The sequence below is a fragment of the Myxococcus hansupus genome, from assembly GCF_000280925.3.
Taxonomy (GTDB): domain Bacteria; phylum Myxococcota; class Myxococcia; order Myxococcales; family Myxococcaceae; genus Myxococcus; species Myxococcus hansupus.
In genome coordinates, this window is the sequence record NZ_CP012109.1 from 8157938 (window position 1) to 8272020 (window position 114083).

Consider the following 114083-nt stretch of genomic DNA (forward strand, 5'->3'; position numbering starts at 1 on the left):
ACGTACTCGGCCCCGCGAACTGCGTCCAGATTGGGGAAGCCGACCTCGCCAAGCCCTACAATCACCACTTCGCCACGAAGCTGTTGGTCTTCGCCAACGAGCTGCTCGACAACCACAAGCGTGGTGGGTCGCTGGGCGACGGTCTCAAGGCGACCATCACCGATGGCGAGGTGTTCCTGGAGAGCAAGGGCGTTGCCCGTACCCCAGCGGTCAACCGCGTCGCGCTCGTCGCGGCGACCAACCGCTCCAAGCCCATCGAACTGGAGGAGAGCGACCGGCGATGGACGGTCTTCCACAACAGGACGAAGCCCGCCGAGTACCAACACCCGGACCTGGGGCTGTCCCACCGCGATTTCTTGGAGTCGCTCCATGCTCCGGGCACGGATGACGCCTTCACACGAGAGTTCATGCGGCAGGTGGCCGCCTTCGCCTACGAGATGAACACCCGAGCGGTGGACATGAAGCGCGTCCGCAGACCGCACACGAACGCATCCCGCGATGAACTCCAGCAACTCAGCGAGCCCGTAACGGAGCAATTCCTCCGAGAACTCAGCGAGAGCCCCGAGCCAGACCGACAGCTCTACAATTGGGCGACACACGTCCCCTACTACGCCTCGATTTGGACCACGACCACGGGGCCCCGAGTCGGAAAGACTCAAGCGATCACAAATGACGCCCTCTTCGTGGCCATGGTGGGTTTCTGCAAGTCCACCGGACAGAAGCACCCACCACAGAAACGGACCTTCCTTGCCGCGCTGAAGGCAGCGGGTTGGATTGAGCACCGCGACAGCAAGGCGCGGGGCTGGATTCCTCCGTGGCACGTGAGCGGGAGCAACGTCCTTTCGAGCAACGAAGCGAAGGTAGTTCCGTTCCCTGCGCCGAACTCCATCCCACCATCAACCTCGAATGCCCATCCCCACTTTACGAGGCCGCGATCCCTGCGGGACCGACTGCTGGGGAAACCTTCATGAGCCACAGCACCTGTCGCAAGGCCCCTGTGCTCGCAGCGGTGGCCCGCACCGGGGTTCCCGACTTCCTCACCGTGGAAGAGGCCGCAGCACTCCTGCGCGTAAATCGGAAGACGCTCTATGAGTCCATCCGGCTCGGACAGATGCCCGGAGTCGTCCGCGTCGGGAAAGCGGTCCGCATCCGCCGCGCAGCATTGGTAGAATGCCCAACAGGTAAGGGCCGTGATTCTGCGCTCGGGAGTCACCGATGAGCGTCAGGTTGCGGAAGTGGCAGAACAGCAGGACTGGGAAGGTCGAGGAGGCTTGGCAAGTGGACTTCGTGTTCCACCACCCGGACGGACGGAAACAGCGAGTCGTGAAGTCCTCGCCCGTCCAGACGCGCCGGGGTGCCGAGCAGTACGAGCGCGAATTGCGTAACGCGCTCCTCAACGGGACTTTCGGAAAGGAGAAGCAGAAGGAGGAATGCTGCGCGCTCACGGTGGCGAAGTTCGCACCGCGCTTCCTCACCTACAGCGAGAACAACAACAAGCACTCCAGCGTCGTCAGCAAGCGGCAGATTCTTGATGACCACATCGTCCCGTTCTTCGGAGAGATGGCACTGGACGCCATCGGCCCGGCGCAAATCGAGGACTTCAAGGCGCTGATGCGGAAGAAGAAGTCTGCGGCGCACGCCCGGAAAGAGAACGCGACCCAGTCAGCCATCCGCAAGCGCAAGGCTGCGGGCCCGAAGGCGTTGAGTTTGAAGACCATCAACAACGTCCTCACGGTTCTAAGCAAGCTCCTGGGCGTGGCCGTTGAACAACACGTCATCGCCCAAGCGCCGCGCGTGAAGCTCTTTGGGAACGTGCCCAAGCCGACCTTCGACTTCCTCTCATTCGAGGAAGCCGAGCGGGTCGTCGACATGGCCGAACCGGAGTGGAAGCCCGTGCTCCTCGTAGCCATCAAGACGGGGCTTCGTCAGGGGGAGATTATCGGGCTCCAGTGGCATGACGTGGACATGAAGCGGGGGCTCCTCCACGTGCGCCGGGCCATCTGGCGTGGCGTGACAGACATCCCCAAGGGAGGCCGCGAGAGAACGGTTGAATTGCCCGCATCCGTGGTGGACGCACTCAAGGCGCATCGGCACCTGCGCGGGGCCTACGTGTTCTGCCTGGATGACGGCAAGCCGCTGACTGCCCACAGGATGGAGCGGCCACTCCAGCGCTCACTTCGACGAGCGGGCATCACTCGCGAGGTGGGAATCATCGGCTGGCATGACCTGCGCCACACCTACGGGAGCCACCTTGCGATGAGGGGCATCCCGCTGAAGGTCATTCAGGAGCTGATGGGCCACGCCACCATCGACATGACGGAGCGGTACGCCCATCTCAGTCCGGATACGCGGAGGAACGCCGTCCGCGTCCTGGACCTGCCTCTTGCGCCCGCATGCGACACAGGTGCAACACGGACGGAGGCCGTTGCCAACCATGCGTAATTAGGCTCGGAAAACTTGCCGCGAGCGGGATTCGAACCCGCACCCTCTGCATTCTGAGTGCAGCGCCTCTACCGATTGGGCTACCGCGGCGTGCTGCGACGACGACAACAGGGATTGCCAAAAAAGCGGTCGGCGGGATTCGAACCCGCGTTCACCTGGCTGGCGACCAGGGGCCTCACCACTCGGCCACAACCGCGCGTGCCGCACCGGCCCTGAAAAGCAAGAGGCCGGGGTCCCGCTGGGGAGCCCGGCCTCTGACCTGCCACGCCACGTCGAAGGACGGGCGCGAGGCGTCAGAAGCCGGGCTCCCTACCGCCAGCGGGTAGGCGAGGCAGCACGGGAGCGGGACCGAAGGCGACGGGCGCGAGCACACCGATGCCGAGGACAGTGTCGTTCAAGGTGTCGGAATTCATCGGGCTCGTCAGGCACATCGTCGTCATGTCACCGCTCCTTTCTGCGGAAAATGACGCGAGAAAAACGCTGGGCCTGACACGGCGAACCACCTGTCTCGGGCCCCGCCCGCGAATGCGGTAATGTGGCCCTGGAGCATGAGCCGCCTCCGCCTTGGCCGAGGTCACCCAGGCGGCGCTCCCTCGCGATGAAGACCGTTCCCCGCCTGCTCGCGTCCTCCGCGGCCCTCTTCCTGTCCGGCTGCGCCAGCGGCTTCGACGAATGCAACCTCCTGCCGCCTCCCGGGGGCTCCGGGCAGAACGCACCGGCGGTCGTTCTGGGAAACATCGCGGAGTTCGTGGTCCACCCCAGCCTGCGCGCGTCCTGCGAGGGCCCGTCCCTGTCCCAGGCCCCGGACAGCGTCAGCGCGGAGGTCTTCGACCCGAACAACCACTTCGTTGCCTCGGAGGCGTCGCTCGCCGACGGCGGACAGTCCGCCACCGTGCGCTTCATTCCGAAAACGACGGGGCGCCACCATGTCCGCGTGGCCTTCGCGCCTGTGGGCAGCGTCCAGCAGTTCGGCACCTATGTCGCGGCGGAATGGCGCGGCGGTGACGCGACCCTCTTCGACCTGCCCCGCTGCACCCAGTTGGACCGCACCACGCACGGCACCTGGGTGTGTGACGGCGTGGCACTCCACGCGAAGGACGGGAACGAAACACGGCTCGTGGGACCTTCCGGACCGCCGGACGTGGCCATCGTGGGGAATGTCGTCTGGAGCGTGGGTGAGAACCGGGTGCGCCGCTTCATCGACACCGGCGCGGAGCTCGTGCTCACCGGCACGCTGCTGCTCAGCCAACGCGACACGGTGACCCTCGTCCAGAGCAGGCTCGCCACCGAAGATGAACTGTGGGTGCTCGACATGGAGCACCTGCACCGCTTCACCTTCACGCCGGAGGGCGTCGTCACCGGAGCCACGCCCACGCCATGGGGCCATCCCCGCCGCGTCCCCTTCGGCGTGGACCTGGTGCAGGGCGTGCTCGTGCGCACGGGCCCCACGGAGGTCCAGGTCATCCAGATGGCACCGGGGCCGGACAGCCTCGCGTGCGCCTTCCAGGTCGGACCGGCTGGGGGATTCGTCGCCTCGGAGACACCCTGCCAGGCCTTGCCCGGCGTGCCAGCGGGCACCGAGGACAGCGCGCTTTGGACCCGCGTGGACAACGACGCGCCACCGCAACCGGGGCGGACCCTCTACCGGTGGGCCGCGGAGAATGGCGCCCTGGTCGAGCGAGGCACCCTGATGGTGGACGCGCCCATCGAACTGGTGAGCGCGCCCCTTCGCCCTGGCGCCGCACTGCCCATTCTCCAATGGCGCCAGTCCCAGGTCGGCTTCATCGTGCCCGTCGTGCCCGCGACACCCGGTCCCCTGGGACTGGAGCTTCTTCCCGCAAACGTGGACCTGCCGTATGGCGTGCGGACCGCCACTCCCCGGTTCTACTGGGAAGCGGGCACGGGCCGGAGCACCCGGGTGTACGAACGCAATGAGTCCTCGTTGAAATAAGGGGACCGTTGGGGCACACACGGAAGAAAAGCGCGAAATGTCGCTTGCCTGCCCCTCGCGATGCCCGGCCCATGGGTGTAGAGAGGCCGGCGCGCCGCGGCACCACGCGCTCCACCCGACACGCCCGGAGGTGAGCCCCCATGATGGAAAGCCCCCAGAGCGCTCCGCTCTCCATGGAGGAACTGCACGAGGCGTGGCCCGTGCTCTCCATCGACGAGCGGCTGGAGGGCTTCCGGCTGCTCCCCACGCCGGTGAAGGACGACTTCTTCCTGGGCCTGTCAGCGCGTGAGCAGGCCGAGCTCATCCTCCACCTGGAGCCCGCCGAGCGCAGGACCTGGGTGCGGCTGCTGCCCCCGGACGACCTGGCCGACCTGGTCCAGGCGGTGGAGCCCGAACAAGCGGACTCCATCCTCACGCAGCTCGACGACGCCAGCCGCCGCGAGGTCAATGTGCTGCTGGCCTACGCGGAGGATGACGCCGGCGGTCTCATGAACCCGCGCTTCGCCCGCGTGCGGCCGGACATGACCATCGACGAGGCCATCGGCTACCTGCGCAAGCAGGCTCGCGAGCGCGTGGAGACCGTCTATTACGCCTACGTGCTCGACGCCGAGCAGCACCTGCTGGGGGTGCTGTCCCTGCGCCAGCTCTTCCAGGCCGCCAGTGACAAGCGCGTGGCGAATGTCATGCAGCGCGATGTCATCACCGTGTCCGAGGACACCGACCAGGAAGCGGTGAGCCGCCTGTTCACCGAGCACGGCTTCATGGCCCTGCCCGTGCTCGATGCCCAGCAGCGGATGAAGGGTATCGTCACGGTCGACGACATCGTCGACGTCGTGCAGGAAGAGGCCACCGAGGACATCCAGAAGGCCGGCGGCATGGAGGCCCTGGAGGCGCCCTACTTCGAGGTCGGCTTCTTCGGCATGCTGAAGAAGCGCATCGGCTGGCTGTTGGTGCTCTTCCTTGGACAGATGCTCACCGCCACCGCGATGAGCAGCTTCGAGGACGAAATCGCCACCGCCGTGGTGCTGAGCCTCTTCGTGCCGCTCATCATCTCCTCGGGCGGCAACTCCGGCAGCCAGGCCTCCACGCTCATCATCCGCTCGCTCGCGCTGGGCGAGATGCGCCTGAAGGACTGGTGGCGCGTGGCCCGCCGCGAGCTGCTCTCCGGCCTCGTGCTGGGGCTGGTCCTGGGCGTGGTGGGTCTGGGGCGCATCCTCGTCTGGAACTCCATCACCGGTATTTATGGCGAGCATGCGTTGGCGCTGGGCATCACCGTCGCGCTGTCCGTGCTGGGCGTGGTGACGTTCGGAACGTTGGCTGGCTCCATGCTGCCCCTGTTGCTGCGGCGGTGCGGCTTCGACCCGGCGAGCGCCTCGGCCCCCTTCGTTGCCACACTGGTGGACGTTAGCGGCGTCGTCATCTACTTCACCGTCGCCAGCCTGCTTCTGCGGGGTACGCTGCTGTGAAGCGCCGGGGCCCGTGAGGCCTTGGCTTCACGGGAGGCACGGCCATGATTCACCTCACTGCACGGCGTACCCTCGACCTGGAGGCGCCCTTCGTTTCAGGACGCCCGTCACACGTCACTTCCGCCAGCAGCCTGGTGCGCGTGGGCAACTGGCTCTACACCGTCGCGGAGGAACCGCTGCACCTGGCGGCGTTCCCCTTGGACGGAGACGAACCGGGACACGGGGTGGTGCTCTTCGCGAACCACCAACCCGATGAGCCGGTGTCGCTCAAATCGTCGACCCCCGACCTGGAGGTCCTCTGTCAGGTGGGCCCCCTGAGCGGCGCTCCGCACGGGGCGCTCCTGCTCCTGCCTTCGGGCCGCTCCGAGGGCCGCCACCGGGGCGCGGTGATGGCCCTGGGCGCCGATGGCACGCTGGCCGGTGAAGCCCGGTCCGTGGACTGCAGCGCGCTGTACACCCAGTTGTCGCGGGAGCTCGGACCGCTCCACATCGCGGGCGCCGCGCAGGCGGGCGGGCTGCTCCGGCTGCTGCAACGTGGCAGTGGCGAGCCCGGGACGGACGCGTTGGTGGACCTGGACGCCGAGCGCGTCCTACGCGGCCTGGAGGCGGGCGCGCTGGGGCCAGACGTGGTGCGCATGACCCGCCGCTGGGAGCTGGGACAAGCGGGAGGCATGCGGCTGACCTTCACGGCCGCCTCACCGCTGCCGGATGGACGGATGGTCTTCACCGCCACCGCGGGCAATCCCGGCACGTCACCGGCAGCGGGTGGCTCGGTCGTGGGCGTGTTGGCGCCGGATGGCTCGCCCTTGTTCCTGGACGCGCCCGAAGGGCCCGTGCTGCTCACCGGAGTGGATGCCCGGGTGGAGCAGGGACGCGTGCACGTGCTGCTGATCTCCGCTTCCGAGGTGGGCGCGTCGCCGGCGAGCCTGCAGGCGGCGACGCTGGACGCGCCCGCGTAACGCTTGGGGCGGGCCCGAGGCTTCAGTTGTTCTCGTGCGCGGCTTCCTCGGGCCTGCCACCCACCGCCTCCAACGACGTGCGCGCGGGGCGGACACGGTCGAAGGCCACCTCGCGCTGCCCCACGCCCGCGGCGGTGGTGTTGGCGATGCGCCGGCGGGCTCGCGCGATGTAGTCCTGCACGAGCGGCGGGTCGGGGTGCGTCTTCAGCGCCTCCACCCACGTCTCGATGGCCTTCTCGTTCTCGCCCGCGTCGGCGCGCAGCTTGCCCATCTCGAAGAGGGCGTGCGGCGCGAGCTCGGAGTCCGGGAAGCGGGTGCGCAGGTCCGCGAAGGTGCGCGAGGCCTCCTGGCGGCGGCCGTCCATCATCGCGATGGCCTGGGCCTGGAGGTACAGGGCGTCATCCACGAACGCGCTGGTGGGGAAGCGCTCCATGACCCGACGGGTCTCCAGCTCGCATTGCTGATAGTCGCCGAGCTCGAAGTAGAGCTTCGTCACCAGGTAGTGCAGCTCCGCGCCCTGCGGTGGGTTGAGCTTGAGGGCGGCGGTGAGCTGATCGATGGCGCCGCGCAAGTCGCGGTAGTGCACCCGCAGCAGCTCCGCCAGGATGATGCGGGACTCGAGCGCCTCGGGGGATTCGGGGCACTGCTGGATGAGCTCGCGGTAGACGCCCACCGCCTCCTTCACCTTGCGCTGCTCCAGCCAATAGACATCCGCGGCGCCCTTGAGCGCGCGTGCACGCAGGACCAGCGCCTCTGGCGTCGAGTCGTGGCGCAGCGCATCGAAGGCCTTGCGGTATTCGACGAGCGCCTCATCGGGACGCTTCTCATAGGTGGCGTCACGGGCCCGCTGGAGATGGTCCACGGGCTTGTCCCGGCACCCGGTGGCGGCCAGGGACAGCACGGCGAGCGCGAGCCGCAGGGGCTTCATCAATCACACGCCTCCGGCGTCACGGAGACGCACTTCGTATCCTGGCACCGAACGCAGACCTCCACGGGGGAGACGTCCGTGACACAGACGTTGACGCGAGAAGTGCGCGGACAGTCTTCGGAGGTGACGCAGCGATAGGGCTCGCCACCATCACGCGTGATGTCACTGGCCGTCGAGCCACAGACTTCCAGGTCATTGCATCCGAAGAGGCCCACCGCGATGGCGGCGAACGCTCCGCACCAAGCGCGTCTCACGGGGCCGGTTGTACCCGGATTCCATCGCGTCGTCACTGGCACGACGCTCGCCTGCCTGGGTGCTTGTGAAGGCGGGGGCGCGGACGTGACCGGAATCGGGACAGGATTGTCAGGTGTGTCAGGGAGCACCCGGTGTCAGGGATGGATTGTGCGCTCGCGTCATGGCGCGGCATCGGAGGTTTCCATGTCCCATGTCATCCGCTTCTACAGCGTCACCGACACGTGCGGCTGGTGCTCGAACTTCGCGCCCTACCCCATCCGACTCAACGGCAAGACCTGGCCCACGAGCGAGCACTACTTCCAGGCACAGAAGTTCGCGGCCCCGGCCGACCAGGAAGCGGTCCGCAACGCCCGGACTCCGATGCTCGCCGCGCGGATGGGCAGAGACCGCAAACGTAAGCTTCGGCGTGATTGGGAGTCCGTGAAGGTTTCCGTGATGCGGCAGGCAGTCCAAGCCAAGTTCACCCAGCACGCGCAGCTCGCGAGGCTCCTGCTCGACACGGGCGAGGCCACGCTCATCGAACATACCGAGCAGGATGATGACTGGGGTGATGGCGGAGACGGCCATGGACGGAACATGCTGGGACGCATCCTCATGGAGGTCCGTGAGGCCCTGAGCCAACGCACATGAGCCTTCCATCTCAACCCCGAGTCGTCGTCACCGGAGCGGGCAGCGGCCTGGGCCGGGCGCTGTGCGAGGAACTCGCCCGCCGCAAGGCCCGCGTGGTCGTGTCCGATGTGGACACCACCTCCGCCGAGGAGACCGCCCTTCGCGTCACGCAGGGGGGCGGTGAGGCGCACGTCGTGAGCTGTGACGTCACCGACGTGGCCCAGGTGGAAGCACTCGCTGACACCGCGACGCGGGTGTTCGGCGGCGTGGACCTCCTCGTCAACAACGCGGGCGTCGTCAGCGCGGGCGCCGTGGGCGCGCTTCCCCTGGCCGAGTGGAAGCGGGTGCTCGACATCAACCTGTGGGGCGTCATCTACGGCTGCCATGTCTTCGCCCCTCGCATGCGCCTGCAGGGCTCCGGGCACATCCTCAACATCGCCTCGTCCGCAGGGCTCGTCTATGTGCCGGACCTCGCGGCCTACAACGTCTCCAAGGCGGGCGTCGTCGCGCTCTCCGAGACGCTGCATGTGGAGCTCAAGGCCGCCGGCATCGGCGTCACCGTGGCGTGCCCCAGCTTCTTCCGGACCAACATCGCCAACATGGGCCGCTACGCCGACGAGACGCTGCGCACCCTTGCCGTCCAGATGGTGGGGTCAGCCCGCATCGGCCCGGACGTCATCGCGCGCAAGCTCTTGAGCGCCGTGGATGCCCGGAGCCTCTACAGCGTCCCCATGGCGGATGCGCGTTGGGGCTGGCGCTTGCGCCGGATGTCGCCAGGTCTCTTCCTCCGCACCGTCGCGGCGCTGGACCGCACCGCGCGCGCGTGGCTCCTGCGCAGAGGGTGACGCCACCCCACGGCGCCGCCGTGCACAATCCCAGCGGGGTGTGGCTCGCAGAAGGGAGCAATCACAGTCCGCGCATCGCTCTCACGCCCCTGCCGCAGCAGCGCGCTCGACAGTTACAGCTCGAGCATCTGCCGGTACCGCCACGCGGCGCCCATGCTCATCAGCAACGCCGCAAAGGCCACCCACCCGAGCGCGAGCAAGGGCATCCTCGCGGGTGGCTCCGGCTCTCGCCTGGACCAGACCTGGGTCAACACCAGGCCCACCGCCCCACCCGCGAGCGCGCCCCCCAGATGTGCCGCGCAATCAATCGCGCCGCCCGTGCGGGTCATGACCACGGGAAGCAGCGACGGCAGCAGCATTTGAATCGACATCATCTGGAGCTGCACGCGCTCCGGTCCGGGCGGATACCGGCGGCTCACCGCCAACAGAGCCCCTAGCAGCGCGGTGACCACGCCGGAGGCTCCCACCGACACCACCGAGACATCGTTGATGGCCATCGACAGGGCGCCGCCCCCCAGCGCGCCCACCCACAGCAACAGCCCCAACCATGCGCGGCCCACCAGGGTCTCCAGCGTCTGCCCCACGAACCACAGGCAGAAGCCGTTGAACAGCAGATGGAAGAGGTCTCCGTGCAGCAACGGCGCCGTCAGCAGCCGCCACCACTGCCCGCCTTCCAGCACCAACCCCGAGTTCACTCCACCCAGCGCCACCAACGTCTGCACGCCGAGCGCGAGCGGCCCCTCCCCCTCCGCCCCCAAGCGCAGCAGGTGCTCCGCGATGAAGGCACAGGCCATCGCCACCAGGGAGACGTACGTGAGCCAGGGCTTTCGCTCGGGAGGCTCGGCCACGTCCTCGGGCTCCGCCACGCGGCGTGGCGCCGACACCAGGCCTCGCAGATAGCCCCGTGACACCTTCGCGCGGCGCCACGTGCTGGCCCAGACCGTCTTCGCGCGGGTGTCCACGTGCATCGCCTGCAGATGCACCTTGTTGAAGAGTCCCAGGCGGAGCGCGTGCAGCCGCTTCCGGTCCTCTTCGGAGAGCGCGGCGCCTCCGACTTCGATGACCTGCAAGCCCAGGGGAAGCTTCGTCCCACCGACTCCGCCCGTGTACTTCAGGCAGTCCTTGCCAATTCGCTCCAAGGCCGCCACGTCGAGGCCGAAGACGCGCGAGGGCGACTGCTCACGGTCAACCACACAGACGATGACGGCGGACATCCCGTCCGAGTACGTGAGCACCGCGTCTGAAGCAGCCTCCAGGGCCGAGGCCTCGGGGAAGGTCCCCGGCTCGAAGCCCTGCTCCGCCAGGAGCTTGCGCACGAGGTACACGGCGAAGGACGCATCCTCCTGCTCGGCCGAGGATGATGCGGGCGGCGGTGGCTCGGGCTGAGGCTGCGCGGACATGGGACGGGAGCCTGCCCGATGCGCCGGAAGCCGCGCCAGTCATCCCCTCCCGGCTCCATTCATCCCCACGAAGAGCCGCTCATGGAGTCTTCGGAGCGCACCTCCAGCCGGGGCGTACCTTGCCGCTCGCGTCACTCACCCGTTCCGCCCCGGGAGCCTGTCATGCTTTGCCGCCGCGTCCTCTCCTCGCTGTTCGTAATGTCCCTCGTGTCCGGCTGCGCCTCCACCTCCGGCGCGGAATCCTCCGGCGAAGGCCCCACTGCCTCCGAGTCCGCCACGGCCCGAACGCCAACACCGTTCCACGTCGCGCGCAGTGGCAAGGGACGACCGGTGGTCTTCATCCCCGGCCTCGCTTCGTCGGGCGATGTCTGGCGTGAAACGGTGGCGCACCTGGGTGGCCAGTACGATATCCACGTCCTCACCCTGGCCGGCTTCGCGGGACAGCCCGCTGTGTCCGCGCCCTTCTTCGAGACACAGCGCCGAGCGGTGGCGGCCTACCTGCATGAGCAGGGCCTGGAGAACCCCATCCTCGTGGGCCACAGCCTGGGCGGCGTGCTGGCGCTCGCGGTGGCCGCGGACGTCCCCGAGCGCGTCGGTGGCGTGGTGGTGGTGGACAGCCTGCCCTTCCTCCCCGCGGCGATGTACCCCGGCGCCACGGTGGAGAGCAGCCGCCCCTACGCCGACCAGATGCGCACGCAGATGCGGACCCAGCCCGTCGCCCAGCGAAACGAAGTGCTGCGGCAGACGCTGCGCCGCTACATCACCGACGAAGCGCAGCAGGACATCGCCTTCGGCTGGGGAACCCGTTCAGACACCGAGACGGTCGCTCAGGCGATGTACGAACTGATGACCACGGACCTGCGCCCGGAGCTGCCCCGCATCACCGCGCCGACCCTGGTCCTGGGCTCGTGGATCGCACTGAAGGGCCAGGTGCCGCGCGAGACGATTGAAGCCGTGTACAAGGGCCAGTACGCCGCGCTCACCAGCGCGCGCGTCGTCATGCACGACACGGCCCGGCACTTCCTCATGTGGGACGACCCGCAGGGCTTCTTCCGCGAGTTGGACGGCTTCCTGGGAGCGCACGCCCCCATGGCCCAGGTGGAGCCGCGCCCGTGAGTGTGGTGGAGTCCCGCTGTCCGCCGTGGGAGTCGCCTCGATGAAGTCCTCGCGTACGCGAACCTGGGTCTACGTGGCCTGTCAGCTCGGAGGATGGGGCCTCTATGCCCTCATCAACTCCGCGCTGGTCATGATGGCGCCGTCCCGAGCGATACCGGGAGGCCTGGCCGCACTGTGGGCGTTCAGCTTCTGCGGCGCCCTCATCACGCACCTGGGCCGCGCCGTGCTGCCGCTGCGAGCATGGGCCCGTCTGCCCGTCATCCAACTGGCCCCGCGCATGCTCGTCACGGCCGTGGGGCTCGGGCTGGTGCAGAACCTGACGCTCCTGGGGCTGAGCGTCTTCGTGTTGCGCCTGTACACGCTGGAGCAGGCCTCGCTCGCGATCTTCTTCGTCAGCGGCTTCGTCTGGACCATCCTGATGTCCCTGTGGCTGATGCTCTACTTCACGCTCCACGCGGTCGAGCGCGCGCGGACGGTGGAAGTGGAGCGGTGGAAGCTGGAGGCCGCGGCCCAGTCCGCGGAGCTGCGCTTCCTCAAGTCGCAACTCCAGCCGCACTTCCTCTTCAACTGCCTCAACAGCGTGCGCGCGCTCATCTCCGAGGACCCGGCACGCGCACAGGAAGTGGTGACGCGGCTGTCCACGCTGCTGCGCTACGCGCTGTCCTCCCGGGACAAGGAGACTGTCTCCCTGGAGCAGGAGCTCCAGGTGGTGCGTGACTATCTGGAGCTGGAGGGCGTGCGGCTGGAGAGCCGCCTGCGCGTGCGCGAGGAGGTGGAACCCGCCACGCTGAGCATGTCCGTGCCCGCCATGCTGGTGCAGACGCTGGTGGAGAACGCCATCAAGCATGGCGTGGCGCAGATGCCCGAAGGCGGAGAGGTGGCCGTCTCCGCGCGCATCCGCGAAGGCGTGTTGCTGCTCGAGGTCTCCAACACCGCCGCCCCGACGCCCGCGCCCGCGGAGGGCAGCGGCGTGGGCCTGCACAACGCGAGCGAGCGCCTGCGCCTCTTGTGCGGCACGGGCGCCTCGCTGCACCTGGACCGGACCCTGCCCGCCTTGACCACCGCGCGCGTGCGCATTCCCCTGGCCCTGTCATGAGAGCCCTCATCGCCGATGACGAGCGACTGGCCCGCGCAGAGCTGCGCCGACTGCTCGCGGCCTTCCCGGACGTGGAAATCGTGGGCGAGGCCACCCACGTGGATGAGACGTGCCGACAGGTGGAAGCGCTGGCTCCCGACCTGCTGCTGCTCGACATCCAGATGCCAGGCGGCACGGGCTTCGACGTGCTCGCGCGACTGGAGGAGCCGCCCGACGTCGTCTTCACCACCGCATATGACGTGCACGCCGTGCGCGCCTTCGAGGTGAATGCGCTCGACTTCCTGCTCAAGCCCATTGAACCGGAGCGGCTCGCCACCGCGCTGGAGCGCGTCCGTCAGCGCGGGCGCGTGGAGTCCGCGCGGTCCACCGTGGGCGTGGCCCCCGCCGCCGGAGCACCGCTGGAGCGAGTCTTCGTCCGGGACGGCGAACGCTGCTGGCTGGTGCAGCTCTCGCAAGTGCCCCTCATCACGTCCGAGGGCAACTACGCGCGGCTGACGCTGGAGGGACATGAGCCCCTGCTGCTGCGCTCACTGAGCTACCTGGAGGAGCGGCTGGACCCGGCGCGCTTCTTCCGCGCCAGCCGTCAGCACCTCATCAACCTGGACTTCATCGAGGCCCTGGAGCCCGGTCCGAGCGGCACCCTGGTGGCGCGCTTGCGCGGTGGCCGAGAGGTGGAGATGTCTCGGCGTCAGTCCCAGCGCTTCCGCGAACGGCTCAGCGTCTGAGGCGCGTCAGTTGTTGCCGACAGGCACCTTGCCGGAGGTGAGGACCGACGTATCCACCGCGGCCACACCGCCACGACGACGGCGGATCTGACGCGCGCGGTCTTCCTGTTTCTTGTAGTGCTTCATCATCGCGACCATGTGCGGATCCGACGACTCGCAGTGAAGCTGCGTCACCTCCTGGTGACGACGGCCCAGCTCCTGCCAGCGGAGCAGCATGGCCTGATTGCCGAGCAGCCGCTCCTCGACGGAGTCGAGCACCGTGTCCATCGCCTCGCCCTCCGCCTCCAGCACCGCGAGACGCTCCTTGGCCTCCTGCGAGGACGACGCGCACCCCGTTCCCAGGAAAAGACCCACCACCGCTGCCAGCCCGAGCCACTTCCGCCGAATCCCCACGTCGCCTCCCACAGTGTCTCGCGCCGACCGTCGGCTCCTTGAGCGAAACGCAAGCTAGGGAGGGCGCCCTGGAGCGACAACCCGCTCCACCGCCCGAGGCAGTCGTTTTTTCAGCAGGCGACGAAAGCCGACACTGGCGACGCGGGGCGCAGGTCGGCACCGGAAGGGTGCGCTCGCACACCCGCGTCCACTCGACAACGGAAGGCAGGTGCGCCGCTGTACGGCGGCCCCTCCTACTTCGGCACGGCCTTGAGCGAGGCCTTGCCGTCCTTGATGACGACCTTGAACTCCACGGCCTTCGCGTTGTGCTGCTTGAGCAGCTCCGGCACCTGCTTGCGCAGCGTGGCCGCCACCGACTCGTAGGAGAGCTTGGACGTGTCTTCCTGGCAGCGGCGCTTCGCGGTGACGTACGCGTCGTAGACAGCACGCAGCTTGTCGTCGGCCATCCCACCACTGCCCGAAGGCGGCGGCACCGAGGCGGTCCGCGACGGAGGCGCCGTGCTGACCGTGGCCGCGCCGCCGGGCCTGGAAGGTGGCGGCGCGCTGGCTGCGGCACCCACGACGGAACGCCCCGCGGGCGGCGTGCTGGCGGAGGCGGGCCGCACGGGAGGAGGTGTGCTCTGCGACGCAGCGGAGCTCGACATCGGAGGCGTGCTGACAGGCGCCTTCGCCGCCATGCCCGGCGGCGCCGTGGGCGTGCCCCTGGCCGGCGTCCCCGCGACGGGGGCCGTCACGGTGGGAAGGCCTCGCGGGGGCGTGGCGGCCACGGGCGCCACGGACGGAATGCCCGTGAGCGGCGCCACGGCCGGCGTGCCTCGCAGCGGCGTGCCCCCCACCGCGGGCGTCAGCGGCGCCACCGCGGGCGTCTTCTGCGGCGTGCCCCCCACCGCGGCCACCGCGGGCGTCAGCGGCGCCGCGGCCGGGGTGCCCTTGGCGGGGGTTCCCTCCGGCGCCTGGAGGTAGCTGGCGGCCACCTTCGGCTCGTTGATGGGCCGGGGGCGGATCATCTCCTCCACCTCCTCGAAGTCCATGTCGGAGATGTCCTCGGGCAGCTCGACCACGCCCTTCTGGCTGCCCTCCGTCGCGGACGTGGGCTTGCGGCCTTCCGCGCGGCGGCGCGCCTTGAAGACATCCCGGCGGTACGTGCCCGCTTCGATTTCCTGGAGCGTGCGAATCCACAGCCGCTCGTAGGTGAGGAACTTGTTGTGAAGGCCCGCGACGCGGAACTTCGCCGAGGTGCTGCGGATGAACGCGCCCTTCAGCTTGTTCATCCGCTTCTTGAGGTCGTCGTGGGCACGCGTGGGCGCCTGCCGCTCGTTGCCCAGGAAGTACTGCTCGTAGAGGTTGCGGAGGACGGCGACCTCCGCTTCCAGGGCCTCACACTCCTGAAGGACGGCTTCGCTGGAGCCAGGGTCGGCCGGAGAGGACTTACCGGCGAAGCTCTTGGAGGCGGACTGTCGGGCGTCGGGGGGCGGCATGACTCCTCAGAGTGTCCCCAAGAGGCCCGCGCGATTCAACCTCACGCAGCCGAGGGTGTAGGCCCCAAGCCCGCCGCCTCGCTCTCCCGGCGACGGCCCTTCTGGGCAAGCAGCACCGCGCCAAAGGCGAACATGCACAGCGAGATGACCTGGCTGGTGGAGACATTGTACCACGCCTCCAGGGGCACCGCCGCCGCCAGGTCCGTGGTCCCCAGGGACTGCAACAGGCCGTGCAGGGTGCCCCGCTCCACGTCCCCGCGGAAGAGTTCAACCGTGCCGCGCAGCACCGCGTAGGCCATCAGCCAGAGGGCCAGGACGTGCCCGTGGAAGCGGCGGAAGCGCCGGGCGTACAGCAGCCCCACGAAGAGCAGCAGTTGACCGGCGGACTCGAAGAGCTGGGTCGGATACACCCCCAGGGTGTGGCCCATCTGCGCCGCCCAGTCGGCGATGCGCACCGCGCCCGGAGCGGCGTGGTGGAAGATTTCACCCGTGGCCTCCACCACGAAGCGCGTGTCCTGGAGCTGGGACGAATACGCCAGGCTGGACGTGTTTCCCAAACGGCCCAGGAGGTCCTGCGCGATGCCGCTCCCCGGGAAGTGCACGGCGGTGGCCGCGTGGGCGGGCGCCACGTCGCCCCAGCAACACCCCGCACCGAAGCAGCCCAGCCGGCCCAGGCACTGGCCCAGCGACACGGTGGGGATGCACACGTCGGCGAGCCGCCAGAAGTCGATCTGGTGCATCCGCGCGAAGACAAAGGCCGCCACGGCGGCGCCGATCAGGCCTCCGTAGAAGACGAGCCCACCGCCCAGCGAGAGGACCTGCGACCAGTCCTGTGCGTAGTCCCGCCAGTTCACGAGCACGAAGAGGAGCCGGCTGCCGCCGATGCCTCCGAGCAGAATCCAGACGGTCATGTCCATGACCTGCTCGCGCTTCCTCGGCCCTTCGACATCCACCCACGCGCCGTCCTTCCACTCCAACCGGCGCCATTCGTCCTGCGCCAGCCGGCCCGCGACCGTCACCGCCGCGATGAAGCCGAGCGCCAGCAACAGGCCATAGGTGTGCAGGGGAATGCCCTCGCCCTTCGCCCCCGGAAAGGCGCCCGGCGGCAGCGAGTACTGCAAGCCGAACCACGCCAACACCGCGCCCATCAGGCAGTAGCCCGCCGCGCGCAGCAGCCGGTCCTGCGCGGGAACGGGCGCGCGTACGCCCGTGGCGGCATCCAACGCCCCTTCGGCGCTGCGCCATCCATTGACGGTGACGTAGCCCACCGTGACGGCCGCGAGGACGTACAGCAGGAGCTGCGACCCAAGCGACGTGAAGGTGAGGTGGACGAGGACGGGGAGCAAGGAGACCTCGCGGCGAGGAGGATGCGCGCGAAGGCTACCTTGCTTGCGCGGACGGCACGACGGGCATGCGCGCCCATGTGACGACTGCCCGGCCGCTCGGCCTGTTTCGAAGGACTACGCCTTGGACGGCGCCTGGGCGGGCTTCTCCTTGCGGACGAAGGCGTCCACCAGGAGCATGCCCACGCCCACGCAGATGGCGGCGTCGGCGACGTTGAACGAAGGCCAGGCGGCCTTGTCGAACCAGTGGGCCTCCAGGAAGTCGATGACGAAGGCCCGGGCGATGCGGTCGATGTAGTTGCCGAGCGCGCCGCCCAGCACCAGCGGCAGGCCCCACAGCGCCCACTTCTCCTCGGGGTCCGAGCCCGACAGCTTGCTGAAGTAGAAGGAGATGAGGAGCACCGCGCCCAGGCTCACCACGTGGAAGAGCGGGCCCCGCGTCTCCGGCGACAGGCTGCGGAACATGCCCCACGCGGCGCCCGGGTTCTCCGCGTAGCGCAGGCGGAAGAAGTTCTCCGACACCTCGATGTGCCGGCGGGGCTGGTAGTGCAGCCCGTTGAAGCCCTGCGGCGGCGGCGAGGAGTACATCGCGCCCAGGCGCTCGCCCAGGGTCTCCTTGCCATCCATCTGGGTGGTCAGCTCGCGGACGACGACGTACTTCGTCCACTGGTCCAGGACGATGACGCTCAGGGCGACGGCGAGGAGGATGATGTATTTGCGCGGCACGGGCCGGGACTTACACCAGCCACCACCCCTCCGTCACGGATTGGGGCTTTCCGTCAGCGATGCCGGCACGGAGTCCGGACGGCGAACCTTCAACGAATCCAGCAGCATGAAGGCCACGCCCACGACAATGGCCGCGTCGGCCACGTTGAAGGTAGGCCAGCGCATCCCTGGCTGGTTGCGCCAATGCCAGTCGATGAAGTCGATGACGTAGCCGCGCAGCAGCCGGTCCATGAAGTTGCCGAGCGCGCCGCCCGTAATCAGCGCCAGCGCCACCCGGACCATCTGCTGGTCCGGCTCCGTGCGCCGGTACATCATGAAGATGAACCCCAGCGCCACCACGCTCACCACGTGGAAGAAGATGCGGCGCGCCACGTCCGGCAGGCTCGAGAACATGCCCCACGCGGCGCCCGGGTTCTCCACGTAGCGGAAGTGCCAGTAGTCCTCGATGAAGCGATAGGGGCGGGACACCCAGAACTTCCCATCCTCGGGGGGCGGGTTGTTGTCCAGGTTCTGCTCGGTGAAGTAGCCCGTCACCCGAGCCAACCCTTCCCGTCCATCCAGGGCATTCGTCAGCCGGGAGACGGCCAGGTACTTGGTCACCTGATCCGCCACGAGGACGGTGATGGCCACGAGAATGAGGAGGCGAAGGGAGGTTTTCATATCGCTGCATTCCCTCTAACTCGCGCCCAGGATTCCTGACAACTCGGAGACCCCGCCCACCCCTCCCCCGGCAGCCCGCTCTGTTTCCCGGCCAGCACCGGTTTGGGGCATGGTGCGGCCATGCCGCCTGTTGAGCCCGACGTGAATCCTTCAGTCTCCGACACGCCCCCACCCACCGACGCCGCGAGCAAGCCCGCGAAGCCCTCGCTGGTGGCCCGCTTCAAGACGCTGATGCTCGAATACGGGCCGCTGGCGATCGCGGTGAACTACGTCATCTTCGGACTGGTGGTGGTCGGCTTCTACGCGGCCATCCAGTTCGGCTTCGAGCCCAGCAGCACGGGACAGAAGGCGGGGAGCTGGGCGGCGGCCTATGCGGCATCCCAGGTGGTGAAGCCGCTCCGGTTCGCCGCGGTGTTCGTGCTCACGCCGCTCATCGCCCGGATTCCTCCGGTGGCGCGGTTCATCGAGCGCAACAAACACAAGTGGAGCTTCTGAGGCCCGCGGCGGCGGTGGTTTCCCGCCGCCGCGCGCCCGCCCCGCCTAGAAGGCCGGGACGAGGAAGTCCTTCACCACGCCCATGTGCTGCATGTTCTCGGCGGTGCTGTCGCCCGACTGCACCGGGGCAATCTCCGACAGCGGCCGGTAGGTCCGGCTGTCGAGCACCAGGCCGTTGGGGAAGGTGCTGGAGCCGATGACGACCGGCTGCTGGAACCGGCGCATGTCCTCGTCCGCGAGAATCTGGTCGTAGGGCTTGTTGCGGTTGCGGTTGGTGCCCGTGCTGCCGTTGTGGTCCACCGGGTGCGGGCCCGCCGTCGTCACCACCTGACGGAAGGTGGCGAAGCACGACTCGTTGAAGTTGTCCGTGTTCAGGTCGCCGCCGATGATGAGGTAGTCGTTCGCGGGGACCTGCGAGCGGACCTGGCTGACAATGGCCTGCGCCTCCGCGTTGCGGTTGCTGGCACTGGAGGTCAGCAGGTGCACGCTCACCACCCAGAGCTTGCGCGGACCCGGGATGTCGATGCGCGCCCAGGCGAAGTCGCGGTTGCTCACGCGGGGGTCCGGCCACTGCCCGGACTCGAGGATGGGCCAGCGGCTGATGACGCCATTGGGAATCTGCGCGCCCGTCTCGCGGGACCAGTAGAAGCCCGGCGCGATCTGATCCACCAGCGTGCTGACGGACGAGGTCGAGTTGTTCCCGTAGTTGAACTCCTGCATCAGCACGATGTCCGGATCCACGCCCTTGATGAGACGGATGCCGTGGCCGGGGTCATAGGACTGGTAGCGGCCACTGCTCAGGTTGGACGCCATCACCCGGATGTTGGTGAAGCCCCCGTCCGTCCCAGCGTCCGTGCCCGCGTCCTCGTCCACGTCGGAGCCGGCGTCCGGCTGCGTGCCCGCGTCGGTGCCCGCATCCACGTCCGTGCCAGCGTCGGTGCCGGCATCCACGTCCGTGCCGGCGTCAGGCTCCGTGCCCGCGTCGGGCTCGGTGCCCGCATCAGGCTCCGTGCCCGCGTCGGGCTCGGTGCCCGCGTCGTCCTCGCCCGTCGTGCCACCGTCGTCATCGGACGAGCCCGCGTCCTCCGACACGCCGCTGTCCGGCTCACCCGTCTCGCCGGCGTCCTCCTCCGCCCCCGCGTCGGGAGCGGGCGCCTCGCAGGTGCCGCTCGGGACGCAGAAGTTGCCCCCGGCGCCTTCGCAGCAGACCGCGTCCGGATGCGCGCAAGCCGCCTGCGCATCACACGCCTGGACACAGAGATGGCGGTTGTACGACTCGACGAAGAGGCACGCCTCGCCCTGGGAGCAGTCCTCGGCGACACCCTCGGGGGAGCAGTCCGTCCAGAGCACCCCACCGTCCTCGAGCGGAACGGGAAGCCGTGGCGGCGTGCTGTCACCGCACGACACGGTGAGGAGGGTGAGCGTCACCGCCGCACTCAGTAGGAATGTGAGGGTCTTCTTCATGCTGTCGGACTCGGGAGTCGGAAGGGGGAACGTCGCCTGCCACACCTGGGGCCGACGGCCACCGCAGTATAGGAAATCCCAATGTGACGGTCCCGTGACTTATGGCGTGGCTGAACGTTTTTAGCGTTGCAGTCCTGTCAAATCTCCACTCCGAGTCCAGAGAGCCCGGCACGCCCGTCGCAGAAAGAGACGCCATGGCCCGTGGTGGGGTGCGACAAAGGCGAAGAAGGAGGAGACGACATGGAACCGCCGAAGCCCCCGGTGACGCTGCGCTTCCACGGCGCGCTGAACGACTTCCTGCCCCCCGCGCGCCGGGAGCAGACGTTCCCCCATCTCCTTCAGGGCACGCCCGCGGTGAAGGACCTCATCGAGTCCCTGGGACCGCCCCACCCCGAAGTGGACGTGGTGCGTGTGGATGGTGAAGCCGTGGGCTTCACCCACCGGATCCAACCCGGCGCTCACGTGGAGGTGTACCCCGTGTCGATGGACCCGGCGCCGGGCCCACGACTGGTGCCGCCGCTTCAGGACATGCCCCGCTTCGTGCTCGACGTGGGCCTGGGTCGGCTCGTGGGGTTCCTGCGGATGCTGGGCTTCGACTCTTTGTGGCGCAACGACTACGCGGACGAAACGCTGGCGCGCGTGTCCCATGACGAGGACCGCGTCCTGCTTTCGCGCGACATCGGGGTCCTCAAGCGGGGTGAAGTCGCCCGGGGCTATTTCCCCCGCTCGACGGACCCGGCGGAGCAGTTGGTGGAGGTGGTGCGCCGCTACGGGCTGACGTCCCGCATGCGCCCCTTCTCCCGCTGCGTCGCGTGCAACGCGCCACTGACCTCCGCCGAGCCGTCCGAGGTGGCCGGCCGCATCCCGGAGCGCGTGGCGGAGCGGCACTCACGCTTCCAGCAGTGCCCGGACTGCCAGCGTGTCTACTGGGCCGGCACGCACCACGAGCGGATGCAGGCCCTGGTGGACCGGCTGCGTGAGCTCGAGGGTTCCCCGTAGACACCCCGTCCCCTCAGAAAATGGGAACCCGAGAAGTGGCTGAGCTGTAACGGAAACCCCGCAAGTAATTGCAACTCCGCAACTCTTGCGAGGTCCTGGCAGACCCAGCCCGGAAGTACGACCCAAACGTTGCCCCCGAGTTCCGGGCGGTTACAGTGCCGCCCGCCGGGCATGCCATTTGCCTAGGAAAGAACACTGGTATCGCCCTCAAGGGCGGGAGAGCCAGGGAGATCCGCGACATGGTGCAACGTCCCACAACCCGACGGCGGCAAGGAGGCTTCACGCTGCTGCTCGCCTTGGGCGTCGTCACGATGGTCACCCTCGCGGTGCTCCTCAGCTTCGGCGTGGTGAGCCGCGAGGCCGACGTCCAGGGCGACAGCCGCCGCTACAAGGAGGCGTACTTCGCCGCGGAGGCGGGTCTGGCGGAGGGGCGCGAGGCCATGCGCATCCGGCTCCGAACCAACTCGACCTACAACGAAGCCCTCGGGGCGCTCACCATCATCAACGAGCCTGGGCTGGAAGGAGGCCTGCGCCCCTTCTTCGAGGTGCTTCCGGGCCCCGACGGTGTGGGGAGCTGGAACTCGCTGGCCATCGACGAGACAGAGCTCGCCCCCCAGGAACGCCAGAGCAACGGGGGTGAGGCTTACAACGGGTTGCCCCTCCAGGAAAACGTGCGCTACCGCGTCTTCGCGCGGGACGACGAGGAGCAGACGGCGGGCATCCCCAATGACAACAACAAGCAGATCTGGCTCATCGCCGTGGGCGAAGTCGTAGGCCCCGCAGGCAGTCGGCCCACGCGCGCCGTCATCCACGCCCTCATCACCAATGAGAATTCAGTGGCGGTGACCAGCCCGGGCACAGTGCAGACCGGCGGCGGCCCCGACAACACCTACAACAGTTCGGGAGCGGCGCCCGTCGCCCTCAACACCGTCGCGACCCTCCCCACCAATCCCTGAGCCAAGCCCTCCATGAAACGACTCCTCCTGTTACCGCTCCTCCTTCTGCCAGGCCTGGCCGCTGGCGCTGCGGACGAAGGCAAGCTCGCTTTCGAGAAAGCCTGCGCGCGCTGTCACAGCGTGACCCCCTTGGCGGCGAGCCAGGGCAAGACCCAGGCCGCGGCAAAGCGCGCGCCCCGGAGCAAGCGGGGCCGAAACATGGACCTGGCGCCCCTGATGCAGCAACGCACGCCCGAACAACTGCGCACGTGGATCGCAGGCCCCCATCGCATCAACCCCAAGACAAACTGCGATACGCGGCTATTGCCCGACGGCGACCGGGAGCTGCTCCTCAACTATCTGGCGATCGGCATCCACCCGCCGCCGCCCACGCGAGAGGAATTGCTGCGTCAGCAGTTCGAAAAGGACCTCGCGGCAAGCCGTGACCAGAAACAGCGCAAGGCGAATGATGCTGCCCGCCGCGCCCAGGGGAAGAAGTGATGCGGACCCTCTCTCGGACCTTCGCCGCGCTCGCGCTGCTCACCGCGCCGCTCGCGCACGCACAGACCTCGCAGGAGAACCCTGCCCGGCTGTGTGAAGACCAGCTCGACCAGAACAAGCAGCCTGAGTTCAGCACCGACAACCTGGATATCCAGGAGTCGACCATCCTCATCACCTCGGACAGCCCCGCCCGGCTCCAACTCAACACGAACCGCACGGCGCTGAACTCCGAGTTCATCGAGTTCCCGTTCGACCAGAACGTCACCATCAACTACGTGTACGAGTCCGCCGGCGCGTCCCACTCGCTCGGCTACCTCTACATGGACGACCTGCGCGACCGCGGGTACGTCGATGCCAACGGCAACCTGCTGGACACCAACCGCAACGGCATCTTCGACCTGCACGAGGACCTGTTCAACCTCGCGCCTCGGACCGGCACGAAGGCGCGCCCGTACATCGGACAGACCCGGCGTTGCACGCGACTCTTCACGTCGGGTGGCGAGGAGTACAGCGAGCCCGAGATCGCCATGAACCAGAACTGCGACGCCACGTTCGTGAGGAACATCGACCTCGCGGATGCCCGTCCGGGCCTTGGCGGCACGTGGAACCGGACCGATCAGATCGGCGCCTTCGTCCCCAACTACCCCGCCGCCCCCATCCCGTGGGCCCAGAAGCCCAACAGGTTCTCGGACCGGGGACTCTTCCCCCAGATTCCCAACCTGTTGGAGCCTCCTTCCGAGGCCAACGGCCACATGGGATTGGGGCGAATGGTCTTCCTGCTCGCCGACGATGACGGCGGCCTGGACACCTTCCAGAACCTCGCGCCGGTCGAGGACCGGGGTCACTTCTCCGAGGGCATCCCGGACTACGACGTGTCCCGCTATGACCCGCGTGGCCTCGTGCGCGCCAACAACCCCGACGACGGTATCACGGCCTATGACCGCACCGTGGACATGGGCATGGTGGAGGGCGGCAAGGAGGTCATCTTCTTCATCGTCGCCTATTACAATAACAACCACGGTCCTCGAGAAGGCTACGTCTATCCCTGCCTCAAGCAGGACCCCAATGGACGGTGCGCACTGCACCTGCGCACGTCCATCAACGTCTTCTTCTCCAAGTCCGCTTGGAACCTGGACCAGAACCCCGAGGGCGGCGACGTGGTCGCCGAGCGCAACATCGGGTGCCAGTACCTGGAAGGCTGCAACCGGGACAATCCCGCGAGCACGCCGACCCAGGCTTGCCAGATCGCGGGCACCAACGAGTACGTCTGCGGCTGGCTGGACGGACCGATTGAGGAGTGGGGCACCACGCTCTACCGCCTCGCCAATGACGACCTCTTCGGCAACCTCGTGATGCCGATGGAGAAGGTGACGATTCCGCGGCCTCCGGGCGTGCGAAACCCCATGCCCCACGTCATCGTGGGCGCGCCCACCACCGACCCCTTCCGCTGGATTCTGGGCTTCGAGGACATCCCCGGCGGCGGTGACCGCGACTTCAACGACGTCGTGTTCGTCATCAACAAGCAGAACGGCGGAAGCACGCGCTCGGCCACCGTGTCCGGAGACATCTCGCCCGACATCGCCAACGACTTCGTCATCACGAAGGTGCGCTTCAAGCGGCAGGACGACTTCGCCCCCCAACCGCGTACGTGCGCGAACGGCGCCCCTTGCTTCTCCGAGGACGTCCCGGGCGCATGCACGCCGGAGGATGGTCCCGAGCCCACCATCACCTATTCACTGGCGGTGGACTGCCGCGTCTGCGAGCCGAACCCCGACTCCGGCGCCATCGAGTGCGTCCCAAATCCGAACACGCCCACGTGGTTCCCGGTGAACTTCCCGGACACCACGCCCCCCACCCAGGAGGTGGAGTTGGACATCATGGCCATGGGCTTCACGGGCTCGCAGCTCTGCTGGAAGGTGGACATCACCAGCCCCAACGAGCTGTGCCGTCCCATCATCGACGACGTCGAGGTGGGCTACCAGGCCGTCCGTGCCGGTGGCTACTCCCGCTCCTCGCCGTCCACGGTGGGTAACGCCATCGTCTGGGGTATCAACGAAACGCCGGGCAGCTCGTGGGGACGTGAAGGCACCTGGCCCAACACCGGCATGCCCAGCCCCGGCACCCGGGCCTACGACGGCCAGAAGGACTTCACCGTCCGCGGTCGCGTCTTCTTCCGCTCGCTGTACGACCCCGAGGACCCCAGCGTCACCACCGCCGAACAGCAGTGGGATGCGGGGCGGGTGATGGCCCTCTCCTTCGGAACCAATGGCCACACGTCCGACCCGATGACGCGCAAGCTCTTCACGATGAGCGCGGCGGGCGACCGCAGCACCATCGCGGACGAGATGTCGGACACCAGCAGCGCCAGTCCCCTCTTCCCGGACTCGCTCTGCGACCTGGAGCACAACGGACGGTTCCTCTACGACCTCAACAACGACGGCAAGTGCGGCACCCCCTCCATCACCGTGCCAGACAAGCACATCGCGGACCACACCAACGACCGCAACTTCCTGAAGGAGTGGCTGTACGGCTGGGAGGACCACTACACCCCTGGACCGTCGCTGCAGCGGCGCCCGTGGGCGCTGGGCGGCATCAACATGTCGACGGTCGCCATCAGCATCCCGCCCTACATGGACACCTGGGCCCTGAGCACCCGCGCTGGCGAACGGGACCACTACCGGCGCAACTTCATGGAGCCGCTCGCCGAACGGCCGACCGTGGCCTACCTGGGCACGATGAACGGCTACCTGCACGCGTTCGATGCGGGAGCGTTCCGCAATTCGACGAACGACGCTTGCAGCCCGACGGCGCAGGTGCGCGGCTACTTCGCCGCGGAAGCCGGCTGTGTTTCGCCTGGCATCACGCCCCGCAACTACGGCGAGGGAACCGACCTGTTCACGTACATGCCGCGCATGTTGCTGGAGCGCTACCGCAACCTGTACGTGCGCTTCAATGGCTCCGGCAATCTGCCCCGGCCCACCATGGATGCGTCGCCCAGCATCGCCAACGTGGACTTCGGCATCCCGGAGAGACAGCCTTGGACTCGCGCGACGTCTGCGTCGAAGAACCAGGGCGCGAAGACCGTTCTCGTGAGTGCCTCGGGCAGGAACAGCCCGGTCGTCGTTGCGCTCGACGTCACCAACGCCAACGACCCCTGGTACCCGTTGCCCCTGTGGGAGTTCAACCTACGGGACCCCGCCACGGAACTGGCCTTCTCCAGCGCCAAAATCTCCGACCCGACCATCGACCTCCCGGACAACTCAGGGTCGACCCATGCGCCGTCGATTGGCCGCCTGACCTGGGGAACGGAGACGGAGGGCCGGTGGACGACCATCGTGGGCACCGACTTCACGCCTTCTTCGCCGAGCCGAGCCGGCGCGCTCTATCTCATCGACATGAAGACGGGTCGGCCGCTCGACTATGGCTCGTCGCCCGGAGGCGCCAGGGCCGGCATCATCACCCTGGACCAGGGCTCCGGCATCGCCGCGGAGACGGCGTTGATCGACCTCGATCGCGACGGCAATTACGACGTGATGTACGTGCCCACCACCGCGGGCAGCGTCTACCGCATCAACCTGGACCAGGTGAACACGAGTGCGCCGCTGGGCCGCAAGGTGAAGGCCTGCAAGGTCGCGAGCGCCCCCGTGACCCTGTCGAACCACCCGGACGCCGCCACGGGACAGGACCCCATCTACCAGCAGATTCACTCCAACCTGGGCGTGAGCGTCATCCGGAACAGCGGTAGCCCGGTGATCCGCTTCTACTTCGGCACGGGCGACAACCCCGACGAGTTCTCCGACGGCCCGGCGGACAAGAGCAACTATCGCTATCACCTGCTCGCCTACGAGGACATCGACCCGATGGGGACTGGGACCTGCGCGCTGCTTGACCCGCTGTGGGTCCAGCAGTTGGACCCGGGACAGGCGGTCTGGGGTGGCGTCGCGCTGGCGGGAGACAAGGTCTTCGCGACCACCGCCGTGGGCGCGGCGGCGGACATCTGCAACCTGAGCGAGACCGAAAGCGGCCGGTACTACGAGTCCGGGCTGCTTCCGGATGGCAACAACGCGCCTTCGCTGCGCAGCGAGTCGCTCGGTGGCCATGGCGTGAATGCCCCCCTGGTGCATGACGGGCACCTCATCATCCCCACGGCGCTGGGAGAGGTGCAGATCAAGGGCAATGGCCGGTGGAACACCGGCAACGCCAATGGCGGCATGGCCCGCTCGAAGACGCTCATCTACGCCCCCAGCACGGACGGGAGAATCCAGCAGTGACATCCCAGCAGAAGCGTCAGTCCCGGGGTGTCACGCTCCTCGAGGTCGTGGTCGCCATGGCCGTCCTGATGTTGGGCATCGCGACGGCGATGCTGGTCGTCACCCAGACCAGCTATGCCAACCGCCGCAGCCTCACCGCCACGCAGGCGCAGCTCATCGCCGAGCAGGCACTGGAGAACATCACCCAGATGGGATGTTCACTGGATCCGCCCTGCATCAACCTGGTCGGCCTGGACGGGACCTTCACCGTCTTCCAGACGACCGCGGGGGAGACCCGGAACGTGGCGCCCGCGGACCCGGATGTCGTTGCACGCGAATTCGAGGTCGTCGTGGATGTGGACGTACCGTCCCAGCCCGCCACCATCGAGCCGGGGTCCATCGTTCCGGCGAACCTCACGCGGAACCTCGTTGTCGGCGAGCCCGACACAGCGGGCAACATCGCCCATGTGCGGGTCACGGTCAGTTGGCGTGAGCAGGAGCGAAGCGACCGGCAGGTGGTGATGCTCCAGACGAGGATGGCGCCGTGAGAACGCGTTTCATTCAAGCGGCCTCCAGGGCCTCCCGCGGCTTCACGCTCATCGAAGTGATGATTGCGAGCGCCATTGGCATCATCGTGCTCGCGGTGGGTCTGATGGCGGCCACCCAGATGCAGCGGCGTGCCCTCTTCGAGGAGCAGACGATGACGGCCCAGACGACGGGCCGGGCCATCAAGGAGCTGCTTGCCGCGGACCTCATGCGCACGGGCGCGGGGATGGGCAACGCGCCCATCAACTTCCACGACATGCGCAGGCATTCGGCGATTCAGGTGTGGACCGAGCCAGACCTGTCCACGGCGGTGGTGACACGCCCCTTTCTCGCGGACCCCAACTTCGCCCTGCCTCCGGCTGACTACGCGGCCTTCACGTCCGACGTCCTTCAGCTTCACTGGGGCGATACGCGCGGGATGGTGACACTCCAGAGTCAAAACTGCAGTTTCCCAAACGTGCGCGAATCGTCGCAGGTGTACTGCACGGCGCTCAATCCCTCCACGCTCCTGCAGCCCACCACCACCCCGACCGTCCCTGCCTTCGCGGTGAACCCCAACCGCCAGTTGGCCTGTCATCTGCGTGTCACTGGAGTCGACTCGGGGACACGACGCGTCACGGTTGAACCGGGAATGGGGGCGGACAACACAACCTTCGGTCCCTGTTCCGACGCGCCCTCCGGCAACTTCTGGAACGATGACCCCACTGGCGGAAGCTCCTGGTTCATCATGCGGGCCCAGAGCGCGTCCTACCGGGTGAACTGGGCGGGCGGAACGCCCGCGCTGGAGTACCTGGCCCCGGGTGCGGCGGACTGGGTGGTGGTCAGCCGCGATGTCGAGCGCCTCAAGGTGCGGCTCGCGGTCACGTCGGTCGCCCCGCCCCTTGGCGTCCTCCGATGGTTCCCTGATGTCGCGAACGGCCGGCCCAACCCCATCGATGAATGCACGATTGATACGTGTCCCATCGAATTGCACCCCGAACACGAGCTGGCACCACCGGGAACTCCCGAGGAACTGCGCGACCGGCTGTGGCAGCGGGTCCGAGAGGTCGAGGTCACCTTGACCGTCCGCACGGCCAAGCAGGACCGTGACGCCTTCAACCCGGCCCTGCCCATGGCCCTCGACGCGGAAGGTTTTCCCATCGATGGCTACAAGCGGCGCACGTTCACCTTTCGGGTCACACTCCGAAACTTCGCGGCGGGTGGACTCCTGCCTCGCCTGACGGAAACCTAAACATGCGGCACGTACGAGGCATCACGCTTCTGGAAGTCATGGTGACCGTGGCCATCATCGGTTTCATGGCCTCGATGGCCGTGCTGTCGATGCAGGGCTCCGTCGACCGCCAGCGGGAGAACGAGGCCACCCGCGAGCTGTGGGCCTCCGCGCTCCGCGCCCGGCAGCGCGCCATCTCCACCAATCAGCCCGTCCGCATCGTCGTGGAGAACATCGACCAGCAGGACGGCACCACGCGCACGATTGCGCGTTGGGAGCAGCTCACCTGCGGCAACACCTGGGACAACGCGAGCTGTCCCACGATGGGGTGTGAGAACGCCACATGCCGCACCCGGCCGGACTGCTGCAGCGAGCTGGGCCAGGACATCAACGTTCCCCGCACCATGAACGCCACGGCGATTCACGGGCTCTGCTTCATGCCCGGCAATGGACGCCCCGTGCTCCCGAATGACTTGAGCTGCATGCGGGACTCGCTCGATGACGCGGTCGCCCTGGACGCCGTCGCTCCGGGCAACATCCGCTTCAACTTCACCGGAGACAGGGTCCGCAGCCTCATCATGGTGGAGCCCCGTACGGGACTCTCCAGTGTGCTGGACTGCGACTCCCAGGCGGCCATCGACCGCCCCGTGGCGGAGTGCACGAACTGAGTTCGCGTCACCCCCTCCCCGGACATGTGCCGGGGAGGGAGCCGCTCCTGCGGCTCGCTACGCCGCCAGCGCCTCGCGGCACTTGAGGCAGACCTCACCGCCCTGCCCCACCGCTTCCGAGTACGTCCAGCAGCGCGGGCACTTCGCACCCTGCGCTGGAAGCACCTCGGCCGTCACGCGGACGCCTTCGCCAAACACCTGCGCCACCTCCAACACCTGCGCCGCCTCACCCTTCACGTCCGCCAGTTCCACCTGGCTGGTGATGAAGAGGCCCGGCAGCTCGGCCAGGTTCGCCTGGAGGAAGTCACGCGCCGCGCCCTCCGCCGTCAGCACCACCCGCGCCTCCAGCGATGCGCCGATGCGCTTGTCCCGCCGCGCCGCCTCCAGCACACCCTGCACCGCGCTTCGCACCGCGAAGAGCTTCGCGTAGCGCTCGGCCAGCGCCGGGTCCAGCTTCGTGGACACCGCCGGGAAGCCGCCCAGGAAGACGCTCTCCGCGGACTTGCCCGGCAGCGTCTGCCACGCCTCCTCCGCCGTGAAGCTCATCACCGGCGCCAAGAGCCGCAGCAGCACCGAGGCCACCTCGTACAGCACCGTCTGCGCGCCGCGCCGGGGCTGCCCGTCCGCGCGCCACGTGTAGAGCCGGTCCTTGAGGATGTCGAAGTACACGGCCGACAAGTCACCGGCGACGAAGTCCACCACCGTCGCGTAGACGAGGTGGAACTCGTAGTCCTCGTACGCCTTGCGCACCCGCGCCACCACCTCCGCCAGCCGGCCCAGTGCCCAGCGGTCCAGCGGGAGCAGCTCCGCCTCCGGCACCGTGTGCTTCGCCGGGTCGAAGTCGTAGAGGTTGCTCAGCGCGTAGCGGATGGTGTTGCGCACCTTCCGGTAGCCTTCCGACAGGCCCTTGAGAATCTGGTCCGACAGGCGCACGTCGTTGCGGTAGTCGCTGGCCGCCACCCACAGGCGCAGCACCTCCGCGCCGTACTGCTGGATGACCTTGTCCGGCGCCACCACGTTGCCGCGGCTCTTGGACATCTTCTCGCCCTGGCCGTCCACCACGAAGCCGTGCGTGAGGCACGCCTTGTACGGCGACACATCGCGCGTGCCCACCGACACCAGCATGGACGAATGGAACCAGCCGCGGTGCTGGTCACTGCCCTCCAGGAAGAGGTCCGCCGGGATGCGCTGCCGCTTCTCCAGCACCGCGGAGAACATGCACGCCGAGTCGAACCACACGTCGAGGATGTCCGTCTCGCGGCGGAACTCGCCCTTGCCGCAGCGCGGGCACTGGAAGTCCGCGCCCAGGAAGTCCTTCACCGGCGTGCGGTACCACACGCCCACGCCTTCCTTCTCCACCGCGGAGGCCACCTTCTCCATCAGCTCGGGTGACACCACCGCCTCCTCGCAGCCCTCGCAGTAGGCGATGCAGATGGGCACGCCCCACGTCCGCTGACGGCTGATGGTCCAGTCCGGCCGCATCTCCAGCATGCCGCGGATGCGGCTGTGCCCCCACGAGGGCACCCACTGCACCTTGTCCACCTGCTCCAGCACCACCTGCCGGAACGTCTGCGTCCCGTGGAACGGCGCGTCCATGGGGATGAACCACTGGTACGTCGCACTCAGGATGACGGGATTGCGGCAGCGCCAGCAGTGCGGATACGTGTGCGCCACCGTGTCCGTGGCGCCGTTGAGCAGCGCGCCCTTCTCCACCAGCAACTGGATGACCAGGGGGTTCGCCTCGAACACGCGCCGGCCTTCCAGCACCGGCCCCACCGTCTCGTCGTAGCGGCCATCCGGACGCACGGGGTTGTAGATGTCCAACCCGTACTTGAGGCCGACCTCGTAGTCCTCCTGACCGTGGCCCGGCGCCGTGTGCACCAGGCCCGTACCGGCATCCAGCGTCACGTGCTCGCCCAGGATGACGCGGCCACGGCGCTCGTAGAACGGGTGCTGGTAGGTGAGGTGCTCCAGCTCCTCGCCGCGCGCGTACGCGAGGATGCGCGACGGGTCCACCAGCGCCGCCGCGGACACCTCGCCGCCGGGCAGCTCCACGTGCTTCACCGCCAGCTCGTCCGCCTTCACCTCCGCCAGCACCTTGGGCAGCAGCTCCCGGGCGACACAGATGACGCGCTCGCCGAGCTGGTAGAAGACGTACTCGAACTCCGGGTTCACGGCGACGGCCAGGTTGGACGGCAGCGTCCACGGCGTGGTCGTCCAGATGACGAAGGCCACGTCCTTGCCCTTCAACGAGGGCAGGCGCTCGGCCAGCTCCGGGCCGGCCTGGAAGGCCACGTACACGGAGGGCGAGGTGTGGTTCTCGTACTCCACCTCCGCCTCCGCCAGCGCCGTCTGGTCATAGAGGCACCAGTACACCGGCTTCTTGCGGCGGTAGAGCATCCCGCGCCGGGCGAAGGTGGCCAGCTCGCGGATCTCCTGCGCCTCGTAGGTGAAGTCGAGCGTCTTGTACGGATGCTCCCAGGAGCCGAACACCCCCAGGCGCTGGAACTCGGCCTTCTGGATGTCGACGAACTCCAGCGCGTAGGCGCGGCAGGCCTCCAGGAAGGCGTCGCGGGCCAGCGTGCGCTTGTCGATCTTCTTGTCCTTGAGCCGCTTCTCCACCGCCTGCTCGATGGGGAGCCCGTGCGTGTCCCAGCCGGGGATGAAGTCACACCGGCGGCCGGACATGTTCCGGTACTTCACCACGATGTCCTTGAGGACCTTGTTGAGCGCGTGGCCCGCGTGCAGGTGGCCGTTCGCGTAGGGCGGGCCGTCGGGCAGGACGAAGGGCTCCGCGCCCGCGTTCTGCTCCAGAATCTTCCCCCAAATCCCTCGCTCCGCCCACCAGCCGAGCATCCGAGGCTCGAGCTGCGCCAGGTTCCCCTTCATGGGGAACTCCGTGCGAGGCAGGTTGACGGAGTCCTTGAAGTCCTTCTCCTTCGGGGGCGTGTCGCTCATATTGAGAGCGCCGTAACACGCCCCGTTTGGGGCTTCAATCCGCGGTGGGACTCACGGGCTGCTGGGCGACCGTCCTTCGCACCACCACCACGGACAGCTTGCCTTCCTGGGGGGCGACGAAGGTCAGCTTGATTTCGTCGTTCGGCGAGCGGAACAGCCGGGGCTCTTCTTCACGGAAGCCCGCCTTGCCCAGCTCCTCCCGGTAGAAGGCCTCCACCTCCGGCTGCTTGGCGGAGACGGAATAGGTGACGGTGCGCGAGGACTCCGCCTCCGCGTTCAACACGTCGGAGGCGCCCGGAAACACGGGGGCGACAGAGGACTGCGATTGCAGCCGCCCCTGCCCCAGGTTCGCTTCGCCCATGTACACCGTGGTGGTGCCGTCCGGGTTCGCCTGGAGGATGGCCGTGTAGGAAATGAAGAGCTTGGTGTCGAGCGCGGTAATCATCGTCTCGCGCAGCAACTGGGGCTGCAGGTCCTGCTTGGGGACGTGCAGCTCCCACGCCCGAAACCGGGACACCAGATGCTGCCCGATGACCTCCGGCTTCTCCTTGCTCAGCACGGCGGACATCCGCACGGGGACGCCTTCGGAGATGATGGTGCCCGGCACGTCCACCACCGCCACCACCTTCGGCACATCCCAGGTGAAGGGCATGCGCTGGGCCTGGGCCTCCATGCCCACCAGCACCAGCCCTCCCACCAGGAGTCCCCGCAGTCCGTGCATCATTCCTGACTCCGTGAAGCGGCCGCGCGAGACGCGGCCGTCGTGGCTACTCCGGCGCGACCTCGATGACCTTGCCCTCGTCGTCTCCGCTGTCCATCGGAATCTCGACGGGCGCCACGGGCTGAGCGCCCTTGGGGCAGCGCTTGGTACACGCCGCGACCTTCTCCTTGAACGTCTTGGCACAGCGCGACGCGCAGGTCTGGTTCCGTCCCGCGTTCGGGCACTTGCTCATGCACGCCGACAGCTCCGAGCCGCCCTCGGTGCTGCAGTCCGCGTCACATTGGGTACGGCCCGCCGCGAGCGTGGTGGGCGCGGAGAGCACCACCGAAACGAGGGCCAACCGAATCCATCCCTTGATGCACGTCATGTCAGTTGCAGTCCTTCCCAAGGAAGCAGCCTTCGCGAGCCTGGTAGCCAAGGCCGTACGGCAGCGTGGTGAGTCCGCCCAGGAGCGAGCCCGGCGAGGTGCTCCAGATGCCCATGCCAATCGGGTCTCGCAGCGGAGGAAGCTGGGTGAACAAGGAGTCCTCACCCGCCGCGCTGAGCCACATGGTCCGCTCCTTCATCCCGAGCCCCACCATGGCCAGGGCCGTGGGCGGCAGCGGGTTCATGTAGAGCGCCTGCTCGGCCAGCATGCTGGCCGCGCCCGGAATGGCCATCACGGTGGGCGTGTACGTCGTGAAGACGGTGGCGTGGAGCGGGACGTTGGTGCACGGAATCAACTGGTCCTGCATCAGGATGTTGCAGGTCGTGGACTCCACTTCACCGGCCAGCCCCCAGTCGTCGATGAGCATGGAGAAGCTTCCAGCGCACCGGCCCGCCACGGGGCGGCCCACCGCGCAGACCTGGAAGTTGGCCAGGTGCGACTCCATGTTGCGCTCCTGGTAGAGCCCGGACTCCCCCTGGTCGAGGAAGGAGCTGGGGAACCGCCACGCACTCAAGGTCGCCTGGGCGCGGCACTGCGTGCCGCCGTTGTCGCGGTACACGACGCGGGTGACCGCGGCGCCACCCCAATCCACGCCGGCGCCCATGTCGCAGCTCACGTTCATGCCGCTGCCCGTGGTGAGCGCCTGCGTAATCCCGGCACCGGTGGTGGCGGACAGGCCATTGAAGTCCGCGTAGCGCCCCTGCGCGTCACCCGCCGCGTTGCGCATGGAGTTGCCCGCCGGGTCGTAGTTCAGCGGCAGCAGGTGCATCTCCCCGTGGGTCCCATCCCAGAGCGCAGAGATGGCGGCCTCTTGCACCTTCAGCGACAGGAAGCCCACCTCGGCGAAGTGGATGCCGAAGGCGACGATGGTGACGAAGAGCGTGGCGCCAATGGCCGTCTCCACCATGGCCTGTCCACGCGCGTGCCGGGCGCGAAGGGTCTTCTTCATCATTGGATTCCCCTGTAGCCCACGTCGCGGAGGGCGCGCAGCGTCTGGGCCGCGGCGGGCGCGCTGATGCCCAGCGTCGCCTCGGCGTCATCGAGTCCCGTCTCATCCGTGTCCGCGGCCACCAGCGTGGCGCGCCAGTACGGGTTGAGGAGGTTGGGCGGCTCGGACCAGTGGTTGAAGCCCATGCTCCGGCCACGGTGGTAGTAGGCGATGCCCGTGGACATGGCCGTCTGCACGTCGTTGGGCGTGCCGTCCGCCATCTGGAAGCTGCGGTTGTCGTAGACCGACCCGGGGCCGGATTGGGCGAAGCGATACCGGAACGAATAGTCCCAGGGGTCGAGCCGCCGGCTGCGCAGGTTGCGCTGCACGACGGCGAAGTTCTTCGGCTGGCCGAAGTTGTTGTCGCCGCCATCCAGGAGCTGGGTGAGGTTGTAGTCCAGGAACAGCGGCCAGATGCCCGGGCAGCTCGTCACGGGGTTGAGGCAGGGCGCCAGCATGTGACGCATGTAGGGATTGGGGTCGCTGCCACCCGTCCAGCGGTGCTCCGGCGTGGGCATGAAACCACCCGACGACACGAGGCTGGCCTCCGTGCTCTCCGTGCCGCCCACCATCGTGGGACACGGTGAGCCGCCGCCATTTCCGGCGTGGTCATAGAGGTAGAGGATGCTGCCCTCGTCCTCGGCGGTGATGGCCGGGGCGTAGGGCGGCAACATGGGCATGTCCTTGCCCGGCTTGCCGAAGTGCGTCGTGCCCGAGGTCGCCACCTCCACCAGCACCATGTCCGGCGCCTCGATGAGCTCCCACAGGTTGATCATGTGGGCCATGTAGTGCAGGTCGAAGCGCCCGGAGACGAACGAGAAGCCCCGGCTTCCCATGGCCGCCTGCACCGCGTGCTGCACCGTCGCCGGGATGTCGCAGACCGCGCCACCTCCCGTGCAGGCCATGCCGCCCGAGAGTTCGTCCCGGTTCACCCCGCCCACGGGCGGGACCTGCCACGCGGCATCCGTGGCATTGGCGCCAGGCTGCACGTTGCGGACAATCTGGTTGGCGAAGCGCTGGTTGTCCAACGCGCTGCGCAGGTCCTGGAAGTTCGCCTGCTGCGCGAGGTAGAGCGCGTTCTGCGCGAGCTGATGTCCCCGCATCTGAAGGGCGAACCGGGGCTCATACCGCTCGAACACCTGGTTGACCCGCCGGTCCTCGCGGCTCAGCTTGTTCTGCAGCTTGCCCAGGTCGCTCAGGCCCTTGTTGCCGCAGCGGCAGCGGCGCGCGCACGACGAGCTCTTCCAGGCGCAGGGGCACCCCGTCCAGACGTTGAGCTCGTAGACCCACTCCCAACTGTTGTAGCCGTCGCTCGCGGCGTTGAGCTGCGCGCGGTAGAGGCTGGCCCAGCTCACGAGGCTGGCGGCGCCGGCCTGCGCCACCGCGTGCGCGATCTGCACGCGGTTGATGACGGCGATGTTGTTGAACGTGCGCGCGGTGGCCACCGCGTTCGAGAACGCCGCCGCGTCCGCCACCGTCTGGGCCTCGATGCGCTCGCGAACCTTCATGGAGAAGGACAGCGTCAGCGTCACCATCAGCACCAGGAGCAACATGCCCAGTGCGAACAGCACCATCGTCTGGCCACGGGGGTTCTTGGGCATCATCGGGGACAGTCCATGGTGGCGAAGTGGCGCGCCTTCACGGGCGTCAGCATCCGCATGGTGAAGCTGGTTTCAATGGGGAACACGTACTCGCGGCGCCCCACGCGGGTCGACAGCTCGGTCCGGACATCCGCCGCCAGCTCGTAGGGGTTGCTGAACTCGCCGGGGCCCCAGTTCGCCTGACGCTCGGCCATCATCAGCGGGTTGGCCGCCGTGTAGTCCTGGATGCCCATCTGCGCGAGGAACATCCGCGACATCACCCAGTTCGCGAACGGGATGCGCATGGGGTACCAGTAGATGAGCCGCACCTCGAGGCGCCGCAGGTGGCCGGGCTCGTCGAACTCGCGGTCCTGCGGGCTGTCCACGCCGCCGCCCGCCAGGCTGCGGTTGATCCACACGATGCTGCCGGTGTGAACACCATCCAGCCCCGCCTGATAACGGTTCTCCCGGCGCTGCGCGAAGGCGCGCGCCAGCCGCTCCGGCGCGCCGGCCCCGCCGCCATGCTCTCCGCCAATCCGCGGCGTGGACACGCCAATGAAGGAGTGGAACGAAGGCAGCAGCGAGAGAATGGCCGCGTGGGTCATCCGCTCGCATTCGCCGTGGGCGACGCTGCCAGCGCGCGTCGCGCGGAAGGCCGCGTACTGAGCCAGCACGCGGGCCTGGAGCATCAAGAAAAGCTGCAGCGTGCCCAACACCAGGAACACGACGAGCGGAAGCGACAAAGCCGCTTCCACCATCGCCTGGCCGGACTGTCTCCCGCCGCTCGGGCGCAGTGAATTCATGGCGAGCGTATGTTCCGGGGATTCAATCCTGATCGGACATACGTCAACTTGACGGGGCGTTCGGCTCATCCCCCGCAGGAGAACACGGCTCTGCGACAACCGCGTTTTTCTGGCGTGAAACAACCGAGTTACAACGGCCGTCCGCTCGCCTGGGGGTTATCGTGACTTCATCCCCTTTGTGTCGAGCTGGTACTTTTTTACCAGCCTTTCAATCGACTTTCGGTGAAGCCCGCTTTCCCGGGCGGCGCGAGACAAGTTCCCTTCGCAGCGCGTCAAAACACTGGTGACGTACTCGCGCTCGAAGTTCTCCAGCAACTGCTCCTTGGCGTCCTTGAAGGAGAGGTGCTCGTTGAACGGCAGCGGGCCTTCGCGGACCTGGCCGCGCACGCGGGGCGGCAGGTGCACGGGCTGAATCTCCTCGCCCTCACTGAACGTGAGGACGTGTGACAGCACGTTCATCAGCTCGCGCACGTTGCCGGGCCACGAGTACGACATCAGCAGGCCCAGGGACTCCGCGGAGAAGCGCTTCTTGCCGTGCTTGCCGACGACCTCCGGGTCCGCGAGCGCGCGCTTGAGGATGAGCGGGATGTCGTCGCGGCGCTGGCGCAGCGGCGGAAGCTGGATGGTGATGACGGACAGGCGGAAGTAGAGGTCCTCGCGGAAGCCGCCGCCTTGAATCTCCTTCATCAGGTCGCGGTTGGTGGCGGCGATGACGCGGCAGTCCACCTCGATGACGTCGTTGCCACCCACGCGCCGCACTTCGTGGTTCTCCAGCACGCGCAGCAGCTTGGGTTGCAGGTCGAGCCGCAACTCGCCCAGCTCGTCCAGGAAGATGGTGCCGCCGTGCGCGCGCTCGAAGGCGCCGGGCCGTCCGCTCACCGCGCCGGTGAAGGCGCCCTTCTCATGTCCGAACAGCTCGCTCTCGATGAGGTTGGGCGGGATGGCGCCGCAGTCCAGCACCTCCATGGGGCCCTTGGTGCGGCCGGACAGCTCATGGATGGCGCGCGCCACCAGCTCCTTCCCCGTGCCCGTCTCGCCCTGGATGATGACGGACACGTCCATGGGGGCGATCTTCTTGATGAGGCCGAATATCTGCCGCATCTTCACGCTCTGCCCCACCATCTCGCACAGCTCGCCTTCGCGGTCGGGCTCGATGGTGACCTCCTCGTCGAGCGGCGCGAACGTCAGCAGCGACGAGCCCGCGCGAATCTGCGAGCCCGGTGACAGGTAGGCCCGCTCGATGCGGCGACCATCCAGGAAGGTGCCGTTGGTGGAGCCCAGGTCCACCAGCAGGTAGCCGCGCTCGGTGAACTGGATTTCGAAGTGGTGACGGCTGGCGGTGCGGTCCTCCACCAGGACCAGGTCGTTGCCGGGATGCGCGCCGCAGCGCAGGCGTTCTTTCTCGCTCACGACGGAGCGGCCGGTGTCCGGTCCGGAGGACACGGACAAGCGGCATTTGTGGAGCTTCACCGTGGTGCGCGAGTCCACCACGAGCGTCTCGCTCAACAACGAAGCGGGGTTCGGGTCTTCTCCGACGTCGCCGGGACTGGTGTGGATGTCGTCAGGGTGCAGGGGGGTGGCACTCATCTGCTCACGAGGATAGCAAAGGCCTCCCATGAGGCCCGCCCCCCGCGGGCGTCCGTGATAGGCTCCCGCGCCCCGTCCATGCCCTCGCGAAAAGTGAAGCCGAAGAAGGCCCCGGTCCTGCCTGGGTCCCAGGCACCCGAGCGGCCCACACGCCGCGCGCGTGCGAAGCGGACGGTCGTCATCCTGTCCCGCAAGCGCTCCCTCTATTCCACGCGGCGGCTGGTGTCGGCCATTCGTGAACGGGGACATCGTCCCCTGGTGCTGGACACGCTGCGTTGTTGCCTGCTGCTCGCGCAGGGCGCGCCGCGCATGACCTACCGCGGCGTGGAGGTGCGCGGCGTGGACGTAGTGGTGCCGCGCATCGGCGCGTCCATCACCGCCTACGGCCTGGCGGTGGTGAACCACTTCGAGATGATGGGCGTGCCGGTGCTCAACCCGCCCACGTCCATCGCGCGCAGCCGCGACAAGCTCCGCGCGCTCCAGTACCTGTCACGCTCCGGGTTGGACATTCCTCGCACCGTGATGGCGCACGACCGCAGCAACGTGCGCCGGCTGGTGGAGGAGGTCAACGGGCTGCCCGTCATCATCAAGCTCATCAAGGGCACCCAGGGTGTGGGCGTGATGATTGCCCACACGCTGCCCGAGGTGCAGACCATCCTCGACACCTTCTGGGACCTGGGTCAGGAAATCGTGCTCCAGGAGTTCGTCGCGGAGAGCGAGGGGCGGGACGTGCGGGCCCTCGTCGTGGGCGACCGCGTGGTGGGCGCCATGCGGCGCAAGGCCAAGACGGGCGAGTTCCGCTCCAACATCCACCGCGGCGGTGAAGGGCAGGCAATCGAGCTCGCGCCGGCGTACGTGGAAGCAGCCGTGCGGGCCGCGCGCATCGTGGGCCTGGAGGTCGCGGGCGTGGACATGCTGGAGGGCCGCGCGGGCCCCCGGCTGATGGAAATCAACTCCAGCCCTGGCTTCGAGGGACTGGAGCGCGCGACGCGCGGCGACATCGCGGGCGAAATCATCGACCACGCGCTGGCTTACGCCGCGGCGAAGCGAACCGGGTGAGCACGACCCCAGCCGTGTGAGGTTGCTCGCCTGCTTTCGAGCAAACGCACAGCCGGGGCAAGCCACCTTGCATGCTCCTCAGGAACTCAGGAATGCCTCCGCGGACCATCTGTCTTGGGGAGTTGGCAGCGACGTGGGTGGCCCTCTAATCTGGCGGCCCTCAAATGAAAACGCTGCACAAGCCGCTGCAGATCACCGTCTACCAGGACGTGCTGTGTTCCTGGTGCTACCTCGCCGACCTGCGCTTGGATGTCCTGCGCCAGGAGCTGGGCGACGCCGTTCGCTGGAGCGTCAGGCCCTATCCCCTGCGCGTTCACGACGTCCTGCCCACCGCGCGAGAACAACGCGCGTTGGTGGAGGAAGTCGAACGCGCACGGCGCGAGCCCGACGCCGCCGCGCGCATGTTGTCGACGGACCTGTGGCTCGGTGGAGATCCACCGCGCACCAGCGTGCCGGCGTTGGCGGCGCTCGAAGCAGCGCGGCTCCAGGGTCCGCAGGCGCGCGCGTTCCTCGCCCGCGCCATGCAGCGCGCCGCGCTGGAGCAGGGCGTCAACGTGTCCCGCCCGGACGTCGTGTTCGAGCTGGCCTCGCGCGTGGGCCTGGCGATGAACGAGTTCTCCGCCGCCTTCCGCTCCGAGGAGACGCGGCGCCTCATCCTCGACGAGCACCGGGACGCCACCCACCGCGGCGTGCGCGGCGTGCCCACGCTCGTCATCGGCGGCCGGTGGATGCTGTGCGGCCTGCGCGAGCTGTCCGAGTACCGCGAGCACGTCCTCGCGTGCCTGGGCAAGGTGTCCGTGCCCCGCTCGGGCTCGCCCGAGCGCGTCGTCCACTGAAGCGCCGCACGTCCCAGGGCCCCGCGAATCCCACGCGGGCGCCCTTCCGTGGACCCGTGGTTCAGCGCGTTTCCGCGCTGTTGCTGAGCGCCAGGTAGAGCCCCGCCAGCATCAACTGGAACAGACCCAGGGCGGGCACCACGGGCAGACAGCAGAGCAGGAAGCCCACGCACATGAACAGGCCTCCCAGCAGCAGGACTCCCACGATGGGCAGCCGCTCGCCCTTCGCATAGGCGAAGCAGCGACGCAGCGTCTCCACCACCCGGGGCGAGTCCGTCCGCGCCAGCTCGGGCTGGAGCAGCACCAGCGGCGTGAGCAGCCACGCCCCCGGGAAGCAATAGAGCGCGAGGGCCGTGACGCCCATCACCGTGAAGGTCGGCAGCAGCCCTGCGATGGCGCCACCGAGTTCGGCCTCGGGCAGGTCAAGAATCGCCACCAGTTCCGACCAGGACACCGAGCCCGTCGCCAGGCCCGCGCCCACCGACCCCGCGACGATGAGCACCAGCAACGGAGTCACGAGCAGGATGGACAGCACCAGCGTGCCCAGGTAGGCCGGCACCTTGCCGAACTGGCTGAACATCCGCGCCAGGTCCGCGCGCTGTCCGTTGAGCACGTCCATGCTCATCCGGAGGAAGCCCAGCGTCACCGCGCCCTGGATGACATAGGAGCCCAGCGTCCCGATGAGGAAGGCGACGACGAGGACAGCGACGTTGTCCACCAGGCCGCCGATGAGGGACAGGATTTGTGAGAACACCTGCCCGACGAAGGACGCGGCCATGAAGATGAGCACGCCCACGCTGAGCATCACCCACTCGCGCTTGAAGGCCTCCCAGGAGAGCTCCAGCAGACCGCCGACGCTCCAGTTCTCCCGGTTGAGCGGGAAGCTCCGGCCCATGCCTTCTCGTTCAAGGCAGGCCGGACACCAGGCTTGCGAGCCGCCCTGGCTGCACGTGCGGCACATGAAGTTGCCGCAGCGGGTACAGGTGCCCACCGCTTGAAACGCCGGGTGAAGCGGACAGCTCGCGCCCGCCTCGAACTCAGTCTCCGCCATGTTGCGTCTCCCCTCGTGCGGCCTCCGTCCGGAACGGTTGGCACGCACATTTCCCCCTACACCACCCGGGCGGTGTCCACCAGAGGACGAAGGACGCTATCGTGAGGGCGCGCGTGCCTGGAGTCGGACTGCATCCGGGTGTGAATTTTCCGCGCGCCCGTCCGTCTCCCTCGCGTGGCTGCAAGGTGGACGTCTCGCCCGTCCACTCCCGCCCAGGAGAGTCATCACATGCGCCGCCTGCTCGCCCTTGCCGTTCCGATTGCCCTGATGATGGGCACTGGCTGTGTCGCCCACGTCCACGGCCCGGCGCGTCACGCGCCCGTCGAGGTCATCGAGTACAGCTACTCGAGCGACCACCCCATCCCCGATGACTTCGGCGGCGGCTGGTGCCCGTACTCGCACCTGCACGTCCACGACTATCAGCCGGCCACGACGTACTACGCGTACTCGGACAACGCGTACTACTACAGTGGCCCTTCCGTGGTCTGGTACTGGAACGACCACCCCCACGCGCACGGCGGCCTCTGCAACCTGCACGGGCGCCACTCCCACGACTACTACCCGACGGTGGGCAACCTCTACCGTTACGAGCGCAACCGCGGCTACGTGTGGAGCCGCACGCACAGCGCGTCCGCGGGCTACGGCTACGTCCGCCCGTCGGGAGCACGCCCCAACCGGCCTGGCGTCGCGCCGGTCCGCCCTGGCAATACCTACAGCGGCGGCCGTCCGCCTCCGGGTGGGGCCGGGTGGGGCACGCGGCCTCCCCGTGGCACCAACTCGAGCGGCTACAACGCGCCGAGCCGCCCGAACAACAACGGCAACAGCGGGTGGGGAAGCCGTCCCGCCACCAACAACCGCCCCAGCAACAACGTGGCGCCGAGCCGGCCGCCCAGTGGCTCGTCCTCCAACGGCAACTCGGGGAGCGGGTGGAACAACCCTCCCGCTGGGCGCTCCTCCACGAGCAACCCTCCCGCCGGACGCTCCACGCCCAGCGCGTCGTCTCGGGATGACGACAACGACAGCTCCAGCGGCAACAGCGGCAGTCGCTGGGGGAGCGGCTCTGGCTCCAGCAGCTCTGGCTCCAGCAGCTCCGGCTCCAGCAGCTCGCCCCCGCGCGGCAGCAGCTCCAGCTCCACCAGCTCGCCCTCTCGCAGCAGCAGCTCTGGGTCCACCAGCTCCGGGTCGAGCCGCCCCAGCAGCTCCGGGTCCAGCGGTGGTTGGAACCGCGGCGGTGGCAGCTCCGGCAGCGGAGGGAAGTCGTCGGGCTCCAGCTCGGCTCCGTCCGGACGCTCTTCCGGCGGTAGCAGCGGTAGCAGTGGCAGCGGCGGCAGCCGCTGGCGCTGAGCACGGCGACGCGTATCCACGGTGCGGAATGGCGGGCGTGGCGATGACCGCGCCCTGCGCCTGAACGACACCGTGGAACCACCGCGGCAACGGTTCCTCGGCACCGTGACAACAGGCGAGGGTTGCCACGTACACGCATCCGGGGCGGTTAACGCCGTTCCCCTCGGCACCGTGACAACAGGCGAGGGTTGCCACGTACACGCATCCGGAGCGGTATCGCCGTTCCCCTCGACGAGCGGCGACAGGCGAGGGTTGCCGCGAACACGCATCCGGGGCGGTTAACGCCGTTCCCCTCGGCACCGTGACAACAGGCGAGGGTTGCCACGAACACGCATCCGGAGCGGTAGCACCGTTCCCCTCGACGCAGCGGCGACAGGCGAGGGTTGCCGCGAACACGCACCCGAGGGGGCGAGCGCCCCGACACAGACGCCGCGTCCCTCCCCGGGGCGCGGCGTTGGTGTTTTTCGGACAGCGCACTTCCCTCGGCGCACGCCGGCCGCCGTGCCGAGGCGTCGACTTGGGGACGGACCGGACGCGGCGTGGATTGCCGCCCCGCAGGGCCATGACGACCTTGCCCGCGATGAAGCGTCCTCTCCTGATGGTCTCCTGTGTCCTGTTGGGACTCTCACCGGGCTGCGGCCCCGGCGACACCACACCTGACCCGGGCCTCCAGACCGATGACGCCGAAACGGTGGACCTGGACAACCTCCGCATCGGCGTCACCGGCAAGGCCGCGCTGTTGCCCGAAGCGCAGCAATGGCTCGACGCCCGCGGCCTGGCGGCGCCTTCGCTGAACGCCGCGCCCGTCACCCTCGCGGAGCCCTTGCGGCTGGCGGTGAACGACCCGAACGCCACCTTCGGCACCTCACCGGTCTCCGAGGATGGCTCCTTCACCGTGAGCGACGTGCCCGTGCGCGAGATGCACCTGAGCCTCACCGCCGGGCTCGAGGCCGCCGGGCTCGTGCGCTCGCACACCCTCATCTACGACTCCGCCTTCACGGGCGCGCGGCCCCGCACGGACCTCGTCGACGTCCGGGTGTGGGGCGTACCGGAAGCCTTCCACGACGCGCTCAGCACCGCCGTGGGAGAAAGCGCCATCCGCGGACACACGGGCAACCTGGCCGCCACGCTGCGCGACGCGGGCTTCGTGCTGGGCCGCGTCGTGGATGCGGCCGGCCAGCCGGTGTCCGGCGCGAGGCTGACCCCTGACCGCGAGGACCTGGCCGGGCGCATCTACTACCCCTCCGCCGACCTCGCCGCCTCGGGCCAGGAAGGCACCGGGCCGCAGGGCCTGTTCGTCTACGTCCATTCGGGCGTGGACGCGGACACCTTCCTTCTGTCCGTCACGGGGATGGAGGCCTATGTGCCACGCAACGTCGGCGTGGCACCTGGGTGGGGGATGGTGCTCACCGTCCATCCTGGCCTCTACCCGCCTCCCTAGCCCGCCCACGCGGCGCCGGGCCACCCACCCACGTCACGGCTGCTCGGGAGCGGCTGCTCCGGACAGGGGCCGCCCCCATGTTCCGTGGGAGTGGCGGCACGCCCAACCGTCGTCCCCCATCGCCGCGCCGCCCTCGCGTCCAATGCCACGAAGTCGGGGCACGACGCATTTCTAGAGGGAGCGTCTCGAACGGGGGACCTCGGGCGGATGTGTCGCGGGAGGAGCCCGGTGCGTTCCTGGGGGGACGCCACGATGAACGCGTACTGGAGACCTCAGCGCCGCAGCGCCGCCATGGCCCGTGGGATGTCATGGCTCGCCGCGCTGGGGGCTCCGCTCGTGGGCATCCTGTATCTGCTGGGCTGGGCCCTGGACATGGAGATGCTGAGGCCCGGCGTGGCGGGCATCCCCATGACGCCCGTGACGGGCATCGCCATGGTGTTTGGCGGTACCGCGCTGGGTTTGCGGCTGGTCGCTCGTCCCTTCCGCCACCGAGAGCCCCTGGCCATCGCCTGCGCGCTCGTCGCGATGGTCATTGGCGCGTTGAACCTCCTCCGGGAGGTGACGGGTTGGGATGCGGGGCTGGAGCGACTGGTGATTCACCTGCTCGGCGAGCACACCTCCTCGCTGCCCAGGCCGTCCCCGCTCACCGCCACCTGCACGATGCTGTTGGGCCTGGCCCTGTTGCTGCTGAACAACCTCCGGCTCGTGCGCCTCCGGGACACGTTGGTCGTGTTGTCGCTGGTGAGTTCGACGCTCGGCCTCAACGGTCTGCTGATGGGCCCCTTGCTCATCGTGGGCACCCTGCCGTTCCTCGCCGAGCGCAGCATGGGCCTGCCCACCGCGCTGACGATGACGCTCCTGGGGGTGGGGACCCTCTGCGCCCGGCCCGAGCAGGGACTGGTGAGCCGCATCACCCGCGACTCGCTCGGCGGCTTCGTGGCGCGTCGGTTGGTGCCCATGGCGCTGCTCGGCCCCTCGCTGCTGGGCATGGTGTTGATGGTGCTGCGGGACACGGAGGCCATCAACATGGAGGCGAAGCTCCCCATCTTCGCCACCCTCGTCAGCGTGGGCGGCGCGGCGCTCGTGCTCCTGTCCGCGCGGGCCTTGGACGCCATTGAAGCCCGGCGCCTGCAAGCGAGCCTGGAACTGGAGGCGTCCGAAGCGCGCTACCGCGGGCTGCTGAACCACACCCCCGTGGGCATCCTCTTCGCCGAGCCCGGCAAGGACACGCTGGTGGCCAACCCCGTGGCGGAGGCGATGCTGGGCAGCACACCGCACGGGACGGAGCAGACCGGATACCACCCGCCCCTGCTCACCGCGGAGGGCCACCTGGTGCGCACGGAGGACCGGCCCATCGTCCGGGCCATGACCACGGGACGGCTCGTCGGTCCCGAGGAATACCTCATCGAGCAGCCCCACGGCCGCAGGTTGCCCGTGCTGGTGACCGCCGCCCCCGTCCATGGCTTCAACGGCTCGGTGCGAGGCGTGGTCTGCACGCTGCAGGACGTGACGACGCGCCACGAGCTGGACCAACTGCGCGAGGAGTACGTCAGCCTCATCTCCCACGACTTGCGCAATCCGCTCCACACCATCGGCCTGCGCGTGGGGCTGCTCCGGCGCGCCTTGCGCGAACGCAAGCTGGAGCAGGAAGAGACGATGACGGAGTCCATCCAGCGCAGCGTGACCTGGATGAGCGCCATGATTGAGGAGCTGCTGGAAGGCTCGCGGCTGGAGTCCCAGCGAGAGACGCTGCGCCGGGAGCCTCGGGATTTGGTGCGCTTCCTCGACGACGTGATGGAGCGCGACGTGCCCCCGGACGCCCGCGAGCGCTTCCACCTGGAGGTGCAGGGAGCGCTGCCGCCCGTCTGGGTGGACGCGGCGCGGCTGGAGCGGGTGGTCGCCAACCTGCTGAGCAACGCCGCCAAGTACAGTCCGGACGGGGGTCCCATCACCGTGCGCGCCCAGCTCCAGAAGGGCCAGGTGGTGGTGTCCGTGAAGGACCAGGGCCCCGGCCTGACCGAGGAAGACGCCGCGCACGTCTTCGACAAGTACTACCGCACGCGCAAGGGCGGCACGGTGGACGTGAAGGGGTTGGGCCTGGGGCTCTACATCTGCCGTCTCATCATCGAGGCCCACGGCGGCCGCATCTGGGTGGAGAGCGCGCCTGGCCAGGGCTCCACCTTCAGCTTCAGCCTGCCCGTGGAGCCCCCGGGAGAGCCGCCGCCCCCGCCGCGAGCCCCGGATGACCGGGACCCGGCGGCGGGAGACGGCTCCGCCCTCAGCGCGTCGCCGTCCAGAGCGGGAGCCAGTCCGCTCCCTTCGCGCTCGTGAGCCGCGTCTGGCCGGTGCCGTCCGCTCGCATGAGGTACACGTCCGCGTTGCCCTCGCGCTCGGACACGTAGGCCAGGTACTTCCCGTCCGGGCTCCACGCGGGCATGTCGTCCCGGTGCTTGCCGTCCGTCAGGGCCACTGGCGCGCCGCCCGCGAGCGGCACCACCCAGATGCGGGCGAGCCCCTCCGGAGTACGGGTGACGTAGGCCAGCCGCTTTCCATCCGGACTCCAGGCCGCCTCGCGCTCCTCGCCGGCGTAGTGCTCACCCGACACGGGGCGCATCTCCGAGCCGTCCCGCCGCAGGAAGAACAGCCGGTCCTTGCGCTCGCGGTCACTGACGAGGACGAGCCACACCCCATCCGGGCTCCACTTCGGCTGGCGGTCCTCCATGTGGAAGTGGGTGAGCCGCTCCTCGCCGCTGCCGTCCGCCTTCGCCACGTAGATTTCGGGGTCGCCCTCGCGGCTGCAGACGTAGGCCACCTCCTTGCCGTCCGGGGAGATCTGCGGCTCGAAGCAGCCTTGCGGCACCTGCGTGAGGCGCACCTCGGGCACACCCTCTCGAGGCACCAGCTTCACCACGTCGCTGAAGCCCTCGGCGTCGGACTCGGCCACCAGCCAGGTGCCGTCTGGCGCCCAGCTCACGTTTCGCGCGCGTGCCCGCGGCGCGTGCAGCGGCACCGCCGGCCCCTTGCCATCCAGGGGCATCACGCGAATCTGCGAACGGTGCAGCCCTTCCACCTCCGTCGCGGTGATGACGACCAGGGACTTGCCGTCGGGCGACAGGGGACCGGGAAACTCGTCCTCCTCGGCATCCGTCAGTCGCGTCTCGACCCCTTCCGGACTCACCTTCCAGACATCCTTCTGCCCCGCCCGCTCCGACAAGAAGATGACCGCGCCCGGAATGGCGCGAGCCTCCTCCTTCGACAGCGTCCCGGCGTCGGACGCCCCGCCACACCGGCCGGAGCACCCGACACCGAGCACGGCGAGCGCGGTCAACCACCGCGCCCGCCACGGCCAGGAACGTTGCAGCCGTTCAAGGCCCTGCATCCTCACCTCACTGCACCCGGATGGCGTCCGCGATGACCACTTCACCGCTGCTCGTCCAACGGCTCAACTGCACCGTGTTCCAGCCCCGGGCGAAGTTGTACGTCCCCAGCGTGACCCACTTGCCGCCGTCAATCTGCTGGTTCCGGCTCACCGTGGTGGCCCCACCCGTGTGGTTGATGATGAAGGGCGCCGACGTGCTGCGGTTGGTGCCCGCCGGCCACCAGGCCTGGATGGTCCGCGACCCCGCCGCGGCCAGGTTGAAGCGGAACACGGCCGGCTCGGAAACCGGCGCCACGTTCGCGAAGTAGTAGTCGCCGCCGTAGTTGCCGGCGAAGGTGCCACGCGTCCAACTGGTCGCGGGCGCCGAGAAGGTGGCGAGGCTGGCGTTGTTGTTGGCGTTGTTGCTGTCCACGATGATGGCCGACGTGCCACCACCGCCGCCGTCACCACACTCGCTCCGAATCTGGTTGATGTACGAGGTCCACGGCCAGTGGGCGCCCGGGTCCGAGCGGTTCGCCTGAAGCTGGCCATGCGCCACGATGTGGTACCGGTCACGCGGGATGTTGTGCCCCCGGGTGATGTCACACGACAGCTTGGCGGAGGACGTAATCATCCGCGTGTCGAAATTCGTCGTGCTGGCATAGCCGCCGTGCTCGATGCCCACGGAGAAGTCGTTGGTCGACCGGCCACCGAGCCCCGGCTTCGTATTGTTGTTCAGGCTCGGCTGGTAGGCCGCGGCGATGTGCCAGGCGCGGCTCGACTCGCGCACGAGCTGGGTCACCGCGCTGCCCGTCTCGTTGACCACGTAGTGCGCGCTCACGCCCGAAGCGGAGTTGGACAGCCAGCTCACGCACCCGGAGTACCCACCCTCGCAGGTGTGGATGATGATCATCTGCGGCAGCATGCCCGACGGACGCGCATTGAAGTTGGGTGACGTCCTCCAGACGGCGCCCGGGTAGTCCACGACGTTCAGGGCCTGCGCCGTCGGCAGCGCGAACTTCGCCTCCACGTCGCTGGCCTCCAGCGACACCGCCACCTTGCCCGTCGGCGTGAAGGCACCCGCGCCCTCGCGCAGCGCCGCGTACACCTCGTTGTGGATGTACTGCGCCTGGATGTCCGGGTCGGAGATGTCCGTCAGGCGCACCACCACCGGGGCCCACGCGCCCAGGTCCCCGCGGTCGATGCCCGCCGCGTCGGCGTGCTTCGACAGCAGCGCGGCGGCCGCGCGCACGTTGGCCAGCGGCTCGTCACGGACCGCGTCCGCGGACACGCCCGCCAGGGCAGCGCCATCAATAATGTCCTGGCCACGCAGCGCCATCAGACCGAACGCCGCCGGGCGGCCCTCGAACTCCTCTTCACCCCGGACGTGCTCCCAGCGCGTCTCCGCCAAGGAGATGGCCTTGAGCAGGCTCACCGGGACGTTGAACTCCGCCGCCGCCTTGGCGAACACCGCGTCCAGCTCGTTGGGCGTGCGGCGGGCCGCGTCGGCCACCGCGCGGACGGCGTCATCCGCCACGCCCGCGGGAACCTGCGCCTCGGGGGAAGCCTCTTCCGGGGACACCTCGGGCTGGGGGCCACAGGCGGACAGCGCCATGGCCGCGGCCGTCGCCGCGAACGTCTTGCGCAACACGTGCATGGAAACTCCTTGAAGGGGGGTCAGCAGCTCCACGGTCGCCCCCATCCACGGGAGCGGCGCAGGGAGCGGACCCCCAGCACCATGCATGCCAGCCACGATTTCGCGGGGAGCACCTCTTTTCCGGAGACCCGAGTGGAGCATCCATGCTCCACCCCACCGTCAAGAAATCCGCCTTCGCCCCAGCGATGGCCTCCGCCAACCTGCTGGAATCAGGGGGTTCCCACATGTGGGACGCCCCCCGCCGAGCGCCCGACTGGCCACCCCGTGTCGCAGTGACGTGTTTTGAGACAGAGAGAAGTAAATCAATTTTACCCTCAATCCAGGAGCACTTTCTTTTTCGAGGAGCACCGGACGCATGCATCGTTTCGTCGAATGAAGGCCCGCGAGTCCCAGGGACTCAGGGGCCGACAGGGACCGGGGCTTCCGCTATGAGGAGGCCCATGCGGCTCTTCGGAATTGGCGACACCCACCTCCCCTCCACCCGGAACAAGGACATGCACCGCTTCGGGTGGAACGAGCACCCGCTGCCGCTGCAGCGCGCCTGGGACGAACGGGTGGCCCCGGAGGACGTGGTCATCGTCGCCGGGGACATCTCCTGGGCCACGCGGGCGCACGAGGTGATGGACGACCTGGCGTGGCTGGACGCGCGGCCGGGCCGCAAGGTGCTGGTGCGCGGCAACCACGACTACTGGTGGGGCGACTCCGCCTCCAAGCTGCGCAAGTTGCTGGAGCCGTTCCGCACGTTGGAGGGCTTCCTGCACAACAACGCCGTCGTCATGGGCCCCTGGGTGATTGCGGGCAGCCGGCTGTGGACCGCGCCCGAAGCGCCGCCCATGCCGGGTGGGGAGATGGGCGACGAGGCGGCGGACACCGGCTACGTGGAGCGCGAGACGCGCCGGCTCACGGCCTCCATGGAGGACGCGAAGAAGAAGGAGGCGGCCAGCGCCACGCCCCTGGTGCGCGTGGTGGCGGTGCACTTCCCGCCGGTGTACGCGAACGAGAAGGCCACCGCCTTCAGCGAGCCCATCGAGGCCTTCCAGCCGAAGGTGTGCGTCTATGGCCACCTGCACGCGGGGGGCATCGCGGCGGGCTTCACGGGCGAGCGCGGCGGCGTACGATATGTCCTGGCCTCGTGTGACGCGGCGGGCTTCGCCCCGATGCTCCTCGACGAGGTGTGAGGAGTCACCCCATGCCGTCCAACAAGACGGAGCTCGCGGCCCGCCTCGACGCCGTGCAATCCGGTGACTCGGTGCGCGGCCTGTTCTTCAAGTCGGTGCTCAGCCTCGTGCAGCAGCACGCGGGGCTGGCGGGGCTGGAGACGGTGCGCGCGGACGCGCTGACGGCCGCGTACTCGGACCTGCTCACCTACCCGGCGCGGGACTTCCTGACGCTGCTCTACCGCGCGGCGGATGTCCTCGAGTTGAGCGTGGGCCCCGAGGCCGCCGTCTTCCACGCCTGCGGCGAGCGGGACGTGGCGCGCTTCTCCACCGGGCCGGGCATGCTCATCTTCGGAATCATCTCCCGCGGAGACCCGCAGAAGCTCTTCGCCGGCGTGCAGATGGGCTACAGCGCGGCCGTCAGCTACGGCAGCCGCGACTACGTCCCCACCGGCCCCACCTCCGGCACCCTGCACATGCGCCGGGACATGCTGCCGCCCGCGTACCACGAGGGCATCCTCACCGGCGCGCTGAAGGTCCTGAACCTTCGCGGCACCGCGCGCGCGACGCCCCGAGGCATCGACAGCGCGGACTACGCCATCCAGTGGGATTAGGCGCGGGGCCTCAGTCCACGCGGGTGTAGGTGACGTCGAGCTCGGCGACGACGCGCTCACCCACCGAGGCCTGGCAGGTGAAGGTGTGCGTGGCCCCCGAGTGCTCGGTGCGGTGCGCGCCGAAGGTCACCGTCTGGCCGGCGTAGGCCAGGCTGTCCGCGGCCAGCCGCACGTTCGAGGCGACGCAGCGGGCCCACGGCGCGCCCTCCAGGCGGCGCAGCAGCGTGGTCGCCACCCGCGTCATGCCGCTGGCCACCACCGCCACCGGCATCACCGGGTGCAGCGCGAAGTGCCCCTTGCACAGCTCCGACGTCACCGGCCCCAGCGAGGCCGACAGGCTCTCCCCATCCGGGCGCCAGTCGCGCAGCGCCAGCGGCTTGCTGTAGGGGTTCTGCCGCAGCTTGGCCCACTCCTCGGGGGTGCGCTGCACGCCGTCGTCCCGGCGCGGCTCACGGCGCATCTCCACCCGCGCCTCACCGAACAGGCGCGTGAAGGCGGCGGCCGACAGCACGTTGTAGTCCACCTCCAGGCGGAAGAACGGCGTGCCGTCCGGCAGCGACAGCAGCGTGCGCGCGGTGGCCGTGCGGCGGCCGGTGAACTCCGCCTTCGCCAGGCCCCACAGCAGGTCCGTGGTGCGGCCCATGGGCTCCGGGCGCAGCCACTGACCGCGCGCGCCACACGCCAGGTAGAAGTGCTGCCCGTCCTTGGGCGACATCAGCGCGGACGCGCACGAGCCCAGGATGGCCAGGTGCCGCCCCGCCTCCGCCAGGCCAATGGGGCCCGCCTCCGCGTCCGGGTCCTGCTGCACCGGGATGCGCGCCACCACCTCGCCCTCGCCCATCACCGTCACGTCCTTGAGGGCGTAGTACGGGTCCCGCACGCAGATGCGCGGGTAGAGGTCCGCGTGCGTCAGCACCGTGTGCGGCGCCAGGCCCGACAGCGTCTGCAGCGTCTGCTCCTGCGGAGCCCAGGCGGAAGCAGGGGCAACAGCGGAGTTCGCGGACGCGGGCACGATGTCGAGCATGGGGCTGACCTGGTTTCGGACGAGGGGTGTCGGGGGACACCGGTTGGCGTGGTACCGAGCTTCGTTCCGTCCGGAGGACTAAATTCCGCCGAACGAAAATGATTCTCGGGACACGGTCCGTTTTGTTGCTTCCTGCCGTAATTTTCCGCCCGAAAGGTAAATCCAGACGGAGATGTGGCAGGTAGGCACAGCCAGGGGTACAGCATCGCCATTCGACGCAAAGAGTCAAGGGCAGATGTGGGGCAAGCCACACCCGCCCTGGGTCAGGCGTTCACGGCGCTACAACTCCACCTGCGCGCCCAGCTCCACCACCCGGTTGGGCGGGATGCGGAAGTAGGCGGTGGCGCTGCGGGCGTTGCGGCTCATCCAGGCGAACAGCGACTCACGCCAGACGGCCATGCCCGGGCGCTTGGTGGGAATCAGCGTCTCCCTCCCGAGGAAGAAGCTGGTGCCCATCAACTGGAACTGGAGCCCCTTCTCGCGGCAGCGCTTGAGCACGTCGGGGATGCCCGGGTTCTCCATGAAGCCGTAGCGCGCCATCACCCGCACGAAGCCCTGCTCCAGCGGCTCCACCTCCACGCGCTCCTCGGGCGGCACGTGGGGCAGCTCCTCGGAGAGGATGGTCAGCAACACCACCTGCTCGTGGAGCACCTTGTTGTGCTTGAGGTTGTGCAAGAGCGCGGGCGGCGTGCCCTCCGCGTTGCCCGTCATGAAGATGGCCGTGCCGGGCACCCGGATGGGCGGGTGGTCCCCGAAGCTGTCGAGCAGTTGCTTCAGGGGGATGCTGGACGCGCGCAGCTTGGCCGCCAGGATGTCGCGCCCCCGCTTCCACGTCGTCATCAGGGTGAAGACGATGCCGCCCATCAGCAGCGGGAACCAGCCGCCGTCCGCCACCTTCACCGCGTTGGCGCCGAAGAAGGCCAGCTCCACCACCAGGAACAGCCCCACCACCGGAATGGCCAGCCGCCGCCGCACGTCCCACAGCTCCCGGGCGACGACGTAGGCCATCAGCGTGGTGATGACCATCGCCGTCGACACCGCGATGCCGTAGGCCGACGCCAGCGCACTGGAGGAGCCGAAGCCCAGCACCAGCGCCACCACGCCCACCAGCAGGGCCCAGTTCAGACCGGGCAGGTAGATTTGCCCCATCTCCTCGGCGGAGGTGTGCACCACCTCCATGCGCGGGCTGTAGCCAAGCTGCATCGCCTGGCGCGTCAGCGAGAACACCCCCGAGATGAGCGCCTGCGAGGCGATGACCCCCGCCGCCGCGGCCAGCGCGACCAGCGGGTACAACATCCAGGAGGGCGCCAGCAGGAAGAAGGGGTTGCGCGCGGCGCTGGCGTCGCGCAGCAGCAGCGCCCCCTGCCCCAGGTAGTTGAGCATCAGCGCGGGCAGCACCATGGAGAACCACGCGAGCTGGATGGGCTTGCGGCCGAAGTGGCCCATGTCCGCGTAGAGGGCCTCACAGCCCGTCACCACCAGGAACACGCCGCCCAGCACCAGGAAGCCGTGCAGGTGGTTGTGCCGGAACAACTCCACCGCATGCCAGGGCGACAGCGCGCCCAGCACCGCCGGGTTGTGGACCAGCTCCTTCACGCCGAGCCCGGCCAGGGTGAGGAACCACACGCACATCAGCGGCCCGAAGACGGCGCCGATGCTCGCGGTGCCATGCCGCTGCACCAGGAAGAGCCCCACCAGGATGACCAGGGCAATGGGGATGACGTAGGGGTCGAACAGCGACGTGGCGACGTGCAGGCCCTCCACCGCGCTGAGCACGGTGATGGCGGGGGTGATGATGCCGTCTCCATAGAGGAGCGCCGCGCCGAAGATGCCCAACGTAATCAGCACCGGCCGCGTGCGGTGGGGCGGCTGCCCGCGCTGGCGCTGCATCACCAGCGCCATCATCGCCAGGATGCCGCCCTCGCCCCGGTTGTCCGCCTTCATCACCAGCAGCAGGTACTTCACCGACACGATGATGATGAGGGACCAGAAGATGAGCGACAGCACGCCCAACACGTTCGCGGGCGTTGGCGGGATGCCGTGAGGCCCCGTGAAGCATTCGCGCAGCGCGTACAGCGGGCTCGTTCCGATGTCGCCGTAGACGATGCCCAGGGCCCCGAGGGCCAGCAGCGCCGAGCGCTTGAAGGTATCCGGGCCCTTCTTCACGTCTTCGCCGCCCGGCACGCCAGTGGTGGTGGCTTTCACGAACCCGCGCTTTATCTGAAAGCGGGCCCGGAGCAACTGCCACCGTGTTTCATCCGGAGTACGCCCCTGTGCGCAGGACGCGTCCCCGCCTCGCCGTCACAGGGCCCCAGGGCGGGGAGTGCGTCCGGAACGAACAATCCCGCCACTCGGATGTTCGCCAGCCGCGCCACCGAGCCGCCCTGCCCGCGCGGACGCTCCTCGTCTCGTTACAGCCATGTTCCCTTGGGTGAATGGGTGGGGGGACGCGATGACGATGGTGGCGGCATTCGGTCAGGCAGAGGCTCGGCATCCCGGAGCACGGGGTCCAGCGTTGATGGAAGCCATCCTCCAAGCCGCTCCCGTGGCCATTCACCTGCTGGACCTGGATGGCACGGTGCGCCTGTGGAACCCCGCCGCCGAACGGCTGTTCGGCTGGGAGCGGGACGAAGTCCTGGGGCACCGCGCCCCCTGGGTCCCCAAGGCCCAGTGGGACGCGTTCCGCCGCCACCTGGAGCAGGTGGTCCAGGGCGAGGTGCTCCCAGGATTCGAGCTGGAACTCCAACGCCGCGACGGCGCGCCCCTCCACGTGGAGCTGTGGACCTCCTGCGTCGCCACGCCCACTGGCCCAGCGCAATGCCTGGGAATGCTGGTGGACCTCACCGAGCGACGGCGGAGCGACGCGTTCCGGCGCATCCTGTTCGAGGCGGGTGAGGTGCTCCCCGCCAGCCTGGAACCGGACGCGACGCTGGAGCACCTGGCGCGGCTGGCCGTGCCCGCCCACGCCGAGTCCTGCCGCGTCTACCTGGAGGACGCGGAAGGTCGGGTCCGGTGCGTGGTCTCCTCGGGACAGGACGCGCACGCCACCCGGCTGGACGCGGAGGCCCAGGCGCCCACCGAGGAGGCGGTGGCGAACGTCATCACCTCCGGCGAAGCGGCGCTGCAGGCCGGGCCGCCCTCGTGGTTGTGCGTGCCCCTGGGAAGGCACGGCCAGGTCCCGGGCGCGCTCACCTTCACCACGTCCGAGCGCACGTATGACGCCCGCGACGTGGCGCTGGCGAACGCGCTGGCACACCGGGCCGCGCTCGCGCTGGACAACGCCCGGCGCTATCAAGAAGCGCTGCGGACCAGCCGCACGCGCGAGGAGCTGCTCGCCATCGCCAGCCACGAGCTGAAGTCCCCCGTCAGCGCGCTGCAGCTCCAGGTGCAGAACCTGCGCGCCCTGCTGGAGCGCGCCACCGAAGCGCCGCCCCGGGAGCGGCTTCAGCGCGGCCTGGACCTGATGGGACGGCTGACGAAGCGGCAGGCGCACCTCATCGACGCGCTGTTGGACCTGTCACGCATCCACGCGGGCAGGATGGAGTTGAACCCCGAGCCCATGGACCTGGGCGCCCTGGTTCGCGAGGTGGCGGAGCGCTTCGAGCCCGAGCTCGCGGGCTCCGGCTGCCTCCTGACCCTGACGTTGCCCCCCGACGCTCCGGGACATTGGGACCGGCTGCGCCTGGACCAGGTGCTCACCAACCTCCTGTCCAACGCGATGAAGTACGGCCGCGGCAACCCCATCCAGGTCGAGCTGAGCGGCACCGACGCGCAGGTCCGGCTGGACGTGCGTGACGGCGGCATCGGCATCGCGCCCGAACACCTGCCCCAGATCTTCCAGCGCTTCGAGCGCGCCGTCCCCGGCCGCGCCTACGAAGGCGTGGGCCTGGGCCTCTGGATTGTCCGGCAGGTGGTCGAAGCCATGGGCGGCAGCATCACCGTGCACAGCGAGCAGGGCGTGGGCTCCACCTTCTCCGTGTTGCTGCCGCGACAGCGCGGGTGAGGGCGCCCACCCGCGCCAGGGCACGGCTCACAGCGCGAGGAACAGGAGGGCCACCTTCTCCTCGGGGCTCGCCGCGAGGAACTCGTCCGGCAGCCACACCTCCGTCCCGGGCGTCATGGCCCGGTCGCAGCTCCGTCGGCCCGCGTAGAAGCGGTTCGAGTCCTCCGCCTTCAACCGGTAGGTGCAGTCGCGCACGTACACGGTCAGCTCGCTGGGGCTCAGCTTCAGGTTCACCGGGCGCCCGCCAAAGCCACCCTTGGCGACGATGGCGTCCCCTTCCTTCGTCACCTTCACGTTCACCGGCGAGCCGCCCAGCGCCCCCTCCACCAGGCCGTCCTTCAGCGTCAGGGTGAAGTCCCCGCGCAGCGCCCGGCCCTTCAACAACCCCGGCGCGCGCGCAATCTGGAAGTCGGCGCCCGTCACCGACTCCGGCGTCATCTCCAGGCTGAACGACTGGAAGGCAATCTTCAGCTTGATGGCGTCATCTTGAGGCGCGGAGACCGCCGTCCCCGCCCCCAGCAGCATCCCCATTACCAACACGCTCCGGCGGAGCGGCATCAGCCAACGCTTCATGTGGAGACCTCCTCGCGTTCTTACCTGGCGGGATAACGCCAGTCTGGACACGGGATATTGGCCTGTCATTCACCTGGGCGGCCCTGGCGCGGACGGCTTGCGGCGTGGAAGACATCCGCCGACACCTCGCCCGTTTGCCTGTCTGCTCCCACGCCCCCGTCCACGGCCTTGGCGGCGCGCTGTGAACGGCGTTGACACCCGCCCCTCCCCACACCGCGCAACCGCCCGGAAACAGGCCCGTTCGCGCCTGGCAGGCCCCTTGCGATGGACCGGCTCCGAAAGGAACGGGCCATGGACACAGGCGACACGCGGTGGGGCGCGGCGAAGCGGGACGGAGGCAAGGTGTGGCGCTGGAGCCTGCTGCACCTGGGGGCCCTGGTGGGGGGCGCCGCGTTCTTCTCGTGGAGCGCGGTGCTCGTCTTCGCCGGGCTGACGGCGTTGACGATGTGCCTGGGCGTCTCGGTGGGCCTGCACCGAGGCCTCATCCACCGCGCCTTCCGTGCCCCGCGCTGGGTGGAGCGCCCCCTGGCGCTGCTGGGGACGCTGGCGGGACTGGGCGGCCCCATCGCCATGCGCCGCATGCACGAGCTGCGAGACTTCCATCAGAACCAGCCGGAGGCGGACTGCCCCGCCTACTTCGGCTACCGGGACGGCTTCCTCAGCGCCATGGCCTACGCGCTCTTCCACACCTGGCACGCCCGTGAGGATGCCCCGTATCCACCGGCGAGCCTGGACGGGGAGGACCTCGCCTTCCACCGGGGCCTGGAGCGCGCGGGCCTGTGGCTGCAACTCCCGCTCGCCGCCGCCTTGTATGCCCTGGGCGGCGCGGCCTGGGTGGCCTGGGGCATCCTGGTGCGGCTGGCCCTCACCCAGGATGGCTTCTGGTGCGTCCACTACGTGAGCCACGTGGAAGGCGAACAGCCCTACGAGCTGACGGGCTGCGCCGAACAGGGGCGCAACGCCGGCTGGCTCGCGCTCCTCAGCATGGGCGAGGCCTGGCACAACACGCACCACGCCTATCCGGCCTCGGCGCAGATGGGGCGCGGCTGGCGGCAGCCGGACCCGGGGTACTGGGCGATACAGGCCCTGGCCGCGCTGCGACTGGTGCATGACGTGAAGACCCTGGCGAACCTGCGGGTGCGCCCGGGGACACGCCTGCGGCCCCCCACCACCCACCCGCCTGCCTTGCCGCCCCACGCGCCCGCCATGCAGCGGGCGTAACGCTCACTCCTCGACGTTGCGCAGGAAGTCCGCCACTTGGGCGAAGCGCTGATCCAGGAAGCGGCGCAGGCCACCGGTGATGCCACGGGCGTCCATGGCCCGCTGCATGGAGCGCAGCCACGCATCCCGCATGGAGACGCCGACGGGCAGGTGGCCGTGCCGCATCCGCAGCCGGGGGTGGCCATGGCGCGCCATGTAGTCCTGGGGGCCGCCCAGCCAGCCCGCGAGGAACAGACCAAAGCGCTCCCGCGTCCCGCGGTTCACCCGCCCTTCGGCGTCCAGCTCGTGCAGCTTCGCCAGCTCTGGCTCGTGGGCATCCATGGCGTCATAGAAGGCCTCGGACAGGGCCTTCGCCGCGTCCATCCCTCCCAGGCGCTGATAGGGCAGGTCTTCCGCGCTGGGAACCCAGTCATCATCGGCGGGCATGTTCAGTGGTTGTACGGACATGCCCCTCTTCTACCGCCGGACGCGGCCGGGTTCATGCGGACTCGGCGTACGGGCCGAACCTCGCGTCTGACGCACGGCGAACAAGGAGGCAGGCGCCGCGCACCCTCCCCGCCTTCGAGCATTTGACCTGGGCAAGAGGCGGTTGCTAGAGCCACGGGCACCCGTGCCCCCCACCCCCCTCGTCGCGCCGTCGCCCCCCGTGGTCTGGGTGCTCGACGACAGTCCGGTAGAGACCCAGGCCATCTGCCGCGCGCTGGAGCCCGGCTGCCAGGTCACCGGATTCATGGACGGCCCGGCCTTGTTGGAAGCGCTGACGCAGCGGCCCGCGCCCGAGGTGCTCGTCCTGGACTGGTACCTGCCCGGCATGTCGGGGCTGGACGTCTGCCGCTTCATCCGCGGCAACCCCGCCACCGAGCAGCTCCCGGTGCTGCTGCTTACCGGCAACACGCGCGCGGAGGACGTGGTCGAAGGGCTGACCGCGGGGGCCAACGACTACGTGTTCAAGCCGTTCCGCCCGGTGGAGCTCGCCGCGCGCGTCCAGGCCCTGGCGCAGTGGGAGCGCAGCCGGCGCAAGGCGCTGGAAGAGGAGCGCGCGCGACGGCGGCTGCTGGAAGGCACCCTCACGGAAGTCCAGGCCGCCGAGGAGCGCGCCTGGCGCAGCGAGCTGCGCTTCCGGCTGGCCGCGCGCGCCACCCGTGACGCCGTCTGGGAATGGGACCCGCGCACGGGCCTCATGGATTGGACCACGGGCCTGCACGAGGTGTTCGGCTACGCCCCCGGCTCCATTCAGGACGAGCACCGCTGGTGGGAGGACCGCCTCCACCCCGAGGACCGCGAGCGCGTCGTCTCGGGGCTCCAGGCCACGGTGGCGGGCCCGGAGCACGAGTGGCAGGACATCTACCGTTTCCAACGCGGTGACGGCACCTGGGCGCACGTGGCGGACCGCTGCCACATCATCCGCGACGCGAACGACCGCGCCATCCAGGTGGTGGGCGCGATGCAGGACATCACCGAGCACCAGCAAGCCGAAGCCGCGCGGACACGGCTGCTGGAGCTGGAGCGCCGCGCGCGGGAAGAGTCGGACCGGCAGCGCACGCTGCTGGCCACGCTCTTCGAACAGGTGCCCGCGCTCCTCGGCGTGTTGAGCGCGCCGGACCAGCGCTGCGTGGTGGCCAACGCGCGGCTGCGGCAGCGCTTCGGCGAGCGTCCGCTCGTCGGGCACACGCTGCGCGAGGCGCTGCCCGAATTGGAGGGCCAAGGCGTCCTGGGGCTCCTGGACTCGGTGTTCGCCACCGGCGAGGCCTTCAGCGCCCGGGAGCTGCCCGTGAGCATCGCCCAGCAGCCGGGCGAGCCGCTCACGGAGGGCTACTTCGACTTCATGTACCAGCCGATGCTGGACGCCAGCGGGCAGGTGACGGCCGTCATCCTGTTCGCGGTGGAAGTCACGGACGCGGTGGATGCGCGGCGCAAGGAGTCGGAGCGCGCGGAGGAGATGCGCGCGCGCGCCGACTTCGAACGGCAGCTCATCGGCATCGTCAGCCACGACCTGCGCAACCCGCTGGGCGCCATCACGCTGGCGGTGTCCATGCTGCTCCAGCGCGGCCCCCTGGACGAGCGGCAGGAGCGGCAGGCCCAGCGCATCCGCAGCTCGGCGGACCGCGCCACGCGGATGATTCGCGACCTGCTCGACTTCACCCGGGCGCGCCAGGGCACGGGCCTTCCGGTGTACCCCCAGCCCATGGACCTGCACGAGATGGTGCGCTCCGTGCTGGACGAAGTGCACGCCGGCTGGCCCGAACGGAAGCTGGAGACGGAGCGCACCGGCGATGGCCTGGGGACCTGGGACCCGGACCGGCTGGCGCAGCTCATTGGCAACCTGGTGGGCAATGCGTTGCAGTACAGCCCGCCGGGCACCTCCGTACGCGTGACATCGCGAGGCGACGCGGACGGCGTGGTGCTGGAGGTCCACAACCAGGGCCCGCCGATTCCGCCCGAGCGCCAGTCGCGCATCTTCGAGCCCCTGGAGCGCGCCACAGTCCGCCTGGAAGACCAGGGCCGCCGGAGCATCGGCCTGGGGCTCTACATCGTGCGCAGCATCGTCCTCGCCCACGGCGGCACGGTGGAGGCGCACTCCTCCGAGGCGGAGGGCACCACGTTCACCGTGCGACTGCCGCGCCACGCGCCCACGGCCCTGCCGCGGGATGGCGAGGCCACGGGCTAGCGCGGCTCAGGGCGCCCACCGCTTGGGGCGGCGCTTGAGCGACGTGAGCCCCAGCCGGTCGCAGAAGGCCTCGAACGCGCCCCGCGGCACGCCCTTCCATTCCAGGTCCGCCAGCGACGACGTGCCCGGCAGCGGCGCGTCCGTCACCAGTGTGGCCAACCGCCGGTACAGCAGCGCGGCCTCGCGGTGCTCGCGCAGCGTCGCGGCCAGCTTCTCCGCGCCCCGGGGACGCACCTTCCATTCGGATGCCTCCGCGGGGATGTCCTCCAGGTGGCCATGCGCGCTCAGCAGCGTGGATGCGCCCTTCTCTCCGAAGCCCGGCAGCCCGGGGATGCCGTCCGCCGCGTCGCCCATCAACGCCAGCAGGTCCGGCACGCTCGCGGGCGGCACGCCCAGCTTCGCGCGCACGGCGTCCTCGTCGAGCACCTTCTCCTGCCGCCGGTCCACCTGCACCACGCGACTGCCGCGCACGCACTGGCCCAGGTCCTTGTCCGGCGTGAGCAGCCGCACCTGCTCCACCTCGTCCGCCCACCGGGCCGCGGCGGTGGACAGCGCGTCGTCCGCCTCCTGCTCCTTCATGGACCACGCGATGACACCCAGCGCGCGCACCGCCTCCTCCGCCAGGTCGAACTGCGCATGCAGCTCTGGCGGGACGCCTTCGTCGCTCTTGTACCCGTCGAACAGCGCGTTGCGGAACGAGCGGATGGGGTTGTCGAAGGCCACCGCCACGTGCGTCACCGCTTCGTCCGCGTCATGGAGCAGCGCGAGCAGCGAGGACATCAACCCCACCGTGGCCTTCACGTCCTGGCCATCCGGCGCGGCATGTCCCGGCCGGGGCGAGAAGTGGGCGCGGTAGAGCTCGTACGTACCATCGACCAGGTGCAGGCGCATGCCGCCCTCTCTACCCCCAGCGACGCCCCTCCTGCCAGCCTCGCCGCGCCTGTCCCAGGGAAGTCCCTCGCGTGGAGACGGAAGCGCCCGCGTGGTTGCCCGGCTGCTCTTCGGGCGGCCCTGCCACGGTCGAATTGCCGGCCTGTCGTCGCGTCCTCACCTCTAGGTCTGGGCGCGGCGGCGTGACGCGCCCTCATCATCCGCGTGACTTGGGAGGAGAGAACATGCGCCCCAAGCTGGTGGCGGTGCTGCTGGGCCTGACGATGGTGGGATGCGCGGGGCGGCAGGTGCTCCCTGCGCCGAACGAACAGCGCGTGCAGGCAGAGGCATCCCTGCGCGCGGCCGAGGGCGCTGGCGCGGGCCGCGTCCCGGAAGCGGCGCTCCACCTGGAGTTCGCGCGGCAACAGCTCGCGGACGCGGAGCGGCTGTGGGTGGAAGGTGAGCAGGAGGCCGCGGAGCTGCGCTTCCGGCAAGCCACCGCGGACGCGGAGCTGGCGCACGCGCTGGCCCGGGCCGTGCCGCTGGAGCGCGAGTCCCGCCGCACCGCCGCCCAGGCGGAGTCCCTGCGCCGAGCCCTGCAGCAGTGAGCCGACAACCTCGAGAGGAGAGCGAGACATGCTGAAGCATGGATGGAAGGCCCTTGTCGGGGCCACGGCACTGGTGGCCGTGGGGTGCGCGCACACGCCCCCGCCGCAAGAGCTCCTCAACGCGCGCGCGGCGTATCAGGACGTCTCCACCAGTCCGCAGGGCCACGCGCGTCCCCGGGACGTGGCGCAGGCCCGCGACGCGCTGCTGGAGGCCGAGCGGGAGTATGACCGCAGCCAGGACTCACCTCGCACGCGCTCGCTGTCCTACGTGGCGCTTCGCAAGGCGGAGACGGCGGATGCGCTCGGCACCGCGGACCTGGCCGCGCGCCGGCAGGCCGAGGCCTCGGACGCGCTCCGGCAGGCCCAGGCGCTCCAGTGGCAGCGCTCCCAAGCCGAGGTGGACACGGCCCGCCAGCAGGTCGCCCAGGCCGAACGCGAGCGCCAGCATGCCCTCCAACAGCAGTACGAAGCCCGCCAGCTCGCGCAGTCGCAGCAACAGGAGGCCGAGCGACTGAGAGTGGACGCCCAGCGCCGCCAGCAGGAAGCGGAGCGACTGCGGAACGTGGCGCGACAGCAGGAGGCGGAGACGCAGCGCCTGGCGGAGGAGGCCACGCGGCGCCAGGACGCGGAGGAGCGGCGGCTGCGCGCCGAGGCGGAAACCCAGCGGCTCGCACAGGAGAACCATGAGCTGCTCCAGCGCACCGCGGAGCTGGAAGCGGAGCAGGAAGCGCGTCGGCAGGCGGAGCGTGAGTTGGAGCTCGAGCGGCAGGCCCGCCACGACGCGGAGGAGCGCGCCACCGAGGCCCTGACGCGGCTGGAGACGACGACGCGCGACGTGAAGGTGCGCGAGGAGGCACGCGGCCTGGTGCTGACGCTCTCCGGCCCGGTGCTCTTCGCCCCCAACGCGGTGGACCTGCTCCCGGCGGCGAGGGAGCGGCTGACGAAGGTGGCCGCCGCGCTGAAGGAGTCCGACAGCCCCCTGCTCATCGAGGGCCACACGGATTCGATGGGCTCGGACGCCATGAACGAGGCGCTGTCGTACCGGCGCGCGGAGCGCGTACGCGAGTTCCTGATCAGCCAGGGCGTCAGCCGGGACCGCATCGAAGCGCGCGGCCTGGGGGAGTACCGGCCCGTCTCGAGCAACGGCACCCCCGAGGGCCGGGCCAACAACCGGCGCGTGGAAATCATCGTCTCCCGAAGCGACACGGCCGTGGGAGGCAGCGGCACCGAGGAAGCCCCGGCCCTTCCCGAGCGCTCGCCCCAGGACGGAGACACGTCACCTCGCCGCTGAAATCCAGCGGGCACCGGAGTTGAATGCCGGCCGCCATGGGCTCCAACGCCGTTCCCAGCCTCATCACCACCGAGCGCCTGCATCTGGTGCAGCTCCCACCGGATGCGGCCTGGCGGGCGCTCGCCTACCACGAGGCGAACCGGGACCACGTCGCCGCGGTGTCGCCCACGCGGCCCGCCAACTTCTTCTCGGTGACGTACTGGCGCACGCGGCTCGCGCAGGACCGCGAGGACTTCCGGCACGACTTGTCGCTGCGCGTGTTCCTGCTGCCCCGGGACCAGCCCTTCGGGCTCGCGCCCATCATCGGCAACGCGTCGCTCACCCACATCCGGCGCGGCCCGCTGCAGTCCGCCGACCTGGGCTACGGCCTGGACCACCGCTACGAGGGCCAGGGCCTGATGACGGAGGCCCTGCGCGCCCTGTGTGACTACGCCTTCACCGTCATGGGCCTGCACCGGCTCCAGGCCAACCACCTGCCGGAGAACGTCCGCAGCGCCGCCGTGCTGAAGCGCCTGGGCTTCCACGTGGAGGGCTTCGCGCGCGAGCTGCTGCTCATCGATGGCCAGTGGCGAGACCACGTCCTCAACGCGCTGCTCGCCCCCCGAGGCGAGCCCGGCAAGCCCGCCGAGCCCACCCAGGGGACGGACTGACGACGCGGAGGCGGGCCTACTCGCCCCGCTTCGTCATGTCGAAGAGCGCGCGCGCCTGGGGCCCGAGGAAGCCGTCGAAGTCCGGCGTGCGCTGGGCAATCTCGAAGTAGGCATACGGCCAGGAGCGGCTGCCTCCGCCTCGAAGTGAAATGGGCAGCGGCGCGGCCGCGGTGGCCGTCTGCCGCAGCGAGGTCCCCGGCGCGCCCTCGATGTCCGCCTTCATGGGCACACCCGCCTCACGCATGCGGCGCTGCCACACCTCAACGTCATCCACCGACCCCGTGAAGTGGTTCACCTTGCGGCCGAAGGCGAGCAGCCAGGCGCCGTACTGAGACTCCTTCTCCAGCTCCAGGAGCGCGGCTTCGTCCGGCGGAGCCTCTGGCGAGGAGAACCACGCGGCGAGCGCCTCCACGTCCTCGGGCGGCGCGGAATCCTCGGGCAGGGCCGCGAGCAGTTGGCGCGCGCGCGCAGACAGCTCCTCCTGCTTCAGCTCGGAGATGAAGACGCGCGGCAGGCCGGCTGGATGTGACAAATAGATGGCGGAGAGATGCGCGTCAGGAAAGGTATACGCGCCCGCGGGCTTCCAACCGAGCCGGACGAAGGGCTGGGAAAAAAGCGAGATGCCGCCACCGGGCCGGGCCAGCGAGCGAAGCGCGACGTGGTCATTGCGGAAGCTGCCCCCGGAGAGCTGCACGAAGGTGCGCGCATAGGGCACCTCCGCGGCGTAGCGCTCCCAGAGCAGGTCGAGGAGACGGTGGGCGGAGTCGGTCGTCATGGCGCGCGAATCTAGCGCCCTGTCTCACCGAAGACCGCCGTGACAATCCCGACACAGTCCTGCGGAAAAAAGAGCGGCGGCGCGCGACCCTGGGTCCTTGGAGGGGACTTCAGCCAGAGACACGCGCCGCCGAGCAGCGAAGCTGCTTGAGACTCGCCTTGGAGTTTCGAGTCTCCACACCGATGGTATGCATTGACATCTTCCCCGCCACCGCCCCCGCCGACCGGAAGTGAGCGCCGAAATAGGGTGTGGCGACGGAAAACGCCAGGGCGACGCAAACAGCATCACCAACGCCGCATTGAGCTACCTTGAAGTCTTGCTAATCCACACTTTGTAACCGCAACATTCCACCAACAATGCGCGGTTCTCGACTCACATCATTTGATTGAGAGAAATTGAGAAGCTGAGAGTCAGTGAAGATGCTCGGGCAGCATGGGCAAGCCGTGGAAGAAGCGGCGCCCGCTCTCGAAGCGGCGGTGGAAGGTGAAGCGGTCCTCCAGGTAGAGCCGGGCCATCTCCTCTTCGCCGTAGGCACTGAAGAAGGTGGCGCGGGCCTCGTCACAGGCGGCTTCATACGCCGCGTGGAGCGCCTCCCAGTCCTCGGGGGAGCCTCCTCGCCGCTGAGCCAGGCCCCCTGCTCCACGCCGTACTCGCGCTCCATCAGCTCCAGCTCCAGCGCCAGCCGGCACACGCTGGGCGCCTCGCCAATCGCCTCGTCCGCCATGGAGGTGAGGATGTGCGCCACCAGGAAGAAGCCCGCGTCCGGAGGCACCACGCCTTCCTCGCGGGCGGCGCGGAACGCCACCAGCAACTGCGCGTCCATCGCGTCCTCGCCCAGCTCCACCAGGCGGGCAGCCAGGCCGCGCCACCGCGCCTCGGTCTCACCGACCTCCTGGAGCAGGGGCGTTTCATCTCGCGTCTTCTTCATGGCGTGGCTCCTTCGGGAACGGCTCTAAAATCTCATGGGGGTCTGACGTCTGACCTCGAAGGCCAGGACGTCTGGACTTGCGGTTGCTTGCATCCGCCGTTGGGCGGATGACGGCGCGGCGCCTCGACGTCCGCTGGTGGACGCGTCCTCGCCCGGCGAGCCATGCTCCCAGGCACTGTGTCCATCGACCTGCGCGCCGCGACGGCCTCGGACGAGCCCTTCCTCTTCGCGCTGTACGTCAGCACCCGCGAGCACGAGCTGGCCGCCTGGGGCTGGGCGCCAGCGCAGCGCGACGCCTTCCTCCGCATGCAGTGGATGGCGCAGTCCCACGACTGGGCGGCCCGCTACCCCGGCGCCGACCATCAGGTGGTGTGCCGCGACGGCCAACCCGTGGGGCGCCTCCTCGTCGCGAGAACCACCCCGGAGTGGCGGGTGGTGGACATCGCCCTGCTGCCCCAACACCAGGGCGGCGGTGTGGGCACCCGGCTGCTGACCCACGTGCGCGACGAGGCCGCGAAGGCCGGTGCTCCCCTCCGGCTGCAAGTGCTTCGAACCAACCCCGCGCGCAGGCTGTACGAGCGCCTGGGCTTCGAGGCGGACGCCGCGCCCTCCCCGGAGGCGGCCGACCCCTACGTGTCCATGACGTGGCGGCCCGCGCCACGCCCCTGAAACACGAACGGCCCGCGAGCCGATTGCCCGCGAGCCGTCGCATCCCCCCAAACCGCGATGCGTTACAGGAACACGTTCTCCGGCGTGGGCGTCACCGTCCGCAGGTCGTAGCCCGCGGCGCCGGCCTCGGACGGCTGCGGAACCGCGAGCGTTCCGCCACCACCCGAGCCGCCATTGCCGCCGCACGCGCCACCGCCACCACCCGCGGTGATGGCCTGGCTGGCCCCCGTGGGATTCGCGGTGACACCCGCGGACCCGGCGCCCACCAGGATGCCCCCCGTCACGTTGGGCGCGTTGGAGGACAGCAGGTGGACGATACCGCCGCCACCGCCACCACCACCGCCCTTGCCCGCGCCACCCGCGTTGTTCCCGGCGCCGCCGTTGCCTCCCACCGCGCGGACGTTACCGCCCACGGTGATGGCGCCCTTGCCCGCGAGGACGACGACACCGCCAGCGCCTCCGCCCGAGCCCGGCAGGTTGGAGGCGGAGCCGCCCGTGACGCCGTTGGCGTTGATGGCGCCCGCAACGGGGATGGTGATGGCGCCCTGCGCGAGGATGACCAGAGAGCCACCACCCTCGCCGCCAGCCACGCCAGCCTGCTTGGCGCCCGCGCCACCGCCCTGATTGCCCGGGCGCAGGAGCTGAGCGGCCTGGAGCGCGAACTGCCCGCGGCCACCCTGCGGCTCACCCGCCGCCGCGCGCGCCACACCGGCCTCCGCGGGGCCCGTGCCGTTGTCCTCCGCGCTGGGGGCCACGATGAGGGTCCCGGAGATGTTGACGTCCCCCGTGGCCCGGATGACCGTGCCGCTCGGGACGATGAGGGTTCCCACGATGGAGACGTTCGTGAACTGCAGGTGCTGGCGGCCCGCCAACGTGGCGTAGCCCGCCGCCGTCGTCAGGTCCACGGTGCTGGCGATGGGAACGTTGTACGCCCCACCCGAGCCATCACCATAGGCGCCCAGCGACCCGTGGGCCCTTGAGGCCCCTGCGGCCCGTTCGCACCCGTGGGCCCCGGCGCTCCCGCCGGGCCGGTCGCTCCCGCAGGTCCAATCGCGCCTGCAGGGCCCTGAGGACCCGCCGCGCCCGTCGGTCCCGCGGGGCCCACCTCACCCGCGGGTCCTGTCGCGCCTGCAGGGCCCTGAGGACCCGCCGCGCCCGTCGGTCCCGCGGGGCCCACCTCACCCGCGGGTCCTGTCGCGCCAGCGGGGCCTACGGGCCCCTGGATTCCCGTGGGACCTTGCGGCCCCTCGGCACCCATGGGCCCTGTCGCGCCAGCGGGCCCCACGGGGCCGATCTCGCCCTGGATGCCCTGGTCACCCTGCGCCCCCACGGGCCCCTGAACGCCCTGCTCGCCACGGAGGCCCTGCGGCCCCACGGGCCCCTGCGGCCCCACGGAGCCGACCGGGCCCAGGTCGCCGTTGCACACGTAGCGGGTCAGGGCCTCATTGACCTCGCCCTCCTCGAGCTCGCCGTTGCGGTTGACGTCGATGCCCGTCCGAACCACCACGCCGCCCTGATCACAGTTCTCACCCGAGGCCTCGACCTCGGTGCGAACCAGCGCGGACAGACCTATCGGTCCCTCGGGGCCGCCGGCGGGACCTTCCGGACCGCGCTCGCCCTGAGGGCCCGTGGCACCGGGCTCACCTTGAGGTCCAGCAGCTCCGGCGGGCCCCTGCGCGCCCTGCTCCCCATCGGCACCGGGCGCACCCGCGGGTCCGGCGGGCCCTTGTGGACCCTGAGGCCCCTGCGAGCCCCCGTCACACGCCGACAGCACGAGCAGTGCCGTCAGCGGCATCGCCTGAAACCACTTGGGGTACATCGGGCGTCGCCAGTTCATACGCGTCATCTGCCGGTCTCCTCGTCGTGGAACGTCGTCCCGCGGAGCCCTGAGCAAGCCTCACGCCACATCAACAGACTCAGGCCAACCCATCAGGTCCCGCAGGGACAAAGCCCATTCTCTCCGGGAGCGGAGGTCACGAAACACTGCCCTGGCGTCCGAGATGGACGCGTCCGCGTTGTGCCAGCACGCGAGCAGCCAGCGTTTGGGCGGAACGCATCCGCGTGTCGCATGAACGCAGCTTCGCGCATGACACACCAAGACAATGGGCCGCCATTCCGCACGTTTCACTGCATCCCGCTGTCACACCGCCCTGAAACAGGGCGACGGAAGGCGCTGGCCGGACCTTTGCTCAGGGATTGGGCGAGGTCAGGCAGCACTCTTCTCGAAAGGTAGATGCACGTGTCAGAGCCCTTCATCGGTCAGGTCATGATGTTCGCAGGCAACTTCGCTCCGCGGGGCTGGGCCTTCTGCCAGGGACAGATTCTCTCCATCGCCCAGAACACGGCGCTCTTCGCCATCCTCGGCACCACCTATGGAGGCAACGGACAGACGACGTTCGCGCTGCCGGACCTGCGTGGCCGCTACCCCATGCAGCCGGGGCAGGGCCCGGGCCTCTCCCCGCGCACCTTGGGGGAGCAGGGCGGCACGGAGACGGTGACGCTGATTGCGAACCAGATGCCGGCGCACAGCCACTCGCTGAACGTCAGCAGCCAGGCGGGTGATACGGAAACACCCGTGGGCACCGTGCTCGCCGCGGACTCCACCGCGACCGTGCTCAACTACCGCGCCGCGCCCATTGACGGGACGATGAACCCCGCGGCCATCGGCATCGCGGGAGGCAGCCAGCCACACAACAACATGTCGCCCTTCCTCTGCATCAACTTCATCATCGCCCTGGAAGGCGTCTTCCCGTCGCGGAACTGAAACACCGTACCGTAGTCCCTGGTGGCCCAGCGCCTCGCATCCCGGATGGGCGCGAGGCGCGTGGAGCAACTCCGTTCGCGACCCCGTTGAGTCGCTCCCATCGGTCCAGGTCGGAAACACCCCTGGACCCCAGGGTGGGTGGCCCACACGTGCAGGTGTGGGCACGTCCCTGGGTGGCGCGGGACGTGAGCGGGAGCGGCGGTGTTGGAGCGAGACGGCAGGGGGCAACGCTCCCAGGTCACACCCACGACGGTGTTCACCGTCTGCGCCTCCGTGCTCGCGGTGGTGGCGCTCGTCACCCTCGTGGTGAAAACGCGCGTGGCCCTCACCCTGACGGGCGTCGCCGTCATCCTGGCCCTGGCGCTGGAACACGGCGTCTCCTGGCTGGAGCGGAGGAAGACGCCTCGGCTGGCGGCCATCGCCACGGTGATGACCGCGCTCCTGCTGGTGGTCGCCACGCTCGCGCTGCTGGTGATTCCGGCGGCGGCGGATCAACTGGACGCCCTGGTCCATCAGTGGCCCCAACTCGTGGAGGAGCTGCGCAACTCGCGGCTCTTCCGAGTGGCGAGTGAACGGCTCCAAGCACTGGGCTGGGCGCGCAGGCTCGAGGAGGCGACGCCCAGTCTCGCCACCGGCGCGCTTCCCTCGCTGGTGCTGCGAGCGATTGGAGGCGTGCTGGGCATGGTGGTCTCCGCCCTGACCGTCTTCTTCCTCGTCGTCTTCATGCTGACGTTCGGCGGAGACCTGATTCGCAAGGGCCTGGCCCTCATCGGGCCCCAGCATCGGATGCGGTACGTCCGCGTCCTCCGGAACATCTATGGCGCCACGGGAGGCTACCTCTCCGGGCTCGCGCTCATCTGCACGGTCAACGCGACGCTGACCACGGCGATGCTGGCCATCCTGGGGCTGCCCTATTTCCTCCCGCTGGGCATCGCCAGCGGGCTCTCGAGCCTGGTCCCCTATGTCGGGCCGCTGGTGACAGGCGGACTCATCACGTTGCTGACGTGGGCCACGCAGGGAACCTGGGTGGCGCTCGCCGCGCTCATCTACTTCCTCTTGTACGGGCAGCTCGAGGGCAACGTGTTGGCGCCGCTCATCTTCAGGCGCACGGTGCACGTCAACCCGCTCCTCATCCTGCTCTCCATCCTGTTCTGCGCGGAGCTGGCGGGCGTCGTCGGCGCGGTGGTGGCGGTCCCCGTGGCGGCCACCGTCCAAATCATCACGCGGGAGCTCCTGCTCTTCCGGCAGGAACGCGGCACCTCTCCCCCGGCCGGCCCCAGCGCCCCTGTCTGAAGAAGGAAGGACACCATGGCCGCAGGTCCACTTCCGTGGCTGATTTCACATGGCTCGGCGGCCCTCCTCTTCGCCGCGCTGGTGGCGGGAGGCCTGGGCGTCCCCATCCCCGAGGACCTGGTGCTGCTCTCCCTGGGCATCCTCGCGCACCGGGAGGTGCTGCCCATCGCGTTGGCGCTCGCCGTGGGCCTGGTGGGCGTCCTCTGCGGCGACACGGCGCTCTTTCTCACCGCGAAGCGATTGGGACCGCGCCTGTATGCGCATCCACGTCTCGCGAAAGTCCTGACGCCCGAGCGCCGGGAGAGGCTGGCCCGCCTCTATGCACGCCACGGCGGACGCTGCGTCTTCTTCGGACGCTTCCTCTCCGTGCTCCGGGGGACTGTCTTCATCATGGCTGCGGTGCAGGGCATGCGGCTGCGCCACTTCCTGCTGTGGGACGGGCTGGCGTTGTGCCTGAGCGTGCCGGTGGTGGTGGGGCTGGGCTACGCCTTCTCGCACAGCGTGGACGCGGTGGCGAAAGGGGCGGCGCACGCCGAGCACCTGCTGCTGCTGGCGGCGGTGCTGGCCGCGGCGGTCTACGGGGGCGTGCGCTGGCTGCGCGGACGGCGCCAACGCTGAGACAGCCCCAGGGCCCCAAAAAGGAAAACCCCCGGCGTCCACGAGGGACACCAGGGGTTTCTCAAAAAGAATCCGGCAGCGACCTACTCTCCCGCGCGGTTTCCCGCGAAGTACCATCGGCTCTGGAGGGCTTAACTTCCGTGTTCGGGATGGGAACGGGTGGGACCCCTCCGACATAGCCACCGGAAAACAAGCGACAGTGCATACAAAGGGTAAGTTTCGAATTTCTGCTAAGCGAAGTCTCGCTGTGCGTAGGTACGTCTTCCAGGCGAGTGCGTGTCGCACTCGAGCCTCGGCCTTGGCCCCGAGTCCCTTACTCCCCTTGAGGGGGCATGCAAGAGAATGGGGAAAGTAAGCCTCACGACCAATTAGTACCGGTTAGCTGAACGTGTTACCACGCTTACACACCCGGCCTATCAACGTCGTAGTCTTCGACGGGTCTTCAGGGGCTTGCGCCCGGGATACCTGGTCTTGAGGTCGGTTTCCCGCTTAGATGCTTTCAGCGGTTATCCAATCGGCACATGGCTACCCAGCGATGCCTCTGGCGAGACAACTGGTACACCAGCGGTGCCTCCAACCCGGTCCTCTCGTACTAAGGTCAGAGCCTCTCAAGTATCCTACGCCCACAGCAGATAGGGACCAAACTGTCTCACGACGTTTTGAACCCAGCTCGCGTACCGCTTTAATTGGCGAACAGCCAAACCCTTGGGACCTGCTCCAGCCCCAGGATGCGATGAGCCGACATCGAGGTGCCAAACCTCCCCGTCGATGTGAACTCTTGGGGGAGATAAGCCTGTTATCCCCGGAGTACCTTTTATCCGTTGAGCGATGGCCCTTCCATTCAGGACCACCGGATCACTATGACCTGCTTTCGCACCTGCTCGACGTGTCCGTCTCGCAGTCAAGCTCCCTTATGCCATTGCACTCGACGCCCGGTTTCCAATCGGGCTGAGGGAACCATCGCGCGCCTCCGTTACTTTTTGGGAGGCGACCGCCCCAGTCAAACTACCCACCAGACAGTGTCCCAATCCCGGCTGACGGGACATGGTTAGACACCAGAAATCAACAGGGTGGTATTTCACCGTTGCCTCCACCGAACCTAGCGGCCCGGCTTCAAAGGCTCCCACCTATCCTACACAGTCAATCCCTAGTGTCACTGTCAAGTTATAGTAAAGGTTCACGGGGTCTTTCCGTCTTGCTGCGGGTAAACTGCATCGGCACAGCTATTTCAATTTCGCTGAGTCCCTCTCCGAGACAGCGCGGAAGTCGTTACTCCATTCGTGCAGGTCGGAACTTACCCGACAAGGAATTTCGCTACCTTAGGACCGTTATAGTTACGGCCGCCGTTTACTGGGGCTTCGGATCATCGCTTCACCTTGCGGCTGACGAATCCCCTTAACCTTCCAGCACCGGGCAGGAGTCAGACCCTATACGTCGGCTTGTCGCCTTCGCAGAGTCCTGTGTTTTTGGTAAACAGTCGCTACCGCCATTTCTCTGCAACCTCTCTCAGCTTCGGCTGTACGCCTACACCTACCAGAGGCCCACCTTCTTCCGAAGTTACGGTGGAAATTTGCCTAGTTCCTTGGAGGAGAGTTCTCTCAAGCGCCTTAGGATTTTCTCCTCGCCCACCTGTGTCGGTTTACGGTACGGACACCCTGTAAGCTCCCTACGGGACTTTTCTTGGAAGCAGAGCATCAGCGACTTACCCCTTACGGGGCGCCATGGAGTCTCGGGGATAGCTGCCGCGCCTTTATTCGTACGCGACACCCCTACACCTTTAGACTGACACAACCACCGGTCAGCTCGCCTAGCTTTCTCCGTCCTCCCTTAGTTCAACGCTCACAAGATGGTGCAGGAATATTAACCCGCTTTCCATCACCTACGCCTTTCGGCCTCGGCTTAGGTTCCGACTAACCCTGGGAAGATTAACTTGACCCAGGAAACCTTGGGCTTACGGCGAGGGGGTTTCTCACCCCCTTTATCGCTACTCATTTCGGCATCAGCACTCCCAGCCGCTCCAGCCGCCTTTTCAGTCGACCTTCGCTGCAACTGGGACGCTCCCCTACCGCCACACGCTTTACGTGTGACCCGAAGCTTCGGCACTAGTCTTGAGCCCCGTTACATTTTCGGCGCGGCCTGTCTTGACCAGTGAGCTATTACGCTTTCTTTAAAGGATGGCTGCTTCTAAGCCAACCTCCTGGTTGTCAATGACCTGCCACATCCTTTCTAGTGTTCACTTAGACTAGATTTGGGGGCCTTAGCTGTCAGTCTGGGTTATTCCCCTCTTGCCAATGGACGTTATCACCCACTGACTGCGTCCCGGGATAACAATTGCCGGCATTCGGAGTTTGGTACGGTTTGGTAATCTGGTGAGACCCCTAGCCGTTCCAGTGCTCTACCTCCGGCATTGAATTGCCCGAGCCGATACCTAAATATCTTTCGGGGAGAACCAGCTATCACGGAGTTTGATTGGCCTTTCACCCCTACACACAGCTCATCCCAGAAATTTTCAACTTTCACGGGTTCGGTCCTCCATGCGGTGTTACCCGCACTTCAACCTGGCCATGTGTAGATCACCCCGCTTCGGGTTATAATACACGCAACTCTTCGCCCTGTTCGGACTCGCTTTCGCTACGGCTCCACCTAACGGCTTAGCCTCGCTACGTATATTAAGTCGCCGAATCATGATGCAAAAGGTACGCTCTCGCACTGGGTTGCCCCGTAGTGCTCGAACTGCTTGTAGACATGCGGTTTCAGGTTCTTTTGACTCCCCTCACCGGGGTTCTTTTCACCTTTCCCTCGCGGTACTTGTTCACTATCGGTCGCCAAGGAGTATTTAGCCTTACCGGATGGTCCCGGCTGATTCAGGCAGGATTGCACGTGTCCCGCCCTACTTGGGTAACCCACTCAGCTCCAACCCGCTTTCGCGTACGCGACTATCACGCTCTTTGGTGCCCCTTTCCAGGAGCTTCCGCTAGCAAGTCAAAGTCCTACCGTGGACCCTCTACCCCGACGCCACTTTCGTGGTTTCGGTTTGGGCTTCTCCCATTTCGCTCGCCACTACTTTGGGAATCACTCATTGTTTTCTCTTCCTCAGGGTACTGAGATGTTTCACTTCCCCTGGTTAGCTCCATTCCACCTATGTATTCAGTGGAAGGTAACACCGCTATTCGCAGTGCTGGGTTTCCCCATTCGGACATCCCCGGATCAACGCTCGGTTGACAGCTCCCCGGGGCTTTTCGCAGCCACCCGCGTCCTTCATCGCCTCTTGGCACCTAGGCATCCACCGCACGCCCTTAGTAGCTTACTTGCCCTAATCTCTTGTTTCACGCCCGCCTCCCGGCGGATTGTCGAAACTCGAAACCAAGGCCCAGACTCCTGCTCTTCGCAGCAAGCCTGGAAGACTTCTTATTTACCTACGCTTGATTGAGCCCTGACTTGCTTCCCCTCACCTTCGCCTCTCGGCGTTGGTGGGGTACTTTGTCAGGGCTTCTGTGAGAACTTCTCTCAGCAGAAATTGAACTTACCCTTCGTATGCACTTGTCAAAGAACGCTCTCTAGACTTCAGAGAAACTTGTGTGGAGCTGATCGGGATCGAACCGACGACATCCAGCTTGCAAAGCTGGCGCTCTCCCAGCTGAGCTACAGCCCCGGAAAACTGCCCACGGCCATTCTACCATGCTGGTGCGCGTCACCGCTTTCCTCCTCTCAAGGGAGGAAATGGTGGGCCTAGGTGGACTTGAACCACCGACCTCGCGCTTATCAGGCGCGCGCTCTAGCCAGCTGAGCTATAGGCCCAGGGGGCTACCGCGTCGGCAAACCCTACAGCGTCCTTCATTCTCAAAGAGCTGAAGTCCCTTTCGGACTCAGTCCTTCAAAACCAAACAGCAAGCCCAAGTTAAGTAGCTAAATTGTTATTCGGAAACGTTGACCTGGTTGACCTGACGCGACTCGAAGAGTCGCTGGCATCGCCTACTGCACCCGAAGGTGCTGTCCGATGCCCGGTCTCCTTAGAAAGGAGGTGATCCAGCCGCAGGTTCCCCTACGGCTACCTTGTTACGACTTCACCCCAGTTACCGACCACTCCTTGGGCACCTCTTGGTGAGATGACTTCTGGAGCAATCGACTCCCATGGTGTGACGGGCGGTGTGTACAAGGCCCGGGAACGTATTCACCGCAGCGTGCTGATCTGCGATTACTAGCGATTCCGCCTTCATGGAGTCGAGTTGCAGACTCCAATCTGAACTGAGACCGGTTTTATGCGATTAGCTCCCCCTCGCGGGTTGGCAACGCTCTGTACCGGCCATTGTAGCACGTGTGTAGCCCTGGTCATAAAGGCCATGAGGACTTGACGTCATCCCCACCTTCCTCCGGTTTAACACCGGCAGTCCCTCTAGAGATCCACTTGCGTGGCAACTAAAGGCGAGGGTTGCGCTCGTTGCGGGACTTAACCCAACATCTCACGACACGAGCTGACGACAGCCATGCAGCACCTGTCTCTCAGTTCCCTTGCGGGCACTCCCTCATCTCTGAAGGATTCTGAGGATGTCAAGACCAGGTAAGGTTCTGCGCGTTGCGTCGAATTAAACCACATGCTCCACCGCTTGTGCGGGCCCCCGTCAATTCCTTTGAGTTTTAGTCTTGCGACCGTACTTCCCAGGCGGAGAACTTAATGCGTTAGCTTCGGCACCGCGGGGGTCAACTCCCACGACACCTAGTTCTCATCGTTTACGGCGTGGACTACCAGGGTATCTAATCCTGTTTGCTCCCCACGCTTTCGCGTCTCAGCGTCAGTTACCGTCCAGGTGGCCGCCTTCGCCACCGGTGTTCCTCCCCATATCTACGAATTTCACCTCTACTTGGGGAATTCCGCCACCCTCTCCGGCACTCAAGCACGACAGTTTCGGGCGCACTTCCTCAGTTGAGCTGAGGGCTTTCACACCCGACTTGTCACGCCGCCTACACGCGCTTTACGCCCAATAATTCCGAACAACGCTTGCACCCTCTGTATTACCGCGGCTGCTGGCACAGAGTTAGCCGGTGCTTCTTCTCCCGATACCGTCAAGCCGTTGGATGTTAGCCAACGGGTTTTCTTCTCGGTCGAAAGTGCTTTACAATCCAAAGACCTTCATCACACACGCGGCGTTGCTGCGTCAGGCTTTCGCCCATTGCGCAAAATTCCCCACTGCTGCCTCCCGTAGGAGTCTGGACCGTGTCTCAGTTCCAGTGTGGCTGATCGTCCTCTCAGACCAGCTACCCGTCGTCGCCTTGGTGGGCCATTACCCCGCCAACTAGCTGATGGGCCGCGGACTCATCTGGTTGTGATAGCTTGTATACAGAGGCCACCTTTTCCCTCAGTCTCCGAAGAAACCGTGGGCTTATCCGGTATTAGCCAATCTTTCGACTGGTTATCCCGAGCATCCAGGCAGATTATCCACGTGTTACGCACCCGTGCGCCGCTCTACTAAGGGTTGCCCCTATTCGCGCTCGACTTGCATGTGTTAGGCACGCCGCCAGCGTTCGTTCTGAGCCAGGATCAAACTCTCCAATTGAATTTTTGAAGAATTGAACCGGCGTCAGTCTCAGGCCCGGCTAAGGAACCTGAAACTCGCTGATTCGTTACAGTGCTGCCGGCTGCGCTTCGCAGCGCGACCTGGCTGGCACCGTCTTAAGAAATTGACTGCGGTTTCCGCAATCTAGCTTCTTCTTGGGCTTGCTATTTGGTTTTCAAAGACCGAGTCGCTTGTGCTTCTCGCGACTTCTTGCTACCGTTTTCTTCGTTGCTGCCTCGCCGTCTTTTCGTCCGGCGGGGCGTCAGCTTCTATTTCAGTCCGGCGTCTTCTGTCAAGCTGCTTCTTTTTCGCCGTCCTGCTGGCTCCCCGAAGTCCTCAGCGCCGCCCAGTGGCTTCCGCTGTTTTCTTCTGGAGGGGCGCGGCTTCTACCGCTTCGCCGCCCGCCCTGTCAACCGCTGCCTCTCGTTGACTCCCTCGACTTGTCCGCCCTTTCTTCCGGGCTTCTTCGTCGGGGGCGCGGCTTCTACCACCACCGCGTTTCCTGTCAACTCGCTGCGTTGACCGCCGTATTCCGTATTTTCGTCCTGCAACCCACTCGAAGTACCTTCCGCGCCAGTGCGCGAGCTTCTTTGTGGGGATGGGGCTTGTACCACCGTCACCCCTGGGATCAACTTCTCAACCTGATCCCTCTATTTCGCTGCTCCATCGAGGCGCTGGATCAGCCACCTGTTTGGAGGGGCGCGGCTTCTACCACCGCCGCGTCCAGGATCAACCCTCTTCGTCGACCCTTTTATTCTGCTGTCAGCTCCCCCGCCTGATCCGCGTCGGGCGGGGCGCGGCTTCTATCGCCGCGACGCGCGCCCTGTCAATCACCGCATCGTCCGGTGCCGCACATTTGTGCGCGCCCTCCGAGACAAGGCACTCAGCGACCGGCGACTTCCTGAAGAGACGCCTCGACGCCCGACAACAGCGCGTCGAGCTCCGCCTCAGAGATGGTCAGTGCCGGGGCGATGTAAACCGTGTCGCCCATGGGCCGCAGGTACAGCCCCCGGCGGCGCGCGGCCTCGTATACCCGCCAGCCGCCCTTCGCGAGATAGCCGCCGCCCCCCAGGTCCACCGCTCCCACCATCCCCACGGAGCGAGGCCGGACCAGGCCCGGAATCGTGGCGGCCATCCGTTCGAAGGCGGCTTTCACTCGAGGCGCCTTCCTCGCCACCTGGCCCAGGACGTCTTCATCCCGGTAGACGGCCAGGACCTCCCGGGCGATGGCGGCGCCCAATGGGTTCCCACAATAGGAGTGCCCGTAATAGAGCGCCCGGTTCGACGCGCCGAGGAACCCCGAGAAGACGCGCTCGGAGGCCAGCGTCACGCCGAAGGGCAGGATGCCTCCCGAGATGGCCTTCGCCAGACACACCATGTCGGGCACCACGCCCGCCAGGTCCACCGCGAAGCGAGCGCCCGTGCGCCCCATGCCGGTGAAGACCTCGTCGGCGATGAGGAAGGTGTCCACCTCCCGTGTGGCCTCGCGCACGGCGCGGACGAACTCCGGCGAATACATCAGCATGCCCGCCGCGCCCTGCAGCACCGGCTCCAGGATGACGCCGGCAATCTCCTCCGGGTGCGCGCGCAGCGCGGCCTGCACCTGGGCGAAGGCCCGCTCCCAGCCCCCCTCCTCCGCAGGCGAGGGCACGTGCACCACGTCGAAGAGCAGCGGCCCGAACACCTCTCGGAACAAGGGAACGCCGCCCACGCTGGTGGCGCCCATCGTCTCACCGTGGAAGGCGCCAGACAGGGTGATGAACCGACTGCGGCGGGGCATCCCGTTCTGTGCCCAGTACTGCGCCGCCATCTTGATGGCCACCTCCACGGCCGTGCTGCCGTTGTCCGAATAGAAGACCCGGGACAGTCGCTCGGAGGACGGCAGGCCGGGCTGGTCCGCGCCGGGCGCGATGGCCGCCAGCTCCGATGCGAGCAGGGCCGCGGGCTCGTGGGTGATGCCCGCGAGCGAGACGTGAGGCAGCGTGGCGACCTGCTCGGCGAGCGCCTTCAGCAGCCGGGGGTGCCGGTGCCCCAGCGTCGACACCCACCAGGAGCCGTTGGCGTCGAGGTAGCGCGTGCCATCCGCGTCATAGAGATACGAGCCCTGGGAGCGGACGACGACCAGCGGGTCGGTCTCCGCGATGTACGCCTCCATGGCCGTGTAGGGATGCCAGACGTGCGCCTTGTCCAGCCTGACGATGTCCGCCCGCTCCACGCGTGTGCTCCTCTCCTGGATGTCTCCGGCACCTTCCGTACCGGAAAGCGCGGGCCTCGGCACCTCGCGTCATCCCGAGCCGCGCCGCGTTCTCCTGATGGCCGGATGAAGCGCTGCGTCTGAGCGTCCTCGCCCTTCAGGGCAGCCCCGCTGCTCTTCGGCCGCTCATGACGCTGCCATGACATGCCCGGTGTTACCCCAGTTTCGTCACCGAACCGGGAACTCGAATGGCCGTCCTCCTCTTCTTCGTCTCGCACTGGCTGCTCTGTGTGTTCTTCCAGAGCTTCTTCCAGCATCGGTACGCGGCCCACCGCATGTACACCATGGGGCCCAAGACGGAGCGGGTGATGCACCTGCTCACCTACCTGGTGCAGGGCTCCTCGTACCTGTCGCCCAAGGCCTACGCCATCCTCCACCGCGAGCACCACGCGTTCTCCGACACGGAGAAGGACCCGCACTCGCCCCACTTCTTCAAGGATGTGGCGCGGATGATGTGGCACACCAAGGCCCGCTACGACGACTACGCCGCCGGCCGCGGCCAGCCCGAGCCCCGCTTCACGGGCGGCTATCCGGAATGGCCGCTCGTGGACACCACGCTGCGCACCTCGTGGTTCGCCACGCTGGGCTGGGTGGCCTTCTATTCCGCCTTCTACGTGATGTTCGCCACCTCGCCCTGGCAGTTCCTGCTGCTGCCCCTGCACTTCCTGATGGGCCCGGTGCACGGCGCCATCGTCAACTGGTGCGGCCACAAGTACGGCTACCGGAACTTCGAGAGCACTGACAAGTCGGTCAACTCGCTGCCCCTGGACTTCCTCTGCATGGGCGAGCTCTTCCAGAACAACCACCACAAGTACGGCAGCAGCCCCAACTTCGCCGCGCGGAAGTTCGAGCTGGACCCCACGTGGCAAGTGATGCGCGCGCTGGCGTGGCTGCGCATCATCCGCATCGCCACCCCGCAGCGGGCCGTGTGGCCGGAGCCTCGCGAGGCCGTCCGGGCCGCCGGCGCCGCCCGGGCCGCCTGACAAACGGGGCAGCAACCCACGGCGGGCATGTGCGGGGCGCGTTAAGACTGCCCCCGTGCCCGCCGATACCCCGCTCCGACTCCGCATCCTCGAAGCTGTGACCGACGCCCCGGCCGAAGGCTGGGACGCCCTGGCAGGTCCCGACGCGCCCCCCTTCGTCCGGCACGCCTGGCTGGCCGCCATGGAGGAGAGCGGCAGCGCGACCGAGGCGACGGGCTGGGCCCCGCATCACCTCACGCTGTGGCGCGGCCCCAAGCTGGTGGCCGCCGCGCCCGCGTACCTCAAGTTTCACAGCATGGGCGAGTACATCTATGACTTCGGCTGGGCGGATGCCGCCGCCCGGCTCGGCGTGGAGTACTACCCGAAGCTCGTCGTGGGCGGACCGCTGTCCCCCGCCACGGTGCCGCGCTTCCTCATCGCCCCGGGCGAGGACGTCCCCACCCTGCGCAGGGTGCTGCTCGCCGCCGCCGCCGAGAGCGCCCAGGAGGCGGGTTGCTCCTCTGTCCACATCCTCTACCCCACCGGAGACGAGGCGGACTTCCTGGAGGCCGAGGGGCTCGCGCGCCGCATCACCCTCCAGTTCCATTGGAAGAACCCGGGCTACGGCAGCTACGACGACTATCTGGCCCGCTTCGACTCCAAGCGCCGAAACCAGCTCAAGCGCGAGCGCGGCGCCGCGGCCAGCCAGGGCATCAGCCTGCGCACCGTGCGCGGCGAGGCGCTGACCGCCGCCCACGCCCAGCGGGCCTACGGGTTCTACACCGCCACCTGCGAGCGCCACGCCTGGGGGCAGATTCAGCTCACCCCGGACTTCTTCGCGCGCGTCTTCCGCACCCTGCCCGGCTCGGTGGAGATGGTGGAGGCGGTCCGAGGCGACCAGGTCATCGCCGGCGCCTTCAACCTGGCCACGGCGGAGCGCCTCTACGGCCGCTACTGGGGCGCCTTCGAGGAGCACCCCTTCCTCCACTTCCATGTCTGCCTGTATCACTCCGTCGAGGACTGCATCCGGACCGGACGGAAGGTGTTCGAGCCCGGCGCCGGGGGTGAACACAAGGTGTCTCGCGGCTTCGAGCCCACCGCCGTCCACAGCGCCCACCTCATCTTCGACAGGACGCTGGACGGGGCGGTGCGGGGCTTCCTCCGCCGCGAGCACGCCCGGCTGGCACCCGCGGTGGAAGAGGCGGAGCGCATCTGCGGGCTGAAGCCGTGGCCCCTGCCTGCTTCCTCGGTCCCCAAAGGAGCCACCGGGACCTGACCGCCCCCTTGGACTGTCGCCCGGAGAGGACTCCACGCGACTTGAAGTTGTGAAACCGGAGTGAGCCTCTAGAGTGTCACGGCCATGAAAGCCCCGGAGACGGACGAAGACTTCATCCAGTGGTACGAAGACTGCTGGGCGGACCGCGACGAAGTCGAGTATCCGAAGATGTTCGGCGCCATTGACGAAGGCGTCTTCACCCTCGACCAGACGGATGCCATCCAGGCGTGGATGGAGAGCGAGCTGGCCCAGGTCCAGGAAGCGGACCCCAACTGGGGCCCCATGGGCGTGCGCGTCGCGCCGCCCAGCGAGAGCTATCCCTACTGGACCTATGTCACCAGCGGACTGTCCAACCCCTTCACCGTCACGCCCGGTGAGGAGTTCCCCGACGACGCGCCCAGCGGGTTGGGCTACGAGATGGTCATCCACACGCCTGAAGAGGCGAAGTGGCCGGTGTTCCGGCTGCTGGACATGATGGCCTACAACCTCGTGTCCCTGCGCGCCTTCGCCATGGGGCACCGCTATCCCGTGGAAGGCTCGCTGGACGGCGGTGAGTCCAAGCTGAGCGGCTTCGTGTTCGTCCGGGACCCGTCCCGGCCCGACCACTTCGTGCTCCCCAGCGGCAAGGTGCAGTTGCTCACCCTGGTGGGCGCCACCCGCAACGAGATGGCCTTCGCTCGCTCCAACGGCATGGACAAGCTGATGGCCAAGCTCGTCGCCGCGGGCTCCGGCTACATCAGCCGGCCCGACCGGGACGAAGTGAAACTGTAGTCACACCGCCCCTGGCTCGCGCGCCGGCCGCTCCTGGCTGCCGGCGCGTGGCGGGGCTTCGTCCACCAGCGCGTGCAGGATGCGCAGCTCGAAGGGCTTCTCGATTCGTGGCAGCGGCACGGATTGGAGGAAGGCCCTCGCGCGCTCGGAGAAGGCTCCGCCCGTCATGAAGACGAAGCGCGAGAGCATCTCCGGGTCCCGGACGGCCAGCGCGTCGTGCACGTCCATCCCCGTCATCCCGTCCATCATCAGGTCGCAGAAGACGCGGTCGAAGTTCGGGTCGCGCGCGAGCAACTCCAGCGCCTCACGCCCATTGTGGACCACCACCACCTCGTGACGCGTGCCGAGCACCCGCCCCAGCACCGCCGCGAGCAAGGGCTCGTCATCCACCACCAGCACGCGCTTGCGGATTCTGACGTCCGGCCCTTCCTCGGGCTGCGCGTCCGGCGCGGCGGCATCCGTGGTGGGCAGGCGCACCTGAAACACACTGCCCACGCCCGGGGCGCTCGTCGCGGTCAGCTCGCCGCCCATGCTGCGCACCAGGCCCAGGCTGGTGGACAGCCCCAGCCCGGCGCCCTCGCCCATCGGGCGCGTGGTGAAGAAGGGCTCGAAGGCACGCTCCAACACCTCGGGCGCCATGCCGTGGCCATTGTCAGCGATTTCCACCACCACCGCGGCCGCGTCCTTCCACGTGGAGAGCGTCACCTCGTAGCGCTCCACGTCCCCTTCGGGAATGGCTTGCGCGGCGTTGATGAGCAATTGGAGGAACACCTGCCCCAAGCGCGTTTCATGCGCCATCGCCGTGGGCACCTCACCGAAGCGCTTCTCCACCCGGGCGCGATGGCCCAGGTGCGGCATCGCCATGGAGAGGCCGAACTCCAGCGCCGCGTGCACATCCACCGGTGACAGGCGCGGCTCCTCCGCGCGGGCGAAGGTCTGCAAGTCCCGGACGGTGGTGCGGATGCGCTCGGCGCCCTCCTTGGCCTCGCGCAGGGCCTCCATCGCTTCTCGCAAAGCACTGACGTGGGCGTACGGCGTGGGGGATGTGATGGATTCGAGCTGCTCCAGCGCGAATTGGAGGTTGCCCACGACGTAGGAGAGCGGGTTGTTGATTTCGTGGCCCACGCCCGCCGCGAGCTGGCCCGCCATGGCCAGCTTCTCCGACTGCACCAGGCGTTCGCGCGCGGCCATGAGCTCGCGCGTGCGCTCATGGACCAGCGCCTCCGCTTCCCGCCGGCCGGATTGCTCCTGGGAGAGGAGCACGTCCCGCTCGGCCTCCGCGCGCTTCCTCGCGGTGATGTCCCTTCCGAAGATGGAGACATTGCCGTTCGCGCCCCAGGCGTGGACTTCGTGCCAGCGGCCGGGCGCGGCGCGCCATTCGAAGATGGTGGCGCCCGCACCGGTGGCCACCTGACGCAGCTCCCGCTCCATGCGCGTGCCCAACAGCTCCGGGCAGGCCTGCCACAGAATCTGCCGGAAGAGCTGCTCCTGCGAGCGACCGCTGAGGGCCGCCGCCTCGTGATTCACGTAGGTGACGCGCCAGTCCGCGTCCACGGAGAAGAACGCGTCGGGCGTCGACTCCAACACGTTGCCCACCCAGTCCAGCGTGTCGCGGACCCCCTCTTCCAGCCGCACCGCGCTGGTGATGTCTCGCAAGCGCAGCAGCACGCCGTCTCGCAGCGGCACCGCCGTTCCCTGCAGCCAGGCGCTTCCCTCCTGGAAGTCGTCCACCGCGGGCCGTCCCGCCTCCACCACGTCACGCAGCAGGTTCAGCCGGCGGCCCAACCCGGAGTCGGGCATCAACGCGCGCAGCCGTTGGCCTCGCAGGGCCTCCGGCGCGTGCCCCAACGCTCGAGCCCCCGCGGGATTCGCCCACGCCCACTGGAAGTCCTCCACCGCGCCAGACACGTCGCGAACGGCCAGCAACAGCATGCAGCCGTCGGGTTGCTGGCGCTCCGCCTCCTCGAGCGCAGCCAACAACATCGCCGTGTCTGGTGCCGGGATGGCCAGGGACGTGTCTTTCAGAATGACGCCATGTCGCCACGAACAGGCGCTAATCACAAGGACGCGGGGAATCCATGTATCAGTCGAAAGTCCTCGGGTGTCGGGCACCCGCCGCTCCGTTCTCAGGGCTTGCGCATCTCTCAGGTCTGGGCGGTTAGGCTCCTCGGCCGCCCATGACGCCCACCCTCATCACCGCCATCCACTTCGAGCCGCTGCGACTGCCCCTCACCGAGCCCTTCGCCATCGCCACCGGCGCCCAGTACGCCGCGGAGAACGTGCTGGTGCGACTGACTTTGGCGGATGGCACGCAGGGACTGGGCGAGGCGGCCCCCTTCCCCGCCGTCAGCGGTGAAACCCAGGCCAGCACCCTGGGCGCGCTGGAGCAGGTGCGCGCGGGGCTGGTGGGGCAGGATGTTCGCGCATGGCGGCCCGTGTCCGAGGCGCTCGGCGATTCGCTCGCGCTGGCTCCCGCCGCCCGGTGTGCCGTGGAGACGGCGATGCTGGATGCGCTGGCCCGTCACTATCGCGTCCCGCTGTACGTCCTGTTTGGCGGCGCCCAGCGCACGCTGGACATCGACATGACGGTGACGGCGGGAGACGTGGCGCATGCGCGACAGTCCGCGCAGGCCATCCTGGCGCGGGGCATCTCCACGCTGAAGGTGAAGGTCGGCGCGCTGCCACCGGACGAAGACGCCGCGCGGCTGGTAGCCATCCACGCGGTGGCCCCGCAGGCCCGCCTCTTCGCGGATGCCAACGGTGGCTACGACGTGGCCGAGGCACTGGCCTTCATGAAAGAGCTGGAGCGCGCCGACGTGCCCCTCGCGCTCTTCGAGCAGCCCGTGCCCGCGCATGACGTGGCCGGTATGGCGGAGCTCACGCGTCGCTCGCGCGTGCCCGTGTGCGCGGATGAGTCAGCGCGCTCGGCGAAGGACGTGCTGCGTCTCATCCGGGAAGGCGCCGCGCATGCCATCAACATCAAGACGATGAAGTGCGGGGTCGTGGAGGCGCTGACGATGTGGAGCCTCGCCCGCGCCGCGGGATTGGAGCTGATGGTGGGCGGCATGGTGGAGAGCGTGCTGGCCATGTCCGCCTCCGCCCATCTCGCCGCGGGTCTCGGTGGATTCACATACGCCGACCTGGATACGCCGCTGTTCATCGCCAGCCACCCCTTTCTCGGCGGGGCCCGGTACGCCGGCGCGCGGCTGGAGCTTCCAGTGGATGCGCCAGGGCACGGCGTCACATTGGCTTGAACCGCGCCTCGTCGCAGGGCCCACGGGCAGTCGTCCGGCGTTTGCCCAACCGCTTTGCAGCGCCATTCCAATCGCGGTGCGTCATGGCGACGTGACGGACCGGGGCATCTCGATGCGCCGACGGAGCCACTCCAGGCTTCCAGAGCAGGCTGGTCTCCACTGGGGTGACGGGCTTCAGTTGGCGCGGTTCGCGACTTTGCGCACGAACACGACGTCAGACGGCGTCGGATGCCAGACCGGGTCGGTGCAGCCCAAGGTCGAGTACAGGTTGTTGTGCATGCAATCCCCATCGGTGCTGGGTCTCGCAGGCCCACGCGGTGACCCGCCTCGTGGTTGATGAACTTGGGCGCGCGCTCCCCATGACGGCCATCTGCTCCCGCATCAGGTGCGCGTTCATGAACATGGAATGCGGGTGCCGCCCGCTGGCGTCCGTCACCGGATTCACATCCATGGCGCACATCCGGCAGCACCTGAGCAACCTCGCGCCTTGAGGTGACGCCCCCGAACGGCCTGACCGACATGAAGGGCCGTTCAGGTGGGGCGCGCGCCGCCGTAATCAGGCTAGGGTGGGCGCATGAGCCTGGCAGTCTGCGTGCGGTGCGGCAACTCGAAGGTGGGCGCCTTTACCCCCTGTTCGGGTTGTGGACTGGACCCCGCCGCCTACGGCACCGACCGGGAACTCCAGGCGCGCAGCATGCTCCTCTCCGACCGGTACCTGCCCGGTGGCGAACTGGAGGAGCTGGGCCGAAAGCTGCGCAAGGGCGAACCCGTGACGTATGACGCTGGGCTGCTCGCGCAAATCACGGAGGAGCTCCGGACCCAGAAGCTGCCCATCCTCTCCAGGACGTCCTCGGGAGGCTCCGTCGTGCTCTGGACGGCGGTGGGCGCGGCGCTCGTGCTCGCGGTGGCCCTGCTGCTCATGTGGCGGCTGCGGGGCTTCTGAACGCCGTGCCAGCGCGGCCGAGAGGCCCTGGTTAATAAAGACGCCTCGTGCTGGGCGCATCCACATCCCCCTTTCGACTCTCGCTCGTGGCGGAGGACCCGCTCGCACGGGGTGCGCTTTCCCGGGCGCTGAGCGACCAGGCGGACGTGCCCTTCGTGGTGGCCTCCGGCACCCAGGTGGACCTGGAGTCCGCGCCCGGAGCGCCGCCCGATGTGGTGCTGTGGGACACCGGACTGCGGCCGTCGAAGGCACAGGCGCGCGTGGAGACGCCGGACCTGGGCGCCCCGGTGCTCGCGCTGGTGGCGGACGAGACCGCAGCGGAGGCGGCGCTGGGCGCGGGAGCCCGCGGGTTGCTCTTCCGGGACGTGGAACCGGCGACGCTGACAGCGGGCCTGCTCGCCGTCGCCCGAGGGTTGAGCGTGTTCGACCCCGCCCTCTCGGAGCTGCGCGCCATGCCACGCGACGCCCCGCTCGGGCCGTCCACGGGTGCGCCGGACGCGCTGACACCTCGCGAGCGAGAGGTGCTCGGCCTGCTCGCGGAAGGGCTGTCGAACAAAGCCATCGCGGACCGGCTCTCCATCAGCGAGCACACCGCCAAGTTCCACGTCAACGCCGTGCTCGCCAAGCTGGGCGTCCAGCGGCGCACCGAGGCCGTGGTCCGCGCGGCCAAGCTCGGCTGGGTGACCTTGTAGGCCCCCGTCTCCGCGCGCCTCGCCCGCCGGGCCGATGATAGGCTTCGCCCCGCATGGCCAATCAGGACTGGGTGACGCGCCTGCTTTCCGGACGCGCGACGGCGGACAAGAATCTCAACGTCCACCTCTCCGAGCGCGACGGCGGCAGCCTCCACGACAAGATGCGGCAGGCGTATTGGTGGATCACCAACAACGCCGTCATCTGTCCCTACTACGACCTCGAGTTCGGCGCGTCCGCGGCCCTCAAGACACCGGCGGGTGACGAGCTCCATCTCCCCGAGGACACCAGCTACAGCTCGTTCGTCCTCATCCCCCTGCTCACCCTGTTCACCTGCCGGCGCGCGCTGCTCGTGGGCGGGCCCGGACGCGGCAAGACGACGTCCGCCATCCTCATGGCCCTGCTGTCCGGCATGGGCCGCGACGAGGTCCACCGCGGCATCCAGCGCGGGCATCCGCAGTTGTCCATCGCGGACCTGCTGGGCGCGCCGCTGCCCTCCGACATGCTCAAGGCGGAGGACCTGTCCGCCGTGAAGGTGAGCTGGCGCAAGTGGATTAGCCAGCGCGTCAAAATCATCGACGAGTACAACCGCATCCCCACCAAGACACAGTCCGCCCTGCTGTCCCTCATGGCCGAGGGCTACGCGGAGATGATGGACCAGTACGTCTACGCGGGCCGCTCATCCTGGTTCCTCACCGCCAACGACGACCAGGGCGGCGGCACCTTCCAGGTCATCGAGGCGCTGAAGGACCGCATCGACGTGGTGGTGCGCGCGGTGCCGTTCAACTCGGGCTTCATGGACCAGCTCCTCCTGCGCCTGGAGGCGGACAAGTCCCCCGAGGAGCTGCTGCCCAAGGAAATCGTCTTCACGCCCGGCGAGCTGGAGCGCGCCTATGCCTCCATCCTGGAGGTGGAGGTGCCCAAGGACGTGCTGGAGCGCATCGCGTTCTTCCTGGGGCAGCTCGACTTCTGCCGCATGGCCTCGCCGCGCTTCGAGTTCAAGCACAAGGACACGCTCAAGCTGGCCGGTCAGACGGTGGCCGCGGTGTGCAACGAGCAGTGTCCCTTGGACAAGAAGGTGCACCTCTGCACGCAGACGGAGAACGGCGTCAGCGTGCGCGCGTACCAGACCATCCTCCACTTCGCGAAGGCCATGGCCTTCTTCCGCGGCCACACCGCCGTGGAGCTGGAGGACTTCCGGCAGATTGCCCCCTGGGTGCTGCACGAGAAGCTGGTGCCCAACCCGCGCAGCGCCTTCTTCGAGGTGAAGGGCCACCGCATGCTCCTCCAGGACCGCGTGGCCTGGCTGCGGAACATGTTCGACATGGCCATGAGCCACTACGACACGCACGAGCCCATCCGGCGGAAGGTGACGGTGCTGCGCCAGGAGCTGGACAAGGGCCTGTCCGGCGTGGACCTGCGCACCACCGAGAAGCGCATGAACCAGGTGACGGTGCTGATGAAGGTGCTGCTCTCGCAGCGCGAGCTGTCCGGCCCCGTCTACGAGGACGTCATCCACCTCAAATCCATGTACAGCCGCTACCGGAACTACGCGACGTGGCTGAAGGAGAACCCGGGCGGGCGCCAATGAGCACCTTCATGGACGAGCTGGAAGCCAACGCGCGCGGGCGCTTCGTGCGCTGGGACGCGGCGCTGTGGCGCGAACTCACCGGCGGCGCGGCGCAGCGTCTGGGACAGGCCCTGCAAGAGGCGGGGACCTCGGCCACGGAAGGCGAGGAGTTGCTGCGCGCCTATCTCCAGTTGGGCGCGGAGGCCATTGGCCTGGGCTATCTGTACCCGGCGAGCGCGGGCCGGCAGAACTTCTTCACGCTCGCGTGGTCGGACCTGATTCCGCGGCTGCTCGCGGGCGTGCCTTCACACGAGCGCTCCCAGGTGTTCGCCCAGCTTTGGAACCTGGGGGAGAACCTGGAGTCCGCGCCGCCGTGGGTGCAGCGCATCTTCTGGCGCGTGGGCCAGGGGCTCACGTCGCTGGCGAACCTGGAGTCGCGGCTGCGCGCGACGTCCGAGGCGGCGCTGGAGCCGCCCACCCAGCCGCTGGGCTCACGGCCCCAGTCCCACTGGGTGGACCTGTCCCAGGAGGACAGCCGCTTCCTGCCCGGCGCGATGCACTTCCTGTCCCCCACCGTGGTGTGCGTGCATGACCGGCACCGCCAGGCCGTCGCGGGGCGCGACGCGGCGACCCAGGGCATCTGGCTGACGGCCACGCCGATGGCGCTGGGGGCCATGGGCTGTCGCGAAGCCCCCGGGCCCGTGCTCGAAGACGGCCCGCACCTGGCGACAGCGCTCCGTGAGGACCCTCGCGCGGATGCGTGGTTCGCGACGCTGAAGAACGACTGGCGGGCCGCGGCCACGCTGGCCACGTCCCGGCATGTGCTGGTGTTCACTCCGGAATGACGCCGACGCGCTTCACCTCGGAGGACGTGGCCGAGTGCTGGCGCGACGCGCTGGCGCTGTGGGACGTGCGCGTGCAGCTCAGTCCTCCCGAGCCCCACGTGAAGTTCCATCCCGACGCGAGCCACGCGCAGGAGCCGCTCGCGTACATCGACCTGGTGAAGCGGCAGGTCTTCGTCAACTTCGAGCTCCTGGCCACCATGCGGGCCACCGGCAGCCTCACCGCCGTGCTGGCGCATGAAATCGGCCACCACGCGCGCTTCCCGCACACGCTGGGCTGGGACGCGGAGCTGCGCGTGCAGGAGCAGCGGCTGATGCCCGGGCTGAAGCAATCCCTCACCAACCTGTTCTACGACTTGCAGGTCAACGAGGTGGTGGGCCGCACGCACGCGGAAGACTTGTGCGCGGTGTACCGAGGCTTCCAGCGCGTGCAGGGCGGCGAGATGTCGCCGCTGTTCTTCTTCTACCTGGCCATCTACGAGGAGCTGTGGGGCCTGGCCCCCGGCGACCTGGTGCCCGCCACGCAACTCCAGCCCATGGAGCAGCGGTTCCCCGGCGTGCGCGCCGAGGCCCGCATGTTCGCGCAGACCTTCTACGCGCTGCCGAACGGGAAGCTCCAGTTCCTCTACTTCTGCTCCACCTTCATCCGCTTCATCGAGAAGCCGGCGGACCTCGAGTTCTCCCTGCCCCTGGGCGGAGACGTCTCCGTGCCGGACGTGGATGACCTGGACGCCGCCATTCACGGCAGCAGCCGCTGGGACGATGCGCTGGACGATGCGGAGGCGCGGGGCTGGCTGGAGCCCATGAGCACCCACTCCCGGGAAGAGGATGCGCTGGACACCATCCACCGCGTCACCGAGCACCTGCCCGGCAAGGGTGGAGGGACGCTGCGGCGCGCGCTGGTGTCCCGGCATTACCGGCGACTGGTGGACCAGCACATCCTGAAGCTCCCGACGACGCCGTCCCAGCCGGAGCCCTACCTGCGCACCACGCCCCAGGCGTGGGAGTACGGCGATGACCCGTCCAGCATCGACTGGACGTTGAGCGTGTTGTCCCAGGGCCACCTGGCCGCCGTGTCACCGCTGCGCCGCGAGCTGGAGGCGGACCTGCCCCCGCCCTCCGAGCTGGGCGTGCCGTCGGTGGAAATCTACCTGGACACCAGCGGCTCCATGCCCGCCCCGGAGCGGGGCCTCAACGCGATGACGCTGGCGGCCCAGGTGCTGTCCGCCTCCGCGCTGCGGAAGAAGGCCACGGTGCGCGGCGTCGTGTACTCGCATCACAACCCGCTGGTGTCGCCGTGGATGTATGACGAGGAGACGGCGCGCGACTTCCTCCTGTCCTATATCGGCGGCGGCACGCAGTTCCCCTTCGACCTCCTGGACGCCCTGTCACAAGAGCGGCCCGATGCGATGCGCATCATCATCTCCGACAGCGATTTCCTCTGGAACATCGCCTCGGAGAAGGACCTGGAGCCCGTGCTGGCCTCCATCCGGCGCTCGCGGCTGGTGGTGGCCGTGCTCGCGCTTCCTGACGAACTTCGCGCCCGGACCGTCCTCGAGCCGCTGCTGCGGGAGCGCCGCTTCCGCCTGGTGTTGGTGCGGTGGCCCTCGGATTTCGGGAAGGCCGCCGCCGACCTTGCCCAGGCATTGCTGGAGAATTGATTCCCATGGCTTTCGACCTTCGTGAACTCCAGACGCAGCTCGACGCAGCCCCCTTCGTGTCGCCGTATCCCCATGACTTGTCGCTGGCCATCGTCTGCGACACCTTCCGGCTCGCGCAGGTGCGGCCTCCGTCGCTGGCGGACTGGACGGAGCTGGAGCAGCGGGCCCGCTCCCCGCTCTGGCGTGAGCAGGTGATGATGCTCGCGTACGTGCTCACGTCCTCGTCGCTGGGACAGGAGACGGCGCGCACGCTCCACAAGGGCCAGGACGCCACCACGCTGCTCCAGCGCTTCTTCCAGGACGTGGCGCCGCTGACGGCGGAGATGGTCCGCTCGAATGCGTTCCGCCGCGAGGAGTTCCTGCGCAAGTGGGTGCGCGCCGTGGACGGCGAATGGAAGGGCGAGTCCCCGAAGGGCTCCTCGTCGCGGCTGGAGCAGCTCGACTACCGCAAGGCGGAGGCGGAGATGCGGCGCGCGGAGGAGGCGCGCAAGCTCGAGGCGGACAAGCGTCAACAGGCGCTCCGCGAGGCGGAGCAGCGCGCCGCGGACGCCCGCGGGTGGCGGGAGTGACGGAGGTTTTCCCCGCGGACCTGCGCGTCGCACCTCGCGCGAACCTCCGCAGGGACACCTCCTCGCAGCGACCCTTCATCCCCTGGGCCGAATCCATCTCGGAAGGCCTGGGCCACTTCGCCGCCGAGCCCGACGAGGACCGGGCCCGCGCCACCCTGGAAGCCCGGCTGCGCGCGCTCGGCGCCACGCTGCGCGAATCGCCGTACTACGCCGCGAGGCTCCGCGATGCGGGCTTCCACCCCGGGGACCTGCAGTCGCTGGAGGACCTGCGCCACTTCCCCTTCCTGGACCGGGAGACGCTGGCCGCGCGTTGGTCCGACGTCCCCACGCCGATGTCGGACGCGGACGCGTGCGTCGTGGTGAAGAGCTCTGGCTCCACCGGTGCCCCCGTCAACGTGGTGCGCGACCGGCGGGACTGCCTGCACATGTGGGCCGTGCTCCGGTTCCTCGTGGCACGCACGGGCGCGGTGCTGCCCCCGCGTCCCCGCGTCGTGCTGCTGGACGCGCTGCCGGGCGGACTGGAGTACTCCGTGCGGTTGCCCATCCTCCAGGACGGAGCGCTGCACCGCATCTCCGTGCTGCGAGACGACGCCGCGGAGCGCCTGCGCCGCGTGCGGCCCGCCGTGCTCTTCTCCGACCCGGAGGGCCTGCGGTGGCTGGCCTCGCGGAGAGACGTCCCCACGCCCCGGCTGGTGCTGACGTCGGCCCAGCACCTGCCTTCGGGGCTGCGCGCGGAGCTCGCCGGCGTGATGGCCTCACCGGTCCTCAACTACTACGCAACCACGGAGACAGGCCCCCTGGCGTGGGAGTGCTTGCGTGACGAAGCGCCGGGCCGCTTCCATGTCCTCGCGCCCGATGTCTGGCTGGAGCCCGGCCTGGACGAGGTGGTGGTCACACGCCTGCGCCCCAGCGTGTTGCCGCTGCTGCGCTACCGCCCGGGCGACGCCGGCACCGTGCGGCGGGATGCATGCGCATGCGGGTTCCACGGTTGGACGCTGGAGCACTTCGGTGGACGCGGCGCCTGCCGCTTCGTCACACCGTCGGGCCGCGAGGTGGACGCTTGGGCGCTGGCCTGGGTGTTCAAGCACCATGCGCTGCGTGTCTTCCGGCTGACACAAACAGGCGTCTCGCACTTCCGGCTGGAGCTGGCGGGCGCACCCTCATCCAGCGAGACACCGCTTCGTGAGCGCCTCACGGCCGCGCTGCGCAACCTGGGCTGGATACACGTCGAGTTGGACGTCCAAGCAGTGGAGGCCTCCGCGCTGGCCACGGGCGCCAAACCCCAGCCGTTCCGACGGCACGGCTGAGCAGCCTTGCATGTCAGAGCGGCGAGCAAGATGTCATGCAGTGGGTTCCGGTGCTTACCTGAAGAGGAGCACAGTTCCCCACCGGTGGTATGCAGCCGGGCGGGAGCCCGTCCCTGACCATGCAACCTCGTCCGGAACAACAACATCCCCTCTGGGCCTCACGCACCGGACGCTACGGTGTCGGGCTGATTTCATTCCTGGCGGCCTGGGCCATCCAGGGAAGCGTGTCCTCGTTCATCCCCGCCACGCCGTTCCTGTTCTTCTTTGGCGCGGTGATGGTGGCCGGCTGGTGGGGCGGCTGGGGCCCCGCGCTGCTCGCGACGGTCCTGTCCGTGGTCGTGGTGGACTTCTACTTCCTGGCGCCCCTCCAAAGCGTCCTGCTGGGCGCGGGTGGGTTTGTCTCCCTGGGCGTCTTCGGGCTGCTGGCCGTGCTGATGACGAAGCTGAACGTCATGCTGCGAACGGCCCACGCGGAGCGCGCGGAGCTGCTGAAGCGGGAGCGCGTGGCGCGCGGTGAAGCGGAGGCCGGCCGGGCCCAGCTCCATTCGCTTTTCAAGAACGCGCCCGCCTGCATCATCCTCATGCGAGGACCCCGTCACGTCTTCTCCTTCTCCAACCCGATGAACAACGAGTTGATGGGGAGGGGTGACCTGGTGGGCCAGGAAGCGGCCAAGGCGCTCCCCTGGGCGGAGGAACGCGGCTTCATCACCATCCTCGACGAGGTCTACCGCACCGGGGTTCCCTTCGCGAGCAACGCGGTGACATTCCCCAGCCCCTTGCCCAACGGCGAGACGCAGGAGCGGTATCTCAACATCGTGTATCAGCCCACCCGCAACGAGCAGGGCGAGGTGGATGGCATCGCCGGGTTCGGGTTCGACGTGACGGACCTGGTCCGGGCGCGGCAACGCGCCGAAGCGCTGACGCTGGAGCTCCAGCAAGCCGAGGCGAGGGATTGGCTCCTGGCGGAGTCGGGGGCGGTGCTGGCGTCGTCCCTGGATGATGAGACCACCCTGCGCAACATGGCGAAGCTGGTGGTGCCGACCTTCGCGGACTGGTGTCTCGTCGACGTCGCCGAGCCTGGAGGGAAGTTCCGGCGACTGGAGGCAGCGCACTTCCGTCCAGAGGACGACGCGCTCGCGGAGGACATCCTCCGCTTCGGCATGCTTCCGGGCGGCAATCCCTGGCATCCCCCGACCGTCGCGCTGCTGAAAGCGGAAGCGGTGCACCTCGAACACCTGACGCGCGAGGACGCGATGGAGCTCGCGCACAACGAAGCGCACGCCCGGGCGATTCAAGCCATGGCGCCTGTTTCGTTCATCTCGGTGCCGCTGATTTCACGCGGGCAGGTGATGGGCGTGATGAGCTGCATCCACGCCCACTCTGGCAGGCACTACACGGCGTCCGACCTGGCCTTCGCCAAGGAGCTGGCGCACCGGGCCGCGCTCTCCATGGAGAATGCCCGCCTCTACGCCGAGGCCCGCGAGGCCATCCGCCTGCGTGATGAGTTCATGTCCATTGCCAGCCACGAGCTGAAGACACCGCTCACCCCGCTGAGCCTGAAGCTTCAAGCACTCACGCGGGAGCTGGGACGGCACCCCGGACCCATTCCTCGCAACGTGGTCGAAAGCTACGTGGACGTGGGCTCGCGGCAGGTGAAGAAGCTGGCGGAGCTGGTGGGCGACCTGCTCGATGTCTCGCGCATCACCGCCGGACGGCTCAGCCTGGAGATGGAGGAGCTGGATTTGGGACCGGTCGTGCGGGAGGTCATCGCCCGGTACGAGCCCCAGGCCGCGCGCACCGGCTCCACCCTGCTGCTCGACGTGGACGTGGATGGCATCGTGGGCCGGTGGGACCGGCTGCGGCTGGAGCAAATCATCACCAACCTGGTGGACAACGCCGTGAAGTATGGCGCGGGCAACCCCATCCACGTGCGCCTGGAAGCCCACGCCGGGGGCGCGCGGCTGACAGTGCGCGACGAAGGCATCGGCATCGCGCCGGAGCACCTGCCCCGCCTCTTCGGCCGCTTCGAGCGCGCGGTGTCGGAGCGCAACTACGGCGGGCTGGGGCTGGGCCTCTACATCACTCGCACATTGGTGGAAGCCATGGGCGGCCGGGTCAGCGTGGCCAGCACCTTGGGACAGGGCTCGACATTTACCGTGGACCTGCCCAGCAACCTCGACGCGGTCCAGGCGATGCCGGCACCCTGACGATTTCCGGCGCGAAGGCCATGCGAGGCAGGAGGTCGCCGGTTAGAGGGGGCGGCACCACGAGGAAGGACACAGGCATGGAGACTCGGAAGCTGGGGAAGCAGGGCCTCACCGTTTCGGCGCTGGGTCTGGGCTGCATGGGGATGTCCGACTTCTACGCGGGCCGTGATGACGCGGAGTCGGAGGCCACGCTGCTGCATGCGTTGGAGCGCGGTGTCACCTTCTTCGACACCGCCGACATGTACGGCTCGGGCGCCAACGAGACGCTGGTGGGCCGGGTGCTCAAGCCCCACCGTTCGAAAATCGTCCTGGCGACGAAGTTCGGCATCGTCCGGGACCCGGCGGACCCGCACAAGCGCGGCATCAACGGGCGGCCGGAGTACGTGAAGCAGGCCTGCGAGGCCAGCTTGCGCCGCCTGGGCCTGGACGTCATCGACCTGTATTACCTGCACCGGTTGGATGCGCAGACCCCCATCGAGGAGACGGTGGGCGCCATGGCGGAGCTGGTGCGCGAGGGCAAGGTGCGCTTCCTCGGCCTGTCGGAGGTGGACGCGGACACGCTGCGCCGGGCCTCGTCGGTCCACCCCATCACCGCGCTCCAGAGCGAATACTCGCTGTGGAGCCGTGAGCCGGAAGACGGCGTGCTCCAGGCGTGCCGCGAGCTGGGCGTGGGCTTCGTGCCGTACAGCCCGCTGGGCCGGGGCTTCCTCACGGGGCAAATCCAGCGCTTCGAGGACCTGGCCCAGGACGACTACCGCCGCTTCTCGCCGCGCTTCCAGGGCGAGAACTTCACCCGCAACCTGGAGCTGGTCCGTCACATCGAGCGGCTGGCGAAGGAGAAGGGGTGCTCGCCCGCGCAGCTCGCGCTCGCGTGGGTGCTGGCGCAGGGCCAGGACCTGGTGCCCATCCCGGGCACCAAGCGCCGCAAGTACCTGGACGAGAACCTGGGCGCGCTGGAGGTGACGCTCACCGCGCAGGACCTGGCCGCCATCCACGCCATCGCGCCGCCGGGTGTCGCCTCGGGGGAGCGGTATCCCCCGGCCATGCAGTCCACGCTGCCGAAGGCGTCTCAGCCCACGCGGTAGCGGGCTTCAGCTCCAGGCGCGTGGAAGCTGCGCATGCGGCAGCCACGCGCCGTCGCCGCCCAGGCAGTAGCGGCAGGTGGCCAGCGGCGTCTCCCGTTCGAGGTAGCCGAGGAGCTGGCCCAGCAGGTCCGGCGTGTCCAACGTCACGCCGTCGACCTCGCCCAGCGCGGGCATGTCCGGGTACTCGCGGCCCAGCACCGTGGCCACGTGGGGTGGCCGGGTGCAGGCATAGAAGCGGCCCGCGTGGACCAGGTGGCAGCGGACCTTCAACCAGCACCGCGCATGGACGCCGCGAATGGCCTCGTCGGTGTCATGGGGTGTGTCTGGCGTGAGCTGCTGGAAGGCGTCGATGCGCTTCACCGACAGGTGGACCTGGTGTTGTTCGCAGCGCTCGGTGATGCGCGCGATGGAGCGCTCCGGGAGGGGCGCGGAGCTGTAGACGGACAGGGTCATCCGGTCCAGGCGCTCGTAGACGGCGTCGGGGGCGCTCTGCGCGAGGAAGCCGTTGGTGGTGATGGACACCTGCGAGGCGATGCCGGAGGCGCGCACGGCGTCCAATACGGCGGGCAGGTCGGGGTGCAGGAAGGGCTCGCCGCCCGTGAGCTTGAAGACGTTGGGGCGAAGCGCTCGGGCGAGCCGGCTCAAGTCGTCTCGCAGGGCCGAGGGCTCCACGGCCCAGGCGGGCAGGTGTGGCGAGAGCGGGCAGCACTGCACGCAGCGCAGGTTGCAGTGCGCCGCGACGTGCGTCTCCAGGGACCAGGTGAGGATGCGTCCATCTTGGAGCTCGTAGCGCACGGCGGAGACTCTAGCCGAGGTTGCCCGAGGCCCCTGGCGCTTGTCACAGTAGCCGCGTGCCTCACGCATCCGGCGGCCTGCTCGCCACCCTGCCCCGCTACCAGTCATCGGCGCGCCTGGAGTCCTCGGTCTGGCGGCTCGCCCCCAGCGGGTTGGAGCCCGAGGCGGTCGCCGCGTTCCTGCACCATGCGCTCGCGCCCGAGGCGAGCGTGTTTCGCGGCGTGCGCCGGGTCCCCGGCCCCCTGCCTCACGTGCGGCGCGCGGCGGAGGCCGACTCGGAAGACCGGCTGGCGGAGCTGCTGCTGGCCGCACTGGAGCAAGGGGTGCGTCAGCAGGTGACGGCGGGCACCGTGGACGTCAGCTTGAGCGGGGGCGTGGACAGCGCCGCGCTGTGTGCCATGGCCGCGCGACAGGCGCCTGGACGCGTCCTCGCGTGGACCATGAACGTCCACTTCGCGGATGTGACGGAGCGGCGCAACGCCCGCGCGGTGGCGGACGCCACGGGCGTGGAGCTGGTGGACATCGTCATCCCCGACGCGGTGCTCCCGGAGCTGTTCGAGCGCGCCGTCCTGAGCCAGGAGACGGCCATCCTCAACGCCCGCGCCGTGGCCAGCTTCGCCTTCTACGCCGAGGCCCGGAGACAGGGCGCGTCCACGCTGCTGAGCGGCGCGGGCGCGGACGAGGTGCTCATGGGCAACCCCGACGCACTCGCGGGGGCGGCGGCGCGGGTGGCCGAGGACCGGCGGCTGGCGCGCGCGGTGCTGCGCCCGGGGCTTGTGGACAACTTGGGGGTGGATCAGCAGGCGCGTGCCCTGCCCTGGGGCACGGGGGCCGGACCGGGCGAGGAGGATCACCCCGAGGAGGTGCGTTACGCCGCCTGGGTGCTGCGGGAGCTGGTACTCCCCCCCGAGCTGCGCAGCGCCGCCGCACAGGGCTTGAGCGTGCGAACGCCCTACCTGGACACGGGCTTCGCGGAGGTGGCGCTGGGATTGCCCGCGGCGGTGCTCGCGCGGAACGGGGCCGGCAAGTGGCTCTTCCGGCACGCGGTGCGCTCGCTCGTCCCCGACGCGGTCCGGCTGGCGAGGAAGACCCCGCGCTACGCGCACACCGCGCTCTCCAGCCCGGTCCGTGAGCGATGGCTGGCGTTGTACCGGGAATGGCTCACACCGACCCGGCTGGCGCCCCTGGAGGCCGTCGACCCTGTCGCGACGCGGCGGTTGCTGGAACGTTACGCGAGCCTGGCGCCCGACGCGCATGAGGCCGGCGCGATGGACCGGCTGTTGATGCGGCTGTGTTCACTCGCCATGCTCCATGCACACGCACTCGCCCGCCCGCCATGTCCCGAATCCTGATTGCGACCTCCCCCGAGAAGGGCCACCTCAACCCGATGACTGGCGTCGCCCAGGGGCTGCTCCACCTGGGCCATCACGTCGGATGGCTGTGCATCCCCGAGCCCGCGCCCCAGTTGCACCGGCTGGGCGTGGAGGTGCTCGAGCTGCCACGGTCCGCGGCGCCCGTGCCCGCCATCGAGACCGGTGGCGAGGCGCTCGCGCGGCTGGTGCTCGATGAGGCGGCGCTGGGGACGTGGATTCGCGGGTTGTTGATTGACGCCGTGCCCGCGCTGCTGGCGCCCGTCCGCGAGGCCGTGGAGCGCTTCCGCCCGGACGTCATGGCGCTGGACGGGATGCAGTACGCCGCGGTGCTCGCCGCGCATGACCTGCGCATTCCCTGGGCCGGCGTGTCCTCCGCGCTGTCTTTGCTGGAGCCGCCCCTGGACTACGGGCTGCGCCGCAACGTGCGCGCGCTGGCCAACGAGCGGCAGGCCTTGTTCAGCCAGCACGGCTTCGCGGCGCGCTTCCGCAATTGCGAGTGCCTGTCACCGGACCTGAACATCATCTTCGCCACCGAGGCCTTCCTGGGCCCCGACGCGGACCTCCCTCCCTCCACACACCTGGTGGGGCCGTCCAGACCACGGGGCGCGCGCGGGGACGAGGTGGACTTCCCCTGGGAGCGACTGGGCTCGAAGCCCGTGGTGTATGTGTCATTTGGCAGCCAGATTTCATGGCAGCCTGAGTTGTTTCGCACCCTCGCCGAGGCCGCCGCGCCCCTGGGTGTCACGCTGGTCCTCAGCGCGGGTGAGCTCGCTGATACAGAATTTGTACACACTCTTCCCGGCGACGTGGTCGCCGTGCCATACACACCCCAGCGACAATTGTTACCGCGAGCCGCCGTCCTCGTGTCCCACGGCGGCGCCAACTCCGTCATGGAAGCGCTGACCGAAGGCGTTCCCATGCTGCTCCTCCCCGTCTGCAATGACCAACCCATCCAGGCGCACTTCCTCACGAAGTCGGGAGCAGGGCTGGTGCGGGAGCCTCGCACGCTCACCGTGGAGGACTGCCGCGCGGCGCTGCGTCAGTTGCTGGAGCCGGACTCCTCGCCACGGGGGAACGCGGCCCGTATCGCCGCGTCCTACCAGGCGCGTGACGGCGCTGGGGAAGCCGCGGCGCGCATCACCCAGCTCGCGAGGTGAGTGGGCTCATGCCTGATTGGGATGTCCGACGACGGGTGCCGCCGGGCGTGTCGGCGTTGGAGGTCTGGAACCTGCCCGTGCAGGGGCGCGAGCTGTGGGAGCTGCTCGGCGCGCCGCGCGTGGAGGCGGACCAGCGTGAGGGCATCACCGGGCCGAAGCTCGCGGGCGGGTTGAGACCGGCGCTCGCGGAGGCGCTCGCGGTCCTGACGAAGCGCCACGCCGTGGACGCGGTGTGGCTCAGCGGCGGGCTGGTGTGTCTGGAGGGCTTCGGCGGGATGCTCGTGGAGGCTTCCATGGGGCTCCCCTGCCCCGTGTACATGGCGGAGGAGCCCATCTTCGCGCCTGTCCGGGCGGGCCTGCGCCTGCTGGAGCCGCTGCGTCCCGCCCACCCCGTGGCACTGGACGTCGGGCAGACGAGCATCAAGTGCCTGCGTCCCGCCGCGGCGCCGCGCATCTTCGAGCGCGACGCGGCCCTGCTGCCCCGGTACTTCATCGGCATGGCGCGCCCAGCGGATGGGCGGCAGGTGAAGGCCGCCGTGGCGTTCATCTCCAGCGCCCTGCGGGCCTTCTCGGCTCGGGCGCCGGATGCGCTGTGCCTCGCGCTGCCGTGTCCGCTGGACGCGGCGCTCGTGCCCGGTGGCAGCACCTATGGCTGGGAGGGCCACGCGCCCCTGGTGGCGGACATCCTCCAAGCGGCGATGGGGAACGAGGGCCGCGGCACGGCGCTGGTGCTCAATGACGCGGAGCTGGCCGCGGAGGCCGCTCGGAGCGACGCACGGCTGGCCCGGCACGGGCGCGTGTTGTGTCTCACGCTGGGCTTTGGCCCGGGCGCGGCGCTGCTGGAGCGGCGCTGATTCGTCTCGGTGTTTCAGTGCAGGTCCAGCTCCTTCTTGGGCGCGATGTCGGGCCGCTGCTTCGTCACCAGCGCCTTCGCGGTGCTGAAGAGCACCTTGAGCTTGCCACCCGCGGGGTGGACGTACTCGGCGTGCTCGGGGATGAAGCGCAGCAGCGCGATGTCACCTTCGTCCGGCCCCTTGGGAAACCAGGGCCTCCAGCCCGGCTCCCACAGGTCATGAATGGTCCTCCGGTCACGGACGATTTCCACCACGCCTGACACGGAGAGGTAGGTCGCGCTGTCCTCCGACGCGTGGAAGGCCAGCGAACAGTGCGGGTCCGCTTCCAGGTCCTGCACCTTCTGCGTGTCCGACCACGTGGCGAACCAGAGCACGGAGCCGGATTTGTGCTTCTTCGCCACGGCCATGGGCCGGGTGTGGAAGTGCCCATCCGCGCCCCGCGTGGTGAGGAGCGCGGTGTCGTAGTCCTTCAACAGCGCCTCGAACTCGCGACGGTCTCCCTGGAGGACACCCCGCGGCTGATTCCCGGTGCGCTCGCCTGTCTCTTCCATGGGTCCGACCTTTCGTTCGCCGTCATGACGGTCCAGGTGAACGTAGGGACGCGAGGACGTGGTGGCCGAGGATGAGCGTGTGTCGCGCGGACCGCTCGTGCGGCTGGCTGGTGCCGATGGGTGGGTTGCATCCAGGGGGCCGCATCGCGCGGGCGGGCCGCGGCCGCGCCCAGGTGGCGGGCGGGTCCAACCCGCGTCTCCGTCCCGCTCCGGCGCGGCCTGTCGCATCTAGCTGTTCGGAAATGTCGGGGGTTTCGCGCCGCAAATGTCCCGACATTTCCGAACAGCTACCGTGCCGACCGAGTCCGGAGCCTCTACCTCCAGCTTTGGCGGCGAATCGGGTTCAGCGCCTCCGACTCCGGCTGCGAGACGACCTCCGAAGCCCCTGGGCTGGTGCCAAGGCCGCGGAGTCCACTCAGAATCGAGGCAGGGACAACAGGTTGTCAGCCGTCGTGTTGTTGGGGCTCGACTTCAGGTACGGCGGGTTGGTCCGGACAACCTCCACCTTGGACTCGGTGTTGCCCACCCGGACGCGCGCCTCGTTTCGGTTTCAATCCAAGCCACCATCTCGGCGCGAGTGCTCGTACCGGACCTGCCAGTCACGCGGTCTTCCCACTTCAAGTCCGTGATGCATTCGAGGAGGAACGCTACGAGCGGTTCCTCCAAGCAAGCTGACCCGATGGCTGCTAATTCGCCCGGAGGCGCCTTCACAGCAGTCACGGCGTGACGACCTGGCGGCGCGTTGCGAGCGCTTCCGCCAGGCAAGCTGACCCGATGGAGAGGTCACCTCCCCGAACGGGCAGGTCCTGGACCTAGCCGGTTCGCCGATGTGGCGACTTTTCGAGGCCTTTACCTTGTGCCTCGAAAGGAACACATCATGTCCACCAGCCTCCTCCAATCCCTGTCCCAATCCCTCGCATCCACCGTCGAGCACACCGCCCCCAGCATCGTCCGCGTCGAGACCCGGCGCAGGCGCGGCGCCACCGGTATCACCTGGGATGCCGAGGGCCACATCGTCACCACCAGCCAGGCCGTGGAACACGAAGGCCCACTCCGAATCGGCCTCCCCGACGGCAGCACCGTCTCCGCCGAACTCGTGGGCCGCGACGCCAGCACCGACCTGGCGTTGCTCAAGGCCGAAACCTCCGGCCTCACCGCCCTGACGCCCGCGCCCCTGGATGACGTGAAGGTGGGCCACCTCGTCATCGCCGTGGCCCGTCCGGGGAGGACCGCGCGTGCCACGCTGGGCATGGTCAGCACCCACGGCGAGGGCTGGCGCACGCATGCGGGAGGCCGCGTGGAGCGCTACCTCGAAACGGACGCCGACCTGCCTCCCGGCTTCTCCGGCGGCGCGTTGGTGGACACGGAGGGCCGCCTCGTCGGGCTCCTCTCCGCCGCCTTCTCGCGCACCGCCGCCGTCGTCATCGCCGCGGACACGCTCGCTCGCGTCGTCGGGGCGCTGAAGGAGCACGGGAGCATCCGGCGCGGATACCTGGGCGTGGGCGCCTACCCCGTCCGTCTGCCGCAGCACCTGAGCGCGGAGAGCGAACACGGCCTCATCTGCCTGTCCGTCGACCCCAGCGGCCCCGCCCACGCCGCGGGCCTCCTGCAAGGAGACATCCTGGTGAGCCTGGGCGGCCACCCGCTCCACGGCGTGGAGGACCTGCTCGGCTATCTGAGCGACGAGAAGGTGGGGACCACCCTCCCGGTCCGCGTGCTGCGCGCCGGAGAGGTCCGCGAGCTCCCCATCACCGTCGGCAAGCGTGCGTAACGAGAGGACGCCATGAAGCTGCTTCAACAGTTCTCGGATGACCTGGAGTCCCTCGTGGCGCGGGCCTCGCCGGCCGTCGTGGGCGTGGAGCACCCGCGCGGCCACGGCACCGGCCTCTTCCTCACCCCCGACGGCTACCTCCTCACCAACCGCCACGTCGTGGTGCGCGGCACCCGCAAGCTCACCGTCCAGCTCTCCAACGGCGAGGAGCGGCGCGGGACGCTCGTGGGCAGCGACGCCCCCACGGACCTCGCGGTGGTCCGCGCCGAGGGGGACGGCTTCCCCACCCTGCCCCTGGCCGAGCCCGAATCCGTGCGCGTGGGTCAGCTCGTCATGGCCATTGGCAACCCGTTCCGCCTGGAGCAGTCCGTGTCACTCGGCGTGGTGAGCGCCATCAACCGCAGCATCGCCCTGCCCAACGGCGTCATGTTGGAAGGCATGCTCCAGACGGACGCCGCCATCAACCCGGGCAACTCCGGCGGGCCGCTGCTCAACACGCGCGGCCAGGTGGTGGGCCTCAACACGCTGGTGCTGCCCTACGCGCAGGGCATTGGCTTCGCGGTGAGCGCCACCACGGCGGCCTGGATTGCCAGCCTGCTCATCCAGCGCGGCAAGGTGGAGCGGCGATTCCTCGGCATCGCGGCGACGGCGGTGAGCCTGGATGCGCGGCTCACGCGGGAGAACGGCCAGTCGCGCGCGGTCAGGGTGCTGCGCGTCCAGGAGGGCACGCCCGCCCACGACGCCGGGCTCCAGGTGGATGACCTGCTGCTGGCCATCAACGCACGGCCCGTCCACAGCGTGGACGACCTTCAACGGCTGATGGCGCTGGCCACGGAGGACGAGGTGACGCTGGACCTGCTGCGCAAGGGCGCGGGCCGCAAGCGCGCCCGTGCGCGGACGCGGCCCCAGGTCGAGCCCGTGGCCGCGTGACTCAGGCCACGCCCCCGCGCGGCGTGCGGCCCTCCGCGTCCGGCATCTTCCCCTGAAGCAGCCGGTTGTCGTCCCGGCAGAGGCTCCGGTAGGACCACACCTGGAACGAGTCTCCAGGACGCGACTCCTGGAGGTACTCGTCGAGCACGTCGGCGTCGTCACAGATGAACCGGTGCGGCGCGCGCGTCTCCCGGTAGAAGCGGTGCTCGATGATGAGCGGGCTCTTGTCCGCCAGCATCTCGCGCAGGCGGCTCAACGTCTCCGGGTCGGTGATGCGCGAGCCTTCCAGAGTCCACGCGTCCATGGTGTGCTGCCGCGCCTTTCTTCCCACAAGCCGAAACGGGCCGGGCGGATGATAGCGGATGACGCTAGAGCCGCGCTTCGGGAGGTGTGGGGCGATGCTCCGCGAACAGCTCATCCTCGTAGCACCACTCCCACTCCTCGCCGGGCTCGAAAGACTGGACCACCGGGTGCGCCGTCTGCTGGAAGTGCTTCGTCGCGTGCCGGTTGGGCGAGGAGTCACAACATCCCACATGCCCACAGGCCAAGCAGCGGCGCAGGTGCACCCAGCTCGCGCCCATGGCCAGGCACTCTTCACACCCGCGTGAACGGGGGGCCGGGTCCCCCGCCTGTTCGATGTGCTCGCAAATCGGTTCCATGTGACACCTTTCCGGGGCGGTCAGCGCCCTCCACACCGTAGGCACTGCCCGCGAGGGCCTTCAGGGGACACCTGCCGAGGCTGCGAGCCACCGGAGCCATGTCCCCTCCGGGCCGGGGTGGATGGCGGGACACCGGCACCGGCACCACGCTAGAGCCACATGGCCCCGCCCCCCACCGACACCACCGTCGCCTATGACAGTCCTCGTGGCAGAGGGGTCCTGCTCGCCAGTGTCCTGGGCAGTGGCATGGCGTTCCTCGACTCCACCGCCGTCAACGTGGCCCTGCCCGCCATGGGCCGCGAGCTGAACACCGGCCTGTCCGGCCTCCAGTGGGCCGTGGATGCCTACCTGCTCACGCTCGGCTCCCTGGTCCTCACCGGCGGCGCGCTGGGTGATGCGAAGGGCCAGCGCCGCGTCTTCCTGCTGGGGATGCTCGCCTTCACGGCGACGTCCGTCCTGTGCGGACTGTCGCCCAATGCCTGGACGCTGGCGGCCTTCCGCGCCGCGCAGGGCGTGGGCGCCGCGCTGCTGGTGCCCGCGAGCCTCGCCTTGCTGCGCACCTCGTTCCCTCCGGAGGACCGGCAGCGCGCCGTGTCCGCCTGGGCCGGGCTGTCCGGCGTCACCACGGCGGTGGGGCCGCTGCTCGGCGGATGGCTCGTGGACGCGGGCTCGTGGCGCTTCGTCTTCTTCCTCAACGTGCCGCTGGCGGCGCTCACCGCGTGGGTCGCCCTGCGCCACGTGCCAGCCATCGCCCCCGCGCAAGGCACGCATCGGCTGGACCTCGCGGGCGCGGTGACGGCGGCGCTCGGGTTGGGCGGCGTCATCTACGCGCTCATCGAAGGACCCGTCCATCACTGGCCCGCGACGGCCGTGTTCGCGGCCTGCGCGGGCGCCGCGCTGCTGGTGCTCTTCGTCGTCCTGGAGGCGAGGCAACGCGCGCCGATGCTCCCGCTCCGCCTCTTCCACTCGCACACGTTCTCCGGAGCGAACCTCACCACGCTCGTCGTGTACTTCGCGCTCGGGGGCGCCACGTTCCTCGTGGTGCTCGCCCTGCAGCAACAGCTCGGTTACTCCGCGTTGGGCGCGGGGGCGGCGCTGCTCCCCATCACCCTGCTGCTGCTCGTGCTGTCACCGCCGGTGGGGAGGCTCGCGGGACGCATCGGCGCGAGGCCGCTGATGACGGCGGGGCCGCTGCTCGCGGGCGTGGGGCTGGCGCTGCTGACGCGCATCCAGCGCGGCGGCGACTACGTGAGCACCGTGCTGCCCGGCATCGTCGTGCTGGGCCTGGGGCTGTCGCTCACCGTGGGCCCGCTGACGGCGGTGGTGCTCGGCGCCGTGGAGGACCGCTACGCGGGCATCGCCTCCGGAGTGAACAACGCCGTGGCCCGCATCGCCGGCCTGCTGGCGGTGGCCCTGCTGCCCCTGCTGGGCGGACTGGCCGGGGACACCGGCGTGGACTTCCTCGCGGGGACGCGGCGCGCGCTCTGGGTGTCCGCGGGGCTGTGCGCCGTGGGGGCCCTGTGCTCGCTCGTCACGATTCCCCGCGAGGCCGGCCGCGAAAACAAGAGGCCCCCGTCCACACAAGGGACGAGGACCTGGAAACCTCACAGCGGACGCGCGGACTAGGTCTTGTACTTCACCGTGCAGCCGTACGGCGTCGTGGTGGAGGCGGGGACCGTCTGGCCGCCAATCACCGCGTCCACGGCCGTCTTCACGTGGTTGGACGGCTTGGCGTTCTTTCCGCGCGGGTCATCGTCGATGGCGCCCGCGTAGCGCACGACGCCCTTCTCATCGATGACGTACATGTGCGGCGTCGTCTTCGCGCCGTAGGACTTGCCCAACGTGCCGCTGGCGTCCTGCAGCACCGGGTACGGGAAGCCCTCTTCCTTCTTCCACGCGGCGGACTTCTCCGGCGTGTTGTGCGCGGTGGAGTCCACCGCCAGCCACACCACCTTCTTCGCGTCGAAGCCCTTCAGCGTGGTGACCATCGTGTCGGACTTGTAGTGCCGCTGCACGAAGGGGCACTCGGGGTTGGTCCACTCGAGGACGACGACCCGGCCCTTGTACTGCGCCAGCGAGTGCTCCTTGCCGGACTCGTCCTTGACGGTGAAGGACGGCGCGGGCTTGCCGACCTCGGCATCAGCGAAGGCGGGGGCTCCGACGAACAGCGTGCCGAGCGCGAGCGCGGTGACGACGTGCTTCATGGCGTACCTCCAGAGTGGGGGGACAACGAAAGACAGCGATGCATCAGTGACTGGGGAAACCCGCGGCGCAGAGGACATTCGAGCCGCCCAGCTTGGAAGGCGCGCACTCCGCCGCGCGCTTCACGGCGTCCGAGACGAGCCCCGTCGTCAGCAGCTCCGACAGCACCTCCGGCTTGTCCGGCGCGCCTGGGCTCAGCACCAGGTACATGGGCACCCCCGCCCGGCCGTGCTCGGCCAGCTTGGCGGTGATGCGCGCGTCCCGGCGCGTCCAGTCCGCCACGAAGAAGGCCACGCGGTGCTGGATGAAGGCGTCGCGCACCTCGTCGGTGGACAGCACGGTGCGCTCGTTGAACTTGCAGGTGAGGCACCAGTCCGCCGTGAAGTCGATGAATACCGGCTGCCCGGCCGCCAGCGCCGTCTGCACGGCCGCGTCATCCCAGGGCTGCGCCAGCGCCATCGTGGACCCCGTCCGGGCCACCGCCGAGGGGCCTTGCTCCTCGAAGCGCAGCGTCAGCAGCCCCGAGGCCACCAGCACCCCCGCCGCCACGGCCACCGTGGCCAGCTTGCGCACGCCGTCCTGCGCCTGTCCCTGGCCATACAGCCAGGTGACGAGGCCCACCGCGACAAGGAACGCCAGGAGCCGCGCCATGCCGTCCACACCGGCGAGCCCGCCCATCACCCACACCAGCCAGACGGTGGTCGCCAGCAGCGCGAAGCCCAGCACCTGCTTGAAGCGCTCCATCCACGCGCCCGGCTTGGGCAGCTTCTTGGCCAGCCCCGGCACCAGCACCAGCAGACAGAAGGGCAGCGCGAGCCCCAGGCCCAGCGCGGTGAAGACGGCCAGCACCGTGGCGGGGCCCGCCGCGAAGGCGAAGCCCACCGCCGTGCCCAGCAGCGGCGCGGAGCACGGCGTGGCGAGCACCACCGCCAGCACGCCCTCGCCCGCGCTGTGCATCAGGCCGTGGCTCTGGTCCACCTTGCCCGCCAGCGCCGTGCCGTCCAGGCCCACGTTGAAGACACCGAAGAGGTTGAGCGCGAAGGCCACCAGCACCGCGCACACGCCCGCGACGAAGAGGGGCTCCTGGAACTGGAAGCCCCAGCCCACGCTGGCCCCGCCCGCGCGCACCGCCAGCACGCCGCCCGCCAGCAGCAGCATGGTGGCGATGATGCCTCCCGCGTAGGCCCCCGCGTGCGCGGCGACGCGGCCCTGCTCCTGCTGCACCATGCGCGTGAAGCCGTAGGCCTTCAGCGCCAGCACGGGGAAAACACACGGCATCAGGTTGAGCAGCGCGCCGCCGAAGAAGGCGAACACCAGCGCCAGCCCCAGGCCCACGGACGACTCCTGCGCGGGCGCCGCCACGGCCGCCGTACCCACCGGCTTCACCGCGGCGATGCTGTCCTTCACCGACGGAGGCTTCACCACCGCGGGCGTCCCCGCCGCGCCCACGGCCGCCACCATGGGGGCCAGCGGCGCCGTCACCTCGAGGTACTGGTAACCCGTGGCCGCCGTGCCCAACCGCAGCACGCCCGTGAGCCTCGGCGCGGTGGCCTGCACGTCCGGCTCCGCCTTGCCCTTCACCTTGAAGCGGCCGGGGCCCTCCGCCGTGAGGCCCAGGTTCGCGACGCCGGGGATGCGCTCGGCGATGAAGAAGTCACCCTCCACGGCGGGCACCGCCGCGCCGCCCGGGCCCGTCAGCGTCAGCGCGCCGGTGAACGCCTGGCCCGCGGTGAGGTTGGGCGCGTCCAACGCCACCGACACGGTGTGGCCGCTGTCCGCGAGGGGACGCGGCACCTTCGCCACCTCCGCGTCGAACACCGCCGCCGTCTCGGCGTCACGCAGCGTCTCCGGGCCGACCGGAATGGAGCGCGTCAGCATCAGCTCGGCGGGGATGCAGTGCACCTCGCACACCAGCGCCTCCACCGCGGCGGACAGCGTCAGCGCGCCAGCGGTGGCGCCTTCCGAGGCCTTCACGTCCGCGACGAGGATGGCCACGTCGTCATAGCCGTACGTGGTGATGAAGCCGTCCGACGTGCGGAAGGTGTCCGGGAAGGGCCACTTCAGCGGCCCCACCGTGGAGCCCGGCGTGTCCCACGCCACTTCCGTCTCCAGGCCGGAGTCGCCCGGGTTCTTCCAGTAGATGTGCCAACCCGGGTCCAGGCGGAAACGCACGCCCGCTCGGAAGGTGTCTCCCGGCTTCACCTGCGTCACGTCGACCAGGAGCGCGCCTTCGACCCGAGGCTTTCCCTGGTCGGGAGCGCTGGTCGCGACCGCCGACGCGGGCAGGTCCGCCCAGGCGACGGCCGCCAGCAACAGCAGTCCGATTCCACCAACCCGACCGAGCCTCTTGGACTGCCGATGCGTCATGCGATTCCCGTTAACCCAGAGGAGGCCAGCCCGCCAGCGGCAGACACGGGGCCCCGAGCACAGTGAACCATCCGGGCAGGCGGGCATTCCCCTCCGTTGACGCACCCGGCCTTGGCCCGAATGGACGACCGGGCGGCACAGGGGTTACAGCGTCACAGACGCAACGTCATGAGCCCACACAGGGGCAGCAGGCGAGCGCCGTCAGTCCTCGGTCTTCCAGGGAAGCAGCGCGGGCGCGGGCGCGGCGGGGCCCACGCGGCTCATGGTGATGCGGGAGACTTCCGAGTGCGCGCGGCGCATCACCAGCGCGGGGAGCTGGTTCGCGCGGCGCTCCAACACCCGGCGCAGGTCCGCCAGCCGCTCCACGTGGCGCTGGGCGGGAACCTCGGGCGCGCCGAGCCTCGCCAGCTTGTAGAGCGCGGCGTCGGCGGTCTCCAGCGCGCGCTCGGCGGCGTCCTGGTGACGGCGGCCCAGGGCCTTCCACGCGGCGGACTCGGCGGCGACCAGGTCCAGCTCGGCGGACACCGCGCGCACGTAGCGGCCCGAATCACTGTCGGGCAACACGCGCGTCACCGGCACGGAGATGCGCCGCGTGTCGCCGTGTTCGGTGAAGGACGTGGAGACGTTCAGGGTCCACTCCGCCTGGTCCAGCAGGCCGGCGAAGAGGACGCGGCGTGGGAAGGCCTGGGAGATGGCGCCCAGCGTCGCGCTCATCGCGTCGCCCTCGACGCGCGAGGGGTAACGGTGACGGCACCGCAGGTCCGCGAAGCCCGTGGGCAGCACGTGCACGCGCGCGTCGGCCACGACTTCACCGAAGAGCTCCGCGCCGAGCTGCCCCACGGCCATGGGCAGCCCTTCGGGGTCGTCCACGTGCACGAAGCCGGTGCCCGAGGGGCTGGTGAGCGCCTCGAGGATGTCGGGCAGGTAGTGCCGTCCCAGGCCCAGCGCGTGGAGCATCACGCCGGATTCGGAGACGCGGGCGCCCAGCGACTTGAACTCCGCGAGCTGCGACGGCCCCACGGAGGGCTCGCCGTCGGTGAGCATCAGGACCTGGGGACGGGCGCCGGGGACGAGCACGCGGCGGACGGATTCGGCGGCGCGCTCGACGGCCTCGTGCAGCGCGGTGCCTTCGCCGGACGCCAGGCGTGCGAGCACCTTGAGGAACTCCGCCCGGGCGGCGGTGTCCATGGCGCGCATGGGCAGCACCTGCTCGGGCTCGGCGTCGAAGGTGAGCAGGCCCAGGTAGTCGCGCGGGCTGGCACGCTCGACCAGCGCCTGGGCGGCCTGCACGGCGGCGAGCAGCGGGACGCCGCGCATGGAGGCGCTGCGGTCCAACGCCAGGTTGATGGCCACGGGCGCGCGGGGAGCGTCGGCGTCGGCCTCCAGGGTGACGAGGACGAGCACCTCACGGCCGTGCTCGGCGTCACGCTCTACTGCCCAGGCCATCTGCTTCATACGTACTCCCCCGTGTTCGCACGAGGCATTGTGCCGCGAATCAATCTGCCAGGCCGGAAGGCCTTCGATGCCGGAAGTCTCATGGGCCACAACGCGCGGGAGCGGGGGACGCTCACGGGCAGGCTGCGGGGTCTGAGAATGTCGGGAGTCGTGCTTTGGGGCAAGGGGGCGGGTCAGGATGTGCCGCACCCACACCGCGCCAGCCCGCTTGGGGAGATCAACCCGGGGGCTCACCTCGAAGGGAGCCGCCACACGGGCATCCAACGCCCTGGTTACCGCAGGAGCCCCCGCGCATCCACCGGCCGCGGGGGCCGCGAACTACTCAGCCGCACTCCAGCCGCCCCACGACTCCTCGGCGTAGCCCCAGCGGCGGCTGGGCGTGCCCTCGTCGGAACTCGAAGATTCCGATTCACCGTCCTGCCGCGGATCCACATAAGGCAACCCTTCATCATCCATGTAGGTGGTGTCGTCGTGAACCATGTCCGGCTCCTCTGGAGGCCACCCTGGTGAAGGTGGACGTCCCATTCCGGCCAACCCGGGCCCGCCCCATGCGGCACCCGCCCAAGCACTCGTTGACCGATTTACCGACCATGTTGGGGATGTCGCCTTGCGTTGTAAAGCCCCGGGCCTTTTAAAGTTCCAGGCCACATGTCGTCCATCTGCCTACCTGCCTACTCTCCAGTGAGAAGACCTCGTATTTCCAGGCAGTTACAATTCGTTGGACGTCCGACAATGCCCGTGGCAATCGTACAAGGTAAGCCTGGGGCGCCTGAGAGGGAACCCCACGGGCATTGACGACATGGCATTTTCAAGGCGCCCCGAATGGCGGGGCTCCGCCGGTAAATTCGTACGCCCCCCGCGCGCTCAGCGGCCGTCCAACGCCAGGTTTCTCCAGTGAAGGACACCTGGGGCAGCAGGGCGCTTGATTCGCGAATCACCCCTGTTAGGGTTGAAGCGTACTCAAGAAATTGCCGCGACGCGGCAGCCCGGGCCCATCCGCCGCGCCCTAGAGGTCCTTAGAGTCCCATGAGTCCCATCATCACCGGCCTGTTGCTTGCCCTCGCCATTCCCATCTTCGTCATCACCATGTCCGGGCGCGTGGGCGTCCTGCTGGCGATGAAGAAGGAGAACCGGCTCGACAACATCCCCTTCCGCGTGGCGCAGTTGGTGCGCTTCGGCCTCGGGCAGAAGCGACTGGTGGATCCGGAGGAGTTCACGCCGGGCCTGTTCCACGTCCTCATCTACGCGGCCTTCATGGTGCTGGCGCTGCGCACCATCATGCTGTTCGCCATGGGCTTCTCCACCACGGCGCTGGAGGTGCTGACGGACCTGAGCGTGCCGTTCTGGACGGATCAGCCCGCGCTGCTCTTCCTCTACAAGGTGTACCTGCTGGGCAAGGACGTGGTCGCCGCGCTGGCCCTGCTGGGCGTGGCCTACTACATCTGGGTCCGCTGGCAGGTGAAGCCGGACCGCCTGACGCCGTCGTGGGAGGCGTACCTCATCCTGTGCTTCATCGGCGGCCTGATGGTCTCCGAGTTCCTCTTCGGAGGCAGCCACCTGGTGGCCCAGGCCGCCGCCGCGCAGGCGCCCATCCCGGTGGTGTGGTGGGAGCCGTTCACCAGCCTGACGGGCATGGCGATGGCACCGCTGGGCGTCACCGCCGCGCACGTGGTGGGCGTGGCCGGCTTCTGGATTCACCTGGTCATCATCCTGTCGTTCCTGAACTTCCTGCCCATCGGCAAGCACTTCCACATCATCACCGGCCTGCCCACGGTCTTCTTCCAGCGCACGCACTCCACCGGCAAGCTGCCCACGCCGGACCTGGAGAAGGAGGAGTTCGGCGCGGCCACGGTGAAGGACCTGACGTGGAAGCAGGGCATGGACCTCTACTCCTGTACGGAGTGTGGTCGCTGCCAGACGCACTGTCCCACGTACATCACCGGCAAGCCGCTCACGCACAAGGCCGTCAACCAGGACCTGAAGCATTGGATCTGGGACAACGAGCAGTGGGTGGAGGAAGGCTACGGCCCCAACGGCATCAAGGAGCCGCTGCCGGAAATCGTCGGCAGCGCGCTGTCGGCGGAGACGGTGTGGGCGTGCACGAGCTGCGGCTGGTGCGAGCAGGCCTGCCCGGTGTTCATCGAGAACGTGCCGCGCCTCATCGACATGCGCCGCTACCAGGTGCAGGTGAAGGCGGAGTTCCCGGCGGAAATCCAGCGCGTGTTCGAGGGCATCGAGCGCCAGGGCAACCCCTGGGGCCTGGGTCAGGACCGGCGCGACGAGTGGGCGGAGGACCTGGCGCTGCCCACGTGGGGTGACGACGGCGGTCCGTACGAGTACCTCTTCTTCGTGGGCTGCGCGGGCAGCTACGACGACAAGCAGAAGAAGGTCAGCCGCGCGCTGGTGAAGATTCTGCGCGAGGCGGGCGTGAGCTTCGCCACGCTGTCCAAGCAGGAGATGTGCAACGGCGACTCCGCGCGCCGCATGGGCAACGAGTACCTGTTCCAGACGATGGCGAAGACGAACATCGAGTCGTGGAACTCGATGGGCGTGAAGGCCGTCATCACCCAGTGCCCGCACTGCTTCAACACCATCAAGAACGAGTACCCGGAGTTCGGCGGCGAGTACCGCGTCATCAACCACACGCAGCTCATCAACGAGCTGCTGAAGGAGAAGCGCATCCGGCTCTCCGCGGTGATGAACAGCAAGCTCACCTACCACGACCCCTGCTACCTGGGCCGCCACAACGGCGTCTACGACGCGCCCCGCGAGGTGCTCAACGCCATCCCCGGGCTCGAGGTGGTGGAGATGCAGCGCAGCAAGCGCGAGGGCTTCTGCTGCGGCGCCGGCGGCGGCCGCATGTGGATGGAGGAGCACATTGGCACGCGCATCAACCACAACCGGTTGAACGAGGCCGCGCTGACGCTGAAGCACGCCGAGGACCCGTCCACGCCGTACCCCAACGCCGCGGACAAGAAGAAGCCGGGCCAGGTGGGCGACTACAAGGAGCAGGGCGGCAGCGGCATCGTCGCGGTGGCGTGCCCGTTCTGCTCCACGATGCTCTCCGACGCGGTGAACGACACCGGCCGCGAGCAGAACATCAAGGTCAAGGACATCACCGAGCTGGTGGCCGACGCGCTGGAGACCAAGAGCGGCGCGGTGGGCACCGTGGCGCCGAGCGCGACGGTGAGCGCCAAGCCGGAGTAGCACCGGTGTGGCGGGCCCGCTGAAGGGCCCGCCCAGCGCCGCGTTTCACGGCCCAGGGCCCGGAGGCTTCCACCGAGAAGCCCCGGGCCTTCGCCGTTTCAGGGCTTGCGCTGCTTCTCCGAGCGGAAGACGCGCTCCAGGCGCTTGGTGGCGCCAGCGTCCCCCAGCTTGCCGGAGACGTACGCCCCCGCCGAGGCGAGCTTGCGGCGGAAGCTGTTGTCCTGGGGCTCGGGCCGGTCCAGGCGCAGGTCCGTGATGCCCAGGCCAGACAGCAGCGTGCGGGCCAGGTCCTGCTCATCCGCGCGCGCGTGGGGCATCAGCCACTCACAGACCTCGGTGTGGCCGTGCGCGGCGGCCATGATGAGCGCGGACTCACCGATGCGGTCCGTCAAGTCGGGCTCCGCGCCCGCGTCCAGCAGCAGTTGCACCAGGTCCGCCCGCCCCGCGCGGGCCGCGGCCATCAGCGGCGTGCGGCCCTCGGCGTCGAAGGGGTTCGGGTCCGCGCCGGCGGACAGGTGGGACTCCACGGCGTCACGGTCGCCCGCGAGCACGGCATCGAAGAGGGACATCGTCAGACCTCCGCGAGGCAGCATCGCGCCTCGGGCACCCGGACGCCAGTCGCGCCCGGCACACGGGATGGAACGCGCCCTGCCCTCGCGCCGAGCAGCCGCCTCGGACGAGGAGGCTTGCTCGCCGTGCGCACGCGCGGAGCAATCCCACGGAATCACCACGAGGCTTCGCCCCATCCCGGCACCTGCCGGGGGCCTTCTCGGACAGCGCGCATGCGGTGGTGCCCGGCACACGCGGAACTACGCCGGAGGCC

The 114083-nt window shown here is 68.7% G+C and carries 96 protein-coding genes, 4 tRNA genes and 3 rRNA genes (1 of these 103 cut by a window edge); 55 read left to right on the forward strand and 48 right to left on the reverse strand.

Going from position 1 to position 114083, the window contains the following annotated elements; translation table 11 throughout:
* The 3 genes in view from A176_RS32080 to A176_RS32085 are tightly spaced (each overlapping or abutting the next) and all read left to right on the forward strand, a layout consistent with a single transcriptional unit that may run on beyond the window.
* Positions 1-971, forward strand: the 3' portion of a protein-coding gene (locus A176_RS32080; RefSeq protein ID WP_144429657.1) for a DUF5906 domain-containing protein. 622 nt of this gene lie to the left of the window's left edge; 971 of the gene's 1593 nt are visible here — the last part of the coding sequence; its start codon lies off the left edge, out of view; its stop codon occupies positions 969-971.
* Entirely contained in the window at positions 968-1219 is a 252-nt protein-coding gene (locus A176_RS38400) for a helix-turn-helix domain-containing protein (RefSeq protein ID WP_082282873.1), read from the forward strand. Before A176_RS32080 ends, A176_RS38400 begins: the two co-directional genes overlap by 4 nt.
* The gene (locus A176_RS32085) at positions 1216-2442 is read left to right on the forward strand and encodes a tyrosine-type recombinase/integrase (RefSeq protein WP_044890320.1); all 1227 of its coding nucleotides are present in this window, start codon (positions 1216-1218) and stop codon (positions 2440-2442) included. The genes A176_RS38400 and A176_RS32085 overlap by 4 nt, the downstream gene beginning before the upstream one ends.
* A 16-nt stretch (positions 2443-2458) precedes the next feature.
* Here A176_RS32085 and A176_RS32090 read toward each other — a convergent pair.
* Positions 2459-2532, reverse strand: a tRNA-Leu gene (locus tag A176_RS32090).
* Between the two features lie 34 nt (positions 2533-2566).
* Positions 2567-2638, reverse strand: a tRNA-Gly gene (locus tag A176_RS32095).
* Between the two features lie 402 nt (positions 2639-3040).
* Between A176_RS32095 and A176_RS32100 the strand changes: the two genes are divergently transcribed.
* The 3 genes from A176_RS32100 to A176_RS32110 all read left to right on the forward strand — a co-directional run bounded on the left by A176_RS32100 (position 3041) and on the right by A176_RS32110 (position 6818).
* Positions 3041-4393: a hypothetical protein gene (locus A176_RS32100; RefSeq protein WP_002636268.1), complete on the forward strand. Its 1353-nt coding sequence runs from the start codon at positions 3041-3043 to the stop codon at positions 4391-4393.
* 140 nt (positions 4394-4533) lie between these two features.
* Positions 4534-5859 carry a magnesium transporter gene (mgtE, locus tag A176_RS32105; RefSeq protein ID WP_002636269.1) on the forward strand — a complete coding sequence of 442 codons (1326 nt, stop codon included), beginning with the start codon at positions 4534-4536 and terminating at the stop codon, positions 5857-5859.
* A gap of 44 nt (positions 5860-5903) precedes the next feature.
* Positions 5904-6818: a DUF6929 family protein gene (locus tag A176_RS32110; protein ID WP_002636270.1), complete on the forward strand. Its 915-nt coding sequence runs from the start codon at positions 5904-5906 to the stop codon at positions 6816-6818.
* 22 nt (positions 6819-6840) lie between these two features.
* Here the strand turns inward: A176_RS32110 and A176_RS32115 are convergent, their stop codons facing one another.
* Entirely contained in the window at positions 6841-7746 is a 906-nt protein-coding gene (locus A176_RS32115) for a tetratricopeptide repeat protein (RefSeq protein WP_002636271.1), read from the reverse strand.
* Positions 7746-8036, reverse strand: coding sequence for a hypothetical protein (locus tag A176_RS32120; RefSeq protein WP_044890319.1), 291 nt, complete (start codon positions 8034-8036; stop codon positions 7746-7748). Before A176_RS32120 ends, A176_RS32115 begins: the two co-directional genes overlap by 1 nt.
* A gap of 148 nt (positions 8037-8184) precedes the next feature.
* Here A176_RS32120 and A176_RS32125 point away from each other — a divergent pair, with 148 nt between their 5' ends.
* The gene (locus A176_RS32125; protein ID WP_002636273.1) at positions 8185-8631 is read left to right on the forward strand and encodes an NADAR family protein; all 447 of its coding nucleotides are present in this window, start codon (positions 8185-8187) and stop codon (positions 8629-8631) included.
* Positions 8628-9455 (forward strand): SDR family NAD(P)-dependent oxidoreductase, encoded by an 828-nt coding sequence (locus A176_RS32130; protein WP_002636274.1) that lies wholly within the window; start codon positions 8628-8630, stop codon positions 9453-9455. The genes A176_RS32125 and A176_RS32130 overlap by 4 nt, the downstream gene beginning before the upstream one ends.
* Before the next feature lie 113 nt (positions 9456-9568).
* Here the strand turns inward: A176_RS32130 and A176_RS32135 are convergent, their stop codons facing one another.
* Positions 9569-10855, reverse strand: coding sequence for a rhomboid family intramembrane serine protease (locus A176_RS32135; RefSeq protein WP_002636275.1), 1287 nt, complete (start codon positions 10853-10855; stop codon positions 9569-9571).
* Positions 10856-11017: 162 nt separating this feature from the next.
* Between A176_RS32135 and A176_RS32140 the strand changes: the two genes are divergently transcribed.
* The 3 genes from A176_RS32140 to A176_RS32150 are packed head-to-tail and all read left to right on the forward strand — an operon-like array spanning position 11018 to position 13792.
* The gene (locus A176_RS32140) at positions 11018-11971 is read left to right on the forward strand and encodes an alpha/beta fold hydrolase (protein WP_044890318.1); all 954 of its coding nucleotides are present in this window, start codon (positions 11018-11020) and stop codon (positions 11969-11971) included.
* A gap of 40 nt (positions 11972-12011) precedes the next feature.
* Positions 12012-13067, forward strand: coding sequence for a sensor histidine kinase (locus A176_RS32145; RefSeq protein WP_002636278.1), 1056 nt, complete (start codon positions 12012-12014; stop codon positions 13065-13067).
* Positions 13064-13792, forward strand: coding sequence for a LytR/AlgR family response regulator transcription factor (locus tag A176_RS32150; RefSeq protein ID WP_002636279.1), 729 nt, complete (start codon positions 13064-13066; stop codon positions 13790-13792). The genes A176_RS32145 and A176_RS32150 overlap by 4 nt, the downstream gene beginning before the upstream one ends.
* A gap of 6 nt (positions 13793-13798) precedes the next feature.
* On the opposite strand, the gene A176_RS32155 is transcribed toward A176_RS32150, so the two are convergent.
* From A176_RS32155 to lspA (A176_RS32175), 5 genes are all read right to left on the reverse strand, one after another.
* Entirely contained in the window at positions 13799-14185 is a 387-nt protein-coding gene (locus tag A176_RS32155) for a hypothetical protein (RefSeq protein ID WP_002636280.1), read from the reverse strand.
* A 233-nt stretch (positions 14186-14418) separates the two neighbouring features.
* Positions 14419-15663: an MXAN_5187 C-terminal domain-containing protein gene (locus A176_RS32160; RefSeq protein WP_002636281.1), complete on the reverse strand. Its 1245-nt coding sequence runs from the start codon at positions 15661-15663 to the stop codon at positions 14419-14421.
* A gap of 41 nt (positions 15664-15704) precedes the next feature.
* On the reverse strand, positions 15705-17009 hold the full coding sequence (locus A176_RS32165) for a prolipoprotein diacylglyceryl transferase (protein WP_002636282.1): 1305 nt from the start codon (positions 17007-17009) through the stop codon (positions 15705-15707).
* Between the two features lie 114 nt (positions 17010-17123).
* The gene (lspA, locus tag A176_RS32170) at positions 17124-17732 is read right to left on the reverse strand and encodes a signal peptidase II (RefSeq protein ID WP_002636283.1); all 609 of its coding nucleotides are present in this window, start codon (positions 17730-17732) and stop codon (positions 17124-17126) included.
* Positions 17733-17765: 33 nt separating this feature from the next.
* Positions 17766-18392 carry a signal peptidase II gene (gene lspA / locus A176_RS32175; protein ID WP_002636284.1) on the reverse strand — a complete coding sequence of 209 codons (627 nt, stop codon included), beginning with the start codon at positions 18390-18392 and terminating at the stop codon, positions 17766-17768.
* Between the two features lie 141 nt (positions 18393-18533).
* On the opposite strand from lspA (A176_RS32175), the gene A176_RS32180 reads away from it, so the two are divergent.
* Positions 18534-18887: a hypothetical protein gene (locus tag A176_RS32180; protein ID WP_002636285.1), complete on the forward strand. Its 354-nt coding sequence runs from the start codon at positions 18534-18536 to the stop codon at positions 18885-18887.
* A 45-nt stretch (positions 18888-18932) separates the two neighbouring features.
* Here A176_RS32180 and A176_RS32185 read toward each other — a convergent pair whose 3' ends face one another.
* Positions 18933-20351 (reverse strand): endonuclease/exonuclease/phosphatase family protein, encoded by a 1419-nt coding sequence (locus A176_RS32185; protein ID WP_002638075.1) that lies wholly within the window; start codon positions 20349-20351, stop codon positions 18933-18935.
* A 240-nt stretch (positions 20352-20591) separates the two neighbouring features.
* Between A176_RS32185 and A176_RS32190 the strand changes: the two genes are divergently transcribed.
* The 7 genes from A176_RS32190 to A176_RS32220 all read left to right on the forward strand — a co-directional run bounded on the left by A176_RS32190 (position 20592) and on the right by A176_RS32220 (position 29460).
* Complete coding sequence (locus A176_RS32190; protein ID WP_002638076.1) at positions 20592-21350, forward strand: Mut7-C RNAse domain-containing protein; 759 nt, start codon at positions 20592-20594, stop codon at positions 21348-21350.
* 239 nt (positions 21351-21589) lie between these two features.
* Positions 21590-22306 (forward strand): hypothetical protein, encoded by a 717-nt coding sequence (locus tag A176_RS32195; RefSeq protein ID WP_002638077.1) that lies wholly within the window; start codon positions 21590-21592, stop codon positions 22304-22306.
* 12 nt (positions 22307-22318) lie between these two features.
* Complete coding sequence (locus A176_RS32200) at positions 22319-22786, forward strand: c-type cytochrome (protein ID WP_044890315.1); 468 nt, start codon at positions 22319-22321, stop codon at positions 22784-22786.
* Entirely contained in the window at positions 22786-27057 is a 4272-nt protein-coding gene (locus tag A176_RS32205) for a DUF4114 domain-containing protein (RefSeq protein WP_002638079.1), read from the forward strand. The genes A176_RS32200 and A176_RS32205 overlap by 1 nt, the downstream gene beginning before the upstream one ends.
* Positions 27054-27584 (forward strand): type IV pilus modification PilV family protein, encoded by a 531-nt coding sequence (locus tag A176_RS32210; protein ID WP_002638080.1) that lies wholly within the window; start codon positions 27054-27056, stop codon positions 27582-27584. Before A176_RS32205 ends, A176_RS32210 begins: the two co-directional genes overlap by 4 nt.
* On the forward strand, positions 27581-28813 hold the full coding sequence (locus A176_RS32215; protein WP_002638081.1) for a PilW family protein: 1233 nt from the start codon (positions 27581-27583) through the stop codon (positions 28811-28813). The genes A176_RS32210 and A176_RS32215 overlap by 4 nt, the downstream gene beginning before the upstream one ends.
* Positions 28814-28815: 2 nt before the next feature.
* Positions 28816-29460 carry a pilus assembly FimT family protein gene (locus A176_RS32220; protein WP_002638082.1) on the forward strand — a complete coding sequence of 215 codons (645 nt, stop codon included), beginning with the start codon at positions 28816-28818 and terminating at the stop codon, positions 29458-29460.
* Positions 29461-29517: 57 nt separating this feature from the next.
* Here the strand turns inward: A176_RS32220 and ileS are convergent, their stop codons facing one another.
* The 7 genes from ileS to A176_RS32255 all read right to left on the reverse strand — a co-directional run bounded on the left by ileS (position 29518) and on the right by A176_RS32255 (position 38524).
* Complete coding sequence (ileS, locus tag A176_RS32225) at positions 29518-32418, reverse strand: isoleucine--tRNA ligase (protein WP_002638083.1); 2901 nt, start codon at positions 32416-32418, stop codon at positions 29518-29520.
* A gap of 34 nt (positions 32419-32452) precedes the next feature.
* Entirely contained in the window at positions 32453-33142 is a 690-nt protein-coding gene (locus tag A176_RS32230) for a hypothetical protein (protein ID WP_002638084.1), read from the reverse strand.
* A 43-nt stretch (positions 33143-33185) separates the two neighbouring features.
* The gene (locus A176_RS32235; protein ID WP_002638085.1) at positions 33186-33506 is read right to left on the reverse strand and encodes a hypothetical protein; all 321 of its coding nucleotides are present in this window, start codon (positions 33504-33506) and stop codon (positions 33186-33188) included.
* A gap of 1 nt (position 33507) precedes the next feature.
* Positions 33508-34518, reverse strand: coding sequence for a TadE/TadG family type IV pilus assembly protein (locus A176_RS32240; protein WP_002638086.1), 1011 nt, complete (start codon positions 34516-34518; stop codon positions 33508-33510).
* Positions 34515-36158: a pilus assembly protein TadG-related protein gene (locus tag A176_RS32245; protein WP_002638087.1), complete on the reverse strand. Its 1644-nt coding sequence runs from the start codon at positions 36156-36158 to the stop codon at positions 34515-34517. The genes A176_RS32240 and A176_RS32245 overlap by 4 nt, the downstream gene beginning before the upstream one ends.
* Positions 36155-36937 (reverse strand): TadE/TadG family type IV pilus assembly protein, encoded by a 783-nt coding sequence (locus A176_RS32250; protein WP_021781339.1) that lies wholly within the window; start codon positions 36935-36937, stop codon positions 36155-36157. The genes A176_RS32245 and A176_RS32250 overlap by 4 nt, the downstream gene beginning before the upstream one ends.
* A gap of 156 nt (positions 36938-37093) precedes the next feature.
* Positions 37094-38524: a sigma 54-interacting transcriptional regulator gene (locus A176_RS32255; protein WP_226994049.1), complete on the reverse strand. Its 1431-nt coding sequence runs from the start codon at positions 38522-38524 to the stop codon at positions 37094-37096.
* 78 nt (positions 38525-38602) lie between these two features.
* Here A176_RS32255 and A176_RS32260 point away from each other — a divergent pair, with 78 nt between their 5' ends.
* Together A176_RS32260 and A176_RS32265 are read left to right on the forward strand one after the other, a co-directional pair.
* On the forward strand, positions 38603-39583 hold the full coding sequence (locus A176_RS32260) for an ATP-grasp domain-containing protein (protein ID WP_044890314.1): 981 nt from the start codon (positions 38603-38605) through the stop codon (positions 39581-39583).
* Positions 39584-39747: 164 nt separating this feature from the next.
* The gene (locus tag A176_RS32265) at positions 39748-40419 is read left to right on the forward strand and encodes a DsbA family oxidoreductase (protein ID WP_002638091.1); all 672 of its coding nucleotides are present in this window, start codon (positions 39748-39750) and stop codon (positions 40417-40419) included.
* A gap of 61 nt (positions 40420-40480) precedes the next feature.
* Here A176_RS32265 and A176_RS32270 read toward each other — a convergent pair whose 3' ends face one another.
* Together A176_RS32270 and A176_RS32275 are read right to left on the reverse strand one after the other, a co-directional pair.
* Entirely contained in the window at positions 40481-41470 is a 990-nt protein-coding gene (locus A176_RS32270; RefSeq protein WP_002638092.1) for a V-type ATP synthase subunit I domain-containing protein, read from the reverse strand.
* A gap of 785 nt (positions 41471-42255) precedes the next feature.
* Complete coding sequence (locus A176_RS32275; protein ID WP_002638094.1) at positions 42256-42834, reverse strand: hypothetical protein; 579 nt, start codon at positions 42832-42834, stop codon at positions 42256-42258.
* A gap of 560 nt (positions 42835-43394) precedes the next feature.
* Here A176_RS32275 and A176_RS32280 point away from each other — a divergent pair.
* A complete protein-coding gene (locus A176_RS32280) occupies positions 43395-44255 on the forward strand; it encodes a carboxypeptidase regulatory-like domain-containing protein (RefSeq protein WP_226994050.1) in 861 nt (286 codons plus the stop codon).
* A 228-nt stretch (positions 44256-44483) separates the two neighbouring features.
* Positions 44484-46586 carry a sensor histidine kinase gene (locus A176_RS32285; RefSeq protein WP_002638096.1) on the forward strand — a complete coding sequence of 701 codons (2103 nt, stop codon included), beginning with the start codon at positions 44484-44486 and terminating at the stop codon, positions 46584-46586.
* Here the strand turns inward: A176_RS32285 and A176_RS32290 are convergent.
* Positions 46534-47634: a TolB family protein gene (locus A176_RS32290; RefSeq protein WP_044890313.1), complete on the reverse strand. Its 1101-nt coding sequence runs from the start codon at positions 47632-47634 to the stop codon at positions 46534-46536. The genes A176_RS32285 and A176_RS32290 overlap by 53 nt on opposite strands.
* A 7-nt stretch (positions 47635-47641) precedes the next feature.
* On the reverse strand, positions 47642-49270 hold the full coding sequence (locus A176_RS32295) for a golvesin C-terminal-like domain-containing protein (RefSeq protein ID WP_002638097.1): 1629 nt from the start codon (positions 49268-49270) through the stop codon (positions 47642-47644).
* Between the two features lie 440 nt (positions 49271-49710).
* On the opposite strand from A176_RS32295, the gene A176_RS32300 reads away from it, so the two are divergent.
* A complete protein-coding gene (locus A176_RS32300; RefSeq protein ID WP_002638098.1) occupies positions 49711-50448 on the forward strand; it encodes a metallophosphoesterase in 738 nt (245 codons plus the stop codon).
* Between the two features lie 11 nt (positions 50449-50459).
* A complete protein-coding gene (locus A176_RS32305; RefSeq protein WP_002638099.1) occupies positions 50460-51041 on the forward strand; it encodes a TIGR02265 family protein in 582 nt (193 codons plus the stop codon).
* 10 nt (positions 51042-51051) lie between these two features.
* Here A176_RS32305 and A176_RS32310 read toward each other — a convergent pair whose 3' ends face one another.
* Positions 51052-52065, reverse strand: coding sequence for a hypothetical protein (locus A176_RS32310; RefSeq protein WP_002638100.1), 1014 nt, complete (start codon positions 52063-52065; stop codon positions 51052-51054).
* Positions 52066-52344: 279 nt separating this feature from the next.
* Positions 52345-54306 (reverse strand): potassium transporter Kup, encoded by a 1962-nt coding sequence (locus A176_RS32315; RefSeq protein WP_044890311.1) that lies wholly within the window; start codon positions 54304-54306, stop codon positions 52345-52347.
* A gap of 277 nt (positions 54307-54583) precedes the next feature.
* On the opposite strand from A176_RS32315, the gene A176_RS32320 reads away from it, so the two are divergent.
* Positions 54584-56068, forward strand: coding sequence for a sensor histidine kinase (locus tag A176_RS32320; protein ID WP_226994051.1), 1485 nt, complete (start codon positions 54584-54586; stop codon positions 56066-56068).
* Between the two features lie 27 nt (positions 56069-56095).
* On the opposite strand, the gene A176_RS32325 is transcribed toward A176_RS32320, so the two are convergent.
* Positions 56096-56641 carry a hypothetical protein gene (locus A176_RS32325; RefSeq protein ID WP_002638103.1) on the reverse strand — a complete coding sequence of 182 codons (546 nt, stop codon included), beginning with the start codon at positions 56639-56641 and terminating at the stop codon, positions 56096-56098.
* Positions 56642-56932: 291 nt separating this feature from the next.
* Here A176_RS32325 and A176_RS32330 point away from each other — a divergent pair, with 291 nt between their 5' ends.
* Positions 56933-57862, forward strand: coding sequence for a fatty acid desaturase (locus A176_RS32330; protein ID WP_002638104.1), 930 nt, complete (start codon positions 56933-56935; stop codon positions 57860-57862).
* 3 nt (positions 57863-57865) lie between these two features.
* Here A176_RS32330 and A176_RS32335 read toward each other — a convergent pair whose 3' ends face one another.
* The gene (locus tag A176_RS32335) at positions 57866-58309 is read right to left on the reverse strand and encodes a group II truncated hemoglobin (protein WP_002638105.1); all 444 of its coding nucleotides are present in this window, start codon (positions 58307-58309) and stop codon (positions 57866-57868) included.
* Between the two features lie 163 nt (positions 58310-58472).
* Between A176_RS32335 and A176_RS32340 the strand changes: the two genes are divergently transcribed.
* Positions 58473-60530 carry an ATP-binding protein gene (locus tag A176_RS32340; RefSeq protein WP_226994052.1) on the forward strand — a complete coding sequence of 686 codons (2058 nt, stop codon included), beginning with the start codon at positions 58473-58475 and terminating at the stop codon, positions 60528-60530.
* A gap of 6 nt (positions 60531-60536) precedes the next feature.
* On the opposite strand, the gene A176_RS32345 is transcribed toward A176_RS32340, so the two are convergent.
* Positions 60537-61421 carry a 5'-3' exonuclease gene (locus tag A176_RS32345; protein WP_002638107.1) on the reverse strand — a complete coding sequence of 295 codons (885 nt, stop codon included), beginning with the start codon at positions 61419-61421 and terminating at the stop codon, positions 60537-60539.
* A 224-nt stretch (positions 61422-61645) separates the two neighbouring features.
* Here A176_RS32345 and A176_RS32350 point away from each other — a divergent pair, with 224 nt between their 5' ends.
* The 3 genes from A176_RS32350 to A176_RS32360 are packed head-to-tail and all read left to right on the forward strand — an operon-like array spanning position 61646 to position 63949.
* A complete protein-coding gene (locus A176_RS32350; protein ID WP_002638108.1) occupies positions 61646-62008 on the forward strand; it encodes a DUF4398 domain-containing protein in 363 nt (120 codons plus the stop codon).
* A 28-nt stretch (positions 62009-62036) separates the two neighbouring features.
* A complete protein-coding gene (locus tag A176_RS32355) occupies positions 62037-63299 on the forward strand; it encodes an OmpA family protein (protein ID WP_002638109.1) in 1263 nt (420 codons plus the stop codon).
* A gap of 23 nt (positions 63300-63322) precedes the next feature.
* Positions 63323-63949, forward strand: a complete 627-nt coding sequence (locus A176_RS32360; RefSeq protein WP_002638110.1) for a GNAT family N-acetyltransferase — start codon at positions 63323-63325, stop codon at positions 63947-63949.
* Positions 63950-63965: 16 nt separating this feature from the next.
* Here A176_RS32360 and A176_RS32365 read toward each other — a convergent pair whose 3' ends face one another.
* Positions 63966-64724: a DUF1338 domain-containing protein gene (locus tag A176_RS32365; protein ID WP_002638111.1), complete on the reverse strand. Its 759-nt coding sequence runs from the start codon at positions 64722-64724 to the stop codon at positions 63966-63968.
* Positions 64725-65043: 319 nt separating this feature from the next.
* Positions 65044-65652: a hypothetical protein gene (locus A176_RS32370; RefSeq protein WP_226994053.1), complete on the reverse strand. Its 609-nt coding sequence runs from the start codon at positions 65650-65652 to the stop codon at positions 65044-65046.
* Positions 65653-65814: 162 nt separating this feature from the next.
* On the opposite strand from A176_RS32370, the gene A176_RS32375 reads away from it, so the two are divergent.
* On the forward strand, positions 65815-66321 hold the full coding sequence (locus A176_RS32375) for a GNAT family N-acetyltransferase (protein WP_044890308.1): 507 nt from the start codon (positions 65815-65817) through the stop codon (positions 66319-66321).
* 62 nt (positions 66322-66383) lie between these two features.
* Here A176_RS32375 and A176_RS40355 read toward each other — a convergent pair whose 3' ends face one another.
* Both A176_RS40355 and A176_RS41300 read right to left on the reverse strand, forming a co-directional pair.
* Entirely contained in the window at positions 66384-67226 is an 843-nt protein-coding gene (locus A176_RS40355; protein ID WP_226994054.1) for a hypothetical protein, read from the reverse strand.
* Positions 67217-68167, reverse strand: a complete 951-nt coding sequence (locus A176_RS41300; protein WP_420811420.1) for a DUF7151 family protein — start codon at positions 68165-68167, stop codon at positions 67217-67219. The genes A176_RS40355 and A176_RS41300 overlap by 10 nt, the downstream gene beginning before the upstream one ends.
* A 393-nt stretch (positions 68168-68560) precedes the next feature.
* Between A176_RS41300 and A176_RS32385 the strand changes: the two genes are divergently transcribed.
* The 3 genes from A176_RS32385 to A176_RS32395 all read left to right on the forward strand — a co-directional run bounded on the left by A176_RS32385 (position 68561) and on the right by A176_RS32395 (position 70996).
* A complete protein-coding gene (locus tag A176_RS32385; protein ID WP_002638116.1) occupies positions 68561-69085 on the forward strand; it encodes a phage tail protein in 525 nt (174 codons plus the stop codon).
* A gap of 201 nt (positions 69086-69286) precedes the next feature.
* On the forward strand, positions 69287-70378 hold the full coding sequence (locus A176_RS32390; RefSeq protein WP_002638117.1) for an AI-2E family transporter: 1092 nt from the start codon (positions 69287-69289) through the stop codon (positions 70376-70378).
* A 15-nt stretch (positions 70379-70393) separates the two neighbouring features.
* Positions 70394-70996 carry a DedA family protein gene (locus A176_RS32395; protein ID WP_021781335.1) on the forward strand — a complete coding sequence of 201 codons (603 nt, stop codon included), beginning with the start codon at positions 70394-70396 and terminating at the stop codon, positions 70994-70996.
* 70 nt (positions 70997-71066) lie between these two features.
* Here A176_RS32395 and rrf read toward each other — a convergent pair.
* The 6 genes from rrf to bioA form a co-directional block, all read right to left on the reverse strand.
* Positions 71067-71183, reverse strand: a 5S ribosomal RNA gene (rrf, locus tag A176_RS32400).
* Between the two features lie 160 nt (positions 71184-71343).
* A 23S ribosomal RNA gene (locus A176_RS32405) occupies positions 71344-74306 on the reverse strand.
* Between the two features lie 269 nt (positions 74307-74575).
* Positions 74576-74648: transfer RNA gene (locus tag A176_RS32410), tRNA-Ala, on the reverse strand.
* A 69-nt stretch (positions 74649-74717) separates the two neighbouring features.
* Positions 74718-74794 (reverse strand) — tRNA-Ile (locus A176_RS32415).
* A 216-nt stretch (positions 74795-75010) separates the two neighbouring features.
* Positions 75011-76548: ribosomal RNA gene (locus A176_RS32420) — 16S ribosomal RNA — on the reverse strand.
* The 16S, 23S and 5S rRNA genes sit together here with 2 tRNA genes alongside, the layout of an rRNA operon.
* An 883-nt stretch (positions 76549-77431) precedes the next feature.
* Entirely contained in the window at positions 77432-78763 is a 1332-nt protein-coding gene (gene bioA / locus A176_RS32425) for an adenosylmethionine--8-amino-7-oxononanoate transaminase (protein ID WP_002640171.1), read from the reverse strand.
* 227 nt (positions 78764-78990) lie between these two features.
* On the opposite strand from bioA, the gene A176_RS32430 reads away from it, so the two are divergent.
* The 3 genes from A176_RS32430 to A176_RS32440 all read left to right on the forward strand — a co-directional run bounded on the left by A176_RS32430 (position 78991) and on the right by A176_RS32440 (position 81811).
* A complete protein-coding gene (locus A176_RS32430; protein WP_002640173.1) occupies positions 78991-79785 on the forward strand; it encodes an acyl-CoA desaturase in 795 nt (264 codons plus the stop codon).
* Positions 79786-79840: 55 nt separating this feature from the next.
* Positions 79841-81040, forward strand: coding sequence for a GNAT family N-acetyltransferase (locus A176_RS32435; protein WP_044890164.1), 1200 nt, complete (start codon positions 79841-79843; stop codon positions 81038-81040).
* Between the two features lie 84 nt (positions 81041-81124).
* Complete coding sequence (locus A176_RS32440; protein ID WP_002640175.1) at positions 81125-81811, forward strand: suppressor of fused domain protein; 687 nt, start codon at positions 81125-81127, stop codon at positions 81809-81811.
* On the opposite strand, the gene A176_RS32445 is transcribed toward A176_RS32440, so the two are convergent.
* Positions 81812-83794: an ATP-binding protein gene (locus A176_RS32445; protein ID WP_021781293.1), complete on the reverse strand. Its 1983-nt coding sequence runs from the start codon at positions 83792-83794 to the stop codon at positions 81812-81814.
* Positions 83795-83988: 194 nt separating this feature from the next.
* On the opposite strand from A176_RS32445, the gene A176_RS32450 reads away from it, so the two are divergent.
* From A176_RS32450 to A176_RS32495, 10 genes are all read left to right on the forward strand, one after another.
* Positions 83989-85065, forward strand: a complete 1077-nt coding sequence (locus A176_RS32450; protein WP_002640177.1) for a dipeptide epimerase — start codon at positions 83989-83991, stop codon at positions 85063-85065.
* 574 nt (positions 85066-85639) lie between these two features.
* Positions 85640-86008 (forward strand): hypothetical protein, encoded by a 369-nt coding sequence (locus tag A176_RS32455; protein WP_044890165.1) that lies wholly within the window; start codon positions 85640-85642, stop codon positions 86006-86008.
* A 47-nt stretch (positions 86009-86055) separates the two neighbouring features.
* Positions 86056-86700 carry a response regulator transcription factor gene (locus A176_RS32460; protein WP_021781294.1) on the forward strand — a complete coding sequence of 215 codons (645 nt, stop codon included), beginning with the start codon at positions 86056-86058 and terminating at the stop codon, positions 86698-86700.
* A 53-nt stretch (positions 86701-86753) separates the two neighbouring features.
* Positions 86754-88289, forward strand: coding sequence for an AAA family ATPase (locus tag A176_RS32465; RefSeq protein ID WP_002640180.1), 1536 nt, complete (start codon positions 86754-86756; stop codon positions 88287-88289).
* Positions 88290-88297: 8 nt separating this feature from the next.
* The gene (locus A176_RS32470; protein WP_226994055.1) at positions 88298-89113 is read left to right on the forward strand and encodes a hypothetical protein; all 816 of its coding nucleotides are present in this window, start codon (positions 88298-88300) and stop codon (positions 89111-89113) included.
* Positions 89110-90771: a M48 family metalloprotease gene (locus tag A176_RS32475; protein WP_002640182.1), complete on the forward strand. Its 1662-nt coding sequence runs from the start codon at positions 89110-89112 to the stop codon at positions 90769-90771. The genes A176_RS32470 and A176_RS32475 overlap by 4 nt, the downstream gene beginning before the upstream one ends.
* A 5-nt stretch (positions 90772-90776) precedes the next feature.
* The gene (locus tag A176_RS32480; protein WP_002640183.1) at positions 90777-91340 is read left to right on the forward strand and encodes a hypothetical protein; all 564 of its coding nucleotides are present in this window, start codon (positions 90777-90779) and stop codon (positions 91338-91340) included.
* Positions 91328-92647 (forward strand): phenylacetate--CoA ligase family protein, encoded by a 1320-nt coding sequence (locus A176_RS32485; RefSeq protein WP_044890168.1) that lies wholly within the window; start codon positions 91328-91330, stop codon positions 92645-92647. The genes A176_RS32480 and A176_RS32485 overlap by 13 nt, the downstream gene beginning before the upstream one ends.
* A 119-nt stretch (positions 92648-92766) precedes the next feature.
* Entirely contained in the window at positions 92767-94854 is a 2088-nt protein-coding gene (locus A176_RS32490; protein WP_002640185.1) for a sensor histidine kinase, read from the forward strand.
* Between the two features lie 77 nt (positions 94855-94931).
* Positions 94932-95939, forward strand: a complete 1008-nt coding sequence (locus tag A176_RS32495) for an aldo/keto reductase (protein WP_002640186.1) — start codon at positions 94932-94934, stop codon at positions 95937-95939.
* A 6-nt stretch (positions 95940-95945) separates the two neighbouring features.
* On the opposite strand, the gene A176_RS32500 is transcribed toward A176_RS32495, so the two are convergent.
* Positions 95946-96734, reverse strand: coding sequence for a radical SAM protein (locus A176_RS32500; RefSeq protein WP_002640187.1), 789 nt, complete (start codon positions 96732-96734; stop codon positions 95946-95948).
* 56 nt (positions 96735-96790) lie between these two features.
* Here A176_RS32500 and A176_RS32505 point away from each other — a divergent pair, with 56 nt between their 5' ends.
* Genes A176_RS32505 through A176_RS32515 form a run of 3 tightly spaced genes read left to right on the forward strand, consistent with a single transcriptional unit; the run spans position 96791 to position 100118 of the window.
* Complete coding sequence (locus A176_RS32505; RefSeq protein WP_002640188.1) at positions 96791-98086, forward strand: asparagine synthase-related protein; 1296 nt, start codon at positions 96791-96793, stop codon at positions 98084-98086.
* The gene (locus tag A176_RS32510; protein WP_002640189.1) at positions 98071-99264 is read left to right on the forward strand and encodes a glycosyltransferase; all 1194 of its coding nucleotides are present in this window, start codon (positions 98071-98073) and stop codon (positions 99262-99264) included. Before A176_RS32505 ends, A176_RS32510 begins: the two co-directional genes overlap by 16 nt.
* Before the next feature lie 8 nt (positions 99265-99272).
* Positions 99273-100118 carry an ROK family protein gene (locus tag A176_RS32515; RefSeq protein WP_226994056.1) on the forward strand — a complete coding sequence of 282 codons (846 nt, stop codon included), beginning with the start codon at positions 99273-99275 and terminating at the stop codon, positions 100116-100118.
* Positions 100119-100132: 14 nt separating this feature from the next.
* Here the strand turns inward: A176_RS32515 and A176_RS32520 are convergent, their stop codons facing one another.
* Complete coding sequence (locus A176_RS32520; RefSeq protein ID WP_002640191.1) at positions 100133-100669, reverse strand: pyridoxamine 5'-phosphate oxidase family protein; 537 nt, start codon at positions 100667-100669, stop codon at positions 100133-100135.
* Positions 100670-101084: 415 nt separating this feature from the next.
* Entirely contained in the window at positions 101085-101195 is a 111-nt protein-coding gene (locus tag A176_RS38405; protein ID WP_082282875.1) for a DUF3892 domain-containing protein, read from the reverse strand.
* Between the two features lie 351 nt (positions 101196-101546).
* On the opposite strand from A176_RS38405, the gene A176_RS32525 reads away from it, so the two are divergent.
* Together A176_RS32525 and A176_RS32530 are read left to right on the forward strand one after the other, a co-directional pair.
* Complete coding sequence (locus tag A176_RS32525) at positions 101547-102440, forward strand: S1C family serine protease (RefSeq protein WP_002640193.1); 894 nt, start codon at positions 101547-101549, stop codon at positions 102438-102440.
* Positions 102441-102452: 12 nt separating this feature from the next.
* The gene (locus A176_RS32530; RefSeq protein ID WP_002640194.1) at positions 102453-103370 is read left to right on the forward strand and encodes a S1C family serine protease; all 918 of its coding nucleotides are present in this window, start codon (positions 102453-102455) and stop codon (positions 103368-103370) included.
* A gap of 1 nt (position 103371) precedes the next feature.
* On the opposite strand, the gene A176_RS32535 is transcribed toward A176_RS32530, so the two are convergent.
* Together A176_RS32535 and A176_RS32540 are read right to left on the reverse strand one after the other, a co-directional pair.
* The gene (locus tag A176_RS32535; RefSeq protein WP_002640195.1) at positions 103372-103674 is read right to left on the reverse strand and encodes a hypothetical protein; all 303 of its coding nucleotides are present in this window, start codon (positions 103672-103674) and stop codon (positions 103372-103374) included.
* A 64-nt stretch (positions 103675-103738) separates the two neighbouring features.
* Positions 103739-104029, reverse strand: a complete 291-nt coding sequence (locus A176_RS32540) for a UBP-type zinc finger domain-containing protein (RefSeq protein WP_002640196.1) — start codon at positions 104027-104029, stop codon at positions 103739-103741.
* A 159-nt stretch (positions 104030-104188) separates the two neighbouring features.
* Here A176_RS32540 and A176_RS32545 point away from each other — a divergent pair, with 159 nt between their 5' ends.
* On the forward strand, positions 104189-105655 hold the full coding sequence (locus A176_RS32545; protein ID WP_002640197.1) for an MFS transporter: 1467 nt from the start codon (positions 104189-104191) through the stop codon (positions 105653-105655).
* Here A176_RS32545 and A176_RS32550 read toward each other — a convergent pair.
* The 4 genes from A176_RS32550 to A176_RS39455 all read right to left on the reverse strand — a co-directional run bounded on the left by A176_RS32550 (position 105652) and on the right by A176_RS39455 (position 110533).
* Entirely contained in the window at positions 105652-106233 is a 582-nt protein-coding gene (locus tag A176_RS32550) for a thioredoxin family protein (protein WP_002640198.1), read from the reverse strand. The two genes, A176_RS32545 and A176_RS32550, sit on opposite strands and share 4 nt — an antisense overlap.
* Before the next feature lie 43 nt (positions 106234-106276).
* The gene (locus A176_RS32555; RefSeq protein ID WP_044890173.1) at positions 106277-108598 is read right to left on the reverse strand and encodes a protein-disulfide reductase DsbD family protein; all 2322 of its coding nucleotides are present in this window, start codon (positions 108596-108598) and stop codon (positions 106277-106279) included.
* A gap of 201 nt (positions 108599-108799) precedes the next feature.
* A complete protein-coding gene (locus A176_RS32560) occupies positions 108800-110053 on the reverse strand; it encodes a vWA domain-containing protein (protein WP_002640200.1) in 1254 nt (417 codons plus the stop codon).
* Between the two features lie 318 nt (positions 110054-110371).
* On the reverse strand, positions 110372-110533 hold the full coding sequence (locus A176_RS39455; protein ID WP_193409814.1) for a hypothetical protein: 162 nt from the start codon (positions 110531-110533) through the stop codon (positions 110372-110374).
* Positions 110534-111079: 546 nt separating this feature from the next.
* On the opposite strand from A176_RS39455, the gene A176_RS32565 reads away from it, so the two are divergent.
* Positions 111080-113260 carry a (Fe-S)-binding protein gene (locus A176_RS32565; RefSeq protein WP_002640202.1) on the forward strand — a complete coding sequence of 727 codons (2181 nt, stop codon included), beginning with the start codon at positions 111080-111082 and terminating at the stop codon, positions 113258-113260.
* 98 nt (positions 113261-113358) lie between these two features.
* On the opposite strand, the gene A176_RS32570 is transcribed toward A176_RS32565, so the two are convergent.
* On the reverse strand, positions 113359-113829 hold the full coding sequence (locus A176_RS32570; RefSeq protein ID WP_002640203.1) for an ankyrin repeat domain-containing protein: 471 nt from the start codon (positions 113827-113829) through the stop codon (positions 113359-113361).
* Positions 113830-114083 lie beyond the last annotated feature (254 nt).

What these genes read in the sequence shown, in the direction of transcription:
- A176_RS32245 (WP_002638087.1), bottom strand. Translation starts at nt 36,158, where the DNA reads ATGATGCCCAAGAACCCCCGTGGCCAGACGATGGTGCTGTTCGCACTG.
- A176_RS32310 (WP_002638100.1), bottom strand. Translation starts at nt 52,065, where the DNA reads ATGCTCGACATCGTGCCCGCGTCCGCGAACTCCGCTGTTGCCCCTGCT.
- A176_RS32255 (WP_226994049.1), bottom strand. Translation starts at nt 38,524, where the DNA reads ATGAGTGCCACCCCCCTGCACCCTGACGACATCCACACCAGTCCCGGC.
- A176_RS32370 (WP_226994053.1), bottom strand. Translation starts at nt 65,652, where the DNA reads ATGAAGAAGACGCGAGATGAAACGCCCCTGCTCCAGGAGGTCGGTGAG.
- A176_RS32160 (WP_002636281.1), bottom strand. Translation starts at nt 15,663, where the DNA reads ATGCCGCCCCCCGACGCCCGACAGTCCGCCTCCAAGAGCTTCGCCGGT.
- A176_RS32560 (WP_002640200.1), bottom strand. Translation starts at nt 110,053, where the DNA reads ATGAAGCAGATGGCCTGGGCAGTAGAGCGTGACGCCGAGCACGGCCGT.
- A176_RS32140 (WP_044890318.1), top strand. Translation starts at nt 11,018, where the DNA reads ATGCTTTGCCGCCGCGTCCTCTCCTCGCTGTTCGTAATGTCCCTCGTG.
- A176_RS32115 (WP_002636271.1), bottom strand. Translation starts at nt 7,746, where the DNA reads ATGAAGCCCCTGCGGCTCGCGCTCGCCGTGCTGTCCCTGGCCGCCACC.
- A176_RS32350 (WP_002638108.1), top strand. Translation starts at nt 61,646, where the DNA reads ATGCGCCCCAAGCTGGTGGCGGTGCTGCTGGGCCTGACGATGGTGGGA.
- A176_RS32375 (WP_044890308.1), top strand. Translation starts at nt 65,815, where the DNA reads ATGCTCCCAGGCACTGTGTCCATCGACCTGCGCGCCGCGACGGCCTCG.
- A176_RS32205 (WP_002638079.1), top strand. Translation starts at nt 22,786, where the DNA reads ATGCGGACCCTCTCTCGGACCTTCGCCGCGCTCGCGCTGCTCACCGCG.
- A176_RS32325 (WP_002638103.1), bottom strand. Translation starts at nt 56,641, where the DNA reads ATGAAGCGTTGGCTGATGCCGCTCCGCCGGAGCGTGTTGGTAATGGGG.
- A176_RS32550 (WP_002640198.1), bottom strand. Translation starts at nt 106,233, where the DNA reads ATGAAGCACGTCGTCACCGCGCTCGCGCTCGGCACGCTGTTCGTCGGA.
- A176_RS32320 (WP_226994051.1), top strand. Translation starts at nt 54,584, where the DNA reads ATGGAAGCCATCCTCCAAGCCGCTCCCGTGGCCATTCACCTGCTGGAC.
- A176_RS32490 (WP_002640185.1), top strand. Translation starts at nt 92,767, where the DNA reads ATGCAACCTCGTCCGGAACAACAACATCCCCTCTGGGCCTCACGCACC.
- A176_RS32280 (WP_226994050.1), top strand. Translation starts at nt 43,395, where the DNA reads ATGAAGCGTCCTCTCCTGATGGTCTCCTGTGTCCTGTTGGGACTCTCA.
- A176_RS32150 (WP_002636279.1), top strand. Translation starts at nt 13,064, where the DNA reads ATGAGAGCCCTCATCGCCGATGACGAGCGACTGGCCCGCGCAGAGCTG.
- A176_RS39455 (WP_193409814.1), bottom strand. Translation starts at nt 110,533, where the DNA reads ATGGTTCACGACGACACCACCTACATGGATGATGAAGGGTTGCCTTAT.
- A176_RS32445 (WP_021781293.1), bottom strand. Translation starts at nt 83,794, where the DNA reads ATGTTGTTGGCTGCGCTCGAGGAGGCGGAGCGCCAGCAACCCGACGGC.
- A176_RS32230 (WP_002638084.1), bottom strand. Translation starts at nt 33,142, where the DNA reads ATGATGCACGGACTGCGGGGACTCCTGGTGGGAGGGCTGGTGCTGGTG.
- A176_RS32365 (WP_002638111.1), bottom strand. Translation starts at nt 64,724, where the DNA reads ATGACGACCGACTCCGCCCACCGTCTCCTCGACCTGCTCTGGGAGCGC.
- A176_RS32395 (WP_021781335.1), top strand. Translation starts at nt 70,394, where the DNA reads ATGGCCGCAGGTCCACTTCCGTGGCTGATTTCACATGGCTCGGCGGCC.
- A176_RS32545 (WP_002640197.1), top strand. Translation starts at nt 104,189, where the DNA reads ATGGCCCCGCCCCCCACCGACACCACCGTCGCCTATGACAGTCCTCGT.
- A176_RS32330 (WP_002638104.1), top strand. Translation starts at nt 56,933, where the DNA reads ATGGACACAGGCGACACGCGGTGGGGCGCGGCGAAGCGGGACGGAGGC.
- A176_RS32305 (WP_002638099.1), top strand. Translation starts at nt 50,460, where the DNA reads ATGCCGTCCAACAAGACGGAGCTCGCGGCCCGCCTCGACGCCGTGCAA.
- ileS (WP_002638083.1), bottom strand. Translation starts at nt 32,418, where the DNA reads ATGAGCGACACGCCCCCGAAGGAGAAGGACTTCAAGGACTCCGTCAAC.
- A176_RS32220 (WP_002638082.1), top strand. Translation starts at nt 28,816, where the DNA reads ATGCGGCACGTACGAGGCATCACGCTTCTGGAAGTCATGGTGACCGTG.
- A176_RS32265 (WP_002638091.1), top strand. Translation starts at nt 39,748, where the DNA reads ATGAAAACGCTGCACAAGCCGCTGCAGATCACCGTCTACCAGGACGTG.
- A176_RS32465 (WP_002640180.1), top strand. Translation starts at nt 86,754, where the DNA reads ATGGCCAATCAGGACTGGGTGACGCGCCTGCTTTCCGGACGCGCGACG.
- A176_RS32475 (WP_002640182.1), top strand. Translation starts at nt 89,110, where the DNA reads ATGACGCCGACGCGCTTCACCTCGGAGGACGTGGCCGAGTGCTGGCGC.
- A176_RS38400 (WP_082282873.1), top strand. Translation starts at nt 968, where the DNA reads ATGAGCCACAGCACCTGTCGCAAGGCCCCTGTGCTCGCAGCGGTGGCC.
- A176_RS32110 (WP_002636270.1), top strand. Translation starts at nt 5,904, where the DNA reads ATGATTCACCTCACTGCACGGCGTACCCTCGACCTGGAGGCGCCCTTC.
- A176_RS32295 (WP_002638097.1), bottom strand. Translation starts at nt 49,270, where the DNA reads ATGCACGTGTTGCGCAAGACGTTCGCGGCGACGGCCGCGGCCATGGCG.
- A176_RS32355 (WP_002638109.1), top strand. Translation starts at nt 62,037, where the DNA reads ATGCTGAAGCATGGATGGAAGGCCCTTGTCGGGGCCACGGCACTGGTG.
- A176_RS32235 (WP_002638085.1), bottom strand. Translation starts at nt 33,506, where the DNA reads ATGACGTGCATCAAGGGATGGATTCGGTTGGCCCTCGTTTCGGTGGTG.
- A176_RS32335 (WP_002638105.1), bottom strand. Translation starts at nt 58,309, where the DNA reads ATGTCCGTACAACCACTGAACATGCCCGCCGATGATGACTGGGTTCCC.
- A176_RS32450 (WP_002640177.1), top strand. Translation starts at nt 83,989, where the DNA reads ATGACGCCCACCCTCATCACCGCCATCCACTTCGAGCCGCTGCGACTG.
- A176_RS32200 (WP_044890315.1), top strand. Translation starts at nt 22,319, where the DNA reads ATGAAACGACTCCTCCTGTTACCGCTCCTCCTTCTGCCAGGCCTGGCC.
- A176_RS32270 (WP_002638092.1), bottom strand. Translation starts at nt 41,470, where the DNA reads ATGGCGGAGACTGAGTTCGAGGCGGGCGCGAGCTGTCCGCTTCACCCG.
- mgtE (WP_002636269.1), top strand. Translation starts at nt 4,534, where the DNA reads ATGATGGAAAGCCCCCAGAGCGCTCCGCTCTCCATGGAGGAACTGCAC.
- A176_RS32530 (WP_002640194.1), top strand. Translation starts at nt 102,453, where the DNA reads ATGAAGCTGCTTCAACAGTTCTCGGATGACCTGGAGTCCCTCGTGGCG.
- A176_RS32300 (WP_002638098.1), top strand. Translation starts at nt 49,711, where the DNA reads ATGCGGCTCTTCGGAATTGGCGACACCCACCTCCCCTCCACCCGGAAC.
- A176_RS32540 (WP_002640196.1), bottom strand. Translation starts at nt 104,029, where the DNA reads ATGGAACCGATTTGCGAGCACATCGAACAGGCGGGGGACCCGGCCCCC.
- A176_RS32345 (WP_002638107.1), bottom strand. Translation starts at nt 61,421, where the DNA reads ATGCGCCTGCACCTGGTCGATGGTACGTACGAGCTCTACCGCGCCCAC.
- A176_RS32195 (WP_002638077.1), top strand. Translation starts at nt 21,590, where the DNA reads ATGGTGCAACGTCCCACAACCCGACGGCGGCAAGGAGGCTTCACGCTG.
- A176_RS32510 (WP_002640189.1), top strand. Translation starts at nt 98,071, where the DNA reads ATGTCCCGAATCCTGATTGCGACCTCCCCCGAGAAGGGCCACCTCAAC.
- A176_RS32135 (WP_002636275.1), bottom strand. Translation starts at nt 10,855, where the DNA reads ATGTCCGCGCAGCCTCAGCCCGAGCCACCGCCGCCCGCATCATCCTCG.
- A176_RS32515 (WP_226994056.1), top strand. Translation starts at nt 99,273, where the DNA reads ATGCCTGATTGGGATGTCCGACGACGGGTGCCGCCGGGCGTGTCGGCG.
- A176_RS32290 (WP_044890313.1), bottom strand. Translation starts at nt 47,634, where the DNA reads ATGCAGGGCCTTGAACGGCTGCAACGTTCCTGGCCGTGGCGGGCGCGG.
- A176_RS32085 (WP_044890320.1), top strand. Translation starts at nt 1,216, where the DNA reads ATGAGCGTCAGGTTGCGGAAGTGGCAGAACAGCAGGACTGGGAAGGTC.
- A176_RS32470 (WP_226994055.1), top strand. Translation starts at nt 88,298, where the DNA reads ATGGACGAGCTGGAAGCCAACGCGCGCGGGCGCTTCGTGCGCTGGGAC.
- A176_RS32360 (WP_002638110.1), top strand. Translation starts at nt 63,323, where the DNA reads ATGCCGGCCGCCATGGGCTCCAACGCCGTTCCCAGCCTCATCACCACC.
- A176_RS32125 (WP_002636273.1), top strand. Translation starts at nt 8,185, where the DNA reads ATGTCCCATGTCATCCGCTTCTACAGCGTCACCGACACGTGCGGCTGG.
- A176_RS32525 (WP_002640193.1), top strand. Translation starts at nt 101,547, where the DNA reads ATGTCCACCAGCCTCCTCCAATCCCTGTCCCAATCCCTCGCATCCACC.
- A176_RS32190 (WP_002638076.1), top strand. Translation starts at nt 20,592, where the DNA reads ATGGAACCGCCGAAGCCCCCGGTGACGCTGCGCTTCCACGGCGCGCTG.
- A176_RS32480 (WP_002640183.1), top strand. Translation starts at nt 90,777, where the DNA reads ATGGCTTTCGACCTTCGTGAACTCCAGACGCAGCTCGACGCAGCCCCC.
- A176_RS32455 (WP_044890165.1), top strand. Translation starts at nt 85,640, where the DNA reads ATGAGCCTGGCAGTCTGCGTGCGGTGCGGCAACTCGAAGGTGGGCGCC.
- A176_RS32240 (WP_002638086.1), bottom strand. Translation starts at nt 34,518, where the DNA reads ATGATGAAGAAGACCCTTCGCGCCCGGCACGCGCGTGGACAGGCCATG.
- A176_RS32430 (WP_002640173.1), top strand. Translation starts at nt 78,991, where the DNA reads ATGGCCGTCCTCCTCTTCTTCGTCTCGCACTGGCTGCTCTGTGTGTTC.
- A176_RS32145 (WP_002636278.1), top strand. Translation starts at nt 12,012, where the DNA reads ATGAAGTCCTCGCGTACGCGAACCTGGGTCTACGTGGCCTGTCAGCTC.
- A176_RS32440 (WP_002640175.1), top strand. Translation starts at nt 81,125, where the DNA reads ATGAAAGCCCCGGAGACGGACGAAGACTTCATCCAGTGGTACGAAGAC.
- A176_RS32535 (WP_002640195.1), bottom strand. Translation starts at nt 103,674, where the DNA reads ATGGACGCGTGGACTCTGGAAGGCTCGCGCATCACCGACCCGGAGACG.
- A176_RS32570 (WP_002640203.1), bottom strand. Translation starts at nt 113,829, where the DNA reads ATGTCCCTCTTCGATGCCGTGCTCGCGGGCGACCGTGACGCCGTGGAG.
- lspA (WP_002636284.1), bottom strand. Translation starts at nt 18,392, where the DNA reads ATGAAAACCTCCCTTCGCCTCCTCATTCTCGTGGCCATCACCGTCCTC.
- A176_RS32185 (WP_002638075.1), bottom strand. Translation starts at nt 20,351, where the DNA reads ATGAAGAAGACCCTCACATTCCTACTGAGTGCGGCGGTGACGCTCACC.
- A176_RS32565 (WP_002640202.1), top strand. Translation starts at nt 111,080, where the DNA reads ATGAGTCCCATCATCACCGGCCTGTTGCTTGCCCTCGCCATTCCCATC.
- A176_RS32520 (WP_002640191.1), bottom strand. Translation starts at nt 100,669, where the DNA reads ATGGAAGAGACAGGCGAGCGCACCGGGAATCAGCCGCGGGGTGTCCTC.
- A176_RS32555 (WP_044890173.1), bottom strand. Translation starts at nt 108,598, where the DNA reads ATGACGCATCGGCAGTCCAAGAGGCTCGGTCGGGTTGGTGGAATCGGA.
- A176_RS41300 (WP_420811420.1), bottom strand. Translation starts at nt 68,167, where the DNA reads ATGACGCGTATGAACTGGCGACGCCCGATGTACCCCAAGTGGTTTCAG.
- A176_RS32130 (WP_002636274.1), top strand. Translation starts at nt 8,628, where the DNA reads ATGAGCCTTCCATCTCAACCCCGAGTCGTCGTCACCGGAGCGGGCAGC.
- A176_RS32100 (WP_002636268.1), top strand. Translation starts at nt 3,041, where the DNA reads ATGAAGACCGTTCCCCGCCTGCTCGCGTCCTCCGCGGCCCTCTTCCTG.
- A176_RS32250 (WP_021781339.1), bottom strand. Translation starts at nt 36,937, where the DNA reads ATGAATTCACTGCGCCCGAGCGGCGGGAGACAGTCCGGCCAGGCGATG.
- A176_RS32260 (WP_044890314.1), top strand. Translation starts at nt 38,603, where the DNA reads ATGCCCTCGCGAAAAGTGAAGCCGAAGAAGGCCCCGGTCCTGCCTGGG.
- A176_RS32495 (WP_002640186.1), top strand. Translation starts at nt 94,932, where the DNA reads ATGGAGACTCGGAAGCTGGGGAAGCAGGGCCTCACCGTTTCGGCGCTG.